The organism is Caloramator sp. (assembly GCF_020054765.1).
GTDB classification, from domain to species: domain Bacteria; phylum Bacillota; class Clostridia; order Clostridiales; family Caloramatoraceae; genus Thermobrachium; species Thermobrachium proteoclasticum.
In genome coordinates this window covers 1-115,343 of the sequence record NZ_JAIHAO010000002.1, presented here as the reverse complement: position 1 = coordinate 115,343, position 115,343 = coordinate 1, and the positions used below count along the sequence as shown (strand labels likewise).

Annotated in this window: 102 protein-coding genes, 4 tRNA genes, 1 riboswitch and 3 other annotated features (1 of these 110 running past the window's edge); of the genes, 36 read left to right on the top strand and 70 right to left on the bottom strand. The window is 32.0% G+C overall.

The window, feature by feature from the left end; all coding sequences use genetic code 11:
* The 5 genes from JG776_RS01490 to cls form a co-directional block, all read right to left on the bottom strand.
* A protein-coding gene (locus JG776_RS01490; protein WP_291964071.1) for a sensor domain-containing diguanylate cyclase crosses the window boundary here: on the bottom strand, window positions 1–1,062 show its 5' portion. 624 nt of this gene lie to the left of the window's left edge; the window shows 1,062 of its 1,686 coding nt (coding positions 1–1,062); its start codon is at window positions 1,060–1,062; its stop codon lies off the left edge, out of view.
* Window positions 1,063–1,096: 34 nt separating this feature from the next.
* Window positions 1,097–1,753, bottom strand: coding sequence for a hypothetical protein (locus tag JG776_RS01485; protein WP_291964070.1), 657 nt, complete (start codon window positions 1,751–1,753; stop codon window positions 1,097–1,099).
* 226 nt (window positions 1,754–1,979) lie between these two features.
* Complete coding sequence (locus JG776_RS01480; RefSeq protein ID WP_291964069.1) at window positions 1,980–3,560, bottom strand: sodium-dependent transporter; 1,581 nt, start codon at window positions 3,558–3,560, stop codon at window positions 1,980–1,982.
* A 162-nt stretch (window positions 3,561–3,722) separates the two neighbouring features.
* On the bottom strand, window positions 3,723–4,376 hold the full coding sequence (locus JG776_RS01475; RefSeq protein ID WP_291964068.1) for a LexA family transcriptional regulator: 654 nt from the start codon (window positions 4,374–4,376) through the stop codon (window positions 3,723–3,725).
* A gap of 71 nt (window positions 4,377–4,447) precedes the next feature.
* Window positions 4,448–5,869, bottom strand: coding sequence for a cardiolipin synthase (gene cls, locus JG776_RS01470; protein ID WP_291964067.1), 1,422 nt, complete (start codon window positions 5,867–5,869; stop codon window positions 4,448–4,450).
* 129 nt (window positions 5,870–5,998) lie between these two features.
* Here cls and rocF point away from each other — a divergent pair, with 129 nt between their 5' ends.
* Window positions 5,999–6,922 carry an arginase gene (gene rocF, locus JG776_RS01465; protein ID WP_291964066.1) on the top strand — a complete coding sequence of 308 codons (924 nt, stop codon included), beginning with the start codon at window positions 5,999–6,001 and terminating at the stop codon, window positions 6,920–6,922.
* Window positions 6,923–6,973: 51 nt separating this feature from the next.
* Here rocF and JG776_RS01460 read toward each other — a convergent pair whose 3' ends face one another.
* Complete coding sequence (locus JG776_RS01460) at window positions 6,974–7,378, bottom strand: hypothetical protein (protein WP_291964065.1); 405 nt, start codon at window positions 7,376–7,378, stop codon at window positions 6,974–6,976.
* Between the two features lie 183 nt (window positions 7,379–7,561).
* On the opposite strand from JG776_RS01460, the gene JG776_RS01455 reads away from it, so the two are divergent.
* Both JG776_RS01455 and JG776_RS01450 read left to right on the top strand, forming a co-directional pair.
* Window positions 7,562–7,867, top strand: coding sequence for a phasin family protein (locus JG776_RS01455; protein ID WP_291964064.1), 306 nt, complete (start codon window positions 7,562–7,564; stop codon window positions 7,865–7,867).
* A gap of 46 nt (window positions 7,868–7,913) precedes the next feature.
* Entirely contained in the window at window positions 7,914–9,509 is a 1,596-nt protein-coding gene (locus JG776_RS01450; protein WP_291964103.1) for an AarF/ABC1/UbiB kinase family protein, read from the top strand.
* 17 nt (window positions 9,510–9,526) lie between these two features.
* Here JG776_RS01450 and JG776_RS01445 read toward each other — a convergent pair whose 3' ends face one another.
* The gene (locus JG776_RS01445) at window positions 9,527–10,456 is read right to left on the bottom strand and encodes a carbohydrate kinase family protein (RefSeq protein WP_291964063.1); all 930 of its coding nucleotides are present in this window, start codon (window positions 10,454–10,456) and stop codon (window positions 9,527–9,529) included.
* Between the two features lie 121 nt (window positions 10,457–10,577).
* On the opposite strand from JG776_RS01445, the gene JG776_RS01440 reads away from it, so the two are divergent.
* Window positions 10,578–11,438, top strand: coding sequence for an AraC family transcriptional regulator (locus JG776_RS01440; RefSeq protein ID WP_291964062.1), 861 nt, complete (start codon window positions 10,578–10,580; stop codon window positions 11,436–11,438).
* Between the two features lie 77 nt (window positions 11,439–11,515).
* Window positions 11,516–12,697, top strand: a complete 1,182-nt coding sequence (locus JG776_RS01435; RefSeq protein ID WP_291964061.1) for an MFS transporter — start codon at window positions 11,516–11,518, stop codon at window positions 12,695–12,697.
* Window positions 12,698–12,710: 13 nt separating this feature from the next.
* Here the strand turns inward: JG776_RS01435 and JG776_RS01430 are convergent, their stop codons facing one another.
* The 7 genes from JG776_RS01430 to JG776_RS01400 all read right to left on the bottom strand — a co-directional run bounded on the left by JG776_RS01430 (window position 12,711) and on the right by JG776_RS01400 (window position 18,585).
* Window positions 12,711–12,923, bottom strand: a complete 213-nt coding sequence (locus JG776_RS01430; RefSeq protein ID WP_291964060.1) for a cation transporter — start codon at window positions 12,921–12,923, stop codon at window positions 12,711–12,713.
* Between the two features lie 13 nt (window positions 12,924–12,936).
* Window positions 12,937–15,366 (bottom strand): heavy metal translocating P-type ATPase, encoded by a 2,430-nt coding sequence (locus JG776_RS01425; protein WP_291964059.1) that lies wholly within the window; start codon window positions 15,364–15,366, stop codon window positions 12,937–12,939.
* Between the two features lie 8 nt (window positions 15,367–15,374).
* A complete protein-coding gene (locus JG776_RS01420; protein WP_291964058.1) occupies window positions 15,375–15,638 on the bottom strand; it encodes a metal-sensing transcriptional repressor in 264 nt (87 codons plus the stop codon).
* A gap of 391 nt (window positions 15,639–16,029) precedes the next feature.
* The gene (locus JG776_RS01415) at window positions 16,030–16,467 is read right to left on the bottom strand and encodes a DUF86 domain-containing protein (protein ID WP_291964057.1); all 438 of its coding nucleotides are present in this window, start codon (window positions 16,465–16,467) and stop codon (window positions 16,030–16,032) included.
* Between the two features lies 1 nt (window position 16,468).
* Window positions 16,469–16,909 carry a nucleotidyltransferase domain-containing protein gene (locus JG776_RS01410; RefSeq protein WP_291964056.1) on the bottom strand — a complete coding sequence of 147 codons (441 nt, stop codon included), beginning with the start codon at window positions 16,907–16,909 and terminating at the stop codon, window positions 16,469–16,471.
* An 85-nt stretch (window positions 16,910–16,994) separates the two neighbouring features.
* On the bottom strand, window positions 16,995–17,402 hold the full coding sequence (locus JG776_RS01405; protein ID WP_291964055.1) for a hypothetical protein: 408 nt from the start codon (window positions 17,400–17,402) through the stop codon (window positions 16,995–16,997).
* A gap of 70 nt (window positions 17,403–17,472) precedes the next feature.
* The gene (locus JG776_RS01400; RefSeq protein ID WP_291964054.1) at window positions 17,473–18,585 is read right to left on the bottom strand and encodes a clostripain-related cysteine peptidase; all 1,113 of its coding nucleotides are present in this window, start codon (window positions 18,583–18,585) and stop codon (window positions 17,473–17,475) included.
* Between the two features lie 149 nt (window positions 18,586–18,734).
* On the opposite strand from JG776_RS01400, the gene JG776_RS01395 reads away from it, so the two are divergent.
* Window positions 18,735–25,973 carry a hypothetical protein gene (locus JG776_RS01395; RefSeq protein WP_291964053.1) on the top strand — a complete coding sequence of 2,413 codons (7,239 nt, stop codon included), beginning with the start codon at window positions 18,735–18,737 and terminating at the stop codon, window positions 25,971–25,973.
* 185 nt (window positions 25,974–26,158) lie between these two features.
* Entirely contained in the window at window positions 26,159–27,145 is a 987-nt protein-coding gene (locus JG776_RS01390) for an asparaginase (RefSeq protein ID WP_291964052.1), read from the top strand.
* A gap of 313 nt (window positions 27,146–27,458) precedes the next feature.
* Here the strand turns inward: JG776_RS01390 and proS are convergent, their stop codons facing one another.
* On the bottom strand, window positions 27,459–28,901 hold the full coding sequence (proS, locus tag JG776_RS01385) for a proline--tRNA ligase (RefSeq protein ID WP_291964051.1): 1,443 nt from the start codon (window positions 28,899–28,901) through the stop codon (window positions 27,459–27,461).
* Between the two features lie 72 nt (window positions 28,902–28,973).
* Window positions 28,974–29,185 (bottom strand) — a binding site (T-box leader).
* 214 nt (window positions 29,186–29,399) lie between these two features.
* Here proS and JG776_RS01380 point away from each other — a divergent pair.
* On the top strand, window positions 29,400–29,813 hold the full coding sequence (locus JG776_RS01380; RefSeq protein WP_291964050.1) for a DUF3842 family protein: 414 nt from the start codon (window positions 29,400–29,402) through the stop codon (window positions 29,811–29,813).
* Window positions 29,814–30,125: 312 nt separating this feature from the next.
* Here the strand turns inward: JG776_RS01380 and JG776_RS01375 are convergent, their stop codons facing one another.
* The 3 genes from JG776_RS01375 to JG776_RS01365 all read right to left on the bottom strand — a co-directional run bounded on the left by JG776_RS01375 (window position 30,126) and on the right by JG776_RS01365 (window position 33,923).
* Window positions 30,126–30,635: an ECF transporter S component gene (locus JG776_RS01375; RefSeq protein WP_291964049.1), complete on the bottom strand. Its 510-nt coding sequence runs from the start codon at window positions 30,633–30,635 to the stop codon at window positions 30,126–30,128.
* A 169-nt stretch (window positions 30,636–30,804) separates the two neighbouring features.
* Window positions 30,805–32,196, bottom strand: coding sequence for an asparagine--tRNA ligase (asnS, locus tag JG776_RS01370; protein WP_291964048.1), 1,392 nt, complete (start codon window positions 32,194–32,196; stop codon window positions 30,805–30,807).
* 71 nt (window positions 32,197–32,267) lie between these two features.
* Window positions 32,268–32,485: a binding site (T-box leader), on the bottom strand.
* Between the two features lie 40 nt (window positions 32,486–32,525).
* Window positions 32,526–33,923 carry an MBL fold metallo-hydrolase gene (locus JG776_RS01365; protein ID WP_291964047.1) on the bottom strand — a complete coding sequence of 466 codons (1,398 nt, stop codon included), beginning with the start codon at window positions 33,921–33,923 and terminating at the stop codon, window positions 32,526–32,528.
* Window positions 33,924–34,036: 113 nt separating this feature from the next.
* Here JG776_RS01365 and JG776_RS01360 point away from each other — a divergent pair, with 113 nt between their 5' ends.
* A complete protein-coding gene (locus JG776_RS01360; protein WP_291964046.1) occupies window positions 34,037–35,437 on the top strand; it encodes a sodium:alanine symporter family protein in 1,401 nt (466 codons plus the stop codon).
* Between the two features lie 314 nt (window positions 35,438–35,751).
* Here JG776_RS01360 and ptsG read toward each other — a convergent pair whose 3' ends face one another.
* The 5 genes from ptsG to JG776_RS01335 form a co-directional block, all read right to left on the bottom strand.
* Window positions 35,752–37,281 (bottom strand): glucose-specific PTS transporter subunit IIBC, encoded by a 1,530-nt coding sequence (gene ptsG / locus JG776_RS01355; RefSeq protein WP_291964045.1) that lies wholly within the window; start codon window positions 37,279–37,281, stop codon window positions 35,752–35,754.
* Between the two features lie 242 nt (window positions 37,282–37,523).
* Window positions 37,524–38,345 carry an adenosylmethionine decarboxylase gene (gene speD, locus JG776_RS01350; RefSeq protein WP_291964044.1) on the bottom strand — a complete coding sequence of 274 codons (822 nt, stop codon included), beginning with the start codon at window positions 38,343–38,345 and terminating at the stop codon, window positions 37,524–37,526.
* Between the two features lie 97 nt (window positions 38,346–38,442).
* Window positions 38,443–39,123 (bottom strand): amino acid ABC transporter ATP-binding protein, encoded by a 681-nt coding sequence (locus JG776_RS01345; protein WP_291964043.1) that lies wholly within the window; start codon window positions 39,121–39,123, stop codon window positions 38,443–38,445.
* 8 nt (window positions 39,124–39,131) lie between these two features.
* Window positions 39,132–39,773: an amino acid ABC transporter permease gene (locus tag JG776_RS01340; protein WP_291964042.1), complete on the bottom strand. Its 642-nt coding sequence runs from the start codon at window positions 39,771–39,773 to the stop codon at window positions 39,132–39,134.
* A gap of 11 nt (window positions 39,774–39,784) precedes the next feature.
* Window positions 39,785–40,555, bottom strand: a complete 771-nt coding sequence (locus tag JG776_RS01335; protein WP_291964041.1) for an amino acid ABC transporter substrate-binding protein — start codon at window positions 40,553–40,555, stop codon at window positions 39,785–39,787.
* 78 nt (window positions 40,556–40,633) lie between these two features.
* Window positions 40,634–40,873 (bottom strand) — a binding site (T-box leader).
* Window positions 40,874–41,068: 195 nt separating this feature from the next.
* Between JG776_RS01335 and JG776_RS01330 the strand changes: the two genes are divergently transcribed.
* The 4 genes from JG776_RS01330 to JG776_RS01315 all read left to right on the top strand — a co-directional run bounded on the left by JG776_RS01330 (window position 41,069) and on the right by JG776_RS01315 (window position 45,004).
* The gene (locus JG776_RS01330) at window positions 41,069–42,094 is read left to right on the top strand and encodes a branched-chain amino acid aminotransferase (protein ID WP_291964040.1); all 1,026 of its coding nucleotides are present in this window, start codon (window positions 41,069–41,071) and stop codon (window positions 42,092–42,094) included.
* A gap of 235 nt (window positions 42,095–42,329) precedes the next feature.
* Window positions 42,330–42,947, top strand: coding sequence for a hypothetical protein (locus JG776_RS01325; protein WP_291964039.1), 618 nt, complete (start codon window positions 42,330–42,332; stop codon window positions 42,945–42,947).
* A 230-nt stretch (window positions 42,948–43,177) separates the two neighbouring features.
* On the top strand, window positions 43,178–44,455 hold the full coding sequence (locus JG776_RS01320) for an HD-GYP domain-containing protein (protein ID WP_291964038.1): 1,278 nt from the start codon (window positions 43,178–43,180) through the stop codon (window positions 44,453–44,455).
* A gap of 3 nt (window positions 44,456–44,458) precedes the next feature.
* A complete protein-coding gene (locus JG776_RS01315) occupies window positions 44,459–45,004 on the top strand; it encodes a DUF5317 domain-containing protein (protein WP_291964037.1) in 546 nt (181 codons plus the stop codon).
* Between the two features lies 1 nt (window position 45,005).
* On the opposite strand, the gene JG776_RS01310 is transcribed toward JG776_RS01315, so the two are convergent.
* Window positions 45,006–45,830, bottom strand: a complete 825-nt coding sequence (locus JG776_RS01310) for a response regulator (RefSeq protein ID WP_291964036.1) — start codon at window positions 45,828–45,830, stop codon at window positions 45,006–45,008.
* Between the two features lie 361 nt (window positions 45,831–46,191).
* The gene (locus JG776_RS01305) at window positions 46,192–47,514 is read right to left on the bottom strand and encodes a voltage-gated chloride channel family protein (protein ID WP_291964035.1); all 1,323 of its coding nucleotides are present in this window, start codon (window positions 47,512–47,514) and stop codon (window positions 46,192–46,194) included.
* 57 nt (window positions 47,515–47,571) lie between these two features.
* Window positions 47,572–47,631: riboswitch (Fluoride riboswitch) on the bottom strand.
* Window positions 47,632–47,811: 180 nt separating this feature from the next.
* Here JG776_RS01305 and JG776_RS01300 point away from each other — a divergent pair.
* The 5 genes from JG776_RS01300 (at window position 47,812) to JG776_RS01280 (ending at window position 57,169) form a co-directional block, all read left to right on the top strand.
* A complete protein-coding gene (locus JG776_RS01300) occupies window positions 47,812–49,731 on the top strand; it encodes a sigma 54-interacting transcriptional regulator (RefSeq protein ID WP_291964034.1) in 1,920 nt (639 codons plus the stop codon).
* Window positions 49,732–49,913: 182 nt separating this feature from the next.
* Window positions 49,914–51,080 (top strand): iron-containing alcohol dehydrogenase, encoded by a 1,167-nt coding sequence (locus JG776_RS01295; RefSeq protein WP_291964033.1) that lies wholly within the window; start codon window positions 49,914–49,916, stop codon window positions 51,078–51,080.
* Window positions 51,081–51,290: 210 nt separating this feature from the next.
* Complete coding sequence (gene nuoE / locus JG776_RS01290) at window positions 51,291–51,827, top strand: NADH-quinone oxidoreductase subunit NuoE (protein ID WP_366934178.1); 537 nt, start codon at window positions 51,291–51,293, stop codon at window positions 51,825–51,827.
* A complete protein-coding gene (locus JG776_RS01285) occupies window positions 51,817–53,571 on the top strand; it encodes an NADH-quinone oxidoreductase subunit NuoF (RefSeq protein WP_291964101.1) in 1,755 nt (584 codons plus the stop codon). The genes nuoE and JG776_RS01285 overlap by 11 nt, the downstream gene beginning before the upstream one ends.
* A gap of 16 nt (window positions 53,572–53,587) precedes the next feature.
* Window positions 53,588–57,169 carry an NAD(P)-binding protein gene (locus JG776_RS01280; RefSeq protein WP_291964032.1) on the top strand — a complete coding sequence of 1,194 codons (3,582 nt, stop codon included), beginning with the start codon at window positions 53,588–53,590 and terminating at the stop codon, window positions 57,167–57,169.
* Window positions 57,170–57,199: 30 nt separating this feature from the next.
* Here JG776_RS01280 and JG776_RS01275 read toward each other — a convergent pair whose 3' ends face one another.
* The gene (locus JG776_RS01275; protein WP_291964031.1) at window positions 57,200–57,943 is read right to left on the bottom strand and encodes a L,D-transpeptidase; all 744 of its coding nucleotides are present in this window, start codon (window positions 57,941–57,943) and stop codon (window positions 57,200–57,202) included.
* A gap of 245 nt (window positions 57,944–58,188) precedes the next feature.
* On the opposite strand from JG776_RS01275, the gene JG776_RS01270 reads away from it, so the two are divergent.
* On the top strand, window positions 58,189–59,544 hold the full coding sequence (locus tag JG776_RS01270) for a Na+/H+ antiporter NhaC family protein (RefSeq protein ID WP_291964030.1): 1,356 nt from the start codon (window positions 58,189–58,191) through the stop codon (window positions 59,542–59,544).
* Between the two features lie 228 nt (window positions 59,545–59,772).
* Here JG776_RS01270 and rlmH read toward each other — a convergent pair whose 3' ends face one another.
* The 3 genes from rlmH to JG776_RS01255 all read right to left on the bottom strand — a co-directional run bounded on the left by rlmH (window position 59,773) and on the right by JG776_RS01255 (window position 62,227).
* Window positions 59,773–60,252, bottom strand: a complete 480-nt coding sequence (gene rlmH, locus JG776_RS01265; RefSeq protein ID WP_291964029.1) for a 23S rRNA (pseudouridine(1915)-N(3))-methyltransferase RlmH — start codon at window positions 60,250–60,252, stop codon at window positions 59,773–59,775.
* 86 nt (window positions 60,253–60,338) lie between these two features.
* Window positions 60,339–61,427, bottom strand: coding sequence for a trypsin-like peptidase domain-containing protein (locus JG776_RS01260; RefSeq protein ID WP_291964028.1), 1,089 nt, complete (start codon window positions 61,425–61,427; stop codon window positions 60,339–60,341).
* An 11-nt stretch (window positions 61,428–61,438) separates the two neighbouring features.
* A complete protein-coding gene (locus JG776_RS01255; protein ID WP_291964027.1) occupies window positions 61,439–62,227 on the bottom strand; it encodes an MBL fold metallo-hydrolase in 789 nt (262 codons plus the stop codon).
* A gap of 105 nt (window positions 62,228–62,332) precedes the next feature.
* Here JG776_RS01255 and JG776_RS01250 point away from each other — a divergent pair, with 105 nt between their 5' ends.
* Window positions 62,333–63,508, top strand: a complete 1,176-nt coding sequence (locus JG776_RS01250; protein WP_291964026.1) for a malic enzyme-like NAD(P)-binding protein — start codon at window positions 62,333–62,335, stop codon at window positions 63,506–63,508.
* 4 nt (window positions 63,509–63,512) lie between these two features.
* On the opposite strand, the gene JG776_RS01245 is transcribed toward JG776_RS01250, so the two are convergent.
* The gene (locus JG776_RS01245) at window positions 63,513–64,787 is read right to left on the bottom strand and encodes a UDP-N-acetylglucosamine 1-carboxyvinyltransferase (protein ID WP_291964025.1); all 1,275 of its coding nucleotides are present in this window, start codon (window positions 64,785–64,787) and stop codon (window positions 63,513–63,515) included.
* Window positions 64,788–64,991: 204 nt separating this feature from the next.
* Here JG776_RS01245 and JG776_RS01240 point away from each other — a divergent pair, with 204 nt between their 5' ends.
* Both JG776_RS01240 and JG776_RS01235 read left to right on the top strand, forming a co-directional pair.
* Complete coding sequence (locus JG776_RS01240; RefSeq protein WP_291964024.1) at window positions 64,992–65,882, top strand: selenium metabolism-associated LysR family transcriptional regulator; 891 nt, start codon at window positions 64,992–64,994, stop codon at window positions 65,880–65,882.
* 99 nt (window positions 65,883–65,981) lie between these two features.
* On the top strand, window positions 65,982–66,146 hold the full coding sequence (locus JG776_RS01235; RefSeq protein WP_291964023.1) for a Spo0E family sporulation regulatory protein-aspartic acid phosphatase: 165 nt from the start codon (window positions 65,982–65,984) through the stop codon (window positions 66,144–66,146).
* Window positions 66,147–66,215: 69 nt separating this feature from the next.
* Here JG776_RS01235 and JG776_RS01230 read toward each other — a convergent pair whose 3' ends face one another.
* Complete coding sequence (locus JG776_RS01230) at window positions 66,216–66,398, bottom strand: FmdB family zinc ribbon protein (RefSeq protein ID WP_291964022.1); 183 nt, start codon at window positions 66,396–66,398, stop codon at window positions 66,216–66,218.
* A 111-nt stretch (window positions 66,399–66,509) separates the two neighbouring features.
* Here JG776_RS01230 and JG776_RS01225 point away from each other — a divergent pair, with 111 nt between their 5' ends.
* A complete protein-coding gene (locus JG776_RS01225) occupies window positions 66,510–67,703 on the top strand; it encodes a S8 family serine peptidase (protein ID WP_291964021.1) in 1,194 nt (397 codons plus the stop codon).
* Between the two features lie 11 nt (window positions 67,704–67,714).
* Here the strand turns inward: JG776_RS01225 and JG776_RS01220 are convergent, their stop codons facing one another.
* A complete protein-coding gene (locus tag JG776_RS01220) occupies window positions 67,715–69,061 on the bottom strand; it encodes a peptidoglycan DD-metalloendopeptidase family protein (RefSeq protein WP_291964020.1) in 1,347 nt (448 codons plus the stop codon).
* 178 nt (window positions 69,062–69,239) lie between these two features.
* Between JG776_RS01220 and JG776_RS01215 the strand changes: the two genes are divergently transcribed.
* Together JG776_RS01215 and JG776_RS01210 are read left to right on the top strand one after the other, a co-directional pair.
* Window positions 69,240–70,178 (top strand): DnaD domain protein, encoded by a 939-nt coding sequence (locus tag JG776_RS01215; protein WP_291964019.1) that lies wholly within the window; start codon window positions 69,240–69,242, stop codon window positions 70,176–70,178.
* Window positions 70,168–71,151, top strand: a complete 984-nt coding sequence (locus JG776_RS01210) for an ATP-binding protein (RefSeq protein WP_291964018.1) — start codon at window positions 70,168–70,170, stop codon at window positions 71,149–71,151. The genes JG776_RS01215 and JG776_RS01210 overlap by 11 nt, the downstream gene beginning before the upstream one ends.
* 352 nt (window positions 71,152–71,503) lie before the next feature.
* Here the strand turns inward: JG776_RS01210 and JG776_RS01205 are convergent.
* The 7 genes from JG776_RS01205 to JG776_RS01175 form a co-directional block, all read right to left on the bottom strand.
* Window positions 71,504–71,579 (bottom strand) — tRNA-Thr (locus JG776_RS01205).
* Between the two features lie 5 nt (window positions 71,580–71,584).
* Window positions 71,585–71,661 (bottom strand) — tRNA-Asp (locus JG776_RS01200).
* Window positions 71,662–71,666: 5 nt separating this feature from the next.
* Window positions 71,667–71,742: transfer RNA gene (locus JG776_RS01195), tRNA-Val, on the bottom strand.
* Between the two features lie 3 nt (window positions 71,743–71,745).
* A tRNA-Glu gene (locus JG776_RS01190) sits at window positions 71,746–71,820 on the bottom strand.
* A gap of 135 nt (window positions 71,821–71,955) precedes the next feature.
* Window positions 71,956–73,242, bottom strand: coding sequence for an adenylosuccinate synthase (locus JG776_RS01185; protein ID WP_291964017.1), 1,287 nt, complete (start codon window positions 73,240–73,242; stop codon window positions 71,956–71,958).
* A gap of 4 nt (window positions 73,243–73,246) precedes the next feature.
* Complete coding sequence (locus JG776_RS01180) at window positions 73,247–74,632, bottom strand: NAD(P)/FAD-dependent oxidoreductase (RefSeq protein WP_291964100.1); 1,386 nt, start codon at window positions 74,630–74,632, stop codon at window positions 73,247–73,249.
* 175 nt (window positions 74,633–74,807) lie between these two features.
* Entirely contained in the window at window positions 74,808–75,626 is an 819-nt protein-coding gene (locus tag JG776_RS01175; protein ID WP_291964016.1) for a hypothetical protein, read from the bottom strand.
* A 111-nt stretch (window positions 75,627–75,737) separates the two neighbouring features.
* Here JG776_RS01175 and JG776_RS01170 point away from each other — a divergent pair, with 111 nt between their 5' ends.
* Window positions 75,738–77,657 carry an NAD(+) synthase gene (locus JG776_RS01170; RefSeq protein ID WP_291964015.1) on the top strand — a complete coding sequence of 640 codons (1,920 nt, stop codon included), beginning with the start codon at window positions 75,738–75,740 and terminating at the stop codon, window positions 77,655–77,657.
* A 323-nt stretch (window positions 77,658–77,980) separates the two neighbouring features.
* On the opposite strand, the gene JG776_RS01165 is transcribed toward JG776_RS01170, so the two are convergent.
* From JG776_RS01165 to JG776_RS01080, 18 genes are all read right to left on the bottom strand, one after another.
* On the bottom strand, window positions 77,981–79,315 hold the full coding sequence (locus JG776_RS01165) for a replicative DNA helicase (RefSeq protein WP_291964014.1): 1,335 nt from the start codon (window positions 79,313–79,315) through the stop codon (window positions 77,981–77,983).
* 11 nt (window positions 79,316–79,326) lie between these two features.
* On the bottom strand, window positions 79,327–81,150 hold the full coding sequence (lonC, locus tag JG776_RS01160; protein ID WP_291964099.1) for a Lon family ATP-dependent protease: 1,824 nt from the start codon (window positions 81,148–81,150) through the stop codon (window positions 79,327–79,329).
* Between the two features lie 62 nt (window positions 81,151–81,212).
* Complete coding sequence (gene rplI, locus JG776_RS01155) at window positions 81,213–81,659, bottom strand: 50S ribosomal protein L9 (RefSeq protein ID WP_291964013.1); 447 nt, start codon at window positions 81,657–81,659, stop codon at window positions 81,213–81,215.
* Window positions 81,656–83,638, bottom strand: a complete 1,983-nt coding sequence (locus JG776_RS01150; protein ID WP_291964012.1) for a DHH family phosphoesterase — start codon at window positions 83,636–83,638, stop codon at window positions 81,656–81,658. The genes rplI and JG776_RS01150 overlap by 4 nt, the downstream gene beginning before the upstream one ends.
* A 24-nt stretch (window positions 83,639–83,662) precedes the next feature.
* A complete protein-coding gene (locus JG776_RS01145; RefSeq protein WP_291964011.1) occupies window positions 83,663–84,625 on the bottom strand; it encodes a YybS family protein in 963 nt (320 codons plus the stop codon).
* Window positions 84,626–84,627: 2 nt separating this feature from the next.
* Window positions 84,628–84,951 (bottom strand): MazG-like family protein, encoded by a 324-nt coding sequence (locus JG776_RS01140; protein ID WP_273964162.1) that lies wholly within the window; start codon window positions 84,949–84,951, stop codon window positions 84,628–84,630.
* Window positions 84,952–85,049: 98 nt separating this feature from the next.
* Window positions 85,050–85,289, bottom strand: a complete 240-nt coding sequence (gene rpsR / locus JG776_RS01135; protein WP_027308689.1) for a 30S ribosomal protein S18 — start codon at window positions 85,287–85,289, stop codon at window positions 85,050–85,052.
* Between the two features lie 30 nt (window positions 85,290–85,319).
* Window positions 85,320–85,763 carry a single-stranded DNA-binding protein gene (ssb, locus tag JG776_RS01130; RefSeq protein ID WP_291964010.1) on the bottom strand — a complete coding sequence of 148 codons (444 nt, stop codon included), beginning with the start codon at window positions 85,761–85,763 and terminating at the stop codon, window positions 85,320–85,322.
* Between the two features lie 19 nt (window positions 85,764–85,782).
* Window positions 85,783–86,070 (bottom strand): 30S ribosomal protein S6, encoded by a 288-nt coding sequence (gene rpsF, locus JG776_RS01125; protein ID WP_291964009.1) that lies wholly within the window; start codon window positions 86,068–86,070, stop codon window positions 85,783–85,785.
* An 84-nt stretch (window positions 86,071–86,154) separates the two neighbouring features.
* Window positions 86,155–86,367 carry a DUF951 domain-containing protein gene (locus JG776_RS01120; RefSeq protein ID WP_027308692.1) on the bottom strand — a complete coding sequence of 71 codons (213 nt, stop codon included), beginning with the start codon at window positions 86,365–86,367 and terminating at the stop codon, window positions 86,155–86,157.
* Window positions 86,368–87,216 (bottom strand): mechanosensitive ion channel family protein, encoded by an 849-nt coding sequence (locus JG776_RS01115; RefSeq protein ID WP_291964008.1) that lies wholly within the window; start codon window positions 87,214–87,216, stop codon window positions 86,368–86,370.
* Between the two features lie 32 nt (window positions 87,217–87,248).
* Entirely contained in the window at window positions 87,249–87,506 is a 258-nt protein-coding gene (locus tag JG776_RS01110) for a DUF3343 domain-containing protein (RefSeq protein ID WP_291964007.1), read from the bottom strand.
* Between the two features lie 13 nt (window positions 87,507–87,519).
* Complete coding sequence (gene yedF / locus JG776_RS01105) at window positions 87,520–88,098, bottom strand: sulfurtransferase-like selenium metabolism protein YedF (protein WP_291964006.1); 579 nt, start codon at window positions 88,096–88,098, stop codon at window positions 87,520–87,522.
* Entirely contained in the window at window positions 88,085–88,675 is a 591-nt protein-coding gene (locus tag JG776_RS01100; protein ID WP_291964005.1) for an ANTAR domain-containing protein, read from the bottom strand. The genes yedF and JG776_RS01100 overlap by 14 nt, the downstream gene beginning before the upstream one ends.
* 12 nt (window positions 88,676–88,687) lie before the next feature.
* Window positions 88,688–90,001: a type I glutamate--ammonia ligase gene (gene glnA / locus JG776_RS01095; protein ID WP_291964098.1), complete on the bottom strand. Its 1,314-nt coding sequence runs from the start codon at window positions 89,999–90,001 to the stop codon at window positions 88,688–88,690.
* 101 nt (window positions 90,002–90,102) lie between these two features.
* Complete coding sequence (locus tag JG776_RS01090) at window positions 90,103–91,395, bottom strand: serine dehydratase subunit alpha family protein (protein WP_291964004.1); 1,293 nt, start codon at window positions 91,393–91,395, stop codon at window positions 90,103–90,105.
* A 178-nt stretch (window positions 91,396–91,573) separates the two neighbouring features.
* Complete coding sequence (locus JG776_RS01085; RefSeq protein WP_291964003.1) at window positions 91,574–93,295, bottom strand: sigma 54-interacting transcriptional regulator; 1,722 nt, start codon at window positions 93,293–93,295, stop codon at window positions 91,574–91,576.
* On the bottom strand, window positions 93,292–93,585 hold the full coding sequence (locus tag JG776_RS01080) for a metalloregulator ArsR/SmtB family transcription factor (protein ID WP_291964002.1): 294 nt from the start codon (window positions 93,583–93,585) through the stop codon (window positions 93,292–93,294). Before JG776_RS01080 ends, JG776_RS01085 begins: the two co-directional genes overlap by 4 nt.
* A gap of 70 nt (window positions 93,586–93,655) precedes the next feature.
* Here JG776_RS01080 and ytvI point away from each other — a divergent pair, with 70 nt between their 5' ends.
* Both ytvI and yyaC read left to right on the top strand, forming a co-directional pair.
* Window positions 93,656–94,699 carry a sporulation integral membrane protein YtvI gene (ytvI, locus tag JG776_RS01075; protein ID WP_291964001.1) on the top strand — a complete coding sequence of 348 codons (1,044 nt, stop codon included), beginning with the start codon at window positions 93,656–93,658 and terminating at the stop codon, window positions 94,697–94,699.
* A 58-nt stretch (window positions 94,700–94,757) separates the two neighbouring features.
* On the top strand, window positions 94,758–95,339 hold the full coding sequence (gene yyaC, locus JG776_RS01070; RefSeq protein ID WP_291964000.1) for a spore protease YyaC: 582 nt from the start codon (window positions 94,758–94,760) through the stop codon (window positions 95,337–95,339).
* Here the strand turns inward: yyaC and JG776_RS01065 are convergent.
* From JG776_RS01065 to JG776_RS01050, 4 genes are read right to left on the bottom strand one after another with little or no spacing between them, the layout of a single operon-like run.
* Window positions 95,336–95,590 carry a YkuS family protein gene (locus JG776_RS01065; RefSeq protein WP_291963999.1) on the bottom strand — a complete coding sequence of 85 codons (255 nt, stop codon included), beginning with the start codon at window positions 95,588–95,590 and terminating at the stop codon, window positions 95,336–95,338. The two genes, yyaC and JG776_RS01065, sit on opposite strands and share 4 nt — an antisense overlap.
* Window positions 95,591–95,635: 45 nt before the next feature.
* Complete coding sequence (locus JG776_RS01060; protein WP_291963998.1) at window positions 95,636–96,130, bottom strand: DUF4446 family protein; 495 nt, start codon at window positions 96,128–96,130, stop codon at window positions 95,636–95,638.
* Between the two features lie 38 nt (window positions 96,131–96,168).
* Complete coding sequence (locus JG776_RS01055; protein ID WP_291963997.1) at window positions 96,169–97,014, bottom strand: ParB/RepB/Spo0J family partition protein; 846 nt, start codon at window positions 97,012–97,014, stop codon at window positions 96,169–96,171.
* Window position 97,015: 1 nt separating this feature from the next.
* Window positions 97,016–97,783 carry an AAA family ATPase gene (locus tag JG776_RS01050; RefSeq protein WP_291963996.1) on the bottom strand — a complete coding sequence of 256 codons (768 nt, stop codon included), beginning with the start codon at window positions 97,781–97,783 and terminating at the stop codon, window positions 97,016–97,018.
* A gap of 90 nt (window positions 97,784–97,873) precedes the next feature.
* On the opposite strand from JG776_RS01050, the gene JG776_RS01045 reads away from it, so the two are divergent.
* Complete coding sequence (locus JG776_RS01045) at window positions 97,874–98,143, top strand: TMEM165/GDT1 family protein (RefSeq protein WP_291963995.1); 270 nt, start codon at window positions 97,874–97,876, stop codon at window positions 98,141–98,143.
* A gap of 170 nt (window positions 98,144–98,313) precedes the next feature.
* Here the strand turns inward: JG776_RS01045 and noc are convergent, their stop codons facing one another.
* The 9 genes from noc to rpmH all read right to left on the bottom strand — a co-directional run bounded on the left by noc (window position 98,314) and on the right by rpmH (window position 105,312).
* Window positions 98,314–99,102 carry a nucleoid occlusion protein gene (gene noc / locus JG776_RS01040; protein WP_291963994.1) on the bottom strand — a complete coding sequence of 263 codons (789 nt, stop codon included), beginning with the start codon at window positions 99,100–99,102 and terminating at the stop codon, window positions 98,314–98,316.
* 30 nt (window positions 99,103–99,132) lie between these two features.
* The gene (gene rsmG / locus JG776_RS01035; RefSeq protein ID WP_291963993.1) at window positions 99,133–99,852 is read right to left on the bottom strand and encodes a 16S rRNA (guanine(527)-N(7))-methyltransferase RsmG; all 720 of its coding nucleotides are present in this window, start codon (window positions 99,850–99,852) and stop codon (window positions 99,133–99,135) included.
* 3 nt (window positions 99,853–99,855) lie between these two features.
* Window positions 99,856–101,736: a tRNA uridine-5-carboxymethylaminomethyl(34) synthesis enzyme MnmG gene (gene mnmG / locus JG776_RS01030; RefSeq protein WP_291963992.1), complete on the bottom strand. Its 1,881-nt coding sequence runs from the start codon at window positions 101,734–101,736 to the stop codon at window positions 99,856–99,858.
* A gap of 12 nt (window positions 101,737–101,748) precedes the next feature.
* Window positions 101,749–103,131 (bottom strand): tRNA uridine-5-carboxymethylaminomethyl(34) synthesis GTPase MnmE, encoded by a 1,383-nt coding sequence (gene mnmE / locus JG776_RS01025; protein ID WP_291963991.1) that lies wholly within the window; start codon window positions 103,129–103,131, stop codon window positions 101,749–101,751.
* A gap of 96 nt (window positions 103,132–103,227) precedes the next feature.
* On the bottom strand, window positions 103,228–103,854 hold the full coding sequence (gene jag, locus JG776_RS01020; protein WP_291963990.1) for an RNA-binding cell elongation regulator Jag/EloR: 627 nt from the start codon (window positions 103,852–103,854) through the stop codon (window positions 103,228–103,230).
* 17 nt (window positions 103,855–103,871) lie between these two features.
* Window positions 103,872–104,549: a membrane protein insertase YidC gene (gene yidC, locus JG776_RS01015; RefSeq protein ID WP_291963989.1), complete on the bottom strand. Its 678-nt coding sequence runs from the start codon at window positions 104,547–104,549 to the stop codon at window positions 103,872–103,874.
* 14 nt (window positions 104,550–104,563) lie between these two features.
* Window positions 104,564–104,773: a membrane protein insertion efficiency factor YidD gene (gene yidD / locus JG776_RS01010; RefSeq protein ID WP_027308714.1), complete on the bottom strand. Its 210-nt coding sequence runs from the start codon at window positions 104,771–104,773 to the stop codon at window positions 104,564–104,566.
* On the bottom strand, window positions 104,773–105,117 hold the full coding sequence (gene rnpA / locus JG776_RS01005) for a ribonuclease P protein component (RefSeq protein WP_291963988.1): 345 nt from the start codon (window positions 105,115–105,117) through the stop codon (window positions 104,773–104,775). The genes yidD and rnpA overlap by 1 nt, the downstream gene beginning before the upstream one ends.
* Before the next feature lie 60 nt (window positions 105,118–105,177).
* Window positions 105,178–105,312, bottom strand: coding sequence for a 50S ribosomal protein L34 (gene rpmH, locus JG776_RS01000; RefSeq protein WP_018664108.1), 135 nt, complete (start codon window positions 105,310–105,312; stop codon window positions 105,178–105,180).
* A gap of 534 nt (window positions 105,313–105,846) precedes the next feature.
* Between rpmH and dnaA the strand changes: the two genes are divergently transcribed.
* From dnaA to gyrA, 7 genes are all read left to right on the top strand, one after another.
* Entirely contained in the window at window positions 105,847–107,229 is a 1,383-nt protein-coding gene (gene dnaA / locus JG776_RS00995; protein WP_291963987.1) for a chromosomal replication initiator protein DnaA, read from the top strand.
* Between the two features lie 260 nt (window positions 107,230–107,489).
* Window positions 107,490–108,593 carry a DNA polymerase III subunit beta gene (gene dnaN, locus JG776_RS00990; RefSeq protein ID WP_291963986.1) on the top strand — a complete coding sequence of 368 codons (1,104 nt, stop codon included), beginning with the start codon at window positions 107,490–107,492 and terminating at the stop codon, window positions 108,591–108,593.
* A 63-nt stretch (window positions 108,594–108,656) separates the two neighbouring features.
* Window positions 108,657–108,866, top strand: a complete 210-nt coding sequence (locus JG776_RS00985) for an RNA-binding S4 domain-containing protein (RefSeq protein WP_027309365.1) — start codon at window positions 108,657–108,659, stop codon at window positions 108,864–108,866.
* 8 nt (window positions 108,867–108,874) lie between these two features.
* The gene (gene recF / locus JG776_RS00980) at window positions 108,875–109,984 is read left to right on the top strand and encodes a DNA replication/repair protein RecF (RefSeq protein WP_291963985.1); all 1,110 of its coding nucleotides are present in this window, start codon (window positions 108,875–108,877) and stop codon (window positions 109,982–109,984) included.
* Between the two features lie 66 nt (window positions 109,985–110,050).
* Window positions 110,051–110,308 carry an extracellular matrix regulator RemB gene (gene remB / locus JG776_RS00975; RefSeq protein WP_291963984.1) on the top strand — a complete coding sequence of 86 codons (258 nt, stop codon included), beginning with the start codon at window positions 110,051–110,053 and terminating at the stop codon, window positions 110,306–110,308.
* Between the two features lie 15 nt (window positions 110,309–110,323).
* On the top strand, window positions 110,324–112,228 hold the full coding sequence (gyrB, locus tag JG776_RS00970; protein ID WP_291963983.1) for a DNA topoisomerase (ATP-hydrolyzing) subunit B: 1,905 nt from the start codon (window positions 110,324–110,326) through the stop codon (window positions 112,226–112,228).
* Window positions 112,229–112,240: 12 nt separating this feature from the next.
* On the top strand, window positions 112,241–114,676 hold the full coding sequence (gyrA, locus tag JG776_RS00965) for a DNA gyrase subunit A (RefSeq protein WP_291963982.1): 2,436 nt from the start codon (window positions 112,241–112,243) through the stop codon (window positions 114,674–114,676).
* The last annotated feature ends 667 nt before the right edge of the window (window positions 114,677–115,343 follow it).

Genomic DNA, 115,343 nt, shown 5'->3' with positions numbered 1-115,343 from the left:
AAAAATTAAACCTCTAACTTCAGAATTAATCTTAATCGGAACAAAAACTGCTGCATCTATGGAATCTAATAGTTTTCCAGTTATCTTTATCTTGCCATCCTTTTTAATGCTCTTACTTATGTATATATCTCCCTTTTTCATAATATTAAATGTTATTCCATTTTTTAAGCTTATACTCAAATCTCCTATATCCAACTCGCAATTTGAATAGTAGGAAATAGGATATGACACATCCTCGTTCTTTTCATCAAAGAAATATAACGAGGCAATTTCGTAGGGTATTATCTCTTTAAGATGTAACAATAAATAATCACATTTTTCCTTTAAGTCACCCTGTCTTATCAAATCCTCAGTCGTAATTAAAAGCCTTTTTATTAATGATGTCTTAAAGTTTATCTTGTTATACAAATACAATGCATAATGAATTATAATTAAAACCCCAAAAACCAAAATCAACCCAACAAGTCCAATAGCACCGTGTATAACATATAATACTATCGAAAGGGTAGTTGAAATAATAAGATTTAATGATAATATTGGGAAATCATAGTTCTTAAAAGAAAAAAACTTGTTTTGTTCTAAGCTTTTATCTATGGTAAGGAATAATATATTCAACACAAGAAATATAAAGTCAAATGTTAGTGCTGAAAATATGAGCATTGTAATATAGGGAAGCTTAATATTATACCTTAAAACCTCAACAAACCTTCCAGATATAAAGGTAATAATTGTAAACATAGAAGCATTAAATAGATATCTTGATAAATTAAGCTTTCTTTTACCTGTAATATAACCTATTAAAAATCCTAATAATGTATAAATAAATTCATATACTACTGCAACATATACACCAAAAAATAGGTATATAAATACAGTTATTGTCTCTGTAAATTCAACATTAAACTCCCCAACATAAAGAAGAGACCAATCCATTATCACAGCAGAAATAACTGCACTCCAAAAGACAAAACTATAATTAAATGTAAGCTTAAAGTTTAAAGAGGATAAAACAAATACTATGAATCCCAATAATACTATAAAATACCTAAATCTTTTGTTCATTACACCTAACTCCCCAATACTTTTATTGTAATAGTTACACAAACATCTTCTTATACTTAACACCTATTACAAAGGAATAGATTGATGTGAAGGCTAAAACTATAGAAAGTATGAAAAATACCATAAACAATCCCTTTGCAGTAGACAAACTTATTTTGTAAAACTGTGCCAGTTCAGTATAAAACTTATTTCCTTCACCTAATGCAAGTATTGAATTTTTTATCGCTGCAACAGAGGTTAAAAGCCCCATAGGTAAAACAGATAAAGCAAGCGTAAGCCCTGTTGCACTCCTCTTTTTTAAACCTTTAATACCCAAAAATATAGGTAATATAAAAATCAAAGGAAGTATTGGTCCAAAATACTGTGGTGCTAAAATCATAAACAATATTGATGTAATCAAAAATGTTCTAAAGAAGTAATTTAATGGTTTTAAGTCCCCCTTAAAATCATAAATTGCAGCCTCACAATACCTAATATAACCTTCAATGTCTACAATACTTGTAGACTTTAACACATCCTTTCCCTTTTTAATTAGTGCCTTATATATTTCATTGTTTGTATCTATATCAATATTTGAATATTCTTCAATCAATTTATTTAAAACTTTATTAATTTTATTTTTCTTCTTTTCCTCTAATTTTAATTTTTCAACTTTTTCATTCAAACTCCTTAAAACATTAACCAACTGCATATTTACACCCCCATAGAGTAGGTATCTAAAACATATTGTATAATTTTCAGTATTTTGTAAAAAATAACAGGAATGGTTAGATATATTTTAAACCATTCCTGTATTTTTTTTCAATTGTCATTTGCTATTTTTTATCAATGCCGACATAGTAATATAACAAGCCGTCAATATAAGTCCCCAGGATATTATCATAAAAGCAAGAGCTCCACCTGACATATTACCCCTCCTATCTAACAACTAAAACTTTGCCTTCTCTTATTTCGTCTGCATACTTTCTCTTTATGCTTCTATAAGATTGTACAAATCCTATAATTAGAACTGAAAGAACAACGACTCTTGCCCCCTGTACCCAAGGAATTAACTCTGGAATTTGTTCAGCAAATTTTGGAACAAGCTTAAAATATCCATCCTTATAATAGTTAATTGTAGACCACACTAATAGTATAGTTATATACACTGGTGCTAAAAATCTTACAAATAGATTAAAGAACCATTTTGGAACCTTCCAGTATCCTCCTTTGTTCATTTCCTCAAGTGCCTTATCTCCCATTAACCATCCAGCAACTATTACCTCAAGTAGTCCTAATACAACTAAGAAATAGCTACCTACCCAGTTATCAAGTTCACTTAAGTAGAAAAGCTCTGCCTTCTTAGTAAAAATGCCCTCCAATGCTACAGGTAAACCTATTATTATATATAGACCAAATACTAAAATAGAACCTACGTTTCTCTTTACTCCCATTTCTTCTTCAATTAGTGTAACTAAATAGTTATACATAGCAATCGCACTTGTAAATCCTGCAAAGAAAAGAAGTAAGAACCATAGTGTACCAAACAATCTTCCAGCTGTCATTGCTCTAAATATATTTGGAAGTGCAACAAAGGATAATCCAACACCTGCACTTAGTCCTTCTGGCCCTAAGAATGCATAACATATAGGAATAGCAATTGTACCTCCAAGTATTACTTCTGCAAGCTCATTTAACGAAACAGTTGCAAGTCCTGATACTACTATATCATCATCAGGTTTTAGATATGATGCATAGTTTTGTATAATTCCCATGCCAAGGGATAATGTGAAGAATATTTGTCCTGCAGCTGCAAGTGCAGATTTTGCATTAAGTTCACTCCATTTTGGAGACCAAATATAATCAAGTCCTGCAATAGGTGTCCAATCGGGCTTTACTGGAGCACCTAATGTAAGTGTTCTAATTATTAGTATAATACCAAATATATATATTGTTGGCATCATAACCTTTGCCCAAGCTTCGATACCCTTTTGGATTCCACGCATTACTGCAAGTCCAAGTAGAGCTACTGCAATAATCCAAAATACCAAAGACTTACCTGGGTTTATTAAGTACTCCCCGAAGAAGGCTCCTGTCTTAATTGACTTATCCATATATTGACCTGTAGCAGACATATAAGAGTAACCAAGAGTCCATCCAATTATGTGGTTATAATAGCTGTTTAATAAGACTGTAACTGAAAAGGCAAACATACCAGCAATAGCACCTAATATTGCAGCTGTTTTAGGCTTTACACCTTCTCTTGCCTGTAGGTAAACCATAGGTCCTAATGTACCGTGTCCATATTTACCACCGTAGCGTCCCTGATTCCATTCAACTAACATTAGGGGAATGCCTAACATTATAAGTGCGGCAAAATAAGGAATCATAAAAGCACCGCCGCCGTTTTTAGCTGCCTGGTAAGGATATCTCCAGAAATTTCCAAGACCTATTGCATTACCAGCCATAGCCAAAATTAGTCCTAATTTACTCCCCCAATTTTCACGTCTTTCTTCCATACGAATCCCCCTTTACTTGTAATTTTTTTATATATCATAATTCATTTTATTAAAAATTTCAACTACTTTATTACTTTAAATTATGAATTTTTATTAATATTAATATTTTAACAAAGTTTTGCAAAACAAAGAGAGTAGAGACAAGCTCCACTCCCTTAAATTTTATAATTCAAACTCAACTTTTAAGCATTTGCCTATAATTTTGAAGGATTTTATATCTTTACTTTCAGTTTTTATTTCGTTATTTTGTGAAATTAATAACACCCTATTAGCATCTAACCTTTTTAGCTGTCTTATCATTCTCTTACCTTCTACTTCTATAACATAAATCAGATTTGTTTCAAGCTCAGGAGTTAAATATACCATAACCCTATCTCCCTTTGCTATTCTAAACCCCCTCATAGAATCGTCTGGTGCAATTATGTAAAATACCTTTTCAGCATTCAGCCCCTCAACCTTTTTGTCCTTAATTGGCAAATACTTGTAGTCATATATTTCCTTTAGGTATAGATCACAAACCGGTATCTTTTTCAATATACTTGAAAAGGCATCCTCCAACTGTTTATTTACCTTAACAGGCTCTCTATATTCCTTTATATTTTCAATAGGTTCATCCACCTCTTCAAAAAGTGAGTCACTTAGATTAACATTTAATACCTTTTCAACCCTTTTTATCAAATTCTCATTTGCTACTCTTTTCCCAATCTCTACATCCTGAAGAAAACCCTCTGATATTCCTAATTTCTTTGCCAATTCCTTCAACGAAAGATTCGCCTTTATTCTTTCTTGCTTTATTTTAGAGCCTACTCTACTCATAAAATCACTCCTTACGCTGCCTTATTTGTAAATAGTATAACAAATTAGCCTTTTACTGAAAAGTAAAACTATTATAACAGCTCCGAGAAAATTCTGCAAACACCATCTACAATTTTTATATATTTAGGTTCGGAATTAAAATACTCTAAATCTACCCTCCTACTTTCCTCTAAATCTTTTTTGAATAAGTCATTTACTTTCAATGTAGTATCTTTATCATAAATTACAGCATTAACCTCATAATTTAACTCAAAGCTTCGTATATCCATATTTGCTGTTCCTATAGTACAAATGGAATCATCTATTGTCATAACTTTAGAATGTACAAAGGCTTTTTTATTATAAAAATAAACCTCAACCCCACATCTTACAAGCTCCTCAAGATAAGTTTTTGATGCGTGATATACTAAAAAATGATCATATTTGCCTGGAAAAAGTATTTTAACATCTATACCACTTAATTTTGCTATTTTTAGTGCATCCATAACACTTTCGGTTGGTACAAAATATGGTGTAGTTATATAAATATTCTTCTTTGCCATATAAATCATCTTAACTATACCCTGCATTATTGAAGGATGTTCTGAGTTTGGTCCACTCTTTACAAGCTGCATTATTTTACCCTTTGACTTTTCACTTGGTGGAAAATACTTATCAAATTCCCCCTCCATAAAAAACTCTGCATCATCTATCCTTTTTACAGCCATATAATCGTCAATAAATACTCCCTGTAATCCTAATACAAAATCTCCTGTAACCTTTATATGTAAATCCTTCCACTCTCCTATCTTACCAAGTCCTCTATATTCATCTCCTATGTTCATACCACCTATAAAACCTACTTTCCCATCTATAACAGCTACCTTTCTATGATTTCTATAATTAATCTGTGTATTTATTCTTCTAAGTAGTGGAGCAAGAAAATAAGAGTATTGTACAACATCAACTCCATTCTCCCTCAAATCCTTTATATACCTTCTTGATAATTTAATAGCTCCTACTCTATCTATTATAAATCTAACCCTTACTCCCTCTTTTGACTTCTTTATGAGCAAGTCCTTTAATCTATTTCCAATATCATCCGACTTTACTATGTAATACTCTAAGTGTATATGATGTTCTGCCAGCTCTATCTCTTTAAAAAGAGCATTAAATTTATCTTCTCCATTTCCAAATATTTCAATATCATTATCAACAAACAAGGGACTATCGCTATTGTTTGCAAGAAGTTCAGCTAAATATTTATAGTCTTCCTTATCTATCCTGTTTATTACTCTATTTATCAAATCCTTAACTATCGGTGAAAACTCCTCATTTAGCTTATGCCTTTTCCAATTTCGCCCTAAAAACAAATATAATATAAACCCAAGTGGTGGAAATATAGCAATCAAAAGAAGCCACGCAATAGTTTTTTCTGGCCTTTTTCTTTCTAATATGATTATAGTTGTCAAAACAATTGTATTTATAATAATGGCAGCAGATAACAGGTTCATTCTACCACCTCCCTAAATACATTATAACAAAAAATTATTTTTTTGTTTTTAATTTATTATAGACATATAACTAATATTTTTATAAAATAAATAATGTTTTTTAAAATAAAAATAAAGGAGGACGGATAGATGAAGATAAACTTAATTGGTGTGCCTTTAAATTTAGGTGCAGACAAGCTTGGTTCAAATTTAGCTCCAAAAACATATAGAGAGGCAAATATAACAAAAATTATTAAATCTATTGGTTTTGACGTAAAGGATTGTGGTGATGTAGAAGTACTTAAAGCTACTGAAGAAGAAAAATATAAGCATCATCCAAATTTAAAGTACTTAAATGAAGTAGTTGATGCAAACACAAAGCTTGCTGAGAAAGTATATAAATCTCTATCTAATGGAGATTTTGCCCTTGTTTTAGGAGGAGATCATTCATTAGGACTTGGTAGTATTGCAGGGGCAAGTAAGGCAATTAAAAATATAGGCGTTGTTTGGATTGATGCCCACGGAGATATAAATACACATCTTACATCACCAACAGGAAATATCCACGGTATGCCACTTGCAGCATCCTTTGGAGTAGGTCACGAAGCATTAGTTAACCTATATGAAGATAAAGTTAAAGTAAAAGAAGAAAATGTATTTCATATAGCTGGTAGAGATCTTGATAAAGGTGAAATAGAGCTTATAAATAGAAGTAAAGGTCAGTTCTACACAATGGACAAGGTTAAAGAACTTGGAATAGAAAAAGTTGTAGAAGATATGTTAAACTACTTTAAAGATAGAGTGGATGCTATACACGTTAGTTTTGATTTAGACTCAATAGATTCATTGTTTGCACCAGGAACCGGTACACCAGTTGAGGACGGTCTATCTGTTGATGATGCAAAATATATTCTTGAGAGTCTTGCCTCATCAGGTATGATGTGCTCTTTAGATATAGTTGAATTAAATCCTCTTTTAGATAAAAATAACAAAACACTAAATATAGCCATTGATATAATTAAAAATACTTTAAACAAATTAAAATTGAGCCTATCAAACGAACTTTCTGCATAAAAAGTGTCGTGAAGTTTAGTACAACTTCACGACACTTTATTTGTTTTGCAATTATTCATATATTGCCTCAACCTTCATTCTTCCATCCCTACAACTATTACAAGGTACCTTTTTATCCTCACCTATTATTATTTCATATAGTGTCATAATATCCCTGCTTCCACACTTTGTGCATTTTTCCACAATGTCAACCTTTGGAAAATTCATCCAGGCAACCTCGTGTTCATCTGCAATATCCTCTAAATACCTACTTTCCCTAATAACTTCCCCACAATTCTTACATACCTTATCTACCCAAAAACCTGATATACCTCTCTTTTTTGCCTCCTCTGATACATCTCCAAGCTGATTGTAGTAGTGCTCCCTTCCTAAACTATCTACATAGAACTCCCTTCCCCATTCAACCTTGCTTTCTCTTCCGCAACAGCTGCATTTTAATAATACTGTTTTTCCCATGATATCACCCCAAAGATAAACAAATTTTCTACTAATGTTTTTATATCATAAAAATTTTGAAAATTCAATATCTTTTCTAAATATTCTAAAAATGCTATACTTATTTTTTATCCAAAATTAACTAATTATTAATGAATATTTTTATACTAAGTAGTATAATATTTTGAAAGGGAGGGGTTTGCTATGAAAGAAGAATTAAAAAATATTTTCCTTGCTGGAGTAGGTTCTGCAGCCTACACATATGAAAAGGCTACTGAACTTATCGAAAACCTTATCAAAAAAGGTCAATTGACTGTGGAAGAAGGAAAAGAATTAACCGAAGAATTAAAGAGAACTGTAAAGGAAAAAACTGAAAAGGTCTCAACTGAATTTAAACCATTAACTAAGGAAGATATGGCTGAGCTATTAAGAGAAATGAATTTTGCAACTAAATCCGAACTTGATGAATTAAAAAGAAAAATTGAAGAATTAGAATCTAAACTAAGATAAGCAAAAGGTTATAAACCTTTTGCTTTTTAAAAGGAATGATTATATGGTGAAAAAAAATACACTGCATAGATTTAGAGAAATAGTAAAAATACTTGCCAAATATGGATTTGGATATATAGTTGATAGTAAAATAAAAAATCAAACACCTTCACCCGAAAATTTAAGAAGGGCCTTTGAGGAACTTGGCCCAACTTTTATAAAAATAGGACAGATTTTAAGTACCCGTCCTGATATTCTTCCCTATGAATACATAAAGGAATTGGAAAGACTCCAGGATAATGTAATGCAAATTCCCTTCGAAGAAATTAATGACATATTTATACAAGAATTTGATGTTCCTCTTAATAGGCACTTTTCATATTTTGAAAAAAAACCTCTTGCTTCAGCCTCAATAGCTCAAGTTCATCGTGCAAAACTTTTAGATGGAAAAGAAGTTATAGTCAAGTTCCAAAGACCTAATATAGAAGAAAATATGAAGCTTGATATAGAAATACTCAAAAGAATACTACGGTTTACTAATGCTAAATTTAATGATGCCCTTATAAATCCTAAGGAAGCATTATTTGAAATTGAAGAAGCCACAAAAAAGGAACTAAACTTTATAAACGAAGCTAAAGCATTAGATAAATTTTATAACAACAATATAAATGTTAAATTTGTCTCTTGCCCATATGTTTATTGGGATTTAACAACTAAAAGAATTCTTACTATGGAATATATAGATGGAATCAAAATAGATAATATAGAAAATCTAATGGACGAAGGATATGATTTAGAGGACTTAGGCAAAAAGCTTGCTCTATCCTATTTTAAACAGATTTTTGCCGATGGTTTTTTCCACGGCGACCCCCATCCAGGTAATTTAATTGTTAAGGATAATAAAATATACTACATTGATTTTGGAATTGTCGGCTGTTTTTCAAAGGCTATGAAGGAATCGCTGAATGAAGTAATTCTTTCCATCGCCTTTAGAGACATAGATAAAATGATTTCTGCCCTTTTAAATATTGGAATTAAAAAGGGATATATAAATAGAAGTAAGCTATATGAAGATATTGATTATCTTTTTGTTAGCTACTTAACAACATCCCTTGAAAATCTTAAAATATCTCAAATGCTTGAGGAAATATTTGAAGCTGCCAAAAGAAATAACATAAGGCTTCCAAAGGATTTAACCCTTTTAATCAGAGGACTTGTAATTTTAGAGGGTGTTGTTGCAAAAATATCTCCTAATATAAAAATATTGGATATTGCAATTCCATTTGTTAAAGAACAATATCCATCAAAAATATTTCCTAACTTTAATGATTTGATATTTGAAATTATTAATTTAAACTCACAATTAAAGTCCTTACCACATAACATAAATAAGCTACTAAACAATGTCAATGCAGGCAGAACCAAAGTACAGCTTGAACACAAAAATTTATCTAAACCTATACACGAACTTAATAAAATGGTGAATCGATTAGTATTTGCAATAATAACCTCATCTTTAATCATAGGTTCTTCTTTAATATTAAACACAAATATTGGCCCAAAAATTTATGGCATATCAATACTTGGAGTTACTGGTTATATTGTAGCGGGTATTTTTGGTCTTTGGATTCTTATATCCATTTTAAGGTCTGGAAAAATCTGAGGGCTTAAGTTTAGCCCTCAGACAACTATAATATGCATTTTCTGCTTTATTTCTGGATTTGTACTATCCTTACAGCTTATAGTCAAACTTGCAATACGCGTTCCAATACAAACAGATTTCTCTAAACTATATCCACTAATTAGTCCGTAAACTGTTCCTGCAAAGAAGGAGTCTCCCGCACCTGTTGTGTCAATAACGTTAACTGGTACAATATCAACAAATCCCTCTTCATTGGCTTCTGCATCATAAAAAACAGAACCTTTTTTTCCCATTGTAACAACTATCTTTTTAAGACCATTCTTTGTAAGTTCCTTACAAGCATCTAATACTTCTTCCTTTGTCTCAAATGTCTTTTCTGCTATAAGTTCAAATTCAATGTTATTACATATTAAACAATCAAGCTTATTAAATAGATGTTTATTTCTCTTTACTACATCAAGATGTCCTATAACTGCATAAACCCTCTTATTATACCGTTTTGCTATATTTATTATCTTTTCAATGTAACTTGCTTCAAAATCAAGGTCTAATACAACACTATTACAACCCTTTATAATATCCTCAGCGTGATTATTAATTATATCATAAAGATATTTTAAGCTTGGTTGATGTGATACTGAGGCTGCTATATCTCCCTTTTCATTTAATACAACCAGCCACATACCCATACCGTCTTTATCCACAATATCAACATATTCTGTGTCGATTTTCTCGTTTTTAAGTCTTGCTAAAACCTCCATACCAAGTGCACTGTTATCAACAATTGATACAAATCTTGTCTTAAGTCCCATATAACTAAAATTTTCAACTACATTTCTTGCTACTCCACCGTGTTTAAACTTTACACTTCCTATATTAGTTCCCTTTGGATTTAACACATCTCTTGGGAAACCCTTTATATCTACAAAGACCGTACCAAATACTGCAACATCAAATGTTTTTTCCACAATATTCGCCCCTTCTTTTAAACTTCACAAAAATAAATTATATCAATTATAAAGGAATATTGCAATTATTGTCGAATTTTTTCATATGATTATTATAACACTATTTATGGAGATGATTAATATGGAACCATTTAAAGAAATAGCACAGCTTGGAAATAAAATTTTACCCATAAAGATATTTATAACAGAACTTAATCAAACGTGTACATATGTTCCACCCCACTGGCACGATTTTATAGAAATACTATATCTTTTAGAAGGAGAGGCAAAAATACAAATAAATAATTCCTATTACGATATAAAAGATGGTGAAATTGTCCTTCTAAACAACTTAGATGTACACGCAGTATATGGTTTTTCCAAATATGTTGTACTGCAATTTGATGCAAGCATAGCAACTGACATTCCTATTGAGTTTAATAAACTATTTCCCTTTAACGATGATGATAAAATAATAAAACAGGATAAAAACTACATAGATTATATAGAAACAATACGACATTATATGGAGGATATAATAAATAAATATAATAAAAAACCCCTTGGTTATGAAATTGATATTAGAGGAAGTATCTATAAAATTTTAGCCTCAATTATTGCCTACTCCCAAACAACATCTAAAAATGAAATCTCATATAAAAAGCATAAAGAAAACCTTCAAAGATTAGAAAAACTTTTAAGATATATAGATGAACACTACAACGAAAATATTACTATAAACGAAGCTGCATCAATGCTTAACTTTGCTCCTAATTATTTTTGTAGATTTTTCAAAAATACGATGGGTAAAACCTTCCTTGAATATCTTAATTTTTATAGATGCTCTAAGGCTGAAATTTTAATAAATACCACCAATAAACCCATTACAGAAATCGCGTTAATGGTAGGTTTTTCAAGTACAGCATACTTTAATAGAGTATACAAAAAATATAAGGGGCATAGCCCCTCCTATGAACGCAAAAAGATAATATTGTACAAGTAGAAGATAATATATAAATAGTTCTTTCTATTTAATTTGGCTAAAATAAAGCTGTAATTAAATAAGAAAGGATTTTGGATATGATTAAAAAAGTAAAAAATATAAACAAAAATATATTGCTATACCTATTAATCGAATTATTTATCGGAATATATTTTGGTTTCTACTCATTTTTTATAGGTCCCTTTATTTTATCTAAAGGTTTTAATGAAAGCTTTTTAGGAATTGTAACTGTTACACAAACAATAAGTTTTGCTCTATTTGCATATATAGTAGGTATATTGTCAAAACACATTAAAGATAAATACATATTTGCTTCAACAGGAATTCTATGCTTTGTATCAAGTATACTCTATATGTTTTCTAATGGTAAACTTTCAATACTAATTGCTGCATCGATATATGCAATGGGTATATCTGCAATAGTTGTAATAAAACCACCCTTTTTAATTAAAAACAGCAATGGCTTTGATACAGTTAAATTATTTAGCTTTATATTCACATACGCTACCTTTATGAATTTATTAGGTAACTACTTCTCTGGGAAAATAATAAAATTATATAATTTCAACACCACATTAATTATAATGGCTTTTTTGAGTTTATTTGCCTCCATACCTGCTTTATTTATAACTTCAATTAAAAAATCTGAAGATAGGAGCAGGAAAAACAACAAACTTAAAATAAATAAAAAAATGAAATTTATTTTACTATACACATTTTGTGGTGCCTTTGCAGTGGGAATGATAATACCCTACTATACAACCTACTTAATAAATAAAATGAATTATTCAACTGACACTGCAGCTTTTATAAATAACTTTAATATGCTTGGAAACCTTTTAGCTATGATTATTTCCCCTATAATATCTAAAAAAATTGGTCAGCTTAAGACCATAACCTTTGCAAAGTTATTATCATTCCCCTTTGTTTTATTATTTGTAATTTTAAATCCAACCTTAAATTTTGTAACCTTTTTATTATGTCTATTCTTCCTTATAAGGTCTGTGCTTATAAATGTAACTGTACCTATTGAAAACATTATTTTTATGAATGTGGTAAATGAGGAACATCAGGCTAAATTCAACAGCATAGTTGTTCTTATAGGTAACATAACAGTTTCTATATCCTCATATTTAGCAGGAAATATAATATCATATACAAAATTAGGATATTCACTAACCTTCATAATTTCTGCAACAGTATTTGTTATGCAGGCATTAGTTTTTATAGTATTTGATAAAGTAAAGGAAAGCACCTAATATTAGGTGCTTTTTACATCTCCTCTATTGAAACCACACTATATCCAAATTCCTCTATCTTTTGGATTATCTCTTTATCATCCACATTATCCACATCACAAACTGCATATTTGCCCTGCAAGTTAACCTCTATATTTGATATCCCCTTTATTTCTGATAATGCCTCCTCAACGTGTCTTACACAATGCATACAGCTCATTCCTTCAATATTAATCTTCTTTTTCATTTTTACTCCTCCTTTATCTTTTAGGCCTAAAGCCCTTTAATCTTAAAGCATTTAAAACAACAGAAACAGAACTAAAACTCATTGCAAGTGCTGCAATCATAGGATTTAACCTTGGACCACCAAATAGTACAAGCACTCCTGCTGCAACAGGTATACCTATGACATTATAGAAGAAGGCCCAGAATAAATTTTCCTTAATGTTCTTTATGGTTTTTCTGCTTAACTCTATTGCATAGGCTGCATCTAAAAGATCGCTCTTCATCAAAACAACATCTGCTGACTCTATTGCTATATCTGTACCTGAACCTATTGCCATTCCTACATCCGCCTGCACAAGGGCTGGTGCATCGTTTATTCCATCTCCAATCATTAAAACCCTTTTATTTTTGCTTTGGTATTCCTTCACTACATCTGCTTTATTTTGAGGAAGAACCTCCGCAATAAATTCGTGCACCTTAACTTCGTCTGAAATTGCCTTTGCTGTAAGGTAATTATCCCCTGTTAGCATAACAACCTTCTTTTTCATATTTTTTATTAACTCTATTGCCCTTTTGCTGTTTTCCTTTACCCTATCTGCAATTCCAATTACACCCTTAACATCTTTATCTATCGCAACTATAATTGCTGTTCTCCCAAGCTTTGAAATATCCTGTATATATTCCTCTATAATTGATATATCTATACCATATTCCTTCATAAGTTTAGTATTACCAACTAAAACTTCCCTCTCCCGAATTCTTCCATATACTCCGTGCCCTGTAATACTTTTAAAATCCTCAACATCATATATTTTTATTCCCTTATCCTTTGCATATTCATATACTGCTTCAGCAAGAGGATGTTCCGAAAGTCTCTCTATTGAGGCAGCATAGGAAATAAGCTCTTCTTCATCTATAAAAATAGGCTTTAAATCTGTAACTGAAGGCCTTCCCTCCGTTATAGTACCCGTCTTATCAAGTATAACTACATCTACCCTATGAAGCATCTCAAGTGCCTCACCTGATTTTATAAGCACCCCAAGTTCTGCCCCTTTGCCAGAGCCAACCATTATTGCTGTCGGTGTTGCAAGGCCTAAAGCACAAGGACAGGCAATCACAAGTACAGAAATAAATATAGTTAAAGAAAATACTGTATCTTTTGTACCAATATACCAAGCAACCGAAGATACTATTGCAATTAAAATAACTACAGGTACAAAATATCCAGACACTATATCAGCAAGCCTTGCAATAGGTGCCTTTTTAGACTGTGCCTCCTCAACAAGTCTAATTATTTGACTTAAAACTGTATCCTCCTTTGCCTTTGTTACCCTAAATTTTATTGAACCATTTTTATTTATACTACCTGCAAAAACATTAGATCCCTCTTCCTTAAGCTGCGGTATGCTCTCACCGGTGAGCATTGATTCATCTACTGTCGTTTTTCCTTCAATTATAACTCCATCAACAGGTATCCTCTCACCAGGACGAACTAAAACCATATCATCAACTTCTACCTCATCTGTTGGTATCTCAATTTCCCTATTATCCTTTATTATCGTAGCCATCTTTGGTGATAGATTTATAAGCTTTTCTATTGCTTCTGAAGTTCTATTTTTTGCCCTTGCCTCTAAATATTTACCAAGGAGTATTAAAGTAATTATTGTTGCTGCCGACTCAAAATATAACTCCATTGCATAATTGGTGTTTCCAATTGCTATTTGATATATAGCAAACAATCCATATATTATAGCAGCCAAAGTCCCTATTGCAATTAAGCTATCCATATTAGGCGATAGCTTAATTAAATTTCTAAATCCTACAGTATAAAACCTTCTTCCTGCATAAATTGTAGGTAAGGTAAGAATTAGTTGAACAAGTGCAAAATTTAATGGATGTTTATGATGGTGTATTATATCTGGTATTGGAAAATTAAGCATATGCCCCATTGCTATATACAAAAGAGGAATAGTAAAAGTTGCTGCAATCTTTAAATTTATTAAGGATTTATCCTCTCTTTTTTTCTCTTGCCTATTTTCTTTATCATCTTCTACTACATCATATCCAGCCCTTTTAATAATTGAATTTATCATAGATAGTCTTACCTTTGATGTGTCATACTTTACATACAGCTTCTCTAATGCAAAATTAACCTCTGCACTTAAAATACCATCTGCCTTCCCTAACACCCTCTCTATTGTCTTTGCACAGGAGGCACAAGTCATACCACTTATTTTTAAAGTAACCTCCTTTATATTCTTTAACGCGGCTCCATAACCTGCCCTTTCTACAGCTCTAATAATATCCTCTTCATTTACCTTTGTCTCATCAAACTCCACATAAAGCTCCTCTATTGCCAAGTTGACCTCTGCCTTATCAATTCCATCTAATTTTTTTACAGCTCTTTCAACAGCCCTTGAGCAGGCTGCACAGGTCATACCTGTTATTTTAAATTTATTGTTCATAAATCCACCTACCTTGTTAATTTATCAAAAACATCTATTATTTCATCTACCTTCTGTTCTCCATTATTATTTAAAAAAGCCTCCTTAACACAACTATTTAAATGGCCCTTCAAAATTAACATATTTGCCTTTTTTATCTGCTTTTCTGCTGCAATTATTTGATTTGAGATATCTATACAGTATCTTCCTTCATCTATCATTTTAAGTATTCCCTCTATTTGTCCCTTTGCGATTTTTAAATATTTTTTTGCTTCTTCTCTTTCTTTATTCATATTATCCTCCTCCCTCCCCCACCCTGTGGGGGTATATTTATAATAGCATATATATTTGTTTTTTTCAATATAATAAAAAATAACCCACATTTATATATGTGACAGATTGTTAACAAACCTAATTGTTAGCTAAAGTATAAAAAACCCCATGAAAGGATTTCAAAATGGCATATTTCATGACCTTTAGCAATTCTTAGATTTTCGACTTTGAAAAAGTCCGTAATTCGGCACAGGACGTGCCGAGCCGAGCGGCCATCAGGACGATGGCATCGCGAGGATAGGATTTTTTCAAACAAAGAAAAGCTTAGAATTGCTTAGTGAAATGAATTGATGCCCAAGAAATCCTTCATGGGGCTAATCAGTATGTAACTTTTTCAACAACCTGCCACATTTATATATGTGTGTTATTCTTTATGTACTCTGCAGAAACTTTCATAAATTCTTCTATATCACCCAAATTATTTTTTATTATGTTAAATACAAACTCATCATCTAATTCCCAATACATATGAACTAATTTATTTCTAAACTTAGCCATATTCTTTAAGTTTTTGGCAAATTCTTCATCCAATAAACCTATATTCTTTAATATTTCAAAAACATCCGCATAGGTTTCTGGTGCAGATATATTTTTATTAAATTGTTCTAAGGATATTATTCTACTTCCTATGTTTATACAAGTTTCTATAGAAAGCTGAAGATATCTTTCCGCAGCTCCCTTTAATATTTCATCAGATAAATACTCTTCCTTATTATGGGATGCAATTTTTTTTAGCATATCCATATACTTTTTTAATAACCTTAATTGGGTAATTAATTTTTCATCCATACTAAATTCCCACCTTTTTTAAAAACTCCAAATTTAAAAAATCTCGTATAGATTTTATATCTAAATAATTTGTTATAACACTTGTTTCATAATCAACAACCTTCTGCTTATCTGAAAAATATAATATTTCTTTATCCTTAATTACTCCATATTGAACGCTTAGAGGAGCTCTATTTAAACAAACTAAATCAATTTCGTCTGTCTTTAAGCATCTTACTAAATCCTCATACAGTTTTTCTTCTATTTCATTAATTATATCCTCATAGTCCTTATTTATAAGAATTGCTATATCAACATCGCTTAAAGGCGTAACTTGTCTTCTATGAACTGATCCAAATAAATATGCAACAACTATTTTATCTTTATACTGACTAAATACATTTTTTAGTTCATCTAAATTAGAATACACCTTTGAAAAATCAACCTTTTTACTTCTTATCATAAAAATCACCTACTGTATTATTTACCTTTAATATTAGCATTATAACCAATTTATGTCTATATGATAAATAGGTGGCATAGGCCACCTATTGCAGATGCTTTAGGTTTTCAAGCTGTTCCCTTCTGTGCTCCTGTTTTTCCATTGTCTTTTGTAATGTAAATTCGTCCATATTATGCTTGTTATGGTCAAGATAATGTTCTGTATAGATTAAATTCTTTTCAATATTTTCTACTTCCCTCTTGTAAAAATCATCATCTTTTCCATATGCAATTAAATTTCTTAAGTGCTTAATTTGTTCCTCTCTGTGTCTTTGAAGTTCAAGGACATATTTAATCTCATCTAAGTCAGTAATATTTGAGTGTTCCTCAAGGTGCCTTTCTGTCCTTGTATGCTTTTCAACTAAATCTATCAGCTGGTCAATTCTTCTTGCATTAACTTCCTTTAGACTGTCTTGTCCTTCACACTCATTATGATTATCCTTTATATGAGGCATATAAACACCTCCCTTTGTATCTTAATATTAGTTTGCTTCAAGTAAAGCTAAATATGTCTTTAAATTTAAATCAAATATTCCAACCTTTAACCTTAACAACATTATTTAAAATATTTGTAGCTTCTTTTATATCAATACCTCCATTTAATGATAGTATAAGACCAAGGATTGCGGATTTTGTGAGTCTCTTTGGTAAAAAATTTATATTCTGAGTACTATACCCCTCAAAATCCTTTGATATTAAATTAAACCATTTATTGTTAATTGAGAAGGCTAAATTTTTATATATCCTATACAATTCATCTATATAAAAATCTATTATCTGTACTCCTCTGGAATTTTCTGATTTAAAACAAACTATATTATTTATTTTCTTATATACCTCTAAAAGCCCTATATCTCTTTTTACAGCTTCTATGTCATTATACCCCTTTAAAATACATTCCTCTGCAAAGACATTGCAAAAACACTTAATATCCTTTACCTTTGATTTTGTTGGCCTACTTAATATTAAATTATCCCTCTCCATAAAATATAAAAAATCCTTATTCCTTTCAATAAGACTATAAAAATTTTCAATAAAACTTATATAATCAATTCCACCAAAATCCCCTTCACCATAATAGGTTAAAATATAATTTATATTGTCATACCTTTTTTTGATTTCATAAAGTATTTCTATATAGTTCATATAACACATATCCAAAAAAAGCAAATCTAAACCTTTTCTGCAATCTAAAAGAGCTTTATTTATACTATAGCTCATATCCTCTATCGGCATAACATATGGAACATCAAAGGTCAAATCTGTAATTCCTCCTACAAAGGAAAAACCGTGGGAGGCAATAACAAGAGCATTGTATTTTGCTCTACATACCTTTAATCCCCAACATATAAAATCATATAATTCCTTAGGGTGTGCCATATTTCTTTTTCCTAAATCAAAGTATTCTATATATCCATCCCTTATATGGTACCTTCTTACACCAGTCCATAAATTTTTATCATAATGTATATTTTCAAAGGGCCTTATTACCTTAATAAATTCCCTATTCTCTCTTCCAACTTCAATAAAAAGCTCAACTTCCTTTGATTTAAACCTAAGAAGGTTCTCAAAGGCATTATATATTTCAGGTTCAATTTCGTTATTTCCATCTAAATAAAAAAGAAAACATATACTCATAATACAAATTCCTTAAGCTTGCTTTATTTTATTATATGTTAACAAAATAAAAAGTCTTCTATAAAATTTTAAACCAATATCCTCCCATTCATCATAAATATAAATAATGAATATAATAATACGAGAAATAATAATAATGGAGGGTAAATATGGCACTATCTCCATCTGAATTTGTAGCAAATATGTCGCCACAACCTTTAAAGATTGTCCTTGGAAAAACTTCTACCTTAAACCTTACCTTTTCAAACACAAGCCTTGTGGATAGAGGCTACAACCTATATGTTGAACTAACTATCCCAGATGGTTTTTCATTCTACTCAAGTAGCACTCCTCCTACAGAAGTTATAACCAATCTTGACGGTACAATCACAGTAAAGTGGGTTAACATTAAGGATCTTGCTCCAAATGAGCTAAACTACACCATATCTGTTGAAATAAAGTCGGATGAAACCTTTAGAAGCACATCACTTCCAGTTCCCTTTGATATACCAATCCCAAATTTAAACCTAATTGCAAAGGTTGATACACTCCCAAGAGGAAATGACGACCCTGGTAATATAGAAATTATAAAAAGTGTCACAACTAATATAATCCCATTAAGATACAACCTAATTAAAAAAGGTCCCGGTAAAATGCCAAAGGGTGCAGGACTAATTCCAACACCAAATCCTCTTTGGCCATTTACCTACACATTAATACTTGATAACAACACTCGTGAATCATCTGATATAACATTAATAGACAATCTTCCAAATGGAATTAGATATTTAAATAATATTACTGCAACCGGTCCTAACGCATCAAGCTTTTTAAACCCAACAGTTACAATACCATCACCTTCTCCAAACTGCAAAAACTATACAATAATTGACTGGGGAAGCAAAACTCTTTCTGTTGGAAGCACAAATATAATAAACTTTGATGTAGCAATATGGGATAAATACTCTACAGGATGTCTTGAAAACTCAGGTAGTAAAATACCCCATGATACTCCTTTAATAAATACTGCAATATTAGATGGTTTATCTGGCCCTGTAACTGCAAACCTAACTACCATTGCAAAGGATATAACAATAGATAAATCCATTGTAGGTTCATCTATTACAGACGTAGGACTTACAAATTCATATAAACTTGTTTATAAAGTAAATCAATACGACAACGTAAACAATGTTGTAATTGTAGATGTAATTCCTGACGGGATGGAATACGTTTTAGGCTCAGCAAATCCATCTCCTTCATCTATTACAATAAATCCAAATGGAACAACTACACTCACTTGGAATTTAGGTAATCTAACAACTGGTACAACAGGTACAATAACATTCCAAACACTAACTAAAGCAACCTATGTAGATAGTAGCCCTGTTGCATCAAACGATAGTTTGACAAACAATTCAAACGTAAATGGTATAAACTCAAATACACTTTGGCAGACACCAGATAATTCTTCAGTCACTTCATTTATAAAAAAACCTTTTATTGATAAGCAAATTCTTGGATACTACTACAAAGACGGTACTCCAAAACCATATTCTGTTGCATCACCTGGTGACTTAGTAGAATTTTCTATAGGCTATGATGCATCAACTTTAAATGCTACTCAGCTTAATATTGAAATAGACGATTATGCCCCATATAATATGGGACCTTTACCACCATCATCTATCACCTATGGTGGAACTCTACCTGGGCCATTTAGCCCTTATACAGTATCACCAAATGGTTTTAGATGGGCTTTAGGTAATTTACCTGGTGGCACATTATGGACTGCAACCTTTAGAATTCCTGTTTTAGATATACCTTTGAATACTGTAAAAAATAATCTTGCAAAACTTGCAGGAAGAAATAGTTTAGACCTTTCCTATAGCGATAGAGACCAGGTTGAAGTAAAATTCGGAACACCAAATATCGAATTTGATAAATCTGTTACAGGCCCTAATGTAGATGCTATTAAAGCTGGAGAAGTATACACATATACAATCACAATTAAAAACACCCAAACCTTAGATAACCTAACAACCGATGCCTTTATGATGACATTAACAGATGTAATACCCGATGGTCTTGTATATAATGGAAACTACACTATTACAGGTACAGGAATCTATGACACCCCAACCTTTGTTGGACAAAACGTTTCAATGCTGATAAGAAAACTTGCACCTGGGGATAGTCTAACCTTTAGCTATGAAGTTTTAGTTACAAACTCTGTAGTAAGCGGTCAGGTTTATATAAACAAAGCCATCCTTACAAGACCTTATTCACAGATGGATATGTCCTATCAATATCCTGGAGACCCCTTTGAAGATTCTACAATTTTAAAGACCGAAAGACTAAAAATAGTTAAAACTATAAACCCTGCCTATGTTAAAGTAGGAGATATTGCAACCTATATACTTGAAGTAACTATCCCTAAAGGAACTATTGCATATAACGTAAAAGTTACAGACACCTATAAGACACCTGAACAGGTTTATGTGGGAAATGCAACACTAAACGGTAGCCCAATTACACCTACTGTTACACCACCAAATGTAGTCTTTCCAACCATACCAATAATAGATGCAACAGCCAATGAAGTTAAACTAATTTATTCATTTGATATTAGAGTTATTTCTGCTGCACACATATCACCATTTAGTGAAAACCAACCTAACACCGCAAAGGTTGAGTGGGATGTTGATACACAAGGAACTCCTGCAATCCCAGAGATAGTAACTCAAAATTTAGTAGTAAGAACTCCAAATATCATTGCCACAAAGGAACAGAGAAACTATACTCTAAATGGAACCTTTAGAACTGCAGATTTAAGCTTTAATGTAGGAAATATTATTGAATATAGAATTACCGTAACCAACAATGGACTTGAAACAGCCTACAATACCGTCGTTACAGATGTATTAAATCCACTTTTAAGCTTTGTTCCTTTAAGCTTCAATGCAACATTAGGTACTCCAACCTATTCAATGGGAACAGTAACTTGGACAATTCCTGAGCTCCCACTTGGTCAGTCAGCTACACTAACCTTTAGAGTTGAGACTTTACCTGGCTTTGCCGCAAACTCATCAACTTCAAATAAAGCAACATTTGTATATAATACCAACAACAATGGCTATGGTGTTGAATACAGCGGCAACTCCAATACCGTTAACCTTATTGCTCCAAACTTAACACTTGTAAAAACTGCATCGCTTCTTCAGGCTGAAATAGGTGATGATATAGAATATACCCTAACCGTTACAATACCCTATGGTGTTTATGTATATTCACTAAGGGCAAGGGATACACTACCAACAGGACAGACCTATATTGGGCCTGCAACAAGGCAGCAGGATGAAGGTCCTATTACACCTATAACTCCTTCTGTTGTTGGGCAAGTAATAACATTCCCTACAGAACCAGACCTTTATTCCTATCCAAATCCAATAACTATTAAATATAAATTTATTGCAAGAGTAATAAGTGGAAACCATACTCCACCATATACCCAAACTCAACAAAATCAATCAAGAATAGACTGGGCACTTGTATCTGGAGGACCTTTAACTAAAAATAGAACATCTAACTTAAATATAACAGTAAGAACCCCAAACATCGTAGTTACAAAAGAACAAAGAAATTTTACACAAGGTGGAAACTATACGCAAAACCCAATAATTTCAAATCCAAATGATACTATATACTATAGGATAACTATTAACTCAAACGGTGCATCACCTGCCTATAATATAAACCTTAGCGATGTATTAGATTCTAATTTACAATTTATTTCAATAATAGGTGCATCATCTGGAACAGCATCCTACTCTGCAGGACCTCCTGAAACAATTAACTGGAATATACCTGTTTTAAACAATGGTTCTTCGGCAACCCTTGAATTCTCAGTTAAAATAAAATCCCCAATTGCAGCCTCAAGCTCAATAACAAACAAGGCAACCTCAACCTATGATTCAAATGACGTAAATCCTGTAACCTATAATGCAGATTCAAATACTACAACCATAAATATACCTGCACTCACTATCACCAAGGAGGCTGTACCAAATCCTGCAAAGATAGGAGATGAAATAAACTATACTATAACCATTCCTGTCCCTGAAAATATTGTTGCCTACAATTTGTTATTGACTGATGTTTTCCCAACAAAACAGGAATATGTATTAGGTAGCTTTACACGAAATACAATCCCTGTAGCTCCAACAGTTGTAGGAAATACAATAACCTATCAAGAAACAGCTCCAATATATGGACCAACAACTCTAATATACTCCTTTAAAACTATTGTTAGAGATGGAAAAACAGAAGAACCTTATTCAGAAATGCAAAGAAATAGTGCTTCTATAAAATGGAACTTGACTGAAGGAGGCCAATCTGCACCTATCGTTTCAACCTTTGTAGATGTTGAAGTTAGAAGCCCTCATATAAAAATTGAAAAGTGGCAAAAGAATGCAACAAAGGGTGGAGATTTCACCAAAAATCCTATATTTGATGTTGAGGCAGGAGATGAAATACACTATAAACTAACAATTACAAACGATGGTTTAGCAGATGCCTTTAATATTATAACAACCGATATACTTTCAAGCTATCTAATATTTTCTTCAGTAGTACCTCCTCCACCAACAGGTACTGTAACTCACATTGCTGGTACAGTTACTTGGACTGAATCTACTTTAACAGTTGGGGAGACAAAAACACTTATATTCTCCTGCATAGTAAACTCAATTCCAACACCGGGTGAGGCTGTTGAAAACTTTGCAGAGAGCCTATATGATACAAATACAATAAATCCAAAAACTTTAGGCCCTGCTTTATCAAATAAAGTAACCTTCAACTACGCCTACCCTGAGATTACAAAAAAGGTAGATAAAAATGCTGCCCTTGTTGGTGAAGAAGTTGAATATACAATAAACGTATCAGTTCCACTTGGAGTAAAGATATATGATGTAACTGTAAACGATATACTACCAATAGAGCAGAGCTATGTTCCATTTACTCTAACTAAAAATGGTGTAAATCTTGGTGCTGCCACTTTAACCTTCCCTGTTGAAACTGAAATAGATGCCCAATTAGCAGAAGTCACCATTGAATACAAGTTCAGAGCAAAGGTAAACAATATCACAGCACCTCCTCAGCAAGGACAAATAAATACTGCTACACTTGATTGGAAATACACTCCACTTGGTCCAAGTGGTCCACAGCAAACAGCAACCTCAACCGTTTATGTATCAAACGCAAACCTAATATTAACAAAATCCCAAAATAATGTAACAACCAATCCATCTAATCCATTTACAACCGATGATATAAAGGTTAACGTTGGAGACTTAGTATATTATGAACTTAAGGTATATAACCCCAACAGCTATGCACTTGTTAATGTGGTTGCAACCGAAACAATAGATCCTCTATTATCATTTGTAGATACAATTTCAGTTGACACAGGAACACTAAATGTTTCTTCAGGAAACTTAGAATGGACTATACCATCAATTCCTTCAGGTACCGAATACAAAGCAGTGATTGCCCTTATTGTAAACTCTGATGCATTTACAGGACAAAGAATTCCAAATAGCTTTAATGCAACCTTTGCTATACAAGGTGCAACACCTCTTGTTTACTATGGCCCAAAGACTTCAAATACTGTCTATGCCGTTTTAGGTGAACTTGGTGTTTTAAAATATGCATCAGATAATACCTTTAAGGTTGGAGATATAATAACCTACTTTATAGAAATAACTGTGCCCTATGGAACAAAGGCTAAAAATATAAGCATAATAGATACTCTGCCATCTAAACAAATTTATTTAGGACCTGCAAGTTATAACTCTACAACATTAACTCCTATATTTTCTAATGGTGATATCATATTTAACATTCCACTTGTTGATGCAACATTAGAGGAGAAAACAATAACAATAACATTTAATGCAAGGGTGCTTGATGGAAACAACTCAGAACCTTATGTTGAAACTCAAAGAAATATCGTTAAAGTAACAAGTGAAATAGATGAAGAAGGAACATTAAGCCCTGAAATAGAAAAATATGTAGATGTTGAAATAACAAGACCATTTGTATTTGTTGCTAAAACCCATAGAAATATTACTCAAGAGACAGGTTATAATACAGATACAATGCCTGTTTTAGCCGATGATATACTTGAGTTTAGATTAACAGTCCACAACTTCGGTTCATCATCTGCCTACAATATTGTAATTGAAGATTATATATCACCCTATTTAGAATATACAGGATACTATGATGCACCTATTGGAACAGTCAACTATCTGCCCCTTGTACGCAAAATTGAATGGACAATTGATGAACTTCCAGTAAACACCGTAAAATCTCTAATATTTAGGGTTAAAGTTGTGGGAGGTATTCCTGCAGGTGGATTCTCTAAAAATAAAGGAAGCTTTATATACTCCACAAACAATACAACCCCAATAACCTATCCAAAAGAAGATACCAACGAAGTTATTCAAAAATTCCCTGATATTGAAGTTAGTAAAATTGCAGATATATACTACACTACAGTAGGAACTATCATAAGATACACTGTAACCTTTAAACTTCCAAAGGGAACAAGTATAGTAAATGGTCAGTTTACTGATATACTCCCTATAGGCCAAACCTACGTTGGAAATGCAACTTTAATGGGACAGCCAATAGAACCCGTTTTAGTAGAAGCCCAAAGGGTTGTTTTCCCTGTTGTACCTTATGCCTATGCAGAAGAGGACGAATATTATAACTATGCCTTTGATGTATCTATTTTAAGTGCAAACCCAGACCCTATAACCTTAATAGATACCCAGCAAAACTGTGCCTATGGAGTATGGTATCTATCCTCTGAGGAAATAGGCCCTGGAATTCAGATTTGCACAAACATTTATGTAACAAACTCAGAGATTAGTCTATCAAAGGAACAGAGAAATTTAACAAAACAAGGGGAGTTTACAACCAATAACATCGTAGGTTCACTTGGGCAGCTTGTTGAATATAGACTTGTTATTACAAACAGTGGACCATATCCAATTTATAATGTAAATGTAAGCGATATTCTAAACGATGATTTAAAATTTATTGAAGTTGTCTATGCAGAAGGTACAGTAACCCACACAGGTGAACCAAGCGATGGAATAGTCTATATTGATATTGACAGTATGGGCGTAGGAGAAACAAGAACATTTATATTTAAAGTAAAAATACTAAGAAGAGCCCAAGGAACTATAAAAAACAATGCAAAACTAACATTTAAGCTTTCTCCAGAGTCGGATATAGTATTTGAAGGTATAAAATCCAATACTGTTATAATAAACAACCAAGGTTCTGGAAGCCGTGGAGTATCTATTAAAAAGATATTAGAATTAAATAACGTAAATTAAACTTATACCCCCTGAAGATTTTCAGGGGGGTTTTTAAAAAAGGATATTTACTATGCACTCGAAGTTTCAAATTATACAGTAAATTTCATTATAAACTACATTAACAACTACCATAAATATAATGTAGCATAAAAAAAATATATGATATATAATAAAATTAGAATAAGTCTATAGGGGGTAAACTTATGAAGAAAGTAGCTGTTATATTTAATGGCGGTACTATTTCAATGAAGGTAGATCCAAAACTTCAGGCTGCAGTACCAAGCTTAAGTTCAGAGGAAATAATGGCAATGGTAACTGGTATTGAAGGTTTTGCCTCAATTGAAAGCTTTACTTTTTCTAAACTTCCAGGACCACATATGACTCCTGAAAAAATGCTTGAACTATCAAAGTACATAAAGCAGATACTTGATAGAGATGACATATCAGGTGTTGTAGTAACCCACGGTACAGACTCTCTGGAGGAGACTGCCTACTTCTTAGACCTAACTATAAACTCTGAAAAGCCAATAATTGTAACAGGAGCTATGCGTAATAGTTCAGAGCTTGGATATGACGGCCCTGCAAACCTTGCAGCATCAATTTGTACAGCAATTTCAGAAGAGGCAAAAGGAAGAGGAGTTCTTGTATGCTTTAATGATGAACTCTTCTGTGCAAGTGAAGTTACAAAGAGAAATTCAATGAGTTTAAATGCATTTCAATCACCTTTATTTGGTCCAATTGGAATAATAGACAGCAATAAGGTCATATTCTATCGCAACAGCATTAGAAAACAACATATCGAAATAGACAATGTAAATGCAAATGTTCAGCTCATCAAATGCGTGACAGGTATGGATTCCACTTTAATAGATTACTGTATTGAAAAAGGAACAGATGGATTGGTAATAGAGGGAATGGGAAGAGGAAATGTACCTCCTAATATGGTATCAGGGATTAAGAAGGCCATTGACTTAGGAATTCCAGTTGTAGTTGTTTCAAGATGTTTTGAAGGACGTGTCCTTGACAGCTATGGATATCCAGGTGGTGGACGCGAACTTAGAAATTTAGGCGTAATATTTGGTGATACTCTACCAGGACAAAAAGCAAGAATAAAACTAATTGTAGCACTAAGTAAAACAAAGGATTTAAATGAGATAAAAAGGATATTTGAGATGGAGCTATATAATTAAAAAAACTACTTTTAAAATACTTGGAGTATTTATAAATTAGCCCCATAAAGGATTTCTTAGGCATTCGTTTATTTTGCCAATCAAATCTAAGCTTTTCTTTGTTTGAAAAAGTCCTACCATCGCAATGTCATCGTCCTGATGACTGCTCGGCTCGGCACATCCTGTGCCGAATTACGAACTTTTTCAAAGTCGAAAAGCAAGATTTGCTAAGGCTTATAAAAGGGCCATATATAAAATCCTTTATGGGGCTTCTTCAAATTTCATCTAATAAATATGCTTATTAATATTCTTAAATACTATTTATGGAACTTTTTTAATATGCTCTTCCCCAATAAACCATATGCTTTGCTGGCTTTCCACAGCATACACACTTGTCACTTAAAGTTTCTTGCTCAAATGGTATACATCTTGAAGTTGCACCTGTTTCTTCCTTTATCTTATCCTCACATTCTCTATCTCCACACCACATAGCCTTTATAAATCCTGGCTTGTTTTCAACTATATCCTTAAATTCATCCATATTTGTTGCTACATAAGTGTGCTCATCTCTATTCTTTCTTGCCATTTCAAGCATATTGTTGTGTATATCATCAAGAAGCTTTAATACTTCTTGTTCTAAGTTATCCATTGAAACTATAATCTTTTCCATTGTGTCACGTCTTACAAGCACAACTTGATTCTTTTCTATATCCTTTGGTCCAACCTCAAGTCTTACAGGGACACCCTTCATTTCATATTCTGCGAACTTCCAACCTGGCATCTTATCTGAATCATCAAGTTTAACTCTAACAACCTTTGAAAGCCTTTCCTTTAGTTCATTTGCCTTATCAAGTACTCCTTCCTTATGCTGTGCAATTGGTACTATTACAACTTGAATTGGTGCTACTCTTGGTGGAAGCTTTAGTCCATTATCATCACCGTGAACCATTATAACTGCACCAATTAATCTTGTTGTAACTCCCCAAGATGTTTCATGAACATATTGAAGCTGACCATTCTTATCAAGATATCTTATATTAAATGCCTTAGCAAAATTATCTCCAAAATAGTGAGAAGTTCCAGTTTGTAGAGCCTTTCCGTCATGCATTAGACTCTCAATTGTATAGGTTGCCTGAGCACCAGCAAACTTTTCCTTATCTGTCTTTCTTCCCTTTATAACTGGTATTGCAAGTACTTCTTCACAGTGTTTTGCATATATATTTAACATTCTAATTGTTTCTTCCTCTGCCTCTTCTGCTGTTGCGTGGATAGTATGTCCCTCTTGCCATAGGAATTCAGTTGTTCTCAAAAATGGTCTTGTGGTCTTTTCCCATCTTACAACAGAACACCATTGGTTATATAGCTTTGGAAGGTCTTTATATGATTGAACTATCTTTGAAAAATGCTCACAGAATAGAGTTTCTGATGTTGGTCTAACACAAAGTCTTTCTGCTAACTCTTCACTTCCACCATGTGTTACCCAAGCAACCTCTGGTGCAAAACCTTCAACGTGTTCTGCTTCCTTTCTTAAGAGGCTCTCTGGTATAAATAGAGGCATATAAACATTTTCGTGTCCTGTTTCCTTAAATCTTGCGTCTAAATCTTTTTGAATATTTTCCCATATTGCATATCCATATGGTCTTATAATCATACATCCCTTTACGCTTGAATAATCGATAAGTTCAGCCTTCTTAACTATGTCTGTATACCACTGTGCAAAATCTTCATCCATTGATGTTATCGCTTCAACAAGCTTTTTATCCTTTTCCTTTGCCATATTATCTCCTCCTTATTTTTTATGTATAAGTTTAAACCTTTATTTTACATAAATAAAAGCCTCGAATCCCTAAAAAGGGACCGAGGCAAACTTTCGGCGGTACCACCCTAATTAATATGCAAATGCATATTCTCTCAAATTGATAACGGAAAAACCGCTGCAGCCTACTTAAGTTCGGTGCAGGACTCAGAGGCGGGTTCAAAATCAGTCCTTTAGGAATTCACACCAACCATTCCCTCTCTGAAAAGGAACTAATTTTTACTATTCCTCATCATAGTCTTAAATATTCTATTTCTATATTATTTTATCATATTTTAGTGTGTTTGCAACATTTTTTAAATAAATTAAATTTCACTATCATAGAACATACTATCATCTTCAAATCTAAATTATAATAATTACGATTATTATATTTATGTTATATAAATTATAATCTTGTTTTCAAGTTTTTATTCATATTATTTATTTTTTATAGTATTATAGTTATGAGGTGGTCATATGATAATTGCAGTCGTTGATGGACAAGGTGCTGGAATTGGTCAGGCAGTTATAAAAAAAATAAAGAAAGAGTTTGAAGATAAAGTTAAAGTTGTTGCTTTAGGTCTTAATAAAACTGCACTTAAGAATATGATAAAATCTGGTGCAGAAGAAGGAATTATAGGAAGTAAAAACATAAGTGAATATATACTCAATAATCAGATAGACTTTATTATTGGACCTATTGGAATACTTTGTGCTGGGGGAATCTGTGGAGAAGTTACATCCACAGTTTCAAAGGCAATATTTAATTCACCTGCAACAAAATTAATCATTCCTCTTCAAAAACACGGCATATATATACCTAATACACAGGATTTATCTATAAAGGAATGCATAGAGGTATTTATAGAAAAAATAGGGGAGCAAATATAGCTCCCTTTAAATTGTAGACAAACCTACTTATTAGCTAAAGTATGAAAAAGCCCCATGAATGGATTTCAAAAGGCTCTTTCATAAGCTTTAGCAATTCTTGGCTTTTCGACTTTAGAAAAGTCCGTAATTCGGCACAGGACGTGCCGAGCCGAGCGGCCATCAGGACGAGGGCATCGCGAGGGTAGGACTTTTTCAAACAAATAAAAGCTTAGAATTGCTTAGCGAAATGAACGAATGCCCAAGAAATCCTTCATGGGGCTAATCAATATATGACTTTTTCAACAATCCGAGAAGCAAATACATCTCCCTATTTTATACAAGATTATACTTTTCAATCATTTTTACAACAAAAGGAATTACAATAAGCTGAATGATAATTCCCCAAATACATTTTACAAAGGATGCAGTTATAAACATATTTAGAACATACTTTTTTCCCATTGATGTTAAAAGAATATAATTTGCAGCACCAGAAACTATTCTTCCAAGAAGCATAGCAGAAATCAATGATACAAATAAATTTACCCTTATCTTCTTGTATAAATATCCTGATATAAATCCATAGGTTGCAAGCTCAAAGCCCATAGCAACAGCAACAGGATAAATAGGCGGCATACCAGTTAGTATTGAACTTAAAAATGGAGTAACAAATCCAATAAGTGCACCATACTTTTCTCCTAATATAAACCCACAAAGTAGAACTGGTATGTGCATTGGTAAGAATACATTACCTGGAAGACCACTCATATGAAATATGCTTGGTATAAGAAGACCAAGTGCTAAAAATAATGCTGAAAGTACTAATTTTTTTGTTTTTGACATAAGAACCCTCCCTTAAATTGTAATAAGTTATATTTGTTATTAAAAAATAAAAAAAGGTAGAGCAAAACGCCCTACCTTCGTGGTAAGCTAATGTTATTAATAAAGGAACGCTTATGAAGCCTTCGTGACTTCCTCTTTATTATAATATATATTAATTTCTACTTCAATATTAGAACTCACAATTTCCTGGTGTTCTTGGGAATGGTATAACGTCTCTAATATTGCCCATTCCTGTTAAATACATAATCATTCTTTCAAATCCAAGACCATATCCAGCGTGCTTTGTTTCTCCATATTTTCTAAGCTCTAAATACCACCAATAGTCTTCTTTTCTCATTCCAAGCTCTTCAATTCTTCTAACTAAAACATCATATCTTTCTTCTCTTTGGCTACCACCTATTATTTCTCCAACACCAGGAACTAAAAGGTCTGCCGCTGCAACAGTCTTACCATCGTCATTTAATCTCATATAAAAGGCCTTTATATCCTTTGGATAGTTAGTTACAAACACAGGCTTTTTAAATATTTCTTCTGTTATATATCTTTCGTGTTCTGTTTGAAGGTCACATCCCCACTCAACAGGATATTGAAATTCTTTTCCTGATTTCTTTAAAAGGTCAATAGCTTCTGTATATGTTATTCTTGCAAACTCTGAATTTAACACATTGTTTAATCTATCCAATAATGTATTGTCTATGAAATTATTGAAAAATTCCATTTCCTCTGGTGCATTTTCAAGTACATAGCTTATTATATACTTAACCATATCCTCTGCTGTATCCATATAATCATTCAAGTCAGCAAAGGCCATTTCAGGCTCTATCATCCAAAACTCTGAAGCGTGTCTTGCTGTATTTGAATTTTCTGCTCTAAAGGTTGGTCCAAATGTATATACCTTCTTATACGCAAGGGCAAAAATTTCTGCCTCAAGCTGACCACTAACTGTAAGGTTTGCCTCTCTTCCAAAGAAATCCTCTGAAAAATCTATGCTTCCATCCTCTTTTCTTGGAATATTGTTTAAATCTAATGTTGTTACTCTAAACATTTCGCCAGCACCTTCACAGTCACTTCCTGTGATTATTGGCGTATTTACATAAACAAATCCTCTTTCTTGAAAGAACTTGTGTATAGCAAAAGCCGCAACAGAACGCACTCTAAATACAGCAGAGAAGGTATTACTTCTTGGCCTTAGGTGTGCTATTGTTCTTAAATACTCAAATGTATGTCTCTTTTTTTGTAGTGGATAATCTGAACTTGACATACCCTCTATTATAATATTGGTTGCTTGAACCTCAAAGGGTTGTTTTGCCCCTGGAGTTTCAACTAACTTTCCTTCTACAGTTATAGATGAACTTATTGGTAGCTTCTCAACTTCCTTAAAGTTTTCAAGCTTTTCATCAAATACTATTTGAAGGTTCTTAAAAAAAGTACCATCATTTAATTCAATAAATCCAAAGGCCTTTGATGATCTTACTGTTCTAACCCAACCTGATACCCTAACATCTTGATTTAAATACTTTTCACTCTCTCTATAGAGCTGCTTTACTTCTACTGTTTGCATAGGCTACCTCCTTTTATTTTTATGTTTATTATAATAACTCATTATTTACATATAAAAAGCTCTTCATCCCATAATGGGACGAAGAGCTAATCTTCGCGGTACCACCCAAATTGCCTAAAAGGCCACCTCTTTGTGGATATAACGCTCCACAGACGTCTTAGTCTACTCTCAAAAGATTTCGGTAAGAGACTCCAGGATGTTCTTCAGCCTAAGTCCAGTACCAGTCTTCCACCACCACTGGCTCGCTTTAACCTTCTCTTAAGCCTACTCTTCCCTTCACAGTCTTTATCATCTTATTATAAAGATTATATTATTAATAATTTCATTTGTCAATCAATTATAAATTCATCATAGAGCTTAGGTATTTCAACTTTGCATTGAACAAATCTCTCAAGTTCCTCCTTTAAATTTTTAGATGCCTCCTCTTCACCGTGGGTTACAAATATTTTCTTAGAAATACCATTTTTAATGTTCTTCACCCAATTCAAAAGTCCTCCTAAATCTGCGTGCCCTGATAACGAAGGAATGCTGTATATTTTGGCATTTACAACCATCTCTTCTCCAAATATTTTTACCCTTTTCTCTCCATCTAATATTCTTCTACCTAATGTTCCTTCAGCCTGATAACCAACAAATATTATAGAGGTGTTCTTTTTCCATATATTATGCTTTAAATGGTGCTTTATTCTTCCAGCTTCACACATACCACTTGCAGAAATTATAACTACCCCCTGCTTCTCATTTAATGCCTGCGATTCTTCAGGTGTTTGAACTATATAAAGATTGTCAAAGTGAAGAACATCTATATCTTTAGATAATAAATTTAATGCCTCTTCATCGTAGCATTCCTTGTGCTTCTCAAATATCTCAAGTGCCTCCCTTGCAAGAGGACTATCAAGATAAAACTCGATATTTTTTAGTTCTTCCTTTTTTTCGATATCAATGTATTGATTTAAAATGTATAAAACCTCCTGTGTCCTTCCAACTGAAAAGGCAGGTATTATTACATTTCCCCCTGCTTTAACCGTATTTATTATTATATCATATAGGGATTTTACCTCTTCTGCCCTTGATTCGTGAAATCTGTTTCCATATGTTGATTCAATTACAAGATAATCTGTATAATCTATATACTCATAATTTCTTATTATTGGAATATTAAAGTTACCCAAATCTCCACTGAAGGTTATAATATTCTCCCTTTTATTTTCCTTTATCTTTATAACTACTATTGCAGAGCCTAAAAGATGCCCAGCATCTTTAAACATAAACTCTATGTTTTTATCAATTGTAATCCACTTATTATATGATGCCCTATAAAGATAATCATTAACAACAAGTGCATCTTCAACCGTATATAAAGGCTCAACCGGGTCAAGCCCCTTTCTTAATCTCTTTTTAGTCCTCCATTTTGCTTCAAACTCCTGAATATGACCACTATCCTTAAGCATTATATTTACCAAATCACAGGTTGCAGATGTTGCATATACTGTTCCCCTAAAGCCCTGCTTATAAAGCATAGGAAGTCTTCCTGAATGGTCTATATGGGCATGAGTTAGTATTACAAAATCAATATCCTTTGGATTAAAGGTAAATGGTTCATAGTTTAAATCAAATACACTTCCTTGAAACATTCCACAATCAACTAAAAATTTTCTTTTATTTGTTTCAATTAGGTAGCAAGAACCTGTAACTTGTCCTGCCGCACCACAGAATTTAATCTTCATACAAAGCCCCCTTTCTTTTTATTATACCATATATTTTTATAATTTTCTTTCAATTGACTAATTAAGTCGAATTTGATACAATTTTGTTAAAATTAAAAAATTGGAGGTGCAGTATGGGTCAATTAATATCCAATTTCATCAACAATACAAACAACATTCTTTGGTCTTATATTATAATTGCACTATTAATTGCAGCCGGACTTTATTTTTCCTTCAGAACAAGATTTGTTCAGCTAAGATACTTCAAGGAGATGTTTAAACTTCTTACAGAAGGAACAGGCAGTGCAAAGGGGACAAGCCATATTTCATCCTTTCAAGCCTTCTGTATAAGTACCGCATCCCGTGTTGGAACAGGAAACCTTGCGGGCGTTGCAACAGCAATAACCGTTGGAGGTCCTGGTGCTATATTTTGGATGTGGGTTATAGCTCTAATAGGCGGTGCATCAAGCTTTGTTGAAAGCACACTTGCCCAAGTTTATAAAGTTAAAGATGGTGAAAACTATCGCGGAGGCCCTGCCTACTATATGGAAAGAGCCTTAGGTCAAAGATGGATGGGAATACTTTTTTCAATCCTTATAACAATATGCTTTGGACTTGTATTTAATTCTGTTCAAGCAAACACAATTTCTCAAGCATTTCAAAAGGCATTTGGAATAAAAACTTATATAACAGGTGCTGTAATAGCCTTCATAACAGCAATAATTATATTTGGTGGAGTTAAGAGAATTGCAAAAACAGCAGAAGCAATCGTCCCTGTTATGGCAATAGCCTATATTATGGTTGCACTATTTATAGTTTTAAAGAATATAACATTAATCCCTTCAGTATTTAAGATGATTATTGAAGGTGCCTTTGGAGTAAAACAAGCAGTTGGTGGTGGTATAGGTGCTGCAATAATGATGGGTATAAAGAGAGGTCTTTTCTCAAACGAAGCTGGTATGGGAAGTGCACCAAATGCAGCAGCAACAGCCCACACATCACACCCTGCAAAACAAGGACTTATTCAAACACTTAGCATATTTACAGATACATTGTTAATCTGTAGTGCAACAGCCTTCATAATACTAACTTCTGGTGAATTTACTAATCCCGAAATAACAGGTATTCAGCTTACACAAAATGCACTTATTCATCACGTTGGTTCTTGGGGAAGTGTGTTTATAGCAATATGTATATTCCTATTTGCCTATAGTTCAGTTATAGGAAACTACTATTATGGTGAAACAAACATTGAATTTATTAAACCAAGCAAGACGTATTTAAATATATATAGACTACTTGTTGTAGCAATGGTTATGTGGGGCTCAATTGCTTCACTTCAAATAGTTTGGGATTTAGCAGACCTATTTATGGGACTTATGGCTATATTAAATATAATTGCAATACTTCTTCTTGGAAATGTTGCATTTAAGGTTTTAAAGGATTATGAAAAACAAAGAGAAGAAGGATTTGATCCTAAGTTTAAGGCAAGAAATATAGAGGGATTAGAGAACGCAGATTGTTGGGAAGAGTAAAATAAAAGGCTTGGATTTAATCAAGCCTTTTTATTAGCCACATAAAGGATTTCTTTGGCTTACGTTCATTTCGCCAAGCAATTCTAAGGCTTTTCTTTGTTTGAAAAATCCTACCCTCGCGATGCCATCGTCCTGATGGCCGCTCGGCTCGGCACTTCCTGTGCCGAATTACGGACTTTTTCAAAGCCGAAAAGCCAAGAATTGCTAAAGCTTATGAAAGAGCCTTTTTGAAATCCTTTTATGTGTCTAAAACAGAGTTTATAAAAAATAGTAATAAAATATAGGCTTGGTTTAAAAACCAAGCCTATATTTTATCATATACCTGCTATCTTCTTTATTTCACTCTTAATGTTGTCTGACTTTGGTCCAAATATAGCTTGGATACCATCGCCAACTTCAACTACTCCTGCAGCACCAAGTTGCTTTAATCTATCCTTATTTACCTTCTTAGGATCAACTACGTTTACTCTAAGTCTTGTTATACAAGCATCAAGGTACTTAATGTTTTCCTTTCCTCCAAGAGCTTCTAAAACATTTGCTGCAAGTGTTGAATTTGTAGCTGCCGCTTCTGTTGCTCCTTGAACTTCTTCATCTTCTCTACCTGGAGTCTTTAAATTGAATGTTCTTATTGCAAATCTAAATACAAAGTAGTAGATAACTGAGAATACTAAACCTACTGGTATTACAAGCCACCAAGAAGTTCTATTTGGTATTACCCCAAATAGTATAAAGTCAATTATACCACCTGAGAATGTCATACCTATCTTAACATTTAATATGTGCATTATCATAAATGAAAGTCCTGCAAACACACAGTGTACAGCATATAATGCTGGTGCTACGAATAGGAATGTAAATTCGATTGGTTCTGTTATACCTGTTAAGAATGAAGTAAGTGCTGCTGATGCCATAATACCTGCAACAACCTTCTTCTTTTCTGGTCTTGCTTCGTGGTACATAGCAAGAGCTGCTGCTGGAAGACCAAACATCATAAATGGGAACTTACCTGTCATAAATGTACCTGCTGTAAATGGAACTCCATCCTTAAGTTGTTGGAAGAATATTGCTTGGTCGCCTCTAACAACTTGACCTGCAAGTTGTCCAGTTTTTGCTGTATATTCACCAAATTGATACCAGAATGGATTATAGAATATATGATGTAATCCAAATGGAATAAGTGCTCTTTCTATAACTCCAAATATAAATGCTGCTACAGTCTTATTTGCATCAATCATTGAGCTTGAGAATGCGTTAAGTCCATTTTGAATTGGAGGCCATACAACAACCATTACAAGTCCTAATATTATTGATGCTGCTGCTGTTACAATTGGAACGAATCTCTTTCCTGCAAAGAATCCTAAGAATGGTGGAAGTTCTATTGTATAGTACTTTTCATATAGTGCATAAGCAACTAAACCTACTATAATACCACCAAACACACCAGTTTGAAGTGTTGGAACACCAAGAACATTTGCATAAGCTGGGCTCTTTCCTATGTGTGCTGGTGTTACACCTGCTACTATTCCCATAGTAACATTCATTATTAGGAAACCAACTATTGCTGCAAGCCCTGCAACACCTTCTCCTCCTGCAAGACCTACTGCAACACCTACTGCGAAGATAAGTGGTAGATTACCAAAAATAATACCTCCTGATTGTTCCATAACCCTTGCAATAGCCTGCATACCTGCTGATCCAAAGGCAGGTGCCTTTTCTAAGAATGCTTGGTTCTGAAACATATTACCTAATGCAAGTAGTATACCTGCTGCTGGAAGTAGAGCAACTGGTAGCATTAGGGCTTTACCTATTTTTTGTAGGACACCAAATGCTTTTTTTGTTGACATAAACTTTCCCCTCCTAACGAGTTTTTATATATATTTTTATATTTTAGATAAAATATTAAGGCATGAGTAAAGGTACAATAAATTAGGCACCCAAATGGATGAACCTAATTTTCCATACCTTTTACTCATGCCTGATCGAATCAGTAACACGTAAAAGTATTTATTATTCACTTGCAATGTTAATTATATCAGCAAGAAATAATTAATGCAATAGCTTTTAAATATTAAATTTTCTAAATATTTTACTTCGTTATATTTGGAAGGTTTATTCCGTAGAAAATTTCAGTCATTTCTCTCTTTAATTTATCTGTTATATCCTTCTTTTCTTGTTCATTTAATTCACTCTCTGACTTTTCAAACAGATAATTATCAAGCTTTATATCCCTTACCATCATCTTTGTATGGAATATATTTGATTGATAAATATTCATATCAATCAAGTTGTATCTATCAAGTGTTTCCTGTGCTATATAGTCTTGAATTGATGTTATGTCGTGATCAATATATAGCTTATGGCCATGTATATCTCTTGTAAACCCTCTAACTCTATAATCTATTGTTATTATATCTGAATCAAAGCTATCTATCAGATAATTTAGTGCCTTAAGTGGTGATATTTGTCCACAAGTTGACACATCAATATCTACTCTAAATGTACTTATCTCATTTTGGGGATGAGTTTCTGGGTACGTATGCACAGTAACATGGCTCTTATCAAGGTGAGCAACAATGTTTTCTCTTGTTGGAGTTAATATACCTCTATTACAGGATGGATCAAGTATATAAAGAGGTACCTCCTCTTCAGAGATAAGGAGTGTAACACTTGCTCCCTGTGGGTCATAGTCCTGCTTCGCAATATTTAAAACGCAAGCACCTATCATTTCTGTAACATTTGTCAATATCTTTGTTAGTCTCTCTGAATTATACTGCTCGTCAATATATTCGATATACTTTTTTCTGTCCTCTTCCGTCTTTGTGTAGCATACGTCGTAAATGTTGAAACTCAAAGTTTTAGTTAAATTGTTGAATCCGTATAGTTTTAGCTTGTTCTTTCCTTTTTCCAATTCAACTCCCCATTCCTTTCAATTAATATTTTTCAGTAAAATTATATAACTTTTACGGGGAATGTCAAGAACTTTATACTGACAATAAAAGCAATTTTTATGATATTATTTTTCCATCTTCTATTTTAATTATTCTATCTGAAATAGAATATGAAAATTCCTTATCGTGACTAACAATTAAAACAGCCATATTTTCCTTCTTAAATCCCATTATTATATCAGCTATACTTTTTTTAACCTCATCATCTACTGCAGATGTAGGCTCATCAAAACAGATTATTTTAGGAGATAAAATACACGCCCGAGCAATCGCAACCCTCTGCCTTTGCCCTCCAGATAATTCATAAGGAAAGCAGTCTTTTTTATCTAAAATGTTTAGCTTTTCAAGAAGCTTAACTGCCCTTTCAATAGCCATATCTTTATCTAATTTATAGGCTTTAACAGGTGATAATATTATATTATCCAGCACAGTTAAATTAGGAAATAGATTGAAGTTTTGAAAAACATACCCTATAGATTGTCTTATCTTTTTTAAAGTTTCACCCTTTGCACCTTCAATAAAATTTTCATTTTGCCTATACAGGTATTCTCCGTTTATTTTAATATTACCCTCATCTATAGTTTCAAGTCCATTTATACATCTTAAAAGAGTGGATTTTCCTGCTCCTGATTTACCAAATATAGAAACAACCTCTCCCTCATTTAATTCAAAGCTTACATTATCTAAAACCCTCTGTCCCCTAAAGGATTTTACAAGGCCTTCTACCGTTAAAAGCATATTACCACCTACCTATAGTATTCAAATTTTTCTTCTATATTCTTAAACAAGTTGCTTAAAACATATATAAAACCAGCATAAAATATTGCTACAACTAAAAATGGAATTAATGTTGCATCTCTATTTACTGCAATTTTTCCTTCCCTTAATATATCAGAAATCCCTACGACATAAACAAGTGCTGTATCCTTTACCAATGTAATTACTTCATTAGCAAGTGCAGGAAGAATATTCTTTAACATTTGAGGAAATATTACATATCTATAAGTATCAAATCTACTTAACCCAAGTACCTTTGCTGCCTCAAATTGTCCTTTATCTATAGATTGAATACCTGCCCTAAAAATCTCTGCAAAATATGCTGCATAATTCAATATAAAGGCTATAAAAACAGCTGTGTATCTATCGAAGGTTATACCAACTATAGGCAGACCAAAAAATACAAATATTATCTGAAGAAGTAGAGGCGTCCCCCTCATTAAAAATATATAGAGGGAGACTACCATCTCTATCATCTTTATCTTCGATAGCCTAAGCACTGCAACTAAAATTCCTAAGATAAGCGAAAATATCAATGTTACAATAAATATATAAAAGGTTACGAACATTCCATTTTTCATAGATATAAATAGATTAATAATGTACTCCACAAAATCACCTCTTATTTTTTAAACCAGTTACTATATATTTTTTCAAAGGTACCATCTTTTTTCATTTCTTCTAAAGTCTTATCCACTTTATCCTTTAGTTCATCTCCCTTTCTAAAACCTATGCCATACTCCTCCTCACCAAAATTATCTTCAAGTATTTTAAATTTATCTTCTCCTTTAAGTTTTATATAGTATCTTGCCAGTATCTCATCCACAACAACGGCGTCAATTCTTCCGCTTTCAAGTTCCATAAGAGCATCATTGTTTGTTTCATAAAGATTAAGTTTTCCATCTTTAAATTTAGATACAATTCCTTTATCCTTTTCAACTGCCTCTTGGGAACTTGAGTTTAACTGTGCTGCAACTCTTTTTCCCTCTAAATCACTCTTCTTATTTATAATTGAGTCCTTTAAAACTACTATAACCTGTCTATTTACAAGGTATGGTTTTGTAAAATCAACTTTTTCCTTTCTCTCCTCTGTTATCGTATATCCATTCCATATTGCGTCTATTTTTTTAGAATTTAATTCAGATTCCTTCATAGCCCAATCGATTGGCTGAAACTTCACCTCATAACCTAATCTTTTAAAAACCTCCTTTGCTAAATCAACATCAAAGCCTACTATTTCCCCTTTTTCATTTTTAAATCCCATAGGTGCAAAGGTATCATCAAGTCCTACTACCACAATTTTACTTGCATTATTTGAAACTAGAGCTTTAGAACAGGATGCAAGAAATAATGCACTGATTAATAAAGTTAATCCTAAAATGAATTTTTTCATATCATTTTCCTCCCTTTAAATTTTTATATATTTTTAGCAGTACTGCTTTTTTTACAAAACAAAAAGCTCCCATCCTCCTCTGAGGACGAGAGCTTATCTCCCGTGGTCCCACCTCAATTCATTAATGCCTCACGACATTAACCTTATTAGGTACTAACATACCCTATCACTATAACGGGTGAAGGTTCCCGTGGTAGCCTACTAATCTTCGGTACCAAACTCCGAGATGTGTTCAAAATAGCCCTCATACATCCTCACACCACCCGGATGCTCTCTGAAATGGAAGCTATTTTTACTATTTCTCTTCATCGTTTTTTACTTTACTTATTTATCAATTTACCATATTAAAGCTTCAGTGTCAATATATTTTTTGTTAAAAAAATAATTTATATAAAATTCTAAATAATTTTAACATTATTGCTGCATAAATGTTTTTTTTATGTTATAATTAAGGTGGAATGAGGGAATGTGTTACACAAAATCCTCTCAGTCATTTTAAGTGAGGTGAATTATATGAACAAAACTGTAAGCTTAGATTGGGAGAAACTTGGATTCAGCTATATCAAAACAGACTTCCGTTATGTATCCTATTGGAAGGACGGAAAATGGGACGATGGTAAACTTGTAGAAGACAATATGGTTACCATCAGCGAAGGCTCAACAGCTCTTCATTATGGACAACAATGCTTTGAGGGACTTAAAGCATACAGAACAAAGGATGGTAAAATACAACTATTTAGACCAGACCAAAACGCAAAAAGAATGAATTCCAGCTGCAGACGTCTTATGATGCCTGAAATTCCTGAAGAAAAATTTATAGACGCTTGTATACAAGTAGTAAAGGCAAACGAACATTTTGTTCCACCTTATGGAACAGGTGCTTCACTCTACTTAAGACCTTATGTAATCGGCATTGGCGATAACCTTGGTGTAAAACCTGCACCTGAGTATTTATTCTCAGTATTCTGCTGTCCTGTTGGACCATATTTTAAAGGCGGTATGCAACCTGTTAACTTTACAGTATCAGACTATGACAGAGCTGCACCATACGGAACAGGTGGTGTTAAGGTTGGTGGAAACTATGCGGCAAGCCTTCTTCCACACGAGCAGGCAGTAAAGAGGGGATTTGCAGATTGTATCTATCTTGACCCTGCAACTCATACAAAGATAGAGGAAGTTGGTGCTGCAAACTTCTTTGGAATTACAAAGGACAATAAATTTGTAACACCAAAATCACCTTCAATACTACCAAGTATAACTAAGTATTCTTTAATGCACATTGCAAAGGAATACCTTGGAATGGAAGTTGAAGAAAGAGACGTATATATAGATAAACTTGATGAATTTGTTGAAGCTGGTGCTTGTGGTACAGCCGCGGTTATAACTCCAATTGGAGGAATTGAATATAAAGGAAAACTTCACGTATTCTACAGCCAAACTGAAGTTGGTCCAATAACTAAAAAACTCTACAATACGCTTGTTGCAATACAGCTTGGAGATGAAAAGGCACCAGAAGGATGGATTGTTGAAGTTAAATAAAACCATTAGGCAGTAGGTTTAACCTACTGCCTAATTTTTTAAGAGTTGCCTACTATTTAATATATTATATAAACTTAATATATTTTTTGAAAATAATAGAAGGATTTTTTTGTTTTTTGTCTAAATAATAAAATTAGAGTTAAAAATTGATATAAACAAAATTTTATTTCATAAAATTTTGTTGATTTTTAAAATATTGTATGTTATGATAATATTTGTAAACGGAGGTACATATATGGACGTTTTAGCTATACAGGATGTCATTAACAAAATTGAAGGTGTTATTAAATCAAAGGTTGTAAAAGAAAATAATGAAATTAGTGAAGTTCACATATTAGCAAATACATTAAAATCACCGAAACAAATTTTAAGGGATATTGAATCAGCACTTTATGCAATGTTTGATATTAAGATAGATAGAAATAAAATAAGTATTGCAGCTATTCAATCAGAGGATGTAATATCTAATAAAAGGGTTAAATTCAACAGCGTTCAACTAAAGAATCAGTTAAACACTTTAGAATGCAGTGTAACGCTTATGTATGATGATAATGAATATACAGTAGAAGATGTGGCAATCAACACATCAATAAATAAAAAGAAATTAGTATCAAAAACTACATTAAAGGCAGTGGAAACAATCTTAGGACAGGAATACATATTTGATGTTCAGGATGTGCTAATTAACACAAGTAATGATATATCTGTTGTTACTGTAATAGTAAATGCCCTGTTATATGGAACTGAAGAAGTTTTAGTAGGTTCCGCACTTGTTAAAAATGATGTAAATGAAACAATCGCAAGAGCAACACTTGATGCTATCAACAGGGTAATTCAAAAAATCACCTCTTAAAAACTTAATAATATGTTAAAAAGGCCGATTTAATTATTTTTATCCTAAGCGGAGTTATGCAACAGGCGTATAGCGGAGACCTGTTAGCCCAAAAACGCGAAGGAGTGATACGTATGAAGAAATTCTTACCTGCAATTCTTGCTCTTTTAACACTTGTTTTAGCAGGTGGTTCACACTTTTTCTGGCATTAATTAAAATCGGCCTTTTATTTTTAGTCAAGGAGGTAAAACATGTTAAATAAACGAACTAAAGTATATCTTGTAGTTATATATATATGTTCCTTTTTAAGTTTATTTTTTTCTTATTTAAATAGAAATACTAATGATATATTAGATATATCCACCACAGGTTTTTTCCTATTTTCCCTTTTATCTGTGGTTGCTGAATCATTCCCTGTTGTTTTTAATAAATTATCAGTAAGTGCTGGATTCGCAATTACCTTTGCATGTATTTACTTATTTGATGCATTTACAGCAATTATTATAATATCGTTAGGTGTTATTTTTAGAGTATATAAATTTAATAATAAATACTACAGTATATTAAATATGCCTTTTTATAAAGTTTTGTTTAATTTATCAAATATTATAATTTCCATTTTTTGTTCATCAAAATTAACAAATGTAATAATTAATAAAGTGGAAAATCCTGTTTATTACGCTTTTTTTAAATTTCTACTAATTACTATAACATTCTTATTAATTAATTCTTTAATTATTTCTATACTTATGTCTTTTATTACAAAAGACAATTTTTTAAAGTTATACTTAAATAATGTTAATTTTGGTCTTTTAAACATATTTTCAATGGCTCCTTTAGGTTATTTCCTTGCTTACCTTTATAAAAATTCAAATATAGTAGGTATCTTAGTAGTAACTATAATCATCCTTTTTGCTCGCTATACATTTATGCTCTATATTGAATCTAAAACAAAATATCAAGAAACTATAAAGGTACTTATGAATGCCCTTGAAATGAGAGATAAATATACAGAAGGACACTCAAGAAACGTTGCAGATATAGTAAAGGCAATCGGAAGGGAGCTTGGTTACAGCGAAAGCCATATAGAGGAATTAGAACTTGCTGCTTATCTACACGATATTGGTAAAATAGGTATACCTGATTATATTTTAAATAAGCCTGGAAAATTAACTGAAGAGGAATATGCAAAAATAAAGGAACACCCTGCAATTGGATACGACATTGTTAAAGATATTAAAGGAATTGGAAATATTCCTGAACTTGTTAGACACCACCACGAAAGGTATGATGGTGCTGGTTATCCAGACGGCAAAAAAAGGGACGAGCTTAGTATAGACGTTTATATACTTCAACTTGCCGATTCAGTTGATGCTATGCAGGCAAAGAGAGTTTACAAAAATTCTTTAAATACACAGGAAATTAAAGAAGAAGTTTTAAGATGTAGAGGAACTCAATTTCATCCTAAAGTTGTTGACATATATTTAAAAATATGCGAAAGAGAAAATCTATGTAATATGAGGGGTTAGGATATGTTTTTAACGGCACTTTTAATTGGTATTTTAGTTGGGTTTCTACTTAAAGGAAATATAAAAAATATTGATGTTGAAAAAATTAAGGCACCCTATCTTGCTGTTATAGCATTTTCTATTGAATTTATTCTGTTTACCCTTGTTAGAAAAGGGTTATTATCAAGGGGAAATATAACATATATACTTTATTTGACCCAATATATACTCATTTTATTATTCATATATAAAAACAGAAAAGACTATTCCTTTTTAGTAATAGGTATAGGAATAATATTAAATGCACTTGCCATCTTTTTAAATGGTGGTGCAATGCCAGTAAGTCCTGAAGCTATGGTTAAAGCAGGAATAATATCTTCTATAAATGAAGTAAAAGAGACTATGGCATCATCTGAAGGATTATATATTATCCAAAATTCCAACACACTTCTACCTTTCTTAGGCGATGTAATACCATTAAAACATTTTAGGCACTACGTCATAAGCATAGGCGATATATTTATTTCTATAGGGCTTATATGGTACATAATAAAAGAGATGAAAAAGTAGCTTACTTTTTCATCTCTTCTTTATTTTCATCCTTATTTTTTTCCTTCTCCCTAATTTCCTTATTTATTTCATCATTTATTCTCTGTTTTGCAACCTTATAAAGTTCTTCTACTGTTCGGCATTCATTTGGAAAATTTGTTATGCCAAAATACCATTTATCATTTAATATAGTCCTTATTTTATTTACAACAACTTCTGCCCCATTTTTATTGGTAAAAGGGAGCACCAATGCAATAGTTGATTTACCAAGCTCTATTATAGTATCTAATTTTCTTAGAGCTTCCTTTATCTCCCTAACAGTCTCCTCTATATTTAATCCATCAGAGTATTCTTTACTTGCAATAACTAAACTTACTTCATAATTTCCTCGCTTTGCCCTCTCTATCTCCTCCTGAAGACTCTCTGATAACAAAGCATACAGGTTCTCCTCTGTGTCTAATAAAAGCTTTTTTATTCTGTTTATCAATTCCTTTGATGTAAAGGGTTTATTTAAATATTCCTTGGCACCCTTTTCTATTGCTCTTCTAACTGTTGCTGAAGTTGCATCAGAAGATAATATCATAATTGGAGTTAATTTATGCATAGCATAAATTTCATTGTTTTTTAAAGTTTCTATAATGTATATACCATCCTTTTGTGGAAGATGAATATCGGTAATTATCAAATCATATGGTTTTTCCCTTGACTTTATATGCTGCAGGGCATCCTCGGCAGAAACTGCAACATCAATATTATACCCCTCTGCTTCTAATGTCTTTTTTATTGTAATTTGAACAAGATGTGAGTCATCTACAAGTAATATATTCTTTCTTCTGATGTTTTGCATTTTAATCCCCCATCTATTCATTTTCATAATTTTAAAATAAAAGACTTAACTATATGATATATCACCCTTTTGTCTTTATCAATCCTTATTCTGGATTAAATAATTGTAATAAACACCACTCATATTTAATTTACTTTTAAATAATTCAATTAAAAAAACATAAAAATAATGAACCTTCTATAGAAAGCAATTTTTCTACAGAAGGTTCATTTTATCATCAATTTATCCATACAGTTGTTTTAGATGTTTAATATATTCCTATTATTGTAGAAGTAACATCTCTTCCTGTTGCAACCACATAATTTTTTCTAACTTGTAATTACTTTATTTATCTTTAATAAACACGTAAATTTTTATATTGCTATTGCTCTCCCTTTGTTAATACCCTTCTAACCTTGTTTTCCCTTATATCTTTTAAAGTCTTCTCATTATAGGTATTCAAGAGTCTACTCTTACTTCTATACACTCTTTGAGACGTATAAATTCCGTGATGTCCTGAAAATAAGTAACTTACAATACAAGCAATAAACATAAATACTACACCATTGCTTCCAAACATCTCTATACCTAATATAAAAGATGATATTGGTGTATTAGTTGCCCCACAAAACACTGATATAAGCCCTAAAGCTGCCAAAAAGGATGCTGGCATAAATAGTACATCTGATAACACATTTCCTAATGTTGAACCTACAAAGAATATTGGTGTTACCTCTCCTCCCTGATAGCCTGCTCCTAAAGTAACCGATGTAAAAAGAGTCTTTAATATAAAACTATATTTAGAAACATTACCTTCAAATGCCTCTTTAATTGTAGGCAATCCTAATCCTAAATATTCTCTTGTATTAAATATATATACTAATACTATTACTACAAATCCTCCTATAAAGCTTTTTAACATAGGGTTATCTGTAATCTTGCTAAATAAAGATTTTGATATGTGTACCCCTTCACTAAATACAATACTCATAAGTCCAAAAAATGCTGACGCTACAATCACCTTTATTACATTTACAGGTGTTATACTTGGTATAGATAATATATGATAATGTGAATGAGTTGCTCCAACTAATGTTGCAACATAATCACCAACAAATGCTGATATAAAGCAGGGAATAAGTGCCTCATAATACATATATCCTATTGCTATAACCTCAATTGCAAAAATTGTTCCTGCAAGTGGTGTTCCAAAAACAGAACCAAAGCCACTGCTTATCCCGCACATCAAAATTATTTTCATATCGTGCTTATCTAATTTAAAGAGTCTACCTATAAATTCTGATATACTTCCTCCCATTTGCACAGCAGTACCTTCTCTTCCTGCTGAACCTCCAAATAAATGAGTTAAAAATGTTCCTACAAATACCAATATAGACATCCTAAGAGGAATTTCTCTATCACCATAGTAGGCTTGTTCTATTATAAGATTATTTCCCTTAGAAGAATTTTTACCATATCTACTATATAAAAAACTAACAAAAACACCTGCTAAAGGGAGTAAAAATAAGAGCCAAGGATTTGCCTCCCTTAAGTCTGTAGCAAGTTTTAAACTTCTTAAAAACAAAGCCGACAAAACACCCATTATTACCCCAACTATACTGCTTAAAAACAACCATTTTAATAAAGATATAGTTAAAATAAAATGATCAAGTTTCTTAACTATATTTGATAATTTTCTAAACATATTAACCCTCCTTATTTTATTATGCCCTAAACAAAAAAACTCCTACAGAAAATAAAATTTTCTGTAGGAGTCATTAGCCAAAGGCGGTTAAAGGTGAACTCCATCACCTTTTCATATTTTAGCAAAACAAAATATAGTTATCAAGTATTGATTTTACATAAATTTATTTATTATAGGCAATTTATTAGAATTATATATTTAAATCACTACCATTTTTTAATATTGTTAATTTATAGACAAAGAGTTTGTAAAATTATAGAATAAAAATATAAGTATTTTTTATATTGGAGGTGCCGTATGAAAAGCACTAATAAAAATCACGAAGAAATAATCAAAAAGTCCCACGAACGTTCAAATAAATATGGAATTGAAACTGATAGAATCTATCCTAAAAAGATATTGACAAAGGAAGAAATCCCTTTGCTAATGAAAAAGAACAAAGACCTTATACGAATTGCATCTCCTTTTATTAAAATACTATATGACTTTTTGGAGGGTTCAGGCTTTTTTATTGTATTGACAGATAATGAAGGATGTATCTTAAGCACTATAGGGGATAAGGATATCCTTGCTGCTGCAAAGGAATTAAATATGGTGGTTGGTGCCTATATGGATGAAAATAGCATAGGAACAAATGCTATGGGAACTGCAATAAAGGAGGATATGCCTATACAAATTTCTGCAAAGGAACACTTTATAACAGCGTATCATAGATGGACTTGCTCTGCTGCACCTATACACAATACAAAGGGAGAAATTATAGGAACATTAAACCTAACTGGAAATAGTCATCTTGTACACCCCCATACGCTGGGACTTGTTGTTGCAGCTGTTCGCTCAATAGAGAATCAAATCAAAAGCGAAGAAGCAAACAACAGGTTAATGGAAACATATCAATATCTAAACACAATAATTGAATCTATAAACTTTGGTATAATTGCCCTAAGTAAAAATGGTTTGATTAAAAATATAAATGAATCAGCCTGTTCTATGTTTAACTGTATTAAAGAAGATTTAATGGAGAGACCCATTGAAGAAATTCTACCTAAATGGCAGGAAATAAATAAACGCATATTATCAGGGGAAAAGATAATAGATGAAGAAATTTATTTTAGAATAAAAGGAAAGTCACAAAAATATATTATTAGTCTTCACTCAATCCAAGATGAAAAAGGATGTATAATTGGCTCTGTTTTAAGCTTTAAAAACATTCAAAACGTATATAACCTAATAAATAAATATACAGGTATGAAGGCAAGATATACATTTGATGATATTATATATAGAAGTAATAATATGAATAAGATAATAGAATATTCAAAAAGCATATCCGACAGCCCTTCTACAATACTTATAACAGGAGAGAGCGGAACAGGTAAGGAGATACTTGCACAGGCAATCCATAACAATAGCAGTAGGCGTGATTTTGGTTTTGTAGCAATAAATTGCGGTGCAATACCTGAAAATCTAATAGAAAGTGAGCTATTTGGCTACGATGAAGGTGCCTTTACTGGTGCAAAGCGTGGAGGCAATCCTGGTAAGTTTGAACTTGCAAATGGTGGAACACTTTTCCTTGATGAAATTGGCGAGATGCCCCTTGATATGCAGGTAAAACTATTAAGGGTTCTGCAGGAGGGCTGTATAACAAGAATCGGGGGAAATAAATATATTGACGTTGATGTTAGAATAATCGCTGCTACAAATAAAAATCTACTGCAGGAGGTCAAGGAAGGAAGATTTAGGGAAGACTTATACTACAGAATATCAGTAATTCCAATTGTTCTTCCTCCTTTACGTGAACGAAAGGAGGATATACCTCTTTTAATAGAACATTTTCTTAAAACAAAGTCAATAAAGCTTAGAAAACCAATTCCTAAACTTAGTCCTATACTTTATGATAAAATGCTCTCCTACAACTGGTTAGGCAACATCAGGGAACTTGAAAATTTTATTGAGAGTGCAGTAAACTTTGGTGGAAATATAGAGTTTTTGATGAATAAATTTGAAAGCTTAAATACTCAAAACCAAAATACTCAAATAAGTAAGCATAATACAATCTCAGATGATTTAATTGGCCCCCTTGATGAAATTGAAAAAAGAGCAATTATAAGTTGCCTAAAAAAATATGACAACAACATTTCAAAATGTGCAAAGATACTTAATATAAGTAGAAATACACTATATTTAAAGATGAAAAAGTACAACATAACAATTTAGATTGTCCTATTTTATTACATTGCTAAAAAATAGGACAATTATGAATTATAAAACTGTCCTATTTTTTAGCAGATTAAATCTGCTATTTTTTTATCCTTAAAATTAGTTGTGTTTGTTAAATAACTAACTTGGCACGCTATTTGCTTATTAGTCTATAGATAAAATTAAAGGAGGGGGATCCTATGGCAAGATTTACATTACCAAGAGACATCTACTTTGGTAAGAACTCATTAGAAGAATTAAAAAATCTAAAAGGTAAAAAAGCCGTTATAGTTGTTGGTGGAGGTTCAATGAAGAGATTTGGCTTCCTTGATAAAATAGAAGCCTATCTTCACGAAGCTGGCCTTGAAACAAAGCTTATTGAAGGCGTTGAACCAGACCCATCAGTTGAAACAGTTATGAAGGGTGCAGAAATAATGAGAGAATTTGAGCCTGACTGGATAGTTGCAGTTGGTGGTGGTTCTCCAATCGATGCTGCAAAGGCTATGTGGATTTTCTATGAATATCCTGATTTTACATTTGAACAAGCAGTTGTTCCATTTGGACTTCCAGAGTTAAGAAATAAGGCAAGATTCGTTGCTATTCCTTCAACAAGTGGAACTGCAACTGAAGTTACTGCCTTCTCAGTTATAACTGATTACAAAGCAAAGATAAAGTATCCATTGGCTGACTTTAATATAACACCAGATATTGCAATAGTAGACCCAGAACTTGCACAAACAATGCCAAAGTCACTTACAGCTCACACTGGTATGGATGCTCTAACCCACGCAGTAGAAGCCTATGTAGCTTCACAAAAATCACCATTCTCAGACCCACTTGCTATGCACGCAATAGTTATGATTAAGGATAATCTTGTTAAGTCCTTTAATGGTGATAAGGAAGCAAGGGAACAAATGCACTATGCACAATGTCTTGCTGGTATGGCCTTCTCAAATGCTCTACTTGGAATAACACACTCTATTGCTCATAAGACTGGTGCTGTTTTCCATATACCCCACGGATGTGCAAATGCAATATATCTACCATACGTAATTCAATACAACGCAAAGGAATGTAAGGATAGATATGCAAAAATAGCAAGGACTCTAAACCTTTCAGGAAATAATGAAGATGAACTTGTCAATGCACTTGTTGAAATGATTAGAGAATTAAATAGAAGTATGGATATACCTCTATCATTAAAGGGATATGGAGTTAGCGAAGAAGACTTTAGAGCAAATGTTAAGTCAATAGCACACAATGCAGTTCTTGATGCTTGTACAGGTTCTAACCCAAGACCAATAGATGATGCTACTATGGAAAAGGTTCTTGAATACATATACGAAGGAAAAGACATTGATTTTTAATATAAGTTGTATTCATTAAGCTCTCTTTTGAGAGCTTAATGAATTTAAAAGGATATTTTATCGCTCTGTTAAAAAATAAATATTTGAAGTGGAGCATTTTTTGTGACAAAATAAAATTGTGGTTGTTTTGAATATTCTGTATTTATAAATTGTCCAACTTATTAAAGTCCCAACTTAAAATGCTAACTATATAAAGAAGGAGGAATGGATGTGAGTTGTTCCTGTGAAGAAAAATTATCATTAAATTTCGACGATAAAAAGGTTGATTTAAGTTTAATGGAACCTATTTTTAAAAAATACGAAGGACAAAGTGCAAGCCTTATCAGCATACTTCAAGATACACAAGAATTATACGGCTACCTCCCACTAAGTGCCCTAAACCTTATTGCTGAAAGAACTGGAAGTAAAAGAGCAAAGATATATGGTATTGCAACCTTCTATGCTCAATTTAGATTAAACCCAACTGGAAAATATATAATTCTTCAATGTCAAGGTACTGCCTGTCACGTCAACGGTTCCAAAGAAGTTAGCAGAGCAATATGCGAAGAACTTAATATAAAGCCTGGAGAAACAACAGAGGACGGATTATTTACACTTGAGGATGTTGCCTGTCTTGGTTGCTGTAGTCTTGCACCTGTAATTATGATAAACGGCGAGGCTTATGGAAACCTAACACCAGATAGTGCAAAAAAGATTATAAGGGATATATATGAAAAGGAAGGGAGGAAAGACTCCGATGAAAATTAGAATTGGGCTTGGAAGCTGTGGTATTGCTGCTGGAGGTAGAAAAATTAAAAATATATTTGAAAAGCTCTTAAGGGAAAATAACAAAAACATTGAAATAATAACAACGGGATGTATAGGTATGTGTTATCTTGAGCCAATCGTTGATATTATAGATGATAATGGAACCTATACATATGCTAATGTAAGTCCATCAATGGCAGAAGAAATATTTAATGAACATATTTTAAAGGGATTACCTATTGAAAAATACATAGTTTCAACCGACAAGAAGCCTCACCCACAACTTGAAAAACAGGTTAGAATTGTTTTAAGAAATTGTGGAATCATAAACCCCGAGAGCATTGAAGACTATATTGAGGCTGGTGGCTACTCTGCCCTAAAAAAGGCACTTAGCCAAATGACTCCAGAGGAGGTAATTGAAGAAGTAAAAATATCTGGTCTAAGAGGAAGAGGTGGTGCAGGTTTCCCAACTTGGTTTAAATGGAATGCAGCAAGAGCTTCAAAGGGTGACGAGAAATACATAGTTTGTAATGCAGATGAAGGAGACCCTGGTGCGTTTATGGATAGAAGCGTAATTGAAGGAGACCCTCATTCTCTTATTGAAGGAATGATAATTGCTGCCTATGCAATAGGTGCACATACAGGCTTTGTTTATGTACGTGCTGAGTATCCTCTTGCTATTGAGAGATTAAACATTGCTATAGAACAAGCAAAGGAAAAAAATCTTCTTGGAGAGAACATATTAAATTCAGGATTTGATTTTGAGCTTAAGATTAAAATGGGAGCTGGTGCCTTTGTATGTGGCGAAGAAACTGCCCTTATAGCCTCCCTTGAAGGAGAACGCGGTATGCCAAGACTAAAGCCACCATTCCCAGCACAATCAGGTTTCTTTGGCAAGCCAACCAACATAAATAATGTTGAAACATATGCAAACGTACCTTGGATAATCAAAAATGGAGGACAGGAGTTTGCAAAATATGGAACAGAAAAGAGTAAGGGAACAAAGGTTTTTGCACTTGCAGGTAAAATTAAGCGTGGTGGATTAATTGAAGTACCTATGGGTATGACCTTAAGAGAAGTCATATATGAAATAGGTGGAGGAATTAAAGAGGATAAGGAATTTAAAGCTGTTCAGATGGGTGGCCCATCTGGAGGATGTATTCCAAAGGAACTCCTCGATACTCCCGTTGACTATGAATCAATAAACAGTACAGGTGCCATTATGGGTTCTGGTGGTATGATAGTTATGGATGAAACAACTTGTATGGTGGATATAGCAAGATTCTTCCTTGACTTTACTTGTAAAGAATCCTGTGGAAAATGTATCTACTGTAGAATAGGTACCCAAAGAATGCTTGAAATACTAAACAATATATCAGAGGGAAAGGGAACAGTTGGAGATATTGAAATACTTGAGGAACTCTGCTACAGCGTTAAGGATGGTTCACTATGTGGACTTGGTCAAACAGCACCAAACCCTGTCCTTACAACACTAAAATATTTTAAAGATGAATATCTATCCCATATTAACGATAAAAAATGTCCTGCAAAGCAATGTAGAGCACTCTTATCATATAAAATTGATGCTGAAAAGTGTGTTGGATGTACAATGTGTGCAAAGAGTTGTCCAACTTCTGCAATTTCTGGAGAAAGAAAAAAAGTGCATACAATAGCTCAAGATAAATGTATTAAATGCGGAAACTGTATAAAAACTTGCAAGTTTAATGCTATTTATACTGAATAAAAAGGGAGTGATAGATGTGTCTTTAATAAGGGTTAATATAAATAATAGGGAAATTACTACAACCGATGATAAAACCATTCTTCAAATTGCTCTTGAAAATGGCATCGATATACCAAACCTATGCTACAGCCAAAACACAAAGCCCTATGGTTCCTGTGGCCTTTGTGTTGTTGAAGTTGAAGGAAGCCCTAAGCTTGTTCGTGCCTGTTCAACCTTCCCATCAGATGGAATGATAATAAGAACAAACACAAAACGTACGATTTCTGCAAGAAAAACAGCCCTCGAACTTTTATCTTCTGACCACAGAGGAGATTGTAGGCCTCCTTGTGTTATTGCCTGTCCTGCACATACCGACTGCCAAGGTTATGTTGGGCTCATTGCCAACGGTCAATATGATGAGGCTATAAAACTTGTTAAAAAGGTTATTCCCCTACCAGCAAGTATAGGTAGAGTTTGTCCTCATCCCTGTGAGAGCGAATGCAGGCGTGGTAAGGTTGATAAACCTATTGCAATTGCAGATTTAAAAAGATATATAGGAGAAATTGATGTAATTAAGGGGCCCTTTGTCCCAGAAGTAAAGCCTTCAACTGGGAAAAAAGTTGCAATAATAGGTGGAGGTCCTGCTGGTATATCCTGTGCCTACTTTCTATCAATGGAGGGGCATAAGGTTGTTATATATGAAGCACAACCACATCCTGGAGGAATGTTAAGATATGGAATACCTCAATATCGTCTTCCAAAGGAACTTCTTGATGCAGAAATAAATACTCTAACTAAAATGGGTGTTGAAATAATCTGTGGCACAAAGCTTGGAGAAGATATTACACTATCATATCTTAAAAAGAACTATGATGCAGTATTTATAGCCATAGGTGCCTGGGCAAGCACTCCTCTTAACTGTCCTGGTGAAGAATTAGATGGAGTTATTGGAGGAATTGAATTTTTAAGAAAAGCAACCCTTTCACAACCTATATACCTTGGAGATAAGGTTGTAGTAATAGGTGGCGGTAATACTGCTATGGACGTAGCAAGAACTGCTGTAAGACTTGGTGCAAAAAGTGTACAAGTACTATACAGAAGAACAAAGGAAGAAATGCCTGCTGAAGAGATTGAAGTTAAAGAGGCTGAAGAAGAAGGAGTTGAGTTCACATTCCTTGTTGCTCCTATAGAAATTATTGGGGACGGAAAAAGAGCAAAGGCTATAAGATGTCAAAGGATGATGCTTGGAGAACCTGATAAATCTGGTAGAAGAAAACCTATTCCAATTGAGGGGGATGAGATTACCTTTGAGGCAGACCTTATTATCTCTGCAATAGGACAAAAGGTTAACCCCGAATGCGTGAAGGAACTTGAAACTACAAAGTGGGGAACTATTTCTGTTAATCCAAATAACTTTAAAACAAGTATGGAGGGTATATTTGCTGGTGGCGAGGCAGTAACAGGTCCTAAAATTGCAATAGAAGCAATTGCACAGGGTAAAAATGCTGCCTATGTTATAGATAATTATTTAAAGGGAGAGGAGGTTTCTGTTCCAAACCCCTGCTACATAGTTCAAGATGATTTAACTGAAGAGGATTTTAAAAAGTATAGTAGGGAAGAAAGACAGGAACAATATGTGCTCCCAAGCAGTGAAAGAAAAATAAGCTTTAGACCAATTTCAAAGGCCTTGACTGAAGAACAGGCAATCAAAGAAGCCTCAAGATGTCTTGAATGTGGCTGTCACGACTATTTTGAATGTAAATTAGTAAACTATCTACAAAAATACAACATAAAGGTAGATAGAATAAAGGGCGAAAAGCATAAGAGGGATTTAAATTATACTCATCCTTTCATTTTAAGAAACCCTGACAAATGTATTTTATGTGGTCTCTGCTACAGAACCTGCGAAGAAGTTATAGGTATAACTGCCCTTGGACTTAAGGGAAGAGGATTTAATTCTGAGGTTATACCTGAATTCAACCTACCCCTAAATCAAAGCTCCTGTATCTCCTGCGGTCAATGTGTAGATGTCTGTCCAACTGGAGCACTTATAGATAGAGCCGCTGTAAATAAGCAAGTTCCTGTAGAATTTGATGAAGCACATTCAATATGTAGCTACTGTGGTGCTGGTTGTGAGGTTGTTTATCAATCAAAGGGAGATTTAGTATTTAAGACTCTTCCAAACAAAGAAAAAGCAGGGGTTCTTTGTGCAAAAGGAAGATTTGGTACTAAACATATAAATAGCAATTTAAGACTTAAAACTCCATTTGTCTTTTATGAAAATGCAGAGAGTAAGATATCCATTGATGAAGCTCTATCCCTTCTTTCTAAGAAATTAAAACTTATAGAGGGACAGTATGGAAAAGACAGCATTGGTATTTTAGTTTCACCTAAATTTACAAATGAAGAGGCCTTTGTTTTAAGAAAAATTGCTGATAAGTTAAATACAAAATATATCGGTTCTATGGCAATGAAAAATGCCGTACTTGAAAAGATATTTGGTTATGATGCATCAACAAACAGTTATGATGAACTATTTAGTACTGAACTTATTGTATCCTTCGGAGACGTAGCTGAAAACCATCCTGCCTTTGCTACAAGATTAAAAAATGCAGCAAATAAAGTAAAACTTGTTTCAATAAATAGTAACGATTCAAGAATTAAAGAATGGTCAAACAAATTCTATAAAGTTGACAATAATTTAGACTTCCTAAAGGGATTTATAAAATCACTTATCGAGGAATATATAAATGAAAAGGAAGCAAAGAACAGTTGCAATAACTTTGATGCATTAAAGGAATTTGTTAATGATGTCACAGTAACTACCGAGGCTAAAGAATTTGCCAATATCTACGCACAAGCTAAAAAGACCATAATAGTAGTTGATGAGGACACTACAAGTGAAGCCTCCCTTATGCTTTTAGCAGATGCTCTATCTTTATGCAAAAAGGTTGGTAAACCTCACAGCGGTATAATATTACTTCGTTCAAAGGCAAATACACAGGGCTTTATTGATATGGGAATCAATATGTCTGGAGATGAAATTTTAAAAGAAGTAGAAAAGGGACAAATAAAGGGACTTGTTGTAATTGGTGAAGATATTTATAATGAATATTCTAATGTACTAAAGAATTTAAAGCTTCTTGCTACCTTTGACCTATTTACAACAGATACTACTAAACACTCAAATATAGTGATACCAATTGCAAGCTCTGCTGAAGGATGCGGAACCTATACTAACTCTTGTAGAAAGGTACAAAAATTAAATAGAGCCATCGAACCTTTATTAGGAACAGATAACCTATGTATATTCTTAAAACTTGCATATAATCTTGGAATCCAACTTAAAAATATTGAGGATATAGTAGAAAATATTTCTAAAGAAATACCATATTACAAAGGATTTAATAAGGTGTATGATAAACTTCAAAATGTATTTGTGCCACTAAATAGTTCAAAGGGAGTACAGGTGCTACACACAGATGGATTTAATACAGAGGACAAAAAATCTGTACTTATCTTCAAAGAGGATAATATTATGTTCCACGATAAAAAGGTTTATGATACTGTTGAAAAGGATTTTTATAACTTTGCACATAAAAACAACATAAAAATATGATAAAACCCTGCAAAGCAGAGCTTTGCAGGGTTATTTTATATACAATCTTGTTCCAAATGGTATACTATTATAGAACCATTTTGCATCTTCAACCTTTAATCTTACACATCCGTGGGATGCCGGTTTTCCTAAAGTATAATCCACTATATTTTTATTTTCATCCATAGGTAAGCTATGGAATAAATAATCACCTTTAAATCTTACCCAATACATTCCACCCTGTTGATATCTTTTTGAAAAAAACCACGGTGCTCTATCTTGAATTGTATATATTCCTTTTGGGGTTGGCGTTTCTGGTGCACCTGTTGAACAAATAAGTGATTTATATAATCCCCAAGAACCATTTGATTTTTTCATAATATACGTATATTGTTTTTGAGTATCAACAATTACCATATATGCTGTTTTACTTGTAAGATTCTTTTCTTTAATATCCTTTAATAGTTCTTCTTCTAATGGAGTTAACGCTACTGTTTGCTTTTGCGTACTATTTTTAACTTCACTTGTTTTTACACTTTCTTTTGTTGCTGTAGTATTTGGCTTGTTTTTATCCCGCTCTTTATTTTCTTCCTTATTATTGTCTGAAGGTTGTTGGTTACTTACTGCATCTACTTTTATTTCCTCTTTTTTATTTTCAGCCTTTGCAACCACTAAATGCTGTTCATTTTGATTACTTTCGTTTGAAGTTTCCTTACTGCAACCGCTAAAAGATACTAAAGAAACAAAAAATAAAAATAAAACCATCATATTTTTTAATGTTTTTTTCCTTTGCATACCCATCCTCCAAATTTTAAACAAAATAAAGTTATTTAATCTTTTAAAACAAATATCATTGTATCATATACAAAAGTTGCAAACAATCTATTTTATTCGACACATTATGATTTTTATATACTCTCCCATCTTTTTATTGAAAACACTTTGTAAAAGCAAATCATTTGTGTTATTATACAATTGTGAATATTTATTATATTTTTGTAACTTTTAAAAGGGGAATAAAATACGAAAGAGGGGTTAATATGGATATTATTTTAGGTATGGCAGTTACTTTTTTTGTAATAGTCTTTTCTATTTATAAGGGAATATTTGTAGGTTATCCTCTAATCTTTGGATTTTTAATTTTCTGCTTTATTTCAATTAAAAGAGGTTTTAGCTTAAAAGACATTATTAATATGTCCTTTGATGGTGGTAAAAAGTCCCTTGTTGTTCTTAAGATATTTGTATTAATTGGTGCTATAACTGGTATATGGATGGCTTCAGGCACAGTTCCTGCAATCATATACTATGGCATAAAATATATGAATCCTAAGTTTTTTATACTCTATAGCTTTATAATTAGCTGCATTATTTCCCTTCTCTTAGGTTCTGCCCTTGCAACAGTAAGTACAGTTGGAGTTGCACTTATTTTAATGGCTAAAAGCACCAATATAAATATAAACATCGTAGCAGGTGCTATTATAGCTGGTGCATATTTTGGAGATAGGTGTTCTCCAATGGCATCAAGTGCAAACCTTGTTGCCAATCTGACAAAGACAAATCTATATACAAACATACAGAATATGATTAAAACATCTATTCTACCACTTATACTAAGTATTGCTGTATACTTTATTTTTTCGCTTCAAAAACCTATAAATTTTATACAAAATAATTTAAGCCAACAAATAGCTGAAACTTATAAAATAAACATAATAGTTTTAATGCCAGCAATAATAATACTAATTTTTTCCTTATTTAAAGTAGATGTAAAGCTATCAATGTTTATAAGCATACTAACAGCCTCCTCCATTGCTATAATTTTTCAACAATATAGCATAAAAGAAGTACTAACATTTTTAGTACTGGGATTTAAACTTAACCCTTCTAATCCTCTAAACATTATATTAAAGGGTGGAGGAATAATATCAATGTGGAAGGCCGCCTTAGTTGTATTTATATCCTGTGCTCTATCTGGAATATTTAGTGGAACAAATATGTTTAAATCAATAGAGGATATATTGCTAAAAGCCAAAAGCAGATATACTTTGTTTTTATACACAGGTATAACAAGCATAATAACAGCAGCCTTTGGATGTAATCAATCTATTGCAATTATACTAACACAGCATCTTATGAATAAAAGCTATGAAAACAACGAAGTTGATAACTACCAACTTGCATTAGATTTAGAAAACACTGCTGTTGTATTAGCTGCTCTAATTCCATGGAATATTGCTGCCTTTGTACCAACAACTGCTATGAAGGTTAGCTCTACAGGCTTTATACCATATGCAGTATATCTGTATCTACTTCCACTTTTTAACCTAATCAAGATATTTATAAATGATATAAAATGCAATAGATTTTTACAAGATGGATATGAACTTAGAAATTAATACGTGTTATGTTTTATTTGTAATAGACTTTTATGTAATATAGTTCTATTAAATACTAAACAACAGATAAAAAGAAAAAAATGTTTTTATTTTATCTTTATCTTAGTCCTTTTAAATTCAAAGTCCAAAAGGCATCGTTTTAACAAATATATAAAAATAAAGGAGCGATTATATTCTCTCCTCTATTTTTATTAATAAGAATAAATGCTATGTATGTCCATATTGACACTACTTATGGTACGGTTCACCGTTTATTATCCTAAATCCCCTGTAAATCTGCTCAAGGAGTATAAGCCTCATAAGTTGGTGTGGGAAGGTCATCTTTGAAAATGATAATTTATAATTTGCCCTGTTTAAAACTGTTTGTGAAAGACCAAGGGAACCACCTATTACAAAGGCAATGTTGCTTTCACCTAAAAGAGCCCTTTGGCTTAAAAAATCAGCAAGCTCCTCTGAAGAAAGCTGTTTACCCTTTATGTCAAGCACTACTACATACATATTTTCCTTTATATACTTTAATATACCTTGTCCTTCCTTTTCCTTAATCATCTCCTCTTCCTTCTTAGAGAGATTCTCTGGTGCCTTCTCATCTGGAACTTCGATTATATCAACCTTTGCATACTTTGATAGCCTCTTTAAATACTCATTTATTCCTTCCTTTAAATACTTCTCCTTTAGTTTTCCAACTGATACTATAGTAATATTCATTAGTACTCTCCTTTCTGTTTGAAAGCTCTCAACTATAAGGGTAAGGGGCTTGTTTGTTATTATGATAAAAATAGGCCTTTTAAGGCCTATAACTTAACTTCAACATTTTTTGTTGTTCCAACAGGTGTTTTAATTGTAATAGTTATGGTACCACCAACACCTACTTTAAACATCTCTTCCTTAAGCTCCATCATTGTATTTACTTCCTTACCGTTTATTGATAATATAACATCGCCCTCTTTAATTCCTGCTCTTGATGCAGGACTTGCCCTTAACACATCATAGACATATATGCCCTTTTCTATCTTAAAATCAAAATATCCCGCAAGGTTCTTATCAAAGCCCTTTATTCCAAGGGAAGGTGTTTCAAATTTTCCTGTGGTCTTTATTGAATTTATTATTGGCTTTATTATATTTATTGGAACTGCAAAACCTATTCCCTCTGCAGTTGTAACCTTTACAGTATTTATACCTATAACTTCTCCTTTTGTACTAACCAAAGGTCCTCCACTGTTTCCGGGGTTAATTGATGCATCTGTCTGTATTAAATCCTCCATAAAAACTCCTTCAGAAACCTCAATGGTTCTATTTAATGCACTTATTATTCCCGCTGTAACAGTCCTTTGAAATGTAAGACCAAGAGGATTTCCTATTGCAATAACTGGTTCACCTATTTTTACATTTTTTGAATCTCCAAGTCTTGCAATCTTAAGATTCCCTTCATCTATTTTTACTATAGCAAGGTCTAAAATCTCATCTGCCCACACAACTTTCCCATTTACCTCCCTACCATCATAAAGGGAAACCACAATATTAGATGATGAATACCCTGCAACGTGATTGTTTGTCAAAATATACCCTTCACTATCTATGATGATTCCACTTCCTATTCCCTGTACCCTTTTGTTTTGAAAAAAGGTTCTCTGTATCTTTGTTGTCTTTATCCCAACAACTGATGGAATAACCTCCTCTGCTGCCTTTGTTACATCAGTGCTTACAGTTTCATACACAACTTCCTTCTTAACCTCAACCTTTTCTGGTTCTTTAACCTGAAACCTTTGAAAAAGTGCCTCTGGTGCAAAAGTTAAAAGCAAAAATCCTCCTATTACTGCCCCAAATAATGCTGACAAGAAATAGCCAAATGCAGAAGGCCTTCTTCTGCCATAATACTCCATAACCTCACCTCTTATACAGAATAATATTTACCTACTCTATCCCTATGAGCTATATCTAAATCAATGTCTACCCCGTCCCTAATTCCATTTGATTCTAAAATGGATAAAACTGTTCTATATGCAAGTTCTGGATAGTTATTTGTTTTACTTAAGTGACCTAATATTATCCTTTTTATCCTACTATTTAGTATATCCACAATTGTTCTTCCGCAATCCTCATTTGATAAATGTCCTACATCACTTAAAACTCTTCTTTTTAAATAGTATGGATATGGTCCTACCTTTAGCATTTCAACATCGTGGTTTGACTCAAGAAGTATTAAATCAGAATCCTTTATATTATCCTTAACTTCCCTGCTTGCGTGCCCAATATCTGTTGCAATTGAAATTTTTTTATTCTTCTCAATAAAACTATAACCACAGGGGTTTGAGGCATCGTGAGGTATTTTAAATGGTATAACTGTTATATCTCCTATCTCAAAGGGCTTATAAGTACTAAAAACCTTTATATTTTCCTCTTTAACATCCCCTATTTGTGACTCCATTACACTCCAAGTATCAGCATTTGCATAAATAGGTATATTAAACCTTCTTGATAATATTCCTGCCGCTTTAATATGGTCATCGTGCTCGTGGGTTATTAATATTGCATTTATTTCATTTGGATTAACACCTATATCTAAAAGTCCCTCTTGAATTTTTTTACCACTTAAACCAGCATCAACTAATATTTTTGTTCTCTCATTCCCTACATATATTGAGTTTCCACTACTTCCACTGTATAAACTACAAAAATCCATATTCTCTCTCCTTTCATATGTATATTTTACTTTTTTTCATTTATAACTACAATGGAAATTATTTATGTTATAATATTCTTGATATTAAAAAAACGGGGTGATAAAATGAGTATTTATGATGAAGCACTAAAATTTCACGAAGAAAAGAGAGGTAAAATAGAAGTTTTATCCAGGGTTGAAGTAAATAATTCAAGTGATTTATCCCTTGCATATACACCAGGTGTTGCACAACCTTGTATAGGAATACATAAAAACCCTGATCTTGTATATACATATACAAGAAAATGGAACACAATTGCTGTAGTTTCTGATGGAACTGCAGTTTTAGGGCTTGGTGATATAGGTCCTCTTGCCTCACTTCCTGTTATGGAGGGCAAAGCTGTTCTTTTTAAAAAATTTGCAGATGTTGATGCTTTCCCAATAGTACTAAATACAAAGGAAGTTGATGAAATAGTAGATACAATTGTTAAAATATCTCCATCCTTTGGTGGAATAAATCTTGAGGATATATCTGCTCCAAGGTGCTTTGAAATTGAAGAAAAGTTAAAGGAAAAACTCGATATTCCAGTTTTTCACGATGACCAACACGGTACTGCCATTGTGTGCTTGGCGGCACTTATAAATTCTTTAAAAATAGTAAATAAAAAGCTTGAGGACTTAAAAATAGTTATAAACGGTGCTGGTGCAGCTGGAACCTCAATATGTAAACTTCTTTTATCCTACGGTGCAAAAAATATAGTTGTATGCGATAAAATAGGTGCACTTTATAGAGGAATAGAAAATGTTGATGAGGCAAAGAAGAAACTTGCGGAAATTACAAATCCACATAACGAAAAGGGACAACTAAAGGACGTTATAGTAGGTGCAGATGTTTTTATAGGTGTATCAGCTCCAAACGTATTAACTAAAAATATGGTTAATACAATGAATAAGGATGCTATTGTGTTTGCAATGGCAAATCCAACGCCTGAAATATTCCCACAGGATGCAAAGGAAGCTGGTGCAAAAATTGTTGGTACAGGCCGTTCAGACTTTGCAAACCAAATAAATAATGTTCTTGCCTTTCCAGGAATATTTAGAGGTGCACTTGATGCAAGAGCAAAAGTGATAAATGAAGAGATGAAAATAGCGGCAGCCCTTGCAATAGCAGAATCAGTTAAAGAAGATGAATTAAATGAAGAATACATTATTCCAAAGCCATTTAACTTAGAAGTACAAAAGAAGGTTGCAAAATCCGTCTATGAAGCCGCAATAAAAAGTGGAGTAGCAAAAAGGAGCTAACCTATTAGTTAGCCCCTTCTTCTTTTACTCTTTTTATTTTTGCTCCTAAAGCCTGAAGTTTATATTCTATCTTTTCATATCCTCTATCTATGTGGCGAATGTTGGTAACTTCTGTTATTCCATCTGCAACAAGTCCAGCAACAACTAAAGCGGCTCCCCCTCTTAGGTCTGTCGCTGCGACCTCTGCACCAGATAGTTTTTCAATCCCTTCAATTATAGCTACTCTTCCTTCTACTTTAATTTTTGCTCCCATTCTCTTTAATTCATCACAATGCTTGAAACGACCTTCCCAAATACTTTCATTTATTATGCTAACACCTTCTGCTATTGTGCAAAGAGTTGACATAGGCTGTTGAAGGTCTGTTGGAAAACCTGGGTATGGAAGCGTCTTTATATTTATTCCCTTTGGTCTTTTACTTGCACAAACTCTTACTGCCTCTTCTCCCTCTTCAACTGTTATTCCCATCTCTAAAAGCTTTGCAGTAATTGATTCAAGATGCTTTGGTATTACATTCTTTAATACAACATCTCCAAGGGTTGCTGCTGCTGCAACCATATACGTTCCTGCTTCTATCTGGTCTGGTATAACACTATAATTGCAAGCAACCATTTCTTCAACACCATATATCTTTATTACATCTGTTCCTGCTCCCTTGATTTTTGCTCCCATACTATTTAAAAAGTTTGCAACATCAACAACGTGGGGTTCCTTTGCTGCGTTTTCAATAATTGTAACTCCCTTTGCCTTTGTTGCCGCAAGCATTATGTTTATTGTCGCACCTACGCTTACAACATCAAGATATATGTGGGCACCCTTTAGACCATCTTCTGTATAGGCCTTAATAACACCGTGTTCAACAGTTACCTTTGCCCCCATTGCTTCAAATCCTTTTATGTGCTGATCTATTGGCCTTACCCCAATTGGACAGCCTCCTGGGAAGGCAACCTCTGCACGTCCAAACTTTGAAAGTAATGAACCTAATAGGTAATATGATGCCCTCATCTTCTTAACTTCTTCACCTAAGGCTCTATAGTCCTTAACTCCATTTATGTCTATTTTTACTGCTGTATCACTTATTTCTTCAACCTTTGCCCCAAGGCTCCTTAATATTTCTTCAAGACATTTTATATCTTCAATTTCTGGAAGATTATCAATTATAAATTCTCCCTTATCTGCAAGTATAACTGCAGGTAGTATTGCAACAGCTGCATTTTTGGCTCCGCCTATAACTACTTCTCCCTTTAAAGGAATGCCACCTTCAATAATTAGTTTTTCCATAAACAGCACCCATCCTTCTTGTAATCTATATTTAAAGATAATTATCCTATTTTATACCCATAACTAACATTATAGCATTTTATATTAAATTTTTTAATATATATTTTTTATATTTTTTAATAACAAATTATAACTACATTGTTAATCTATAATATTTGTTGAAAAATTGTTAATATTCATTTACTATATAATTGGGGTGATGGTATGGATTTTAAACAAATCGAGGCATTTATTAATGTTGCAAAATACAAGAGTTTCTCTAAGGCAGCAGAAGCTACTTTTTTATCACAACCTACAATAAGTTCGCATATATCCTCTTTAGAGAAGGAACTTAAGGTTATGCTGTTTGATAGAAATGGAAAAGACATACGTTTAACTGAAGCTGGAAAACTTTTTTATGAGTATGCTATAAATTTAGTTAATATAAGAGACAATGCTATTTCAAGTCTATTACTGTATGATAATAAAATATGCGGTAAAATAACTATTGCCGCAAGTACAACACCTTGTAGATTTTTGCTACCTGAAGCTATAAAGTCCTTTAGTAAATTATATAATGAAGTTAGTTATGATATAAAGGAAGGAAGTACACAATATGTGGTTGATCAACTTATTTCCTTTAATATTGATTTAGGTATTGTTGGAGATATGATAGACGACTGTAAACTTACATATACAAATATATTTCAAGATAAACTTGTTTTAATAAGCAATTTTGATAATTTAGATGAAAAGGTAGATTTTAAAGATATTATTGAATTGCCTTTTATACAAAGGGAAGATGGCTCTGCTACAAGACGTATTTTTGAAAAGAAGCTTTATGAGATAGGGTTCAACGTTGAGGATTTAAATACCATAATAAATGCTAATTCCTTAGAGACGGTAATACAATTAGTAAAAAACAAAATTGGTGTATCTATCGTTTCCTATTACGCCTGCAAAGATTTAATTGAGTCTAAGCTTTTAAAGTTCCATACTATAAATGATTTAGACATAGTAAGACCTATATATCTTGTTTATCACAACAAGAAAACTCTATCCCCTGCTTCAAGAGCATTTATTGAACATATAAAAAACCTTGAGTTTATTACATAAGCTTAATATTAATTTTTTAACAATTATTGATTTAAACCTGCAAAAATGCTAAAATATCCCTTGTCGCTGTCTTAAAACGAGTAAGTGGTGGGGGTAAAAATGATACAGGATGAAATTAGAAATAAGATTGAAGTACTTTCCAATGAACTAAATTTAAAATTAAAGAATGGAATAAACAAGGAAGAATATAGTAAAATTTTAAAACTAAGTCAAGAACTTGATAAACTAATCGTTATTTATACTAAGAAATCATTATCTTTATAATACAATTGCCTCAATATAAATTGAGGCAATTTTTATTACGTTCCATTGAATTTCTTATGTAGTAACCTTTTAATGACATCCTGAACAGGTTGAGCATCCTCCACTACAGTTTCCCTTGCCATAAAATTTACCCTTATATAATCTTTCAACATCATCACTTTTACATTTAGGACATACAACCTTTTCATCCGAGTTTACAATTTCAAAAAATTCATATCCACATTCTTTACATTTGAAATCTATCAACGCCATAATAATCCCTCCCTTATCTTAATTTTAACATTGATGGTTTACACAATCAACTTGTATCAGTTTTAAGAATAAATGCATATAATGTATTGCATAAATTTATTAGGTGATTATATGTTCTTGTTTTTTAATAGGAAAATAGATAAGAAATTAAAAGAATATATGGCAGTAAATTTAAAACGCAGAATTCCTGTAATAATATGCTATAAAAATAATGTTAAAACTACAAGAAGCTCCATAATAAGTAATGGAGGAAAGATAAAGTATGAATACAAAATTATAAATGCCATATCCTGCGAGGTTTCACCTATATCCATAGACAGACTATCTGAAAACCCCGACATCTCTTTTATATGCTTTGATTATAAGGCATCATTATGTTTGAATAATGTTTCTGAAAGCATAGGTGTAAAGTTTGCCCACAATCTTAATTTAACAGGAAAGGACATTGGAATTGCACTATTTGATACTGGTTGTTTTCCTCATCCAGACCTTATAACTAACAAAAATACTATTGTATACTTTAAGGACTATATCAACAAAATTGATAAACCCTATGATGACAACGGGCACGGAACATTTTTGTCTGGAATAATTGCATCTAATGGACATACTAATAAATCATATAGAGGAATTGCACCTGATTCAAAACTCTGTATATTTAAATGTTTTAATTCGCTTGGATTTGGATATATGTCAGATATAATTTTTGCTATTCAAGATGCAGTTATAGTGAAAGATGAATATAACATTAAAATAGCGTGTTTACCCTTTGAGTTCCCCTATTTAAATAAACTATATATAAACCCTTTAGAAATGGCAATAAATAAACTAATAGAAAATAATATAGTTCCTGTCGCACCATCAGGAAATTTAGGGCCGCAAAATATGAGCATTTATTTCCCGGGTAATATGAAAAATGTCATAACAGTAGGAGGTATTCATGTCGATTTATCAAAAAAGCACATATCTATTGCTGATTTTTCAGGAAGAGGCCCTACATTTGATGGAATAAATAAGCCTGATATTGTCGCTCCCTGTATTGATATACTTTCTCTAAACTGCGATACAAAATATGTACCAACTTCAAAACATAAATATTCAATTCAAACACCATATAAATCTGCTTCTGGAACCTCTATATCCTGTGCAATAATTTGTGGTTCCATTGCACTTATTTTAGAAAAATATAATAATATTTCAATTAAGGATATTAGAAGCATTCTTATACTATCCTCTAAATCTATAGGTGAAAATAAAAATGCCCAAGGATGCGGTATGGTTGTTTTTGATAAAATAATAAAGTAAGCCTAAATGGCTTACTTTATGTATTTAAGTGGATTTTGTGGTACTCCATTTTTCCTTATTTCAAAATGAAGGTGTGGCCCTGTTGACCTACCAGTTGAACCAACTGCTGCAATCAATTGTCCCTTTGTTACCCTTGTTCCTTGAGAAACATATAACTTACTTGCGTGGGCATATACAGTTCTATAACCATTTCCGTGGTCTATCATAATGCACTTGCCATAGCTTCCCATCCAACCAGCGAATACCACTTTTCCTGTATCTGCTGCATAGATTGGTGTTCCAGTTGGCCCTGCTAAATCTATTCCTTGATGCATTCTACCCCATCTCATACCAAAATAAGAGGATATATAACCTCTTGATGGTCTTATAAACATTCCTGTTGCAATTAAATTGGATTGCTTAGTTCCAATTACTACAACACTATTCTTAGGTGCCTCTATTAACTTTGAAGAAACTATATCTTCCTCTACTACATTGCCATTAACTATCTTTATGCTCTTTGTAACTTCAGCAAGACCATTTTTTCCTTGTTCCTTTACTACCTTCTTGCCTTTGTTCATTGTCTTATCATAAATTCGTTTTTCCTCATAAGGAACTTCTTCATCTGCCACTATATTAACATCAATTTCAACATTAAAATACGGTTCATTTCTTACTATCAAAATTTCTTGTCCTATTTTTATTTTATCTAAGTTTATATTAGGATTGTATGTGGCTATTTCGTCAATACTTATCCCCTTATCTAAGGAAATATTCCAGATAGTATCTCCCTGCTTAACTACATACTTTTCTTCAATTAGCTTTCCTTTAATTATTTTTTCTGCAACATCATCAACATCTTCAACTAATGCTGCATCTACATACTGAACTGTTGTTAAAATATTTTCATCTATCTTAAATGATTTTATTTCTACATTCTTTGTTTTATCATATTTTGGAATATATCTGTTCTTTATAGTTTCAATTAAAACCTCATAATCCCTCTTACTTGCAAGTACAGCTATTTGATTGTTTCCTACATTTACAACATAGGCAGGTATTTTAAGTTTTAATTCTTTTCTAAACCTAACCTCAAGTTCTTGTTCATCTATTAGATGTTTATTTGATTCTTTTTCAGCAATTACTTTAACATCCCTTGACAAATCTATTCCATCAGTCATTTTTATCTTGTCTTTAACATTTTTTACTACTTCAACGCCTTTTACATAGCCTATTTCTTTACCTGATACCTTTACCATATAAATTGAATTAGATTTAATTTGAAGATTTAATGCAAACAATGATAAAACTAATCCGAATAACACTCCCAATAAAGATTTAATATTAACTTTCTTTTGTATTTTCCTCAATGAATACACCACTTCCCCTCCTTTCATACATTTTTATAATACTATAAGTTTCTATTTTGGGCAAGTAACAGTTTCTAACATATTATATGAATTTTTTGATATTTTATTCATACTCTTAGTTTATTGTGGTATAAAATCTCTTCTGATATAATAGTATAAGCTAATAATACATTAGGAAGTGATCAGTATGCCAAATATATCATTAACTCCTCCAGAACCAAAGTTCATACCACTATCAACTATATTTATAGACAAATATATTCCTAAGGCCCATGGAGATTATATTAAAGTTTACTTAACTCTACTTAGATTATCTTATACCAACACAGTCTGTTCAACAGAGTCTATCTCAAGGAAGCTAAATATATCAGAATCAGAAATAATTAATGCATTAGGCTATTGGCAAGAAAATGGGTTAATTCATATATCTGACTCTGGAGAGGTTAGTTTTAATACATTAAATTTAGATGACGATTCTTGCTTTGTAATTATAGATAATACCAAAAATATATTTAAAGATATAGAAATGGCTTTAGGAAGGCCTCTAACCCCTTCTGATTATAAGTTTTTTACTATGCTTATGGATAAATTTCATTTTTCCTTTGAAGTGCTTATTTTTTTAATTGAATACTGCGTATCTAAGAAAAAGACAGATATTAGATATATTGAAAAAGTTGCCATAGGATGGCACGAAAAGGGTATAAAGACAATTGAGGATGCTCAAAATCATATAAAAAAACACGAAGAAAAATGGACAAAATATAGACAAATTTTAAGCTATATTGGACTTAAAGACTCCGATATATCTGTTCCTCAAGAGGAACTTTTAGAAAAATGGGTATATAGTTACAATATGCCTATTGATGTTATTTTAGAGGCCTGCAGGATAGCAATTATGAGAATAAACGAACCAAACTTAAATTATATAGATAAAATAGTAACTGACTGGCATAATTTAGGAGTAATGAATGTAAATGATATAAAAAGACTTGATAAAAAGGCAAATAAAAAAGAAAAAACTTCTAAAAACCAACATCCATATATTGCATATAGTGGACAGAGACAATATGATATAACCGAACTTGAGAAAAAACTCCTTGGAAGGGGTGAGTTAAATGAAGAATAAATATGTGTCTGAAATTTTAAATGAATATGAAAAGCTTAGAGAGAATGCAAAAACAGAACAAGAAAAAAGAATAAATGAAATTTATGAAAAAATACCAAGGATAAGAGAAATAGACAAAGAAATATCCTCTATTGGATTTAATATTGCAACTTCAGTTGTGTCTAAAGAAATAGAAGATATAGAGGAATATATTAAATCTCAAAAGGAAAAAATAACAGACCTAAAAATTGAAAAAACTGAGCTTCTATCGAAATACGGATATCCAATTGATTATATGGATATAAAATATAAATGTAAAAAATGTAAGGATACAGGATATATAAACAACAAATTCTGTAGTTGTTTTAGACAAAAATTAATAAATAGATATTATCAGCAATCAAACTTAAATGAAATATTAAGGGCTGAAAACTTTGATACCTTCAACTTTGAGTATTATTCAAGTATACCCTATGAAAATGAACCCTTAAGTCCAAGAGAAAATATAGAAAAAATATACGCCTACGCAGTAAATTACACAAAAAACTTTGATAAAACAAATGAGAGCCTTTTCTTTTATGGAAGCTCTGGTTTAGGAAAAACCTTTTTATCTAATTGCATTGCAAAAGAACTTCTTGATAAGGGTAAAGTAGTTATATATCAAACTGCTTCAAACCTAATGGATATTATAAGAAGATGCAGATTTGAAGAATCATCAAACCATAACGAACTAAATGAGCTTTTAGAATGCGACTTTTTAATTATAGATGACCTTGGAACAGAACCTGTAACTCCCTATTCATACTCCGAGCTTTTTAATATAATAAATACAAGAATTCTAAACAAAAAAAAGATGCTTATATCAACAAACTTTCAACTTAATGATATTATTCAAAACTATCCTGAAAGAATAACCTCAAGAATATTAGGTCATTTTACTTTGTTTAAATTTTATGGCGAGGATATTAGAATTCAAAAGAAGTTCAAGAAATAAAAATTCTTGGTCTCCACAACATTTAGGCTGTTGAAAAAGTTATATATTGATTTGCCCCATGAAGGATTTCTTGCGCATCAGTTCATTTCGCTTAGCAATTCTAAGCTTTTCTTTGTTTGAAAAAGTCCTACCCTCGCGATGCCATCATCCTGATGGCCGCTCGGCTCAGCACGTCCTGTGCTGAATTACGGACTTTTTCAAAGTCGAAAAGCAATAATTGCTAAAGCTCATGAAAGAGCCTATTGAAATCCTTTCATGGGGCTTTTACATATTTTGGATAACAAGTGGGTTTATTAACAATATGAAATATAACTTACACTAAATAATAAAAGCACGCAAGATGCGTGCTTTATGGAGCCGGCTATAGGAATCGAACCTACAACCTACTGATTACAAGTCAGTTGCTCTGCCAATTGAGCTAAGCCGGCAAATATGGCGACCCAGAAGGGGCTCGAACCCTCGACCTCCGGCGTGACAGGCCGGCACTCTAACCAACTGAGCTACTGGGCCATTTTTGGTGGGCACGACAGGGCTCGAACCTGTGACCCTCTGCTTGTAAGGCAGATGCTCTCCCAGCTGAGCTACGCGCCCATATGGTGACCCCTAGGGGACTCGAACCCCTGTTACCACCGTGAAAGGGTGGTGTCTTAACCGCTTGACCAAGGGGCCAACTTTTCTTATCGTCTCGGCTCATCGCCCCGACACTTGTATATAATACACGATTTCTTTTTTAAAGTCAACACCTTTTCTTAAAATTTTTTGGTTGTAAATTATGGAAATAGGGTGAATACCACCACCCTATTTTTAATACTTATTTACAACTATAGTTTGACTTCTATTTGGACCAACTGATACTATTGATATTCTTGTATCTGTATATTCCTCTATGAACCTTAAATACTTTTTAGCATTTTCGTGTAGGTCATCAAAGGTTTTTGCCTTCTCAACTGAACTATCCCAACCATCAAATTCCCTATATATAGGCTTACATCTCTCTAAATCATCTAATGAAGCTGGGAAGTAGTCAATAACATTGCCATCTAATTCATAGCCCACACAAACCTTTATCTTATCGATATTAGCCAAAGTATCTAATTTTGTTATAGCAAGACTTGTTAATCCTGATATTCTTACAGCATACTTCAATATAACTAAATCAAGCCATCCACATCTTCTTGCACGTCCTGTTGTTGTTCCATATTCAAATCCCTTTTCTCTAATATAGTCCCCCATTTCATCAAAAAGTTCTGTTGGGAATGGACCTTTACCAACTCTGGTTGTATATGCCTTACATACACCTATTGCATTAGATACCATAGTCGGTCCTATACCTGCTCCAATACATACCCCACCTGATATTGGATGTGAAGATGTAACATAGGGATATGTTCCATAGTCTATATCTAAAAGGGTTCCCTGTGCACCTTCGAATAAAACCTTTTTATTAGCCTTTATAGCATAATAAAGAATAACTGATGTATCCTTTACATAAGGTCTTAATCTTTCACCATACTCAACATATTTTGAATAAACCTCATCAAAATTTAGTTCTTCTCCTCCGTATATTTCCTTTATTATTTTATTCTTTGCTGCAATATTAAGCTCAAGCTTTTCCTTAAGTGTTTCTTTATTTAAAAGATCACAGATTCTTATTCCTATTCTTTCGTGTTTATCTGTATAGCAAGGTCCTATCCCCTTACCTGTAGTTCCTATATCCTTGCTTCCTCTTTTTTGTTCTGAAAGTTTGTCTAAAATCTTATGATATGGCATTATAACGTGGGCTCTATCACTTACAACTAATTTTTCTGGTGAAACATTAACTCCTTCTCCCTCTAAATAATTTAATTCCTCAAAGAAGGCCATTGGATCAATGACCACACCATTTCCGATAATGCAAAGCTTTGTATCATATAAAATACCTGATGGAATTAGGTGTAGCTTATATTTTTTATCTAAAACTTCAACTGTATGTCCAGCATTATTTCCTCCCTGATATCTAACTACAACATCTGCTCCCTCTGCTAAAAAATCTGTTATTTTTCCCTTTCCTTCATCACCCCATTGGGCTCCAATAACTACAAGTGCTGACATCTAATCACCTCATCCTATTTATAATTTCTCTTGCAATAATAACTCCCGATACCGATGCTTGAGCAAGTCCTCTTGTTACTCCTGCACCATCACCTGCTGCAAATAAATTTTTAACTTGCGTTTCAAGGCTATTTGTAAGTTTTAATCTCATTGAGTAAAACTTAACCTCTACACCATATAAAAGTGTATGTTTTGAATAGATACCTGGAGCTACTTTATCAAGTGCCTCTAACATCTCTATTATATCAGTTAAAAACCTATATGGTAAAACTAAACTTAAATCTCCTGGAGTTGCATCAACTAAAGTTGGTTCCACAAGTCCTCTTTTTAATCTATCCTCTGTTGTTCTTCTTCCTTCAAGGAGATCTCCTAATCTTTGTACTATAACCCCTTCTCCTAACATATTAGCAAGGCTTGCAATATACTTACCATATGCTATTGGAGATTTAAAGGGTTTTGTAAAGTTTTTACTAACAAGTAGTGCAAAATTTGTATTGTTTGTTTTTTTGTTGGCATAACTATGCCCATTTACAGTTTTAATCCCATCATTGTTTTCAACAACAACTTCACCATTTGGATTCATACAGAAGGTTCTAACCCTATCATCAAAGGATTTTGTATAGTATATAAGCTTTGACTCATAAACTGCATCAGTTATATCCTTCATAACAATTGCAGGACACTCAACTCTAACACCTATATCAACAGGATTTGTATCAAACTCTAAATTTAATCTTTCAACCTCTCTAAAAAACCAATCAGAGCCTTCACGTCCAGGACAAACTACTACATAATCAGCAGTAAACTCTTCTCCATCCTGTGTAATTACTCCCTTTGCCCTATCATCTTCAATTATGATTTCTTTAATCGGCTTTAAAGTAAATACGTCTATTTTTTTTCTTAAATACTCCTCCATAGACTTTAATATATTAAAACAATTATCTGTTCCAAGATGTCTTATCCTTGCAGGTATAAACTTAAGGTCAGCGGCAGCCGCCCTTCTCATTATCTCCTCAACCTTTGGAGTTATCTCACCATGTATCTCACTTGGTCCTCCAAACTCCAAATAAATTTTATCTATATAATCAATTAAGCTTTGTAATTCTACCTTGCTTATATATTCATCTAACACTCCACCAAATTCAGTAGTTAAAGTTAACTTGCCGTCACTGTATGCACCTGCTCCTCCCCATCCTGAAACTATAGAACAGGGATTGCATTTTAGGCACTTTACCTTATTTTCACTGCTGGGGCATTTTCTATTTAGCATACTTTTACCCTTTTCAAATAGAGCAACACTTAAATTTTGGTTTTGTTTTACTAACTCAAGGGCAGTAAAAATTCCTGCAGGTCCTCCACCTACTATAATTACATCATATTTTTTCATAATACCCCTCCTTTTAACTCCAATAAAATACTACCAAACCCATACCTTTAAGTCAATAAAAAATCGAATAATTTTATTGTTGAATTATTTATATTTCGTTTTGTGACGTATATTATTTAAATAAAAAATACATATATTAAGAAATATAACGTACATAAGCCCTACAAGGCTGCAGGGCTTATGTAAACATTAAAGATATAACAAGAATACTTATTATTATCCCTATATTAAATATGATTTTATAACTTTTATTATTTTTATATTTAACACGCAAATAAAGAGAATAAAACCCATTTATTAAAAATATAATGAAAGTTGATATTTTAAAATAAATATTTTTCAGTATTGGTGATTTTCCTTCTAAAAACATCAAAACAATTAAAAGACCTATTAAATTTATAGACATTAATATTTTATATATTAAATTATTAACCTTGACGTCTTTACCATCATCACTTTCCTCTTTTTTTATACCCTTTATATAATACTCTGTACCTTCTGAAACCCTATTTTTTGATATTTTAGAACAGATAATTTCAACTATTTCTCTACTATTTTCTATCTTTCTACTATCAATACATAGACTCTTTTTAAAATCAAGTTTTATATCCTTATCCCTCCCCATTTCCTTTTCTGTTGCTTGTGGAAAAGTACCTCTAATAATCCACCTTCCACCATCTTTATATTTATCCACAATAAAGGTTAAAAAAACCCCTGACTTATTCACAGTTTCCACAAGGTATATGTTGTTAAAGTATATCACTTTATCACTTTTATTAGATTCACCAAAATACTCTATCCTGTCATTGTGGATAATAACCTTTAATCTATTAACTCTTTTGTACATATAAAAACCAAGTGCAACTACTAAAATAGAAGTTATAATTGATTCAACTCCTATAGTTTTTCCACTTAATAAAGGAAAAATACCAATTGAAATTCCAAACATTATAAGAAGTAAACTTTCTATCTTTGCATTTTTTGATGCCCTATACATTAAATCACTCCCTTCATTACTAAAAGTTCTATTTAATATTAATATATCCTTCTTACCAAAATTAAAAATTTGTAGTAAATTAGAATTAGATACTAAAGAGGGAGTGATAGTGTGAATAATTTTGGTTTTATAAAGGTAGCAGCATCTTCACCTAAGCTTAAAGTTGCAAATCCCTTTTATAATGCAGAAGAAATAAAAAATATAATATTAGAAGCAGATAAAAATTTTGCAAAGATAATTGTTTTTCCTGAACTTAGTATAACCGGATATACCTGTGCTGATTTATTTTCACAAAAAAAATTAATAAATGACAGCTACATAGCACTTAAAAATATTTTAGATGAGACAAAACATACTGATATACTTTGTGCTGTTGGAATGCCTATTTTAATAAATCATATACTTTTAAACTGTGCAGTTTTGTTTAAATCCGGTAAACTACTCGCTGTTGTACCTAAAATGTACATACCTAACTACAGGGAGTTTTATGAAAAAAGGTGGTTTACATCTGGATTTGAAGTATCTCATATTGAAGAAATAGATTTATTTGATGATAAAGTTCCCTTTGGAAATGTTATTATAGAAGATAAGAATTTAGACTTAAGAATTGGTGTTGAAATATGTGAAGATGTATGGGCACCTATACCTCCAAGTAGTTTTCTTTGTGTAAATGGTGCAAATATAATATTAAACTTATCTGCCAGCAACGAAGTGGTTGCAAAATCCGACTACAGACGTGAACTAATAAAGGGACAGAGTGCAAGATGTATATGTGGGTATATCTATTCCTCCGCTTCAGTTCACGAATCAACAACAGATTTAGTCTTTAGTGGAAACCTATTAATATGCGAAAATGGTTCTCTTTTAAAATCTTCAGAAAGATTTAAAAGGGATAGTCAAATTATATACTCCTATATAGATGTAGACAGATTAAACTCCGAAAGACAGGTCAATAAAACTTTTATAGATAGCCTCAATGTATCTAATGTAAAATACCAAACTGTAAATACTATATTTAATAAACTTAGTATTGATGGGTTTGATAGATATATTTCTAAGACTCCATTCATTCCGTCAAACAAACAAGAAATAGATATAAGATGCAATGAAATATTCAATATTCAAGTATCAGGTTTAGCAAAACGTTTTGAACATACAGGGCTAAAAAAGGCTGTTATAGGTATCTCAGGTGGTCTTGATTCAACTCTTGCTCTTCTTGTAACCTATAAAACCTTTAAGGAGTTAAATATACCACCAGAAAATATAATTGCTATAACAATGCCAGGCTTTGGAACAACAGATAGAACCTATACAAATGCTGTTAATTTAATTAAATCTTTAAAATGTACACTTATGGAAATAAATATTAAGGATGCGTGTCTACAACACTTCAAGGATATAGGACACGATAAAGATATACACGATTTAACCTATGAAAATACTCAAGCAAGAGAAAGAACTCAAATACTTATGGATATTGCAAATAAAATAGGTGGTATTGTGGTGGGTACTGGTGACCTATCTGAACTTGCACTTGGATGGTGTACGTATAACGGAGACCATATGTCAATGTATGCAGTAAATGCAAGTATTCCAAAAACACTTATAAAGTTTTTGGTGGATTGGTATGCTGAAAAAACCGATGATAAAGAAGCTAAACACATATTAAAGGATATATTAGACACACCAATAAGCCCAGAACTTCTACCCCCTGATAAAGAGGGTAATATTAAACAAAAAACAGAGGATACAGTAGGTCCATACGAACTCCACGATTTCTTTATTTATTATGCAATAAGATACAATATGCCTCCTGAAAAGGTACTTTTCCTTGCTGAACACGCCTTTTCCGATAAATATGATAAAGAATATATTAAAAAATGGCAAAATGTATTTTATAGAAGATTTTTTACTCAACAGTTTAAACGTTCCTGTATGCCCGATGGACCTAAAGTTGGAAGCGTATGCTTCTCACCAAGAGGCGACCTTAGAATGCCATCAGATGCTGACTCCTTTATATGGCTATCATAGAAGCGTATAAAAAAAATAAGCAAAAGGTGTTAGAAGCCTTATAGTTTGATTTTTAAAGGCCCTATGAAAGGATTTTATTAGGCTCTTTCATAAACTTTAGCAAATCTTGCTTTTCGACTTTGAAAAAGTCCGTAATTCGGCACAGGACGTGCCGAGCTGAGCGGCCCTCAAGGACGAGGGCATCGCGAGGGTAGGACTTTTTTAAACAAAGAAAAGCTTAGATTTGCTTAGTGAAATGAACGAATGCCTTAAAATCTTTCATGGGGCTATCAATATATCATTTTTTCAACAGCCTGAAAAGGTTACAATAACCTTTTGTTTTCTTATACATTATGATACCTATCAAGATTTCCAAACTTAGTATATTGTCCAAGCCAAGCAAGTTCAACTGTTCCAGTTGGACCATTTCTTTGTTTTGCTATTATAACTTCTGCAATGTTCTTTTTTTCTGATTCCTTATTATAGTATTCATCTCTATATAAAAACATAACAAGGTCGGCATCCTGCTCAATAGAACCTGATTCTCTAAGGTCAGATAGTATTGGTCTATGGTCAGCTCTTGCCTCAGGTGCACGAGATAGCTGTGAAAGTGCAATTACAGGTGCATTCATCTCCTTTGCAATAGCCTTTAGTGACCTTGATATTTCAGAAACCTCCTGCTGTCTACTTTCAGATTTTTTACCTCCACTCATAAGTTGAAGGTAGTCTACCATTATTAAATCAAGACCCTTTTCCATTTTAAGTCTTCTACACTTAGAACGCATCTCCATTATAGAAATACCTGGTGTATCATCAATAAATATTGATGCCTTTGCCATAGGGCTTGCTGCTCTTGCAAGTCTTAACCAGTCTTCATCATCAAGTTCCCCTGTTCTTAGCTTTAGCATATCTACATTTGCCTCAGCACAAAGCATTCTGTATACAAGCTGTTCCTTAGACATCTCCAGACTAAATATTGCAACACTTTTTCCTTCCCTTAGAGCTGCGTGTAGTGCAATATTTAATACAAATGCAGTCTTACCCATTGATGGTCTTGCTGCAACAAGTATAAAGTCTCCCTTTTGAAAACCTGATGTTTTTCTGTCTAAATCTATAAACCCTGAAGCTATTCCTGTTGTATCACCCTTAAATTTATATACGTGTTCTATTTGTTCAAAACTTCTCTCAAGTATTGGCTTTATTGATTCAAAATCCTCATTTTTCTTTTTTTGTGATATATCAAATATACTCTTTTCTGCATCACTTAAAACCTCTTCTACATCATCCTGTTCGCTATAGCATTTATCCATAATTTTATGGGATGCAGAAATCAAGCTTCTTAATAGATACTTTTCCTCAACTATTTTTGCATAATGTTTTGCATTTGATACCGTAGGTACTGAGGAAATAAGGTCACTTATATAAGAAATTCCTCCAACCACCTCAAGCAGGTCTCTTCCCTTTAAAGTATCAATTAATGTTATCATATCAACCGGCTTACCATCATTGTGTATTTCCATTATTGTTTTATATAAAACCTTATGTCCCTCTTTATAAAACTCATCACCAGTTAATATTTCAGAAACTTCATATATAACATCATTTTCTATTATCATCGCACCAAGTACAGATTGTTCTGCATCAATATTATGTGGAGGAACTCTTAACTGTGCTTCCATTTCCTCACCTCCTAATATACAATATCAAGTACTTCTTTTATATGGTCTACAGGTATTATATTGACCTCTTCAAGATTAATAGGAACATCCTTCATATTTTCCTTTGGAATAATAATATTTTTTATTCCTCCCTGAAGAGCTCCATATATTTTCTCAGGTATACCTCCTACAGGTTTTATACTTCCTGTTAATGATATTTCACCTGTTATTGCTACATCCTGTCTTAGAGGCTTTTCCTCAACTGCACTTAAAATAGCAAGTGTTATTGCAAGTCCTGCTGAAGGGCCATCTATATTACCTCCACCTACTACATTAACGTGAACATCATAATTTGATAAATCTTCACCAGTAATCTGCCTAATTACTGTTGCTGCATTAAACACAGAATCCTTTGCCATAGTTCCTGCAGTATCATTAAACCTAACAATACCAGTAGGTGAATCCTTTTTAAAGGCCACTGCCTCTATCTCAAGAACAGAACCTAAAAATCCATATACGCCAAGTCCATAGGTCTTTCCTATCTCCTTAGCTTCCTTTGAATAGTTTTTAAACTGAGGCGTTAATCTTGATAATGCTGCAACTTCATATACATCCTGAAGAGTTATTGTAATATTTTCTGTTCCTCTCTTTTGTACAACATACCCATATACATCTGCAAGTATATTTACTGCCTTTCTTCCTTCAAGGGTATATTCACTTATTACATCTACTGCCCCTTCTTCTATTTTAATTTTTAACTTGTTTGCCGCATTTAAAACAATTTGTCTTATATGCTTTTTTGTTAAAGGTTCAAAGTAAACCTCTGCACACCTTGACCTTAATGCAGGGTTTATTTCGCTTGGCTCTCTTGTTGTAGCACCAATCAATACAAAATCCGCAGGTGCTCCTTCATTAAAAAGCTTCTTTATATAAAGAGGTACACTCTCATCATCTGGATCATAATATGATGATGAAAACTCCACTCTTTTGTCCTCTAAAACCTTTAAGAGCTTATTTTGAAGCATTTCATCCATTTCTCCAATTTCATCAATAAAAAGAACCCCACCGTGTGCTTTAGTTACAAGTCCAAGTTTTGGTTCTGGAATTCCTGTTTCAATAAAATCCCTCTTTGCTCCCTGATAGATAGGATCGTGTACAGAACCCAAAAGTGGGCTTGTTATCTCTCTTGGATCCCACCTTAATGTTGTTCCATCAACTTCTACAAATGGTGCATCATTATTAAATACAGATGTTTTAAATTCCTTTGCAATCTTTAGTGCCAATCTTGCAGCTGTTGTTTTTCCAACACCTGGAGGACCATAAAGTATTATATGCTGTGGGTATGGTGAACAAAGCTTTGATACAAGTGCAGTTAAGGCCCTCTCTTGCCCTACAATCTCATCCTTATTTTCAGGTCTTAAAAACTCCATTATTGACTTTGATAGTTTAATTGTATCAAGCTTTTGTAATTCCACAAGCTTTTTTAATGTCTTACTGTTTTCTGCACCATTTTTCTTTTTAATTATACTTAATTTTACTTCCTCTATAAGCTTGTCTTGTTTTTCAAGAAGATACTTTTCAACCTCTTGATCAATTTCATCCTCAACGTGTCTTAATGCTATCTTCTTAGAAAGCTCCCTTTTTATTTCCTGAAGGCATTCAATTGGATTATCTATATAATCATCCTTTTTTAAAATTAACCTCTGTAAAACATATATCTTTTCCTCTACTTTATCACTCTTATACTGTTTCTTTAAATTCAATTTTTTTAGGACATCATTAAGATACTTTTCACCATATAGTTTGTTTAGTAGTTCCTTAAGTGCTTCAACTTGAACATCAATATCATTCATCATATTTGTAAAGTTATTTTTTAAATCAACTGCTAAGTTATTTTTATTCAATCAAATACTCCTCTCTATTTTTGTAAAATAGATACCTTTAGCTTTCCTGTAACCTCTGGATATACTTTTACATCAACAGTATATACTCCAGCAATCTTTATAGCTTCTGGTAAATCTATCTTCTTTTTATCAATATCTATATTATGTTGCTTCTTTAATGCATCTGCTATATCCTTTGATGTAACTGAACCAAAAATCTTTCCATTATCTCCAACCTTAACATAAACTTCAACAGTCAATGCAGAAAGCTTCTTGGCAAGCTCCTGTGCTTCCTTTATTTCTTTTCTTTTCTTTTCTGCTTCCTTTGCCTTTTGTTCCTCTAAAACTCTTAAATTACCCTCTGTTGCTTCTACTGCAAGTTTCTTTGGAAATAAAAAATTTCTTGCATATCCATCAGATACATTTATAACCTCATCCTTTTTACCTACACCCTTAATATCAGCCTTTAATATTACCTTCATCTTTCATCACTCTCCTTAAAGTATTTTTTTATTGATTCTAAAAGCAATTTCTTTGCATCCTCTATATCTACATTATTTAGCTGAGCACCAGCTATAGTCATATGGCCTCCGCCACCTAAGTTTTCTAATATCAATTGAACATTAATATTTCCTAAAGACCTTCCACTTATTATAACCTCATTATCTACTTTTGCAAGCACAAAGGAGGCCTCAACACCTTCTAAAGTTAGAAGCTCATCTGCAGCCTGTGGTATAACTAAATGATTTTTAACAGTACCATCATATACTGCAATTGCTATTTTATCATTTATTTCTGCATTTGCAACTAATTTTGTCCTTTCCCTATATGTCTCTAAATCATCCATAAACAGCTTTTTAACCTCTATTATATCTGCACCATTTTTCTTTAAAAAACCTGCAGCTTCAAAGGTTCTAACACCTGTTTTAAAGGAAAAATTCTTGGTATCCATATATATACCCGCCATAAGAGCCTGAAGCTCTAACTGTTCAATCTGTGGCTTTTCCTTTAGATACTGAAGTATTTCTGTAACAAGCTCGCAGGTTGAACTTGCGTAGGGTTCAATATAGCTCATAGTTGTATTTTCTATAAAATCAGCACTCTTTCTATGATGGTCAATTATTACTATATTTTTTGCATAATCTACAAGTTCAGGGCACTCCAATAGACTCCTTCTATGAACATCTACTATAATCAAGAGTGCACCTGCCATAACTTTTTGTACTGCTATTTCATTTTTTATAAAAACTCCATTGTATTGTCCTGATTTAATTACCTTCTCCATCATTTTTTCAATTGAGCTATTAACTGTATTTAAAACAATATAGGCATCTTTACCACATAACTTTACTCCCCTATACATACCAAGGGAGGCCCCAAAACAATCTATATCTGGAACCTCGTGTCCCATAATTACAACTTCATCTGTTTGTTCTATTAAATCTGAAATTGCGTGGGCTATAACTCTTGCCCTAACCCTTGTTCTTTTTTCCACCTCTTTTGTCTTTCCTCCATAGAAGGATAACCTATCACCGTCTTTAACAACAGCTTGGTCTCCTCCCCTACCTAATGCCAGATCCTTTGCTGCTACTGCAAATTGATGGGTTTTAGCTATTGTTTCTCCATTTCTGCCTAAACCAATACTTAATGTTACAGGTATTTTATTTCCAACATCAATTTCTCTTATCTTGTCTAATATATCAAATTTATTTTCTACTAATGTATCAAAATGATGATTTTCAAAAACTAATATATATTTATAGTTATCATATTTTCTAATTAAAGCATCTATAGAATAAGCAAATGCATTTATCCTGTTATCAATCTCTGCAAGAAGTGTAGGCCTATTTATATCCTCTGTACTTTTAATAACCTCATCGAAATTATCAACCTCTAAAAGTGCTACAATTGATTTTTTCTCATTATACATATCATATAAAGTATAGTAATTAGTATAGTCAATAAAATATAATAAAAATATATATCTATCCCTTTCCTTCTCTGCCTCAACAGGACTTACCAAAACGTTAAATATTTTATCTTTTATTATCACCTTTTCAAAGAAATGCTCTTTATTTTTTAATATTAAACTTGAATCAAAATTTCCAATAAAATCCCTAATATCTTTACCATACAAATTTATTTTTGTATTCATATAAAAAAGAGAATTTGCCCAAAGTATTTTACCACTACTATCTACTATAACAAGAGGAATAGGAATTTTGGATAGTGTGTTCTTACCAGCAATGTCAATGTCAGCCGAAAGAGTCTCTACAAACTTAGAAAACTCCTGACTCCTTATTTTATTTATCTTTAGATTATAGTAAATAAGATAAGCATAAAAAACTAATCCTATTATTCCTATAGGATAGTTATAAAACATTAATAAGGCTAATAGAACTGCTATAAAAAACATATAAAGTTTAGTATTAGGAAAAAATCTATAAAATTTATTATCCATAATATCTCCTCCTGCGAGGAATTTTTATTTTCTTATTCTTCTATAATCAAGTCTCCTGTAATTAAATATATAATCCATTATACCTATTATAAATATAATATTTGAAAGTGGTGAAGTCATAACAAAGAAGATTATTAAAAATCTTAAAAATCCCTTCATTTCTCTTTTTATAAAATAAAAATCAACCGCTGCAATACCATTTATAGTAAATACAAAACTAAATAAAATTTGTGCATTATAGTAGTATGATAGTGCATTTGGAAAATTAGTTACAACAAGAACAAAACTAATCAATACAATAACTAATATTGCTGTTGCAAGCTTAACAGGAATATACCACTGTGAGAGTGGTTTTATTTTTTCTACCTTATAGCCAAATCTATTAAATATTTTATATGCAAATAGATAACTTACAAGTGCACTCATTAATGAATATAAAAGCATAGTAACTGGAAATACCATTATAATAATATCTGAACTTGGTATTAGCTTCTTTAAAAGTGAATCTATCTGTTCTTGAGGTACACCTAATCCGCCATATATTTCTTTTGTTATTTTTACTGACTCATCTAACATCTGTATCATTGATTTTAGTATATCCTGACCTAAAATTAAATTAGATAGTTTAATAAGCACTGCTGTTGATATAAACACAACTATAGACATAAAAGTAAAGGTAGTAATAACTGATTTTTTATTTTTTATACAATACCCCATCACAAGCCCAAGGGCACCATAAATTATAGCAAAAGAAACAGCAGTAATAGGATCAACTGTAAAGGCAACAATTGCACCTGTTGCAATAACAGATAATAAACTATATTTAAAATTATGTCTTAAAAACGTAAGTGCTATAGGTATAGGCCATAAAAATATTCCTACAAAATATAAAAATGGAACATATATACTTGCTAATATTAATACAACATTTATTGCAGTCAATAAACCTGCTTCTACAATTGAACGAGTGGATGTTCTATTTTGCATAATCAGACCTCTCTTCCTTCTCTAATGTATGATATAAGCTTTGCACAATCTTGATATTGTGTATCTGCCTCCTCCTTTAAAAGACCAAGCTTTAGCTTCTTTATTACCTTTTCATCTATTTCTGAAAAGCTTATACCCAATCTTCTTCCAAGCATATAGGATAATATTATTATTTCTGATAATTCATCTGTTATTTCATCTGTACTTGATTTATTTCCCTTTGCCATACTTGTAAAAAGGTCTGCAACAGATGAAAGTAAAAAAGCTTTATAATTTTCAATAAGCTTTATATTATCCAGTATGTTTAGTTCATCGGCATTAAACATATAAACCCCCCCAAAAAATTCTATGTCTACATTAATACAATTATAGCATATTTATTATTATTGTAAAAAGAAAAAGTGCCTAAAATTTAGGCACTTCATTATTCTGCTGTATATGGAAGAAGAGCTATATTTCTTGCTCTCTTTATTGCTATTGTAAGCTCTCTTTGATGCTTTGCACAGTTTCCTGTGATTCTCTTTGGAAGAATCTTTCCTCTTTCTGTGATGTACTTCTTAAGTTTTGCGACATCCTTGTAATCGATGTATTCAACTTTATCCATACAGAAAGCACATACTCTCTTCTTCTTTCTTTGCTTAAAGTTTCCTTTTGCGTTTGCCATCTTTCTTCCCTCCTTACCTCAAGAATTAGACTAGAATGGAACTTCTTCCTCTCCATCAACTGGAATAAAATCTCCACCGTTATAATCATCAATTGGAGATTCATAGCCTTGGCCGTACATGCCTGAAGCTCCTCTTTGTGCCGAACCTCCGTCCTTTGGCCAATCTAAAAATTTAACCTCTTCTGCAACAACCTCTGTCACATATCTTGTGCTACCATCTTGAGCCTGATATTTTCTTGTTTGTATAGACCCAGATACTGCCACAAGCCTTCCTTTTCCCAGGTTGTTTGCAACGTTTTCAGCAAGTTTTCTCCAACATATAACTGGTATGAAATCTGCTTCTCTTTGTCCACTTTGACTTACGTAATTCCTGTCTACTGCAACAGTAAAGGTGGCTACGGCAATACCAGACCCAGCTGTAAATCTAAGTTCAGGGTCCTTTGTTAATCTGCCAATTAAAATAACTTTATTCAATTTAAACACCACCTAAAAATTACTTTTGTAAATTAACAACAAGATGTCTTATAACGCTATCGGAGATTCTTAGCACTCTGTCTAATTCCATTGGTAGTTCGGAATTAGCTGAGAAGTTCATAAGTACATAATATCCTTCGTTAATGTGGTTTATTTCATAAGCAAGCTTTCTCTTGCCCCACTCGTCTATGTTTTCTACTTCTCCACCACCATTAACAACAACATTCTTGAACTTCTCTACGTTTGCCTTTATTTCTTCTTCAGTTAGGTTTGGTGCTAAAACATATAGTGCTTCGTACTTTCTCATTATAGTTCACCTCCTCCCTCCGGACTAAACGGCTCATAAAATGAGCAGGGATTACAACTTCTCTATCTTAACACATTATTAATTTTAAGTCAAGTCACTATTTTCTTCTACTGCTGATTTTACTATCTTTTTGACAGACTTTTCAAATTTAGGTCTTGGAAGCATAACTATTCTTCCACAACCTGTACATTTTATTTTTATATCTGCCCCAAGCCTTATAATCTCCCAAGTTTTACTTCCACAAGGATGTTCTTTTTTTGTCTCAACTATATCTCCTAAATTAAATACTTTTACCAATTACTTTCCTCCTTCCTTGCTATATATAACTCTTTTTGGATATGGTATTTCAATTCCTTCCTTATCTAATCTATATTTTATTCGTCTTCTAAGTTCCCTTTCAATAGCCCATTGTTCCATTGGAATAGTCTTTGCCACCACTCTTATAGTTATACCAGATTCACCTAATTTTACAACCCCAAGAACATCTGGACCTTCAACAATGTCTTCAAAATCTTTTTTTACATCCTCACATACCTCTTTTATAACAGATATTGCATAGTCTATATCCTCTTCATAGGCAATATCTACATCAACAAGTGCCCTCATATTTCCTCTTGTTTTATTTGTAACCTTACTTATTGTTCCGTTAGGAATTATATGTAGGTCTCCAGTAAAATCCCTAAGCTTTGTAACCCTTATACCTATTGCCTCAACAAATCCTGATAAACCGTCTATAACAATATAATCCCCTACTGCAAATTGATCTTCAAGCAATATAAAAATCCCTGATATTATATCCTTAACCAAATTTTGAGCACCAAAACCAATTGCAACACCTGCAACTCCTGTTACAGCTATAACAGTTTTAATGTCAAATATCCAAATTGCAGCAACAAAATACATTAAATACCTTAATAAACTCTTGAAAAGTTCCTGAAGAGTTGCAGCCTTCTTTTCATTTAAACCAAACTTTGATTTTCTTTGTCTTTCGAAAAAAGAATGAATTATTTTTTCACCTATCTTTATTATTATTAAACAAATTATAATTATTGCAATTGCTTTAATAAACTTCAAAGAACCATCTATTATTTTTTCCTGTGTTAAATTGCTCAAAAAGGCCTCTTTAAATTTGTTAACTATATTCATAACTACACCTCCTCAAAATTAAAGATTAAGACCTATGGTCTTAATCTTTCAAGTGTCTTAAACTCGTCTTTAACATACTTATATACTTCCTTTACTCTTATCTTACCTTCTTTAATAAGTTCATCTATCTTTTTAAGATTTTCAATTTGAGTTAAAATAGATATACCACAACTTAAAGTAATTTCCCTTGGTGTCGGTATTATTTGTACATTAAGGTTTATTGACTTTAATGCAGACTCTGCTTGTATTGCAAAATTAGTGCTTTCAAATGTTACTATAATGTATTCCATCTCTTTATCAACCTCATATTCTTATAGTATTTGTTGCGTCGTGCATCTTTTCAACTATTGTATACATATTTGATACAGAACCTATCTTTAATTTATCTGATAAATTATAAAAATTCAAGCACGTTCCACAGGATAATATTTCCACTCCCTGCTGTTCTAAGATTTTAAGGCTCTCTAATACATCAGAACCCTCTGTAGTTAATTTTACTCCAGCATTAACAAATATTAATGTCTTTGGTTTTTTCTCAACTTCTGTTAATGAATATATATAGCTCTTCATTAAAGCTCTACCTAATACATCATCTCCTTGTCCAAAGCAGTCTGATGTAATAGTTATAACAATATTTTTTTCATCTTCAACTAAATTACTATTCTTATTCTCAATCTTTTTTATTATTACATGTATTCCTTCAGCATCTTCTTCTATGCGATACTCAAGTCCATAACTCTGTGCAAGTTTTGAAAGGTTTTCCCTTGCTCCCTGATTATCCACTATAACTTCAACTTCACCACTAACCATACTATCTAATTCCTTTTTTGTCATAATTACAGGCTTTGGACAGGCAAGTCCTCTACAATCAATCCTTTTCATTTTTATCCCCTCCATTTTTATCATTTTGTTCTATTATATCAATTATTACCTGGGCAATTTTAGCCATACTCATACTTTTATCCATACTCTTTTTTCTTATATATTCATATGCCTTGTCTTCTGTTAAGTTATATTTATTCATTATTAAACCCTTTGCCTTATCAATAAGCTTTCTCTCTTTTAACTTTCTTTCCATATCCATTAAATTTTTATAGTTAAAATATGCTGACTCTATTGCATATCTCAAACTTGTTTGATTAAAGGGCTTTTGAATATACGCAAATACTAACTTGCTTTTTAATTTATCAAAATACTCCTCTACACTTCCCTTAATAGTTATTATACAAGGACATATTCCTTGTTTTTCAACTACCTCACTTATCTCAAAGGCAGACATTCCCTTTAAATTTACGTCAATTAAAGCAACATCAGGGTTTATGCTTCGTATTTTTCTCAAAAGCGAAGAACCTGATTTTTCAGTTGCAACAACATTGAATCCCATTTGCATAAGCATAATCTGAATAGATTTTAATATTTCTTCATCGTTATCTCCTACTGCTATTTTAAGTCTATCCATATTAGCCCCTCATTAATACTTCGTTAAATATCTTTCTACTTCCCAAGATGTCACTACACTTTTATATTCCTTCCATTCCATCTCTTTTGCTTCAATAAACCTATTGTAGACGTGACTTCCTAATGCTTCCTTGATTAGTTCATCCTTTTTCAACTCTTTAACTGCTTCTCTAAGTGATTGAGGAAGCAAATCTAATCCCTCTTCTAATCTTTCCTCATCTGTTATTTCATATAAATTTCTATCTATTGGATCACAAGGTTTTAATCCTTTCTTTATTCCATCTAATCCTGCCTTTATTATAACTGCTAACGCTAAATATGGATTACAAGATGGGTCTGGATTTCTAAGTTCTATCCTTGCATTTTTATTTATTCTTGATGGAACTCTAATTAAAGGACTTCTATTTTTACAGGACCAAGATATATACATAGGAGCCTCATAACCTGATACTAACCTTTTATAGCTATTAACATTTGGATTTGTTATTGCACATATAGCCTTTGCGTGCTCCATTATCCCTGCTATAAAGCTATATGCCTCCTTTGACAAGTTTAGTTTATCATCTTTATCATAAAACAAATTTTCATCGCCTTTATATACGTATATATTTGTATGTAGTCCTGAACCTGGTATTCCATATATTGGTTTAGGCATAAATGTCGCGTGCAATCCGTGATTTTTAGCTATTTTTCTTACCACCTGTTTAAATGTTACTATTTTATCTGCCGAGTATAGTGCATCATCACATTTTAAGTCTATTTCGTGTTGTCCAGGTGCAACCTCGTGGTGTGATGCTTCAACTTCATATCCCATCTTATTAAGCGTTAAAACCATCTCTCTTCTTGCATTTTCTCCTAAATCTACAGGTGCTAAATCAAAATAGCTTGCATCATCGTGAGTTATTAATGTTGGTTTACCAAACTCATCTGTATTAAATAAGAAAAATTCACATTCAGGTCCTATTTTAATAGAATACCCCATCTCCTTCGCCTCATTTAATACCCTCTTTAAAACGTATCTTGGATCTCCCTCAAAGGGTTTACCCTCTGAATCATATATGTCACAAATAAATCTTGCCTCTTTTCCAAAGCTTGAATACCAAGGATATACTAAAAATGTATCTATATCAGGATAAAGATACATATCAGATTCTTCTATTCTAACAAATCCATCTATTGATGAACCATCAAAAACAATTTCATTATTTAAAGCTCTTTCAAGCTCACTTACAGTAATTGCAACATTTTTCATTATTCCAAATATATCAGTAAACTGAAGATATATAAATTCAACTTCTTCCTCTTTTATTTTGTTTAAAATATCCATTTTACTCAAATCTATCAACCTCCTTTTATTCTATTATAATATTCCAAAATAAAAAACACCATTAACAATTTATAAACTATTGTTAATGGCATTCTACTTAATTAACACACTAACTCATATTCCTTCTTTAGCATTATATCAATTATAGTTCTATCAACATTTTTCATTCCTTCTCTTGTAAATATACCTAAATTTCTTATAGTAGATTCTATATCACATCCAACAATACCGTTTCCACAAGGTACATAAACTCCTCTTGTTGCAAGCAATGCTGCTTTATAGGCAGCAGCTGCTGCTGTTGATAATTTTATAGCACATCCTGGTTTTGCACCATCACAAACTACACCACTTATATCTCCTACCATATTTTTAATAGTGTTCTCAATCTCCTTATCATTTCCTCCAAGAAGGTAGCACATACCACAAGCTGCACCAACCCCAGCTGCAACTCCACAGCCACAAACGCTTGATAATCTTCCCGTAAATTGCTTTATATAGATAGTTGTAATATGTGATATAGCAAGTGCCTTTATAAGTTCTTCGTTATCCTTATTTAAAAGCTTTGCACAAACTGCAACTGGTATTATAGCTGTTATTCCGTGATTTCCTGAACCTGCACTACTCATAACCGGCATAAAACATCCAGCCATTCTTGCATCAGAGGCTGCTGCCGTCATCATAATTATATTATTTTGAATATCGTCTGATATAATCCCTTCTTCAATCATTTTCTGATATCTTTTACCTATCTCCATTCCATAACTATTATTTAAGCCTTCCTTTGCAATTTTAATATTTACTTCAGCACCCTCTAATAAAAACTCTAATTCTTTATATTCCATATCTATTATTTCGTGTATCAAATCTAATAACTTAAATTCTCTTAAATCAAAATTTGACTTTGATGAGCCAACAGCTACTTCTCTATTTTCATATATAACTTTACCATTTGCCTCAAGATAAACTATATTTGAATGTTTATCTTTTATCTCACAAACTCCTAAACCATTTTTTGTAAATACCTCAACCCTTATATAAAATATAGCCTTTGAATCATCAACATCTATTCTAACTTTTCCTTCTTCAACTATTTTTTTAGCTTCTTTTTCGTGATTTGAATTTATATTTTTCAACACTTCAAGTTTTAACTTACAATCCCCTCCTATTGCACCTAATGCAGCAGCAATATGAAGACCTACATTCTTAGTTCCCGGAATACCTACAGCAAAGGCATTTTTAAATATATTTGAACTTACTATAACATTTATTTTTTCTATATCTCCTTTTACTACACTATATGCTGAAGCTGATGCAAGAGCAACTGCTACTGGCTCTGTACATCCTAATGCCAATACAACTTCTTGTTTTAAAACGTTTTTTATTATATTCTTCATATTAAAAACCTCCACGTATAATCTTATCTACATTAGATATTGCAAAAATTATGCCAACAAAAAAACATAAACAGAGGGGTATAAAGTATCAAAATGATACTTTATACCCCTACAAAGCTTTGATTACATAGTCTTTTACTTATAATCTCAAAATGATACTTTTAGTATCATTTTGAGATTAATTTAAACCATACTCCTTTATCTTTCTAAACAAAGTTGCCCTTCCTATTCCCAATGCCTTTGCCGCTTCGTCCTTTGAATTAAATTTCTGTAATGCCTCTTTTATTAAATTTTTCTCGTGATATTTTAAGTCAAATATAGTTATATCTTGGCCTTTTTTACTTTTCAACTTCTCGGGAACTTTATCATATGTTATATATTCTCCATTTTCCATATTCACAAGATATTCTATTATATTTTCCAATTCTCTGACATTACCTGGCCAATGGTAATTTAAAAATATCTCATATACATCTTCAGTAAATCCCTTTATATTTTTATTTAGTTTTAAACAGCATTTATTAAGTATATAATCCATTAGTACCTTTATATCATCTCTTCTTTCCCTAAGAGGAGGTATCTTTATTGGAATGACATTTAGCCTATAATATAAATCCTGCCTAAACTCTCCCTTTAACACCATCTCATCTAAATTCTTATGTGTTGCTGCTATTATTCTTATATCTACTTCTATCTGTCTATTGCTACCTATTCTTTCAATATATTTTTCTTGAAGTACTCTCAAGAGTTTAACTTGTAGATGCAGAGGCATATCCCCTATTTCATCCAAAAACAAAGTTCCACCCTGTGCAAGTTCAAATTTTCCTATTTTTCCTCCCTTTTTAGCTCCAGTAAAGGCTCCTTCTTCAAAACCAAAAAGCTCACTCTCAAGAAGTGATTCAGGTATAGCTGCACAGTTTACTGCAACAAAGGGCCTTTTTTTTCTTTTACTTTCATTGTGTATAGCTCTTGCAAATAGTTCTTTACCCGTTCCACTCTCTCCAAGTATTAATACTGTAGAATCTGCCCTTGAAGTTTTCTTTGCTATTTCTATAGCCTTTAAAAAATTTTCTGATTTACCTATAATACTATCAAAGGTCGTATCGCTATTTATAAGTGTCATATCTCTAATTATTTTGTTTATATCCTTCATATTTTTTAAAGAAAAAATAATACCCTGAAGCTTGTTTGAATACACAATAGGCTTAATAGAAACTAAAAAATTTCTATCCTCTATTCCAAACTGTATGTTTCTTATTTCTTTTCCTAAAAGAATATCGTTATGTATATCATCCTGTAATAATTTTGATATAAATAAATCAATCTCTTCTTCCTTTAAAATATCCTTTATAATTTTATTTTTAAATAAAATATTTTTATCTAAATCAATAGCTACTATTCCTTCATCAATTGAATTTATTATTGTTTCAATCTGTCTTATAAGTAAATTCTGTTTTTCACAAATATTCATCTCAGAAATCTTAGTGCTCAGCATATCGCTCATCTTATTTAAAAATTTAATAAGATTTTCTTTATTGTTATTTAATTGTATTTTTTGCTGTTCTGATAGAGCAACTAACCCTATTACTCCTACTACATTATTTTCTACCAATATCGGTGAGCATACCTCTGCATACTCAATACAGTTTATTTTGTTCTCACATTCAAAACATATATCATCTTCCCTTGGATTATCTATTATTAATATTTTCTTTAGCTCCATTGCCTTTTTAAAGGCCGATTTATCGACTATCTTTTTTTCAATTAAATCCTTATACATTCCAGTTGCAGCAACTCTTATATTAAAAGAATCAACAATAGTTACATCAACTCCAACGACACTCTTTATTATCTCTGCTATATTCTGTGCATAATCCTTAATATCCTTTAAATTTTTCATATCAATTCCTCTTTTAATAGAGTTTCTAATATTTTTATAACTTTTTCATTACAAATAGAATAGTTTATTTCAAGCCCATTTCTTCTACCCTTTATAATTCCTTTATTTTTTAATATTCCTATATGCTGTGAAACAGTAGACTGAGGTATGTTTAAGCACCCCTGCATTGTAGTTACATTTTTTTCTCCTTCAATATATAATCCCTTTAATATACACAATCTGATAGGATGTCCTATGACCTTTAAAATTTCTGCTGTTTCTAAAAATACCTGATTATCTAAATAATTCATAATTTTCACCTCATCTTGATGATTATTCTAATTTATTATGCTATAATAATGAAACAAAGGAGGGTTTTATATGTTTGATAAACAATTTCTAATTAAATTGAGGAATTTTGCAATTTTTATAGTAATCTATACTTTAGTATTCTTTTTATTTTTTTCAACATTATCCTATACACTCCCTTTTGTTATAGGAATAATTGTTTCTTTGATTTCACTACCTTTAGTTAAATTTTTAAAACATAAATTAAAATTTAAAGATTCTATTGCCTCTTTGATATCTGTTCTATTGGTCTATATTATATTTGTTTTGCTACTAATAGGTATTTTTACAAAAATAACATACGAAATAAAACAATTAGTATCTTCTATACCTAACGTTAACACATTTATTCCATACATTCAAGAATACTTTGATAAATTAAGATTATATTACGATGCAATCGACCCTGCAATTGTTCAAAAAATAAATGATCAGATTACTAAATTTGCCTATTCAAGTTTAGATATATCCCTTTCTATACTTAATAAGTTGTTATCTATTATACTAAAACTACCTGTTATTTTTTTAGTGTTATTTGTTTCTTTATTATCTTCATATTTCTTTAGTAAAGATATGTTAAATTTTAGGTCATCTATATTAAATATATTTACACCAGACGGAAAGAAAAAGTTTTCCCTAATAATAGATGAATTAAACAAGTCCTTAACTGGGTATATAAAGGCATATTCTTTTATTGTTACATTATCATTTGTAGAGACATACATAGGGTTTTCTGTATTAAATATAAAATATGCGTTAATTTTAAGTATTGTTTCTGCTATATTTGATGTTTTACCTATTTTAGGTATTGGTGCCGTTTATTCTTTAGTTGCATTATATTATATTATAACTAAAAAATATATTATAGCTTTTGGAATTATAATATTATATCTAATAGTTACTGTTGTTAGACAAATATTAGAACCAAAACTTGTTTCTGCATCACTTGGGCTTCACCCTGTAGCAGTTTTAGCTGCAATATTTATAGGTATAAAGGCCTATGGGTTTGTGGGGATGATTTATCTTATCTTTCTAATGGTATTATATAACATACTTAAAAAAACAAAAATATTATAGGAATATAAAACCTCCCATTTGGATAAACTTACAATATAGGAAAATGGGAGGTTTTACTATGCCTATAAATAATGATATATACTTTTCAACAAACGTAAATAATATAAATTCAAGCTACCTTCTATCAATTAAATTAATTGACTTGATTTTAGAAAACGATATATATAATAAAAATTTAGTCATACTTTGTATAGGTACAGATAGATCAACTGGCGACTGTTTAGGTCCTCTTGTTGGATATAAGCTTAATAAATTATCCTTAAATAAAAGAGTTGATATATACGGAACACTAAATAATCCTGTTCACGCTAAAAATCTTGATGAACATATAAACCTTATTTACAATACAACAAAAAATCCTTTTATTTTAGCTATAGACGCATCTCTCGGAAAGAGCGAAAATATAGGTAATATTAATTTAATAAAGGGACCTGTTTATCCAGGTGCTGGAGTAAATAAAAAACTTCAACCTGTAGGAGATATAAGCATAACTGGCATTGTTAATAGTTCTGGATATATGGAGTATATAGTTCTACAAAACACCAGATTAAGCATTGTTATGAAGATGGCTGAAGTTATCACTACAAGTATTTATATGTCTTTAAAACAAATTTACAATTACAAAGTTGCAATTGATTAAAAAAGTGGAGAATAGGTTCTATTATTTATTGAATATAAAATTTCCTTCATACTTTTATTATCAACATTTATAAGAAGAGCTCCTCTCTCTGGAGTTTTAACGTGACTTGTTAAATTAGATAAACCTAATTCTTCATCTTTATAAATATATACATCTGAAGGTATACCTTCACTAAACTTATGAACATTATAACCTAAACTTTCTAAGTTTAATATTATTTCCTTTAAATTATCCTGAACACTTATAATCATAAAAACACCTCCTGTTCTTATTATTTCACAGGAGGTGTTTTATTATTACTTAAGTGCCTGTTCTAAGGCTTGTTTTTCTTCATCAGATAGGTCATATTTAGAAATTCCATTTTCAATTGGTTTTGCAAATGTAGTACATTCACTTCTTCCAAAAAGACCAGTAAGTACTATTCCATCATTATTTTCGTCTAAAAGTGCAACTGAAAAACTTAAATCACTACCTACATCATCAAAGGCTCTATATCTTACAATACCTACCTTTTGTATACATTTTTTTAATCTTAAGTTTACATCATTGTATAACTCGGTATTTTTATTAACTTGTTCTAACGCCTTATCTATATTATCTGTATACTGCATAATTAGTTCTTCTAAATTTTTATTATTGTTTCCCTTCATAAGTTTTCTGTAACGTTTTTCAATTCTATTAAGTTCTACCCTGTTTAATATTTCTAAGAACAATATGATTAACACTAAAATTAATATACCTATATTAATAAAAAGACCATATGTTTGAAAAAAGTTTTTTATAAATTCCATAAGATCAGCTCCTTTTTAATGTTTCACGTGAAACATTTTTATAAATTTAATATATCAAGTATTCTTTGTAAATCATCTTCGCTATAATATTCTATCTCAATTTTTCCTTTTTTTCTACCCTTATTTATATTCACCTTTGTACCAAATATGTTTTTTAATCTATCCTCTATATCCTTTATGTAGATATCTTTTGTATTATTTTTTTCTTTTTTATCCTTTATATTATTAAGATTTTGAATTAACTTTTCTGTCTGCCTTACATTTAATCCTTCATTTACAACCTTTATTGCTATTTCATATTGTTTGTTTTTATCTTCTATTCCTGCTATAACCTTGCCGTGACCTTCTGTTATATCTAAATTTAAAATCATATCAATAACTCTTTTATCTAAATTTAAAAGTCTTAGGGAATTTGTTATCGCTGGTCTTGACTTTCCAAGCCTTTTTGCTAATTCATCCTGTGTGAGTCCAAACTCATCTATAAGTTTTTTGTAAGCAATTGCTTCTTCTATAGGGTTTAAATCCTCCCTTTGTATATTCTCTATTAATGAAATTTCCATTGCTTCCTTTTCACTAATTTCCTTCTCTATAATTGGTACTTTTTTAAGTCCAGCAAGCCTTGCTGCTCTCCATCTTCTTTCTCCTGCAATAATTTTAAAATACTCGCCTTCTTTTTTTACTATTATAGGTTGAATTATACCGTGTTCCTTTATCGATTGTGCTAATTGTTCTATTTTTTCTACATCTATATTTTTTCTTGGCTGTTCTTCATTTGGAAACACATCATTTATATCAACTTCTTTTACACCCTCTAATTCTTTAACTTCAACCTCTGGTATCAGAGCACCTAACCCCTTACCTAAAGCACTCTTTTTTGCTGTCATATCAATATCCTCCTTCATCATATTCTAAAAATTCTTTTGCAAGTTCCATATATGCCTCTGCTCCTCTCGAATTTTTATCATACAGCATAATTGGAATACCGTGGCTTGGTGCCTCAGCCAACTTAACATTTCTCGGGATAATTGTAGTATATACCTTACCCTTAAAATATTTTTTTGCTTCCTCAACAACCTCAATAGAAAGGTTTGTTCTACCGTCAAACATACTCATAATTACACCCTGTATATCAAGTTTAGGGTTTAAACTCTTTTTAACTAATTGAATAGTATTCATCAATTGTCCAACACCTTCGAGTGCATAAAACTCACATTGTATTGGAATAAGCACACTATCTGAAGCTGTAAGTGCATTTATTGATAATAATCCAAGAGATGGTGGACAGTCAATAAATATATAATCATAATCATCCTTTATACTCATCAATGCTTCCTTCAATTTACTTTCTCTATTTATTTTGGCAGTTAATTCTATTTCTGCACCAGCCAATTCTACATTTGAAGGAAGTAGATACAAGTTTTCAAAAACTTCTACTATTGCCTTGTTTGCATCTAATCCCATTATAACATCATACATAGAATACTCTAAATCATCTTTATTTACACCAAAACCACTTGTTGTATTGCCTTGTGGATCTATATCAACTGATAAAACCTTCTTACCAAAGCTTGCAATATATGCAGCCAAATTAATACTGGTAGTAGTTTTCCCAACACCACCCTTTTGATTAAATATCGATATTATTTTTCCCATCTAATTTACACCCCCATGTATATTATCACACGTCATATAATATATTTTACAGTAAGAATGAATTAGTTTAAATACATTTAGGAGGATTTTATGTTAAAATTAATATTTTCTACATTTATAACTATATTTTTAGCTGAATTAGGGGATAAAACACAAATTGCAACTATGATGCTATCCGCTAATTCTAAACAAAAATTAGTAATATTTTTAGGTTCCAGTTTAGCTTTAGTTTGCTCCTCTCTGGTCGCTGTTATCTTAGGAGATACACTAAGCCGTATCATACCACCTCAATATATTCAAAAGGGTGCTGCAATAGCATTTATTGCTATAGGAATACTTCTTTTCTTTAACAAAATATAAAACAATACTCTATATTTTACAAAAGCCCTACGAATAGATTTCAAAAGGCAACTAACATATTAAAGTGTGCCTAAAAAATCATTCATAGGGCTATTGTGAAACAACTATTTATTTAATATAAAGGGTTTAAATGATATTTTCAGAATTTTCTTTATTACACTTTTTGTATATTACTTTTTTGGAATTCTCACTACTATTTCTAAATACTCATCTAACTCTTTTTGTTTATACTCTGCTTCAATTCCACTTTTTTCCATAATCTGTTTTATGGTATTGGTTATTATTTTTGTATTTATATTCCATTTATACTTATTCTTGTTATTTTTGTTGTTTTTATTGATGTTTTGATTTTCATTTAAAATTTTTTCAATTAATTCCTCTGTCTTTTTTACTGTTAAACCTTTTTTTATGACTTCTCCTATTACCTTTTTTTGTAAAGATTCGTCTTCAAGTTTAAGGAGTGCTCTTGCGTGCCTTTCTGTTAAACCTTCACTTATAAGCATTTCCTTTACTTCATTAGATAATTTCAATAATCTAAGTTTATTTGCTATTGTAGATTGCTTTTTTCCTATTCTTACTGCAAGCTCCTCTTGTGTAAATCCGTGTTCTTTAATTAAGTTATAATATCCTTCTGCTTCTTCTAAATAATTTAAATCCTCTCTCTGAAGGTTCTCAATAAGTGCAAGTACAGCAGATTCTGTGTCAGTAATATCCACAATTATTGCAGGTATTTCTGTTAATCCAGCAAGTTGAGATGCTCTAAGTCTCCTCTCTCCAGCAACTAATTCAAAAAGATTATCATTAATTCTTCGTACACTTATAGGCTGTAATACTCCAAATTCTCTTATTGATTCTGATAGTTCTATTAATGCTTCTTGGTTAAATATTTTTCTTGGCTGATACATATTTTGTCTTATTTTTGTTATAGGTATATTTATAATCTCTCTTTCAGCCTTCATATCCACCATCCCTTTTTAAATATTAAAAATTTATCTTAGCGGCTTCTTTTCTATCTGAGCTGGTTTTCTTGGGTATCTTTTATCAGTATTTTTTATTTTATCAACTATAACAAGATTATGTTTTATATCCTCACCTAATATATTAGTTTCTACAATACTATTTAGTTTTCCTCCTAAAGTACCTATTGCATTTTTTGCTTCTTCTACCTCCTCATATGCAGAAGGTCCCTTTAATGCTATAAATTTTCCACCAACTTTTACATAAGGCATACAATATTCACTAAGAACCATCATATTAGCCACTGCTCTTGCTGTTGCAATATCAAATTTTTCTCTAAAATCTTCTTTTCTTGCCATATCCTCTGCTCTTCCGTGTACCGCAACTATACCCTTAAGTCCAAGCTTTGATATGACATCGTTTAAAAAGTTTATTCTTTTATTTAATGAATCAAGTAATACAACTTCTACATTAGGATTTATTATCTTTATTGGGATTCCTGGAAATCCTGCACCAGTACCAACATCTATAACCTTTATACCATCCTTTAAATATCCACTTTTAATTATTGATATAGAATCAATAAAATGCTTTTTTATTATTCCTTCATCATCTGTTATTGCTGTTAGATTTATCTTTTCATTCCATTCCTTTAATAAATCCTTATATATCATAAACTGTTCTATTTTTTCATCATCTAATTCAATACCATATACCTTTGCACCCTCGTAAAGAAGCTCCTTTAATTCCATATACTACTCTCCCTTTTTTCTTCTTAACTGTTCTAAATATATAAGAAGTACTGAAATATCTGCTGGAGAAACTCCTGATATTCTTGAAGCTTGACCTATGTTTTGTGGCCTTATCTTTGACAGTTTCTGCTGTGCTTCAATTCTAAGACCTTGTATCTGGTTATAGTCAATAAAATCTGGTATTCTTTTTTGCTCTATCTTTTTAAACTGTTCTACTTGTTGAAGTTGCTTTTGTATGTATCCATCATACTTAATCTGATTTTCTACTTCTCTTGCAACATCATAAGGTATATTTGGTCTCTCCTTATCTATTTCCTTTGTTAATTCATATGTGAGCTCAGGTCTCTTAATTAAATCATAAAGATGTATACCAGATTTTATCTCTGAACTATTATTTTTTCTTAAAAACTCATTTACCTCTTCACTTGGAGGTAGTGTAACTTTTTTAATTCTTTGAATTTCCTCTTCTATAGCCTGTTTTCTTTTCAAATATCTTTGATATCTCTCCTCTGTTACAAGACCTACCCTATATCCCTTCTCTGTTAATCTCAAATCTGCATTATCCTGTCTTAAAAGCAATCTATATTCTGCCCTTGATGTCATCATTCTATAAGGTTCATTAGTTCCCTTTGTTACTAAATCATCTATTAGAACACCTATATATGCATCTGATCTATCTAATATTAATGGCTCCTTATTTTTAACTTTAAGTGCTGCATTAATACCTGCTATTATTCCCTGTGCTGCTGCCTCTTCATATCCAGAAGTTCCATTTATCTGTCCTGCAAAGAACAATCCTTCAATAAATTTAAGTTCAAGTGAAAGTTTAAGTTGTTGCGGGTCAATGCAGTCATATTCAATTGCATATGCTGTTCTCATTATTTCAGCATTTTCTAACCCTGGAATGGATCTGTAAAATTTAATTTGTACATCCTCAGGCATAGAACTGGACATTCCCTGAATATACATCTCTTCCGTATTTTCACCCTCTGGTTCAATAAAGATTTGATGCCTTTCCTTATCAGGGAATTTAACAATTTTATCCTCTATTGAAGGACAATATCTTGGACCAACTCCTTCAATATCTCCTGTAAAAAGTGGGGATCTATGTATATTTTCCTTTATTATTTTATGGGTCTCTTCTGTTGTATAAGTTAAATAGCAAGGTATTTGCACTCTCTCTATATTATCTGACATAAAGGAGAATGGAATTACCCTTTCATCTCCAGGTTGTATTGTCGTCTTTGAAAAATCAATAGACCTTCTATTTATTCTTGCTGGAGTTCCTGTTTTAAATCTCCTTAAACTGATTCCCAATGCCTTTAGACTATCGGATAATTCATTCGCAGGAAATAACCCATTAGGTCCACCATTATAGCTTACATCACCAATTATTATTCTACTCTTTAGATATGTACCTGATGTTATTACTACTGTCTTACATTCAAAATAGGCACCATTTTTTGTTTTTAAACCTACTATCTTATTATCCTTAACATCAAGTTCAATAACTTCATCCTGCTTTAAAGTTAAATTTTCCTGCGTCTCTAAAACGTGCTTCATATATTCCTGATATCTTTTCTTATCTGCCTGTGCTCTTAATGATTGTACTGCTGGGCCTTTAGCTGTATTTAACATTTTGGATTGTAGATATGTATTATCAATTGCTATACCCATTTGTCCACCAAGTGCATCTACTTCCCTCACCAAATGTCCCTTTGCTGTACCTCCAATTGAAGGATTACAAGCCATCATTGCTATACTATCTAAATTCAATGTTATGCATAGAGTCTTACATCCCATTCTTGCAGCAGCAAGGGCTGCCTCACATCCTGCGTGTCCTGCTCCAACTACTATAACATCATAACTACCTGCAAAATACAAAAAACTCACCTCCTATTTACCTATACAAAAATCACTAAATATTCTATCTATAATATCCTCTGCAGCTGTGTCACCAGTAATTTCACCAAGCTTTAAATATGCATCCTTATACTCTACAGAAGCTATATCCAAAGGAAGTCCTAATTCAATTGTTTCTATTCCCTTTAATATACTCTCCTTTGCCCTAAACAATATATCCTTATGCCTTACATTAGTAACAAATATATCCTTAGACTTTACCTCTCCTGAGAATACAAAATCTTCTATTTTTTGCTTTATATCCTCTACGCCCTTTTCTGTATTAATAGAAGCAAAGACTATATTTTCTTCATTAAAATTACTTTTTATTATATCTAAATTCAGTTCCATTGGTAAATCAATTTTATTTATTACAACTATTACCTTTTTATTTTTTATAAGTTCTATTATCTCTAAATCCTCATCATCAAGTGGCCTGCTCGAATCAATCATAAATATAATCAAATCAGACTTCTCTATATATTCCTTTGATTTTTCAACACCTATTTTTTCAACAATATCCTGTGTTTCTCGTATTCCTGCTGTATCTATAATTTTAACAGGAATTCCCCTTATGTTTATATACTCTTCAATAACGTCTCTGGTTGTACCTGGAATATCTGTTACAATAGCCCTTTTTTCCTCTAAAAGTGCATTAAGAAGAGATGATTTACCTACATTTGGCTTACCTACTATACTTGTATTCAAACCTTCTCTTAGTATTTTTCCTGTTTCAGCATTTTTAATCAAATGTTCAAGTTCTTTTATTATTTCATTTGAATCGTTAATAATCTTTGATGAAACAACATTTTCAATATCATCTTCTGGAAAGTCAACTGATGCTTCAATATGAGCAAGTATGCCTAAAAGTCTATTCATTATATCTTTAATCCTTTGAGATAGTTTTCCTTGTGATTGTTCTAATGCAATATGCATACTTTCACTTGTCTTTGCTCTAATTAAATCTATAACTGCCTCTGCCTGAGACAAATCTATTCTCCCATTTAAAAAGGCCCTCTTTGTAAATTCTCCTGGTTCTGCAAGTCTTGCACCATTTTTCAAAACTAATGATAGAATTCTCTTTACTGCAACGACACCACCGTGGCAGTTAATCTCTACTATATCTTCCCTTGTATATGTATTTGGAGCCTTCATATAGCTGATTATAACCTCATCTACCTTCTCATCTGTATTTGGATCTATTATAAAGCCATACATCATAGTATAAGACTTCATATCCTTTACATTTTTTCCTTTATAGCTTTTAAATATCTTTTCAATAATACTTAAAGAGTCTTTTCCCGACATTCTAACAATTCCAATTCCACCTTCTCCAACAGGTGTAGAAATTGCAGCTATAGTATCTTCTAAAAACATAAAATTCACCTCTATAAGTGTAGTCATTATATATTATACCAAAATATAAAGAAACAATAATCAATAAATATGCCTGCCATTTGGCAGGCATATTTATTATCTTTTTAAATCAATTACAACTTTTCTAAATGGTTCTTCTCCTTCACTATAGGTAGTTACATATGGATGATCCTGTAGTGCTGAGTGAATAATTCTTCTCTCATAAGGATTCATTGGCTCAAGCTTTACACACTTATTCGTCTTTTGAACTTTATATGCAAGCTTTTTAGCTAAACCAATGAGTATCTCTTCTCTCTTTTTTCTATAGTTTTCTGCATCTAATATAACCTTTTTATGTTCAGATTCTGTATTATCTTTGTTTATAACTAAACCTACTAAAAATTGAAGAGCATCTAATGTTTCTCCTCTGTGTCCAATTAATACTCCTAATCTTTGACCTACTAAATTAATCTTAAGCACATCATCTTCATCTTTAATATGTATTTCACATTTAACACCCATCTTATCTAAAACATCTCTCAAAAAGTTCTTAGCTATTGCTGCATAATCCTTTTTTAAAGTAACTTTAACTCTTGCTGGCTTTGCACCAATAAGTCCTAATATACCCTTACTTCCCCTATCTAAAATTTCAACATTGACCGAGTCACCTTTTACTCCAAGTTCCTTTAACGCCGCCTCAATAGCATCCTCAACAGTTTTTCCTGTCATTTCAATAGACTTCATAGGCCCAAATCACCACCCTACTTCTTAATCGCTAAAGCTTCCTGTTCCTTATTTTTTATCCTGTTTATTATGAAATACTGAATAGCAATTTGTATTATATTACTTATTATCCAATACAATACAAGTGCAGCCTTAAAATTAATAGATACCCAAGTAATAAATAGTGTCATAAATATATTCATTTGCTTTTGACTCTTTGACTGTGGATCATCATTCTTTGGAGTCATCATTATACCTTGTATGTATGTAGTTAAACCTGATAATAATGGAAGTATGTACAACGCATCCTTTTGCCCTAAACTTTTAATCCATAAAAATCCTACATCGTTAAATCCTGTATATCTATAAATAACGTTATACATTGCAATAAATATAGGGAATTGAATAAATATCAACAAGCATCCTGAAAATGGACTTGCTCCCATCTCCTTGTAAAGTTCCATTTGCTTTTGTTGTAGTTTTTGAGGGTCCCCCTTATACTTTTCTTGTAACTCCTTTAATTTTGGCTGCATCTCAGTCATCTTAACTTGAGATTTTGTTTGACTTATTGTAAGTGGTAGAAGTATTAGTTTAATTATAGCTGTAAATATAAAAATATCCAAAAAGTAAGCAAGACTTAAATTTTTAACCCCTAAGCTTACAAAATTATGGATTAGATTAAAAAAACTTGTTAAAGCTGAATTAATACCTGCCAAATAAATTACCTCCTTTATGGAACAGGATCATACCCACCCTTATTAAGTGGATGACACCTTAATATCCTCCTTATAGCTAAATATCCCCCTTTTAAAGCACCATATTTTTCTATTGCCTCAATAGCATACATAGAACATGTTGGATAAAATCTACAGCTTGGCGGCTTTAAGGGCGATATATACTTTCTATATAGTTTAATTATAAAAATTAAAAATTTTCGCATTATTTCCCCTCTTTTATCAGACCTACTCGTTTCATAAGTCCTACAACAGACTTTTCTACTTCACTATAATTACTTTTCAATATACCAACTCTTGCTATAAATATTATATCATATCCTTGCTTAAAAATAGACTTATTTTTTCTAAAACTTTCCCTAATTAATCTTTTATATCTATTCCTTACTACACTCTTACCTACTTTTTTGCTAACAGATACACCAATTCTATTATAATTATTTCCATTTTTGCTATAATACATAACTAAATTTGAATCGCTAACTGATTTGCCTTTTTTGTATATCAATCTAAAATGAGCATTCTTTTTTATTCTCTCTTCTTTTTTCATATTAATCCCTCAGATTTTTAAAAACATATATATTGAATAAAAAGGCCACGAATCGCGGCCTTATGCTGTCAATCTCTTTCTTCCTTTTCTTCTTCTTCTTTGTAGAACTTTTCTTCCATTCTTAGTCTTCATTCTCTTTCTGAAGCCATGTTCCTTTTTTCTTTGTCTCTTTTTTGGTTGATATGTTCTTAACATCTAAATGCACCTCCTTTAAAAATAATATTTATCTCAGGATAACATTTTCAAAAAGGCATATTACATAAAAATTATATATTTATGTCTCGTTAATGTCAAGAAATACTTTGATGTTGATAATTTTTTATTCACATATGTGTTTTTTGTGGATAACTATTGCCTGTGAATAATTAATTTGATAATATATTTATACGATGTGGATAATTTTATATGTTTTTGTTTATTTTTTGTGGATTATGTAAAGTTATTCACATTCTGTGGATAAGCTTGTGAATAACTTGTTGAATTTTTATTTATTGTTTACTGTAATCCTTTAAAAAATCTATTATTTCTGTTTGTTAATTGTGTTGATTTTACTTTGTGAATAATTTAAACCATATTTTAAAAATAAAATATTTTTTCACATTCTGTGAATATCTTTTTGTTTTTTTGTCAACAACTATTTTTTGATTATTAAATTGTGAATAACTCTGTTAATATATATTTTTCGATTTAATTATTACAAAAAATTTATTTAAGAACAGGAGGTTTATTATGGGCACAGACATCCATTCTCTCTGGGAAAAAACTCTAAATATAGTAAAAACAGAACTTACAGAAGTAGGTTTTAATACATGGATCAAATCTTTAAAGCCCATAAAGTTAACGCAGGATGCCTTCTATTTACTTGCTCCAACCGAATTTTCAAAAAACATATTAGATGCAAGGTATAAAGATTTAATAGGTAATGCCTTTAAATTAGTTGCTTCTAAAAAATACGAAATAAAATTTGTTTTGGAAACAGATGATGTATTTAAGGAATTAGACATTTCATCTCAAAAAACTGATGAAGCAACTTCAAATAAACAAAGTGCTGAAGCTAAGCCTAATCAATCGAACGATGAGCTTACAACATCTACATTAAATCCAAAATATACCTTTGATACCTTCGTGGTTGGAAATAGTAATAGATTTGCACATGCTGCATCTTTAGCTGTAGCAGAGGCTCCAGCAAAGGCATATAACCCTCTATTTATATATGGAGGCGTTGGTCTTGGTAAAACTCACTTGATGCACGCAATCGGGCACTACATTTTAAATAATAACCCTAAAGCAAGAGTAGTTTATGTGTCCTCTGAAAAATTCACAAATGAACTTATAAATTCTATTAAGGATGATAAGAATGTTGAATTTAGAAATAAATATAGAAACGTTGATGTCCTTTTAATTGACGATATTCAATTCATTGCAGGAAAAGAAAGAACCCAAGAAGAATTCTTCCATACATTCAATGCACTATATGAAGCAAATAAACAAATAATTATTTCAAGTGATCGACCACCAAAGGAAATTCCTACATTAGAAGATAGATTAAGATCACGTTTTGAATGGGGTCTTATAGCAGACATACAGCCACCAGATTTTGAAACAAGAATAGCTATTCTAAAGAAAAAGGCTGATATGGAAAATCTACAGGTTCCAAATGAAGTTATGGTCTATATTGCAAATAAAATTCAATCAAATATTAGAGAGTTAGAAGGTGCTTTAATTAGAATTGTTGCATTTGCCTCTCTTTCAAATAAAGAAATAAGTGTAGAACTTGCAACAGATGTTCTAAAGGACATAATATCCAATAAAAACAACAAACAAATTACAATTGAACTAATCCAAGATGTAGTTGCAAGCTACTATAATCTAAGAATAGATGACTTTAAATCAAAAAGAAGGACTAAAAATGTAGCATATCCAAGGCAAATTGCTATGTATTTAGCAAGAAAATTAACCGATTTATCTCTACCTAAAATTGGAGAAGAATTTGGTGGACGTGACCATACAACTGTAATACACGCATATGAAAAAATATCTGAGGACTTAGAAAAGGACGATGCTCTAAAGGAAACAATAGATGAACTAATTAAAAAGATCCATCAGAAATAATTCACACATGTTAATAATTGAAGTTTATTATTTGTGGATAGTTGTATTTTAATTTTTAATCTCTTTATAATGTGGATAAAATTAAGATGTTTTCATCAACTTATCCACAAATTATTTTTTTATCAAATTATTCTTCTTTCTTGCTTTGACGTAGTTATCAACATATCAACAGTACCTATTACTATTACTACTAAATTATTGTTTATAACCTCTATCTATAATAAAAAATTATCCACTGTGGATAAAAGGAGGATTTACTCATGTGGTTTATATGTGAAAAAGAATTATTACAGGAAGCAATAAATACAGTTCAAAAGGCAACTTCAACAAAAACAACTTACCCTATTCTTGAAGGAATTCATATAAGGGCAACAAAGGACAATAAAGTAACATTTACTGCAACAGATTTAGACCTTGGTATAGAAACATTTATAGAAACAGAAGTTTATCAAGAGGGAGCAACAGTTGTTAACTCTAAGTTATTTGGAGAATTCATTAGAAAACTTCCAAACGACAAAATAATAATAAAAATGGAAAATAATAATGTATATATAACTTGTCAAAAGTCTGAATTCGTGCTTTTAGGAAATAATCCAGATGAATTTCCTAAACTTCCAACAATAAACGAAAATTCCATGTATGAAATTTCACAAGATTTAATAAAAAGCATGATTCGTTCAACTATTTTTGCTATAGCACAGGAAGAAACAAGACCTATACTTACAGGAGTTTTATTTGAAGTTAAAGATGGAAAATTAAGCTTTGTTGCATTAGATGGATATAGATTAGCATTAAAAAGGTATGATATAGATTCAGAGAATGAAATAAGTGCTGTAATACCAGGAAAAACTTTAAATGAAATATCAAAGATACTTGAGACAACAGATGAAAAGGCAAAGATAACTTTTACACCAAATCATATATTATTTAACCTTGGAAATACTAAAGTAATATCAAGATTGTTAGATGGCGAGTTTATAAATTATAGTCAAATAATTCCTGAAGAGTATAGACTAAAGGTTAAAGTAAATAGAAATGAACTTTTAGATAGTATAGAAAGAGCATCTCTGCTTGCAAGAGAAGGAAAGACTAATTTAATTAAATTTGATATAAAGGATTCCAATATGATAATAACTTCAAACTCACAATTGGGTAAAGTTTATGAGGAAGTTAATATTGAACTTGAGGGTGAAAATTTAAAAATTGCCTTCAATTCAAAGTATTTCTTAGATGTTTTAAGAATAATAGATTCAGATGAAATTTATTTAGAATTTACTACAAATGTAAGCCCTTGTGTAGTTAAAAAATGTAATTCTGATGATTATATATACCTTGTATTACCTGTTAGATTAGTTGAAGAATAAGATTAAGAAAGCAATGGGGGATAGTCCCCTTGCTTTTTATCTTTAATTGAGGAGGTTAAATAAATGGAACAAATATCTATAAATACAGAGTATATAAAATTAGACCAGCTACTAAAATGGGCTAATATTGCAGATTCAGGAGCCTTTGCTAAACTTATAATTCAAAATGGAGATGTTAAGGTTAATGGTGAAGTTGTTTTAAATAGAGGCAAGAAAATTTATAAGGGAGATATAGTTGAAGTTGAGGGTGTAGGAAGTTTTAAGGTGGTATAGGTGGGATTATGTATATAGATGCAATAGAACTTATAAATTATAGAAATTATGAAAAACTTGAACTTAAATTAAACAATAAAATAAACATATTTGTTGGAGAGAATGCACAGGGAAAAACAAATGTTTTAGAAGCAATGTATTTTTTTAGTGCATTAAAGTCCCATAGAACCAATAAAGACAGAGAGTTAATCTTTTGGAATAAAAATAAAGCATATATTAAGGCAGATGTAGTCAAAAATTTAGGTAATTATAAATTGGAGTTTTTGCTTGATATAGAGGGAAAAAAGCAGATGAAGTTAAATGGAGTTAAAGTAAATAAATCAACTGATGTTTTAGGAACATTAAACACAGTAATTTTTTCTCCCGAAGACTTAAAGTTAATAAAAGAAGGACCTTCTTTAAGAAGGAGGTTTATAGATAACGAATTAAGTCAGATAAGACCAAAGTATTATTATATATTAAATCAATATAATAAGGTATTAATGCAGAGAAATAATATTTTAAAAACATTGATGGTTTCCCCTTCTAATAGGACTACACTGGAAATATTTAGTGAACAGCTTGCTGACTATGGGAGCATAATAATTCAAAATAGAATTGAATTTATAAAAAAGCTAACTTTAATAGCAAGACTTATACATAGAAAAATTACAGATGGTAAAGAGGAACTTGAAGTTTTATATAAAAGTGATATAAATGTTAATACAACACTTAAGGGAATCAAGGAAAATTTACTTGATTATTATATTAAACATATTGAAGATGATATAAAAAAGGGATTTACTTTGGTTGGACCTCATAGAGATGATTTGGCCATATTTATAAATGGGATAGATGTTAGAAATTTTGGCTCTCAAGGGCAACAAAGAACGGCAGCACTTTCTTTAAAATTATCTGAACTTGAAATTGTAAAGGCAGAGGTAGGGGAGTATCCTGTACTTCTTCTTGATGATGTACTTTCAGAACTTGATCCTAAAAGACAGTTTTATTTACTTAACTCCTTGAAGGATATACAAACAATTATCACTTGTACAAGTATTAAGGACATAGATATTAAGAAATTTGCCGAAAAAAGCATTTTTGAAGTTGAAAGAGGAACTATTGTTCGATTAGAATAAAAAATGTTGTTTATTTTGTGAATTAGATTTATAATAAATATGATTTTGATATAGGGAGGCTTTTTTATGTTTCTTCATTTAGGAGAAAATGTAGTAATTCCTTTAAGTGAAGTTATTGCTATCTTCGATATAAATTCTACCTTCAATTCTGATACAAGAAATTTTTTAAAGATAGCAGAAGAAGAAGGATTTGTTAAAAGAATTACAGATGATCCACCAAAATCCTTCGTATTAACAGAGAGAAATAAAAAAAGTATAATTTATCTTTCTCCAATATCTTCACTTACTCTGGTAAAAAGAACAGGGTTTTTGAATGAACTATAAGAAGAGGTGAAAAGAATGAGTAGTAATGTACAGCAGTATAGTGCAAATGAGATACAAGTTCTGGAGGGGCTTGAGGCTGTAAGAAAAAGACCTGGTATGTATATAGGTAGTACAGGACCTAAGGGACTTCATCATTTAGTTTATGAAATAGTTGATAACTCAATAGATGAAGCATTAGCAGGATATTGTAGCAATATTGAGGTTATTATACATAAGGATAACTCAATAACGGTAGTAGATAATGGTAGAGGTATACCAGTTGATATACATCCAAAACTTAATAAGCCTGCAGTTGAAGTTGTATTTACGGTTTTACACGCAGGTGGTAAGTTTGGAGGCGGAGGATATAAGGTATCTGGGGGATTGCACGGAGTTGGTGCTTCGGTAGTTAATGCCCTGTCAGAATGGCTTGAAGTTAGGGTTAGAAGAGATGGTAAAGAATACTATCAAAAATATGAAAGAGGTAGAGTGGTTTGTGATTTAAGGGTAGTAGGAGATGCAAATAGTACAGGAACTACAGTAAGCTTTAAACCAGATGCTGAAATATTTGAAGAATTAGAATATGACTATGATACTTTAGCCCAAAGATTTAGAGAGCTTGCATTTTTAAATAAGGGAATTAGTATTACTATAAAGGATGAAAGAGAAGAAAAGGAAGAACAATTCCATTATGAAGGTGGAATTAAAGAGTTTGTAAAATACTTAAATAGAAATAAAGAGGTTTTAAGTGAAGAACCAATATATGTAGAGGGAGTAAAGGATGATGTAATAGTTGAAATAGCACTTCAGTATAATGAGAGCTATAACGAAAATATATTTTCCTTTGCAAATAACATCCATACTCCTGAAGGTGGAACTCATGTAAGTGGATTTAAAACAGCACTTACGAGGGTTATTAATGATTATGCAAGAAAATATGGATTCCTTAAAGAAAATGATAAAAATTTAGCAGGAGAAGATACACGTGAAGGTTTGACAGCAGTTATATCGGTAAAAATTACAAATCCTCAATTTGAAGGTCAAACAAAGACTAAACTTGGTAATACAGAGGTTAGAAGTGTTGTTGATACAATTGTTGGAGATAAAGTTGCAGCCTTTTTAGAGGAAAATCCTCATGTGTCAAAGATTATATTAGAAAAATGTATAATGGCCCAAAGAGCAAGAGAAGCAGCAAGAAAAGCAAGGGAATTAACAAGAAGAAAATCTGTATTAGATTCCACTTCTCTTCCAGGTAAGCTTGCAGATTGTTCAGAAAAGGATCCAAAGCTTTGTGAAATATATCTTGTTGAGGGTGATTCAGCAGGAGGTTCAGCAAAGGGTGGACGTGATAGAAGATTTCAAGCTATTCTTCCTCTTAGAGGAAAAATAATGAACGTTGAAAAGCAAAGATTAGATAAAATATTATCATATCAAGAAATAAGAAATATGATAACAGCTTTTGGGGCAGGAATTGGAGATGAATTTGATATAAGCAAAATTAGATATGATAAAATAATTATAATGACAGATGCCGATGTGGATGGTGCACATATTAGAACGTTGTTATTAACATTCTTCTATAGATATATGAGACCTCTTATTGAGGAGGGACATGTATATATTGCACAGCCACCACTTTATAAAATAACTAAGAATAAAAAGATTCATTATGCATATTCAGATAAGGAACTTGAAAAGAAACTTAATGAAATTGGAAGAGATAATGTCGAAATACAAAGATATAAGGGTCTTGGTGAAATGAATGCAGAACAGCTTTGGGAAACAACTATGAACCCAGAAACAAGAACACTTCTTAAGGTTGAAATAGAGGATGCAGTAGCAGCAGACGAGATATTTACTATACTTATGGGAGATAAAGTTGAACCAAGAAGAGAATTTATACAGAAAAATGCTAAGAAGGTTCAAAATCTTGACATATAATGAGGTGAAAAAATGGAAGATATAAGAGAGAAAATTGTTTCAGTCGATATAAAGGATGAGATGAAGAAATGTTATATCGATTATGCAATGAGTGTTATTGTAGGCCGTGCACTTCCAGATGTTAGGGATGGGTTAAAGCCTGTTCATAGAAGAATTTTATATTCAATGCATGAATTAGGATTATATCCTGATAAGCAGTATAGAAAATCAGCCAGAATCGTTGGGGATGTTTTAGGTAAATATCATCCACACGGTGATAGTGCAGTTTATGATGCAATGGTAAGACTTGCACAGGATTTCTCAACGAGATATCCTTTAGTCGATGGACACGGAAACTTTGGTTCCATTGATGGTGATGGGGCAGCTGCAATGCGTTATACAGAAGCTAGGCTTTCAAAGATTTCAATGGAACTTTTAAGGGATATAAACAAGGATACTATTGATTTTATAGATAACTTTGATGGTACTGAAAAGGAACCATTAGTTCTTCCTTCAAGATTTCCAAATCTTTTAGTTAATGGTTCATCAGGTATTGCTGTTGGTATGGCAACAAATATACCACCTCACAATTTAGGAGAAGTTATAGATGGTCTTGTTGTATTAATAGATAACCCTGAAGCTACAGTTAGAGACATAATGTCTAAGATAAAGGGTCCAGATTTCCCAACAGCAGGAGTAATATTAGGTAAAGAGGGAATAAGACAAGCATATGAAACAGGAAGAGGAAGAATTACTGTAAGAGCAAAGGCTGAAATAGAAGAAGAAAAGGGAAAACATAGGATAATAGTTACAGAAATACCGTATCAGGTTAATAAAGCCAAGCTAATTGAGGATATAGCAGAACTTGTAAAGGATAAGAAAATAGAAGGTATATCTGATTTAAGAGATGAATCAGATAGAGAGGGAATGAGAATTGTTATTGAATTAAAGAGGGATGCAAATCCTAATGTTGTTTTAAATTTATTATATAAACACACAAAAATGCAGGATACCTTTAGTGTAATAATGCTTGCATTAGTAGAGGGAGAACCTAAAATACTTAATTTAAAAGAGGTTTTAACTCACTATTTAGAATTCCAAAAGGTTGTTATTAGAAGAAGAACTCAATATGAGTTAGATAAGGCAGAAGCAAGGGCTCATATTTTAGAAGGTTTAAAAATAGCACTCGATCATATAGATGAGGTTATTAATTTAATAAGAGGATCAAAGACGGTTGATGAAGCAAGAAGTGGGCTTATGTCAAGATTTGGGCTTTCAGAAAAGCAAGCTCAAGCTATACTTGATATGAGACTACAAAGACTAACAGGTCTTGAAAGAGATAAAATAGAACAGGAATATGAGGAGCTTATTAAAACAATAAATAGGTTAAAGGAAATTCTTGCAAATGAAAGATTAGTTCTCAACATAATTAAGGATGAGCTAATTGAAATAAAACAAAAATATGCAGATGAAAGAAGAACAAAAATAATAAATAGCACTGAGGAAATAAATATCGAAGACCTAATTCAAGAGGAAGAAGTTGTAATAACCATCACTCATGCAGGATATGTAAAGAGAATACCAATTGATACTTATAAGAGTCAAAAAAGAGGTGGAAAAGGTATTCAAGGTATAACAACAAGAGAAGATGATTTTGTTGAAAACATATTTATAACTTCAACACATAATAACATACTATTCTTTACAAATTTAGGTAGAGCGTATAAATTAAAGGCCTATGAAATACCAGAAGCAGGAAGAACTGCGCGTGGTACAAATATTGTAAATATATTACCTTTTAGCCCAAGAGAAAGAATACAAGCGGTTATAGCAATAAAAGAATTTAATGAAGATAAGTTTATATTCTTTGCAACTAAGAATGGAATCGTTAAAAAGACAGCATTAAGTGAATTTAGTTCTATTAGAAGAAGTGGATTAAATGCTATAAACCTAAAGGTTGATGATGAATTAATTGGAGTTAAATTAACTGATGGAGATAGTAAAATAACAATAGTAACTCAAAACGGGTATTCAATTACATTTGAAGAAAACGACGTAAGATGTATGGGAAGAACAGCAGCAGGGGTTAGAGGAATTACATTAAGAGATAATGACGTAGCTGTTGCTATGGATGTATTTGAAGAAGACGCTGATTTACTTGTTGTTAGTGAAAATGGATATGGAAAGAGAACTCCATGTACGGAATACTCTGTCCAAAATAGAGGTGGAAAAGGGTTAATAACATATAAGGTAACAGAAAAAACTGGACGTATAGTTGGAGCAAAGACAGTAAAAGACAAAGACGAGATAATGCTTATAAATAGCAATGGAGTAATAATAAGATTAGAGATTGCACAGATTTCAAGAACAAGTAGAAATACAATGGGAGTTACCTTAATGAAAACCGATGCAGACCAAAGAATTGTGTCTATTGCAAAAATAATAAATGAAGATAGTGAAGAAGAATAATTAATAAAAAGGGTAGATATTCTATTTGAATGTCTGCTCTTTTTACTTTTAGTGAGAATTTATAATAAGATATTATTTTATTGATAAAATAATTCAGATTATTGACAAACCTGTTCGTTAGCTAAAGTATGAAAAAAGGCCCATAAAAGGGTTTTAAAATGGTATATTTTATGAGCTTTAGCAATTATTGCTTTTCGACTTTGAAAAAGTCCGTAATTCGGCAAAGGACGTGCCGAGCCGAGCGGCCATCAGGACGATGGCATCGCGAGGGTAGGACTTTTTCAAACAAAGAAAAGCTTAGAATTGCTTAAGCCGTAGAACGAATGCCCAAGAAATCCTTCATGGGGCTAATTAATATATAACTTTTTCAACAGCCTGTATTGTTTTATTGATAAAATAATTTTGATAAGTTATAAAAAATAATAAATTAGTGTTGACAGAAGAAGATTTTAATGATAAAATATATAACTGTCAACGGCAAGGAAGTAAAAAATAAAAATAAAAATAAAAAATGAAAATTGTTGTTGACAAAATAAAATTACTGTTATAAAATAAAACATGTTGAATGACGGTCCTTGAAAACTGAACAGCGAGAGCGAACGTACCAAATAAGAAGCTAGGTTATAACATGAGAGTTTGATCCTGGCTCAGGACGAACGCTGGCGGC

Coding starts and splice junctions, on each gene's coding strand:
- JG776_RS01080 (WP_291964002.1), bottom strand. CDS start 93,585: ATGAATTATTTAGATAATCAGGTATTTTTAGAAACAGCAGAAATTTTA.
- rpmH (WP_018664108.1), bottom strand. CDS start 105,312: ATGTTAAGAACATATCAACCAAAAAAGAGACAAAGAAAAAAGGAACAT.
- ytvI (WP_291964001.1), top strand. CDS start 93,656: ATGTTTGATAAACAATTTCTAATTAAATTGAGGAATTTTGCAATTTTT.
- JG776_RS01060 (WP_291963998.1), bottom strand. CDS start 96,130: ATGGAATTTATAAAAAACTTTTTTCAAACATATGGTCTTTTTATTAAT.
- JG776_RS01460 (WP_291964065.1), bottom strand. CDS start 7,378: ATGGGAAAAACAGTATTATTAAAATGCAGCTGTTGCGGAAGAGAAAGC.
- JG776_RS01140 (WP_273964162.1), bottom strand. CDS start 84,951: ATGTTTAATGCCGATGAACTAAACATACTGGATAATATAAAGCTTATT.
- ptsG (WP_291964045.1), bottom strand. CDS start 37,281: ATGTCAACAAAAAAAGCATTTGGTGTCCTACAAAAAATAGGTAAAGCC.
- JG776_RS01100 (WP_291964005.1), bottom strand. CDS start 88,675: ATGGATAGACTTAAAATAGCAGTAGGAGATAACGATGAAGAAATATTA.
- rocF (WP_291964066.1), top strand. CDS start 5,999: ATGAAGATAAACTTAATTGGTGTGCCTTTAAATTTAGGTGCAGACAAG.
- yidD (WP_027308714.1), bottom strand. CDS start 104,773: ATGCGAAAATTTTTAATTTTTATAATTAAACTATATAGAAAGTATATA.
- JG776_RS01230 (WP_291964022.1), bottom strand. CDS start 66,398: ATGGCGTTGATAGATTTCAAATGTAAAGAATGTGGATATGAATTTTTT.
- glnA (WP_291964098.1), bottom strand. CDS start 90,001: ATGGATATTTTAAACAAAATAAAAGAGGAAGAAGTTGAATTTATATAT.
- JG776_RS01185 (WP_291964017.1), bottom strand. CDS start 73,242: ATGTCAGCACTTGTAGTTATTGGAGCCCAATGGGGTGATGAAGGAAAG.
- remB (WP_291963984.1), top strand. CDS start 110,051: ATGTTTCTTCATTTAGGAGAAAATGTAGTAATTCCTTTAAGTGAAGTT.
- JG776_RS01305 (WP_291964035.1), bottom strand. CDS start 47,514: ATGTTTAGAAAATTATCAAATATAGTTAAGAAACTTGATCATTTTATT.
- JG776_RS01045 (WP_291963995.1), top strand. CDS start 97,874: ATGTTAAAATTAATATTTTCTACATTTATAACTATATTTTTAGCTGAA.
- JG776_RS01480 (WP_291964069.1), bottom strand. CDS start 3,560: ATGGAAGAAAGACGTGAAAATTGGGGGAGTAAATTAGGACTAATTTTG.
- JG776_RS00985 (WP_027309365.1), top strand. CDS start 108,657: ATGGAACAAATATCTATAAATACAGAGTATATAAAATTAGACCAGCTA.
- JG776_RS01295 (WP_291964033.1), top strand. CDS start 49,914: ATGGCAAGATTTACATTACCAAGAGACATCTACTTTGGTAAGAACTCA.
- JG776_RS01380 (WP_291964050.1), top strand. CDS start 29,400: ATGATAATTGCAGTCGTTGATGGACAAGGTGCTGGAATTGGTCAGGCA.
- rpsF (WP_291964009.1), bottom strand. CDS start 86,070: ATGAGAAAGTACGAAGCACTATATGTTTTAGCACCAAACCTAACTGAA.
- JG776_RS01440 (WP_291964062.1), top strand. CDS start 10,578: ATGGAACCATTTAAAGAAATAGCACAGCTTGGAAATAAAATTTTACCC.
- JG776_RS01365 (WP_291964047.1), bottom strand. CDS start 33,923: ATGAAGATTAAATTCTGTGGTGCGGCAGGACAAGTTACAGGTTCTTGC.
- JG776_RS01395 (WP_291964053.1), top strand. CDS start 18,735: ATGGCACTATCTCCATCTGAATTTGTAGCAAATATGTCGCCACAACCT.
- JG776_RS01360 (WP_291964046.1), top strand. CDS start 34,037: ATGGGTCAATTAATATCCAATTTCATCAACAATACAAACAACATTCTT.
- JG776_RS01430 (WP_291964060.1), bottom strand. CDS start 12,923: ATGAAAAAGAAGATTAATATTGAAGGAATGAGCTGTATGCATTGTGTA.
- yedF (WP_291964006.1), bottom strand. CDS start 88,098: ATGAAAAGGATTGATTGTAGAGGACTTGCCTGTCCAAAGCCTGTAATT.
- dnaN (WP_291963986.1), top strand. CDS start 107,490: ATGTGGTTTATATGTGAAAAAGAATTATTACAGGAAGCAATAAATACA.
- JG776_RS01315 (WP_291964037.1), top strand. CDS start 44,459: ATGTTTTTAACGGCACTTTTAATTGGTATTTTAGTTGGGTTTCTACTT.
- JG776_RS01115 (WP_291964008.1), bottom strand. CDS start 87,216: ATGAATATAGTTAACAAATTTAAAGAGGCCTTTTTGAGCAATTTAACA.
- mnmE (WP_291963991.1), bottom strand. CDS start 103,131: ATGTTTTTAGAAGATACTATAGCTGCAATTTCTACACCTGTTGGAGAA.
- JG776_RS01270 (WP_291964030.1), top strand. CDS start 58,189: ATGGATATTATTTTAGGTATGGCAGTTACTTTTTTTGTAATAGTCTTT.
- JG776_RS01405 (WP_291964055.1), bottom strand. CDS start 17,402: ATGCCTCATATAAAGGATAATCATAATGAGTGTGAAGGACAAGACAGT.
- JG776_RS01425 (WP_291964059.1), bottom strand. CDS start 15,366: ATGAACAATAAATTTAAAATAACAGGTATGACCTGTGCAGCCTGCTCA.
- JG776_RS01175 (WP_291964016.1), bottom strand. CDS start 75,626: ATGTATAGGGCATCAAAAAATGCAAAGATAGAAAGTTTACTTCTTATA.
- JG776_RS01145 (WP_291964011.1), bottom strand. CDS start 84,625: ATGCAAAATAGAACATCCACTCGTTCAATTGTAGAAGCAGGTTTATTG.
- JG776_RS01410 (WP_291964056.1), bottom strand. CDS start 16,909: ATGATAAGAAGTAAAAAGGTTGATTTTTCAAAGGTGTATTCTAATTTA.
- JG776_RS01325 (WP_291964039.1), top strand. CDS start 42,330: ATGGACGTTTTAGCTATACAGGATGTCATTAACAAAATTGAAGGTGTT.
- JG776_RS01085 (WP_291964003.1), bottom strand. CDS start 93,295: ATGAAAAATTTAAAGGATATTAAGGATTATGCACAGAATATAGCAGAG.
- JG776_RS01250 (WP_291964026.1), top strand. CDS start 62,333: ATGAGTATTTATGATGAAGCACTAAAATTTCACGAAGAAAAGAGAGGT.
- rsmG (WP_291963993.1), bottom strand. CDS start 99,852: ATGGAATTAAAGGAGCTTCTTTACGAGGGTGCAAAGGTATATGGTATT.
- JG776_RS01400 (WP_291964054.1), bottom strand. CDS start 18,585: ATGAGTATATGTTTTCTTTTTTATTTAGATGGAAATAACGAAATTGAA.
- JG776_RS01090 (WP_291964004.1), bottom strand. CDS start 91,395: ATGAAGAATATAATAAAAAACGTTTTAAAACAAGAAGTTGTATTGGCA.
- JG776_RS01330 (WP_291964040.1), top strand. CDS start 41,069: ATGAACAAAACTGTAAGCTTAGATTGGGAGAAACTTGGATTCAGCTAT.
- yyaC (WP_291964000.1), top strand. CDS start 94,758: ATGCCTATAAATAATGATATATACTTTTCAACAAACGTAAATAATATA.
- lonC (WP_291964099.1), bottom strand. CDS start 81,150: ATGATGAATGATATTGATGTTCAAGTTGAAGCACTTAAGGAACTACTA.
- proS (WP_291964051.1), bottom strand. CDS start 28,901: ATGGCAAAGGAAAAGGATAAAAAGCTTGTTGAAGCGATAACATCAATG.
- noc (WP_291963994.1), bottom strand. CDS start 99,102: ATGAAGGCTGAAAGAGAGATTATAAATATACCTATAACAAAAATAAGA.
- JG776_RS01165 (WP_291964014.1), bottom strand. CDS start 79,315: ATGGAAGCACAGTTAAGAGTTCCTCCACATAATATTGATGCAGAACAA.
- JG776_RS01055 (WP_291963997.1), bottom strand. CDS start 97,014: ATGACAGCAAAAAAGAGTGCTTTAGGTAAGGGGTTAGGTGCTCTGATA.
- JG776_RS01260 (WP_291964028.1), bottom strand. CDS start 61,427: ATGGAGTATTATGGCAGAAGAAGGCCTTCTGCATTTGGCTATTTCTTG.
- rnpA (WP_291963988.1), bottom strand. CDS start 105,117: ATGAAAAAAGAAGAGAGAATAAAAAAGAATGCTCATTTTAGATTGATA.
- JG776_RS01215 (WP_291964019.1), top strand. CDS start 69,240: ATGCCAAATATATCATTAACTCCTCCAGAACCAAAGTTCATACCACTA.
- cls (WP_291964067.1), bottom strand. CDS start 5,869: ATGAACCTGTTATCTGCTGCCATTATTATAAATACAATTGTTTTGACA.
- JG776_RS01275 (WP_291964031.1), bottom strand. CDS start 57,943: ATGCAAAGGAAAAAAACATTAAAAAATATGATGGTTTTATTTTTATTT.
- JG776_RS01345 (WP_291964043.1), bottom strand. CDS start 39,123: ATGCTTTTAACGGTAGAAGGCCTTGTAAAATCCTTTAGGGGACAGAGG.
- JG776_RS01310 (WP_291964036.1), bottom strand. CDS start 45,830: ATGCAAAACATCAGAAGAAAGAATATATTACTTGTAGATGACTCACAT.
- JG776_RS01255 (WP_291964027.1), bottom strand. CDS start 62,227: ATGGATTTTTGTAGTTTATACAGTGGAAGTAGTGGAAACTCAATATAT.
- JG776_RS01110 (WP_291964007.1), bottom strand. CDS start 87,506: ATGGAATACATTATAGTAACATTTGAAAGCACTAATTTTGCAATACAA.
- JG776_RS01415 (WP_291964057.1), bottom strand. CDS start 16,467: ATGGATGAAAAATTAATTACCCAATTAAGGTTATTAAAAAAGTATATG.
- JG776_RS01455 (WP_291964064.1), top strand. CDS start 7,562: ATGAAAGAAGAATTAAAAAATATTTTCCTTGCTGGAGTAGGTTCTGCA.
- rpsR (WP_027308689.1), bottom strand. CDS start 85,289: ATGGCAAACGCAAAAGGAAACTTTAAGCAAAGAAAGAAGAAGAGAGTA.
- JG776_RS01245 (WP_291964025.1), bottom strand. CDS start 64,787: ATGGAAAAACTAATTATTGAAGGTGGCATTCCTTTAAAGGGAGAAGTA.
- JG776_RS01390 (WP_291964052.1), top strand. CDS start 26,159: ATGAAGAAAGTAGCTGTTATATTTAATGGCGGTACTATTTCAATGAAG.
- JG776_RS01435 (WP_291964061.1), top strand. CDS start 11,516: ATGATTAAAAAAGTAAAAAATATAAACAAAAATATATTGCTATACCTA.
- JG776_RS01300 (WP_291964034.1), top strand. CDS start 47,812: ATGAAAAGCACTAATAAAAATCACGAAGAAATAATCAAAAAGTCCCAC.
- JG776_RS01150 (WP_291964012.1), bottom strand. CDS start 83,638: ATGGATAATAAATTTTATAGATTTTTTCCTAATACTAAACTTTATATG.
- recF (WP_291963985.1), top strand. CDS start 108,875: ATGTATATAGATGCAATAGAACTTATAAATTATAGAAATTATGAAAAA.
- JG776_RS01235 (WP_291964023.1), top strand. CDS start 65,982: ATGATACAGGATGAAATTAGAAATAAGATTGAAGTACTTTCCAATGAA.
- JG776_RS01225 (WP_291964021.1), top strand. CDS start 66,510: ATGTTCTTGTTTTTTAATAGGAAAATAGATAAGAAATTAAAAGAATAT.
- jag (WP_291963990.1), bottom strand. CDS start 103,854: ATGAAGTCTATTGAAATGACAGGAAAAACTGTTGAGGATGCTATTGAG.
- JG776_RS01420 (WP_291964058.1), bottom strand. CDS start 15,638: ATGAATAAAGAAAGAGAAGAAGCAAAAAAATATTTAAAAATCGCAAAG.
- dnaA (WP_291963987.1), top strand. CDS start 105,847: ATGGGCACAGACATCCATTCTCTCTGGGAAAAAACTCTAAATATAGTA.
- JG776_RS01240 (WP_291964024.1), top strand. CDS start 64,992: ATGGATTTTAAACAAATCGAGGCATTTATTAATGTTGCAAAATACAAG.
- JG776_RS01320 (WP_291964038.1), top strand. CDS start 43,178: ATGTTAAATAAACGAACTAAAGTATATCTTGTAGTTATATATATATGT.
- rlmH (WP_291964029.1), bottom strand. CDS start 60,252: ATGAATATTACTATAGTATCAGTTGGAAAACTAAAGGAGAAGTATTTA.
- asnS (WP_291964048.1), bottom strand. CDS start 32,196: ATGCAAACAGTAGAAGTAAAGCAGCTCTATAGAGAGAGTGAAAAGTAT.
- gyrB (WP_291963983.1), top strand. CDS start 110,324: ATGAGTAGTAATGTACAGCAGTATAGTGCAAATGAGATACAAGTTCTG.
- JG776_RS01475 (WP_291964068.1), bottom strand. CDS start 4,376: ATGAGTAGAGTAGGCTCTAAAATAAAGCAAGAAAGAATAAAGGCGAAT.
- rplI (WP_291964013.1), bottom strand. CDS start 81,659: ATGAAGGTAATATTAAAGGCTGATATTAAGGGTGTAGGTAAAAAGGAT.
- JG776_RS01210 (WP_291964018.1), top strand. CDS start 70,168: ATGAAGAATAAATATGTGTCTGAAATTTTAAATGAATATGAAAAGCTT.
- JG776_RS01285 (WP_291964101.1), top strand. CDS start 51,817: ATGAAAATTAGAATTGGGCTTGGAAGCTGTGGTATTGCTGCTGGAGGT.
- JG776_RS01065 (WP_291963999.1), bottom strand. CDS start 95,590: ATGATTATAAGTGTTCAGGATAATTTAAAGGAAATAATATTAAACTTA.
- JG776_RS01050 (WP_291963996.1), bottom strand. CDS start 97,783: ATGGGAAAAATAATATCGATATTTAATCAAAAGGGTGGTGTTGGGAAA.
- JG776_RS01375 (WP_291964049.1), bottom strand. CDS start 30,635: ATGTCAAAAACAAAAAAATTAGTACTTTCAGCATTATTTTTAGCACTT.
- JG776_RS01485 (WP_291964070.1), bottom strand. CDS start 1,753: ATGCAGTTGGTTAATGTTTTAAGGAGTTTGAATGAAAAAGTTGAAAAA.
- JG776_RS01335 (WP_291964041.1), bottom strand. CDS start 40,555: ATGAAAAAATTCATTTTAGGATTAACTTTATTAATCAGTGCATTATTT.
- gyrA (WP_291963982.1), top strand. CDS start 112,241: ATGGAAGATATAAGAGAGAAAATTGTTTCAGTCGATATAAAGGATGAG.